Origin of the sequence: Cronobacter condimenti 1330 (assembly GCF_001277255.1) — a bacterium.
Classification (GTDB): domain Bacteria; phylum Pseudomonadota; class Gammaproteobacteria; order Enterobacterales; family Enterobacteriaceae; genus Cronobacter; species Cronobacter condimenti.
In genome coordinates this window covers 2,645,870-2,759,173 of the sequence record NZ_CP012264.1, presented here as the reverse complement: position 1 = coordinate 2,759,173, position 113,304 = coordinate 2,645,870, and the positions used below count along the sequence as shown (strand labels likewise).

The 113,304-nt window shown below is 53.9% G+C and carries 109 protein-coding genes, 5 tRNA genes and 1 other annotated feature (2 of these 115 only partly in view); of the genes, 60 read left to right on the top strand and 54 right to left on the bottom strand.

Going from position 1 to position 113,304, the window contains the following annotated elements; translation table 11 throughout:
- The 23 genes from gmd to wzzB all read left to right on the top strand — a co-directional run.
- A protein-coding gene (gene gmd / locus AFK62_RS12605) for a GDP-mannose 4,6-dehydratase (protein ID WP_007676080.1) crosses the window boundary here: on the top strand, nucleotides 1-1,118 show its 3' portion. The gene continues 4 nt to the left of window position 1, outside the view; only the last 1,118 of its 1,122 coding nucleotides appear in the window; its start codon lies off the left edge, out of view; the stop codon is at nucleotides 1,116-1,118.
- A 2-nt stretch (nucleotides 1,119-1,120) separates the two neighbouring features.
- Complete coding sequence (gene fcl, locus AFK62_RS12600; protein WP_007676084.1) at nucleotides 1,121-2,086, top strand: GDP-L-fucose synthase; 966 nt, start codon at nucleotides 1,121-1,123, stop codon at nucleotides 2,084-2,086.
- Between the two features lie 2 nt (nucleotides 2,087-2,088).
- A complete protein-coding gene (locus AFK62_RS12595) occupies nucleotides 2,089-2,568 on the top strand; it encodes a GDP-mannose mannosyl hydrolase (RefSeq protein WP_007676087.1) in 480 nt (159 codons plus the stop codon).
- On the top strand, nucleotides 2,565-3,788 hold the full coding sequence (wcaI, locus tag AFK62_RS12590; RefSeq protein ID WP_053531948.1) for a colanic acid biosynthesis fucosyltransferase WcaI: 1,224 nt from the start codon (nucleotides 2,565-2,567) through the stop codon (nucleotides 3,786-3,788). The genes AFK62_RS12595 and wcaI overlap by 4 nt, the downstream gene beginning before the upstream one ends.
- 3 nt (nucleotides 3,789-3,791) lie before the next feature.
- Nucleotides 3,792-5,234 (top strand): mannose-1-phosphate guanyltransferase, encoded by a 1,443-nt coding sequence (gene cpsB / locus AFK62_RS12585; protein WP_007676106.1) that lies wholly within the window; start codon nucleotides 3,792-3,794, stop codon nucleotides 5,232-5,234.
- A 99-nt stretch (nucleotides 5,235-5,333) separates the two neighbouring features.
- Nucleotides 5,334-6,704, top strand: coding sequence for a colanic acid biosynthesis phosphomannomutase CpsG (gene cpsG, locus AFK62_RS12580; RefSeq protein ID WP_007676109.1), 1,371 nt, complete (start codon nucleotides 5,334-5,336; stop codon nucleotides 6,702-6,704).
- 82 nt (nucleotides 6,705-6,786) lie between these two features.
- Complete coding sequence (gene wcaJ, locus AFK62_RS12575) at nucleotides 6,787-8,181, top strand: undecaprenyl-phosphate glucose phosphotransferase (RefSeq protein ID WP_007676112.1); 1,395 nt, start codon at nucleotides 6,787-6,789, stop codon at nucleotides 8,179-8,181.
- Nucleotides 8,182-8,193: 12 nt separating this feature from the next.
- On the top strand, nucleotides 8,194-9,672 hold the full coding sequence (locus AFK62_RS12570; protein WP_053531947.1) for an MOP flippase family protein: 1,479 nt from the start codon (nucleotides 8,194-8,196) through the stop codon (nucleotides 9,670-9,672).
- A 76-nt stretch (nucleotides 9,673-9,748) separates the two neighbouring features.
- A complete protein-coding gene (gene wcaK, locus AFK62_RS12565; protein ID WP_007676119.1) occupies nucleotides 9,749-11,029 on the top strand; it encodes a colanic acid biosynthesis pyruvyl transferase WcaK in 1,281 nt (426 codons plus the stop codon).
- Entirely contained in the window at nucleotides 11,026-12,246 is a 1,221-nt protein-coding gene (wcaL, locus tag AFK62_RS12560; protein ID WP_007676129.1) for a colanic acid biosynthesis glycosyltransferase WcaL, read from the top strand. The genes wcaK and wcaL overlap by 4 nt, the downstream gene beginning before the upstream one ends.
- Nucleotides 12,247-12,257: 11 nt before the next feature.
- Nucleotides 12,258-13,676, top strand: coding sequence for a colanic acid biosynthesis protein WcaM (wcaM, locus tag AFK62_RS12555; protein WP_007676132.1), 1,419 nt, complete (start codon nucleotides 12,258-12,260; stop codon nucleotides 13,674-13,676).
- Between the two features lie 171 nt (nucleotides 13,677-13,847).
- Nucleotides 13,848-14,738, top strand: a complete 891-nt coding sequence (gene galF, locus AFK62_RS12550) for a UTP--glucose-1-phosphate uridylyltransferase GalF (protein WP_053531946.1) — start codon at nucleotides 13,848-13,850, stop codon at nucleotides 14,736-14,738.
- Nucleotides 14,739-15,014: 276 nt separating this feature from the next.
- Nucleotides 15,015-16,304 (top strand): lipopolysaccharide biosynthesis protein, encoded by a 1,290-nt coding sequence (locus AFK62_RS12545; protein ID WP_071884322.1) that lies wholly within the window; start codon nucleotides 15,015-15,017, stop codon nucleotides 16,302-16,304.
- 430 nt (nucleotides 16,305-16,734) lie between these two features.
- The gene (locus AFK62_RS22870; protein WP_226991960.1) at nucleotides 16,735-17,427 is read left to right on the top strand and encodes a hypothetical protein; all 693 of its coding nucleotides are present in this window, start codon (nucleotides 16,735-16,737) and stop codon (nucleotides 17,425-17,427) included.
- Nucleotides 17,428-18,585 (top strand): glycosyltransferase, encoded by a 1,158-nt coding sequence (locus AFK62_RS12535; protein WP_007681738.1) that lies wholly within the window; start codon nucleotides 17,428-17,430, stop codon nucleotides 18,583-18,585.
- Entirely contained in the window at nucleotides 18,585-19,748 is a 1,164-nt protein-coding gene (locus AFK62_RS12530; RefSeq protein ID WP_007681741.1) for a glycosyltransferase, read from the top strand. Before AFK62_RS12535 ends, AFK62_RS12530 begins: the two co-directional genes overlap by 1 nt.
- On the top strand, nucleotides 19,741-20,775 hold the full coding sequence (fnlA, locus tag AFK62_RS12525) for a UDP-N-acetylglucosamine 4,6-dehydratase/5-epimerase (RefSeq protein WP_053531944.1): 1,035 nt from the start codon (nucleotides 19,741-19,743) through the stop codon (nucleotides 20,773-20,775). Before AFK62_RS12530 ends, fnlA begins: the two co-directional genes overlap by 8 nt.
- A gap of 1 nt (nucleotide 20,776) precedes the next feature.
- Nucleotides 20,777-21,880, top strand: a complete 1,104-nt coding sequence (gene wbjC / locus AFK62_RS21325) for a UDP-2-acetamido-2,6-beta-L-arabino-hexul-4-ose reductase (protein ID WP_007681746.1) — start codon at nucleotides 20,777-20,779, stop codon at nucleotides 21,878-21,880.
- Nucleotides 21,880-23,010 (top strand): non-hydrolyzing UDP-N-acetylglucosamine 2-epimerase, encoded by a 1,131-nt coding sequence (gene wecB, locus AFK62_RS12520; protein WP_053531943.1) that lies wholly within the window; start codon nucleotides 21,880-21,882, stop codon nucleotides 23,008-23,010. Before wbjC ends, wecB begins: the two co-directional genes overlap by 1 nt.
- Nucleotides 23,010-24,218: a glycosyltransferase family 4 protein gene (locus tag AFK62_RS12515; protein WP_053531942.1), complete on the top strand. Its 1,209-nt coding sequence runs from the start codon at nucleotides 23,010-23,012 to the stop codon at nucleotides 24,216-24,218. The genes wecB and AFK62_RS12515 overlap by 1 nt, the downstream gene beginning before the upstream one ends.
- Complete coding sequence (locus AFK62_RS12510) at nucleotides 24,209-24,613, top strand: WbuC family cupin fold metalloprotein (RefSeq protein WP_007681749.1); 405 nt, start codon at nucleotides 24,209-24,211, stop codon at nucleotides 24,611-24,613. Before AFK62_RS12515 ends, AFK62_RS12510 begins: the two co-directional genes overlap by 10 nt.
- Nucleotides 24,614-24,724: 111 nt before the next feature.
- A complete protein-coding gene (gndA, locus tag AFK62_RS12505; protein ID WP_007681751.1) occupies nucleotides 24,725-26,131 on the top strand; it encodes an NADP-dependent phosphogluconate dehydrogenase in 1,407 nt (468 codons plus the stop codon).
- 219 nt (nucleotides 26,132-26,350) lie between these two features.
- Nucleotides 26,351-27,334, top strand: a complete 984-nt coding sequence (gene wzzB, locus AFK62_RS12500) for an LPS O-antigen chain length determinant protein WzzB (protein WP_007681755.1) — start codon at nucleotides 26,351-26,353, stop codon at nucleotides 27,332-27,334.
- Nucleotides 27,335-27,402: 68 nt separating this feature from the next.
- Here wzzB and hisIE read toward each other — a convergent pair whose 3' ends face one another.
- The 9 genes from hisIE to hisL form a co-directional block, all read right to left on the bottom strand.
- On the bottom strand, nucleotides 27,403-28,014 hold the full coding sequence (hisIE, locus tag AFK62_RS12495; RefSeq protein WP_007681756.1) for a bifunctional phosphoribosyl-AMP cyclohydrolase/phosphoribosyl-ATP diphosphatase HisIE: 612 nt from the start codon (nucleotides 28,012-28,014) through the stop codon (nucleotides 27,403-27,405).
- Nucleotides 28,008-28,784 carry an imidazole glycerol phosphate synthase subunit HisF gene (gene hisF / locus AFK62_RS12490; RefSeq protein WP_007681757.1) on the bottom strand — a complete coding sequence of 259 codons (777 nt, stop codon included), beginning with the start codon at nucleotides 28,782-28,784 and terminating at the stop codon, nucleotides 28,008-28,010. The genes hisIE and hisF overlap by 7 nt, the downstream gene beginning before the upstream one ends.
- Complete coding sequence (gene hisA / locus AFK62_RS12485) at nucleotides 28,766-29,503, bottom strand: 1-(5-phosphoribosyl)-5-[(5-phosphoribosylamino)methylideneamino]imidazole-4-carboxamide isomerase (protein WP_007681758.1); 738 nt, start codon at nucleotides 29,501-29,503, stop codon at nucleotides 28,766-28,768. The genes hisF and hisA overlap by 19 nt, the downstream gene beginning before the upstream one ends.
- Nucleotides 29,504-30,094, bottom strand: a complete 591-nt coding sequence (hisH, locus tag AFK62_RS12480; RefSeq protein WP_007681759.1) for an imidazole glycerol phosphate synthase subunit HisH — start codon at nucleotides 30,092-30,094, stop codon at nucleotides 29,504-29,506. It lies immediately after the preceding gene.
- Nucleotides 30,094-31,161, bottom strand: coding sequence for a bifunctional histidinol-phosphatase/imidazoleglycerol-phosphate dehydratase HisB (gene hisB, locus AFK62_RS12475; RefSeq protein WP_053531941.1), 1,068 nt, complete (start codon nucleotides 31,159-31,161; stop codon nucleotides 30,094-30,096). Before hisB ends, hisH begins: the two co-directional genes overlap by 1 nt.
- Nucleotides 31,158-32,240, bottom strand: coding sequence for a histidinol-phosphate transaminase (gene hisC, locus AFK62_RS12470; RefSeq protein ID WP_007681762.1), 1,083 nt, complete (start codon nucleotides 32,238-32,240; stop codon nucleotides 31,158-31,160). The genes hisB and hisC overlap by 4 nt, the downstream gene beginning before the upstream one ends.
- Nucleotides 32,237-33,541: a histidinol dehydrogenase gene (gene hisD / locus AFK62_RS12465; protein ID WP_007681764.1), complete on the bottom strand. Its 1,305-nt coding sequence runs from the start codon at nucleotides 33,539-33,541 to the stop codon at nucleotides 32,237-32,239. The genes hisC and hisD overlap by 4 nt, the downstream gene beginning before the upstream one ends.
- Nucleotides 33,542-33,546: 5 nt before the next feature.
- Complete coding sequence (gene hisG / locus AFK62_RS12460; protein ID WP_007681766.1) at nucleotides 33,547-34,446, bottom strand: ATP phosphoribosyltransferase; 900 nt, start codon at nucleotides 34,444-34,446, stop codon at nucleotides 33,547-33,549.
- Nucleotides 34,447-34,493: 47 nt separating this feature from the next.
- Nucleotides 34,494-34,616, bottom strand: a sequence feature (His leader region).
- Entirely contained in the window at nucleotides 34,592-34,642 is a 51-nt protein-coding gene (hisL, locus tag AFK62_RS22235; protein WP_071601073.1) for a his operon leader peptide, read from the bottom strand. (Overlaps the previous feature by 25 nt.)
- A gap of 177 nt (nucleotides 34,643-34,819) precedes the next feature.
- Here hisL and AFK62_RS12455 point away from each other — a divergent pair, with 177 nt between their 5' ends.
- Entirely contained in the window at nucleotides 34,820-35,644 is an 825-nt protein-coding gene (locus AFK62_RS12455) for an SDR family oxidoreductase (RefSeq protein ID WP_007681768.1), read from the top strand.
- Here the strand turns inward: AFK62_RS12455 and AFK62_RS12450 are convergent.
- Nucleotides 35,628-36,407: a gamma-glutamyl-gamma-aminobutyrate hydrolase family protein gene (locus AFK62_RS12450; protein ID WP_007681769.1), complete on the bottom strand. Its 780-nt coding sequence runs from the start codon at nucleotides 36,405-36,407 to the stop codon at nucleotides 35,628-35,630. The genes AFK62_RS12455 and AFK62_RS12450 overlap by 17 nt on opposite strands.
- Nucleotides 36,408-36,669: 262 nt before the next feature.
- Here AFK62_RS12450 and gabT point away from each other — a divergent pair, with 262 nt between their 5' ends.
- The 3 genes from gabT (at nucleotide 36,670) to AFK62_RS12440 (ending at nucleotide 39,516) form a co-directional block, all read left to right on the top strand.
- Nucleotides 36,670-37,965: a 4-aminobutyrate--2-oxoglutarate transaminase gene (gene gabT / locus AFK62_RS12445; protein ID WP_007681770.1), complete on the top strand. Its 1,296-nt coding sequence runs from the start codon at nucleotides 36,670-36,672 to the stop codon at nucleotides 37,963-37,965.
- A gap of 137 nt (nucleotides 37,966-38,102) precedes the next feature.
- Entirely contained in the window at nucleotides 38,103-38,165 is a 63-nt protein-coding gene (yoeI, locus tag AFK62_RS22230) for a membrane protein YoeI (RefSeq protein ID WP_129232645.1), read from the top strand.
- Entirely contained in the window at nucleotides 38,155-39,516 is a 1,362-nt protein-coding gene (locus AFK62_RS12440; protein ID WP_053531940.1) for an APC family permease, read from the top strand. The genes yoeI and AFK62_RS12440 overlap by 11 nt, the downstream gene beginning before the upstream one ends.
- A 139-nt stretch (nucleotides 39,517-39,655) precedes the next feature.
- Here the strand turns inward: AFK62_RS12440 and sbcB are convergent, their stop codons facing one another.
- Together sbcB and AFK62_RS12430 are read right to left on the bottom strand one after the other, a co-directional pair.
- The gene (gene sbcB / locus AFK62_RS12435; protein ID WP_007681780.1) at nucleotides 39,656-41,083 is read right to left on the bottom strand and encodes an exodeoxyribonuclease I; all 1,428 of its coding nucleotides are present in this window, start codon (nucleotides 41,081-41,083) and stop codon (nucleotides 39,656-39,658) included.
- A gap of 76 nt (nucleotides 41,084-41,159) precedes the next feature.
- The gene (locus tag AFK62_RS12430) at nucleotides 41,160-42,311 is read right to left on the bottom strand and encodes an acyltransferase family protein (RefSeq protein WP_007681782.1); all 1,152 of its coding nucleotides are present in this window, start codon (nucleotides 42,309-42,311) and stop codon (nucleotides 41,160-41,162) included.
- 236 nt (nucleotides 42,312-42,547) lie between these two features.
- Between AFK62_RS12430 and dacD the strand changes: the two genes are divergently transcribed.
- From dacD to AFK62_RS12410, 4 genes are all read left to right on the top strand, one after another.
- Nucleotides 42,548-43,720, top strand: coding sequence for a serine-type D-Ala-D-Ala carboxypeptidase DacD (dacD, locus tag AFK62_RS12425; protein WP_144420969.1), 1,173 nt, complete (start codon nucleotides 42,548-42,550; stop codon nucleotides 43,718-43,720).
- An 87-nt stretch (nucleotides 43,721-43,807) separates the two neighbouring features.
- Entirely contained in the window at nucleotides 43,808-44,281 is a 474-nt protein-coding gene (gene sbmC / locus AFK62_RS12420; RefSeq protein WP_007681787.1) for a DNA gyrase inhibitor SbmC, read from the top strand.
- Nucleotides 44,282-44,481: 200 nt separating this feature from the next.
- The gene (locus tag AFK62_RS12415) at nucleotides 44,482-45,540 is read left to right on the top strand and encodes an FUSC family protein (protein WP_007681789.1); all 1,059 of its coding nucleotides are present in this window, start codon (nucleotides 44,482-44,484) and stop codon (nucleotides 45,538-45,540) included.
- 168 nt (nucleotides 45,541-45,708) lie between these two features.
- On the top strand, nucleotides 45,709-46,044 hold the full coding sequence (locus AFK62_RS12410) for a DUF496 family protein (protein WP_007681791.1): 336 nt from the start codon (nucleotides 45,709-45,711) through the stop codon (nucleotides 46,042-46,044).
- A gap of 138 nt (nucleotides 46,045-46,182) precedes the next feature.
- Here AFK62_RS12410 and AFK62_RS12405 read toward each other — a convergent pair whose 3' ends face one another.
- The 5 genes from AFK62_RS12405 to AFK62_RS12385 all read right to left on the bottom strand — a co-directional run bounded on the left by AFK62_RS12405 (nucleotide 46,183) and on the right by AFK62_RS12385 (nucleotide 49,952).
- Nucleotides 46,183-47,976: a DUF2235 domain-containing protein gene (locus AFK62_RS12405; protein ID WP_053531939.1), complete on the bottom strand. Its 1,794-nt coding sequence runs from the start codon at nucleotides 47,974-47,976 to the stop codon at nucleotides 46,183-46,185.
- 5 nt (nucleotides 47,977-47,981) lie between these two features.
- Nucleotides 47,982-48,527 carry a DUF3304 domain-containing protein gene (locus AFK62_RS12400; RefSeq protein WP_007681796.1) on the bottom strand — a complete coding sequence of 182 codons (546 nt, stop codon included), beginning with the start codon at nucleotides 48,525-48,527 and terminating at the stop codon, nucleotides 47,982-47,984.
- 63 nt (nucleotides 48,528-48,590) lie between these two features.
- Nucleotides 48,591-48,728, bottom strand: coding sequence for a hypothetical protein (locus AFK62_RS22640; RefSeq protein ID WP_007681798.1), 138 nt, complete (start codon nucleotides 48,726-48,728; stop codon nucleotides 48,591-48,593).
- A complete protein-coding gene (locus AFK62_RS12395; RefSeq protein ID WP_007681801.1) occupies nucleotides 48,728-49,252 on the bottom strand; it encodes a DUF3304 domain-containing protein in 525 nt (174 codons plus the stop codon). Before AFK62_RS12395 ends, AFK62_RS22640 begins: the two co-directional genes overlap by 1 nt.
- Nucleotides 49,253-49,876: 624 nt before the next feature.
- Nucleotides 49,877-49,952 (bottom strand) — tRNA-Asn (locus AFK62_RS12385).
- 190 nt (nucleotides 49,953-50,142) lie between these two features.
- Between AFK62_RS12385 and AFK62_RS12380 the strand changes: the two genes are divergently transcribed.
- From AFK62_RS12380 to AFK62_RS12365, 4 genes are all read left to right on the top strand, one after another.
- Nucleotides 50,143-51,615, top strand: a complete 1,473-nt coding sequence (locus AFK62_RS12380; RefSeq protein ID WP_007681811.1) for an EmmdR/YeeO family multidrug/toxin efflux MATE transporter — start codon at nucleotides 50,143-50,145, stop codon at nucleotides 51,613-51,615.
- A 435-nt stretch (nucleotides 51,616-52,050) separates the two neighbouring features.
- On the top strand, nucleotides 52,051-54,573 hold the full coding sequence (locus AFK62_RS12375) for a type VI secretion system Vgr family protein (RefSeq protein WP_007681816.1): 2,523 nt from the start codon (nucleotides 52,051-52,053) through the stop codon (nucleotides 54,571-54,573).
- Nucleotides 54,573-55,874, top strand: coding sequence for a VRR-NUC domain-containing protein (locus tag AFK62_RS12370; RefSeq protein WP_053531938.1), 1,302 nt, complete (start codon nucleotides 54,573-54,575; stop codon nucleotides 55,872-55,874). The genes AFK62_RS12375 and AFK62_RS12370 overlap by 1 nt, the downstream gene beginning before the upstream one ends.
- 12 nt (nucleotides 55,875-55,886) lie before the next feature.
- A complete protein-coding gene (locus AFK62_RS12365) occupies nucleotides 55,887-57,107 on the top strand; it encodes a DUF3396 domain-containing protein (protein WP_007681829.1) in 1,221 nt (406 codons plus the stop codon).
- Between the two features lie 106 nt (nucleotides 57,108-57,213).
- Here the strand turns inward: AFK62_RS12365 and AFK62_RS12360 are convergent.
- Nucleotides 57,214-57,289 (bottom strand) — tRNA-Asn (locus tag AFK62_RS12360).
- 125 nt (nucleotides 57,290-57,414) lie between these two features.
- Nucleotides 57,415-58,869, bottom strand: a complete 1,455-nt coding sequence (locus AFK62_RS12355) for an AMP nucleosidase (protein ID WP_007681833.1) — start codon at nucleotides 58,867-58,869, stop codon at nucleotides 57,415-57,417.
- 345 nt (nucleotides 58,870-59,214) lie between these two features.
- Here AFK62_RS12355 and AFK62_RS12350 point away from each other — a divergent pair, with 345 nt between their 5' ends.
- Entirely contained in the window at nucleotides 59,215-60,432 is a 1,218-nt protein-coding gene (locus AFK62_RS12350; RefSeq protein ID WP_007681834.1) for a diguanylate phosphodiesterase, read from the top strand.
- A 292-nt stretch (nucleotides 60,433-60,724) separates the two neighbouring features.
- On the top strand, nucleotides 60,725-61,750 hold the full coding sequence (locus AFK62_RS12345; protein ID WP_007681835.1) for an LLM class flavin-dependent oxidoreductase: 1,026 nt from the start codon (nucleotides 60,725-60,727) through the stop codon (nucleotides 61,748-61,750).
- Between the two features lie 44 nt (nucleotides 61,751-61,794).
- Here the strand turns inward: AFK62_RS12345 and AFK62_RS12340 are convergent.
- Nucleotides 61,795-61,870 (bottom strand) — tRNA-Asn (locus AFK62_RS12340).
- Between the two features lie 5 nt (nucleotides 61,871-61,875).
- On the opposite strand from AFK62_RS12340, the gene AFK62_RS22460 reads away from it, so the two are divergent.
- From AFK62_RS22460 to cbl, 3 genes are all read left to right on the top strand, one after another.
- A complete protein-coding gene (locus AFK62_RS22460) occupies nucleotides 61,876-62,022 on the top strand; it encodes a hypothetical protein (RefSeq protein WP_007670348.1) in 147 nt (48 codons plus the stop codon).
- Nucleotides 62,023-62,187: 165 nt separating this feature from the next.
- Nucleotides 62,188-63,105: a nitrogen assimilation transcriptional regulator NAC gene (gene nac, locus AFK62_RS12335; protein ID WP_007670342.1), complete on the top strand. Its 918-nt coding sequence runs from the start codon at nucleotides 62,188-62,190 to the stop codon at nucleotides 63,103-63,105.
- A 101-nt stretch (nucleotides 63,106-63,206) separates the two neighbouring features.
- Nucleotides 63,207-64,160 carry an HTH-type transcriptional regulator Cbl gene (gene cbl / locus AFK62_RS12330; RefSeq protein ID WP_032984277.1) on the top strand — a complete coding sequence of 318 codons (954 nt, stop codon included), beginning with the start codon at nucleotides 63,207-63,209 and terminating at the stop codon, nucleotides 64,158-64,160.
- Between the two features lie 41 nt (nucleotides 64,161-64,201).
- Here cbl and shiA read toward each other — a convergent pair whose 3' ends face one another.
- From shiA to mtfA, 3 genes are all read right to left on the bottom strand, one after another.
- Nucleotides 64,202-65,521 carry a shikimate transporter gene (shiA, locus tag AFK62_RS12325; protein WP_007670327.1) on the bottom strand — a complete coding sequence of 440 codons (1,320 nt, stop codon included), beginning with the start codon at nucleotides 65,519-65,521 and terminating at the stop codon, nucleotides 64,202-64,204.
- A 267-nt stretch (nucleotides 65,522-65,788) separates the two neighbouring features.
- A tRNA-Asn gene (locus AFK62_RS12320) sits at nucleotides 65,789-65,864 on the bottom strand.
- Between the two features lie 101 nt (nucleotides 65,865-65,965).
- Nucleotides 65,966-66,763, bottom strand: a complete 798-nt coding sequence (gene mtfA / locus AFK62_RS12315; protein WP_007670325.1) for a DgsA anti-repressor MtfA — start codon at nucleotides 66,761-66,763, stop codon at nucleotides 65,966-65,968.
- Between the two features lie 93 nt (nucleotides 66,764-66,856).
- Between mtfA and AFK62_RS12310 the strand changes: the two genes are divergently transcribed.
- Nucleotides 66,857-66,946 (top strand) — tRNA-Ser (locus AFK62_RS12310).
- A gap of 420 nt (nucleotides 66,947-67,366) precedes the next feature.
- Complete coding sequence (locus tag AFK62_RS12305; RefSeq protein WP_007670320.1) at nucleotides 67,367-68,908, top strand: sensor domain-containing diguanylate cyclase; 1,542 nt, start codon at nucleotides 67,367-67,369, stop codon at nucleotides 68,906-68,908.
- Between the two features lie 7 nt (nucleotides 68,909-68,915).
- On the opposite strand, the gene AFK62_RS12300 is transcribed toward AFK62_RS12305, so the two are convergent.
- Nucleotides 68,916-69,818, bottom strand: coding sequence for a LysR family transcriptional regulator (locus AFK62_RS12300; RefSeq protein ID WP_053531937.1), 903 nt, complete (start codon nucleotides 69,816-69,818; stop codon nucleotides 68,916-68,918).
- Nucleotides 69,819-69,942: 124 nt separating this feature from the next.
- Between AFK62_RS12300 and AFK62_RS12295 the strand changes: the two genes are divergently transcribed.
- Entirely contained in the window at nucleotides 69,943-70,809 is an 867-nt protein-coding gene (locus AFK62_RS12295; protein ID WP_007670315.1) for a type 1 glutamine amidotransferase domain-containing protein, read from the top strand.
- A gap of 9 nt (nucleotides 70,810-70,818) precedes the next feature.
- Nucleotides 70,819-71,613 carry an SDR family NAD(P)-dependent oxidoreductase gene (locus AFK62_RS12290; protein WP_007670314.1) on the top strand — a complete coding sequence of 265 codons (795 nt, stop codon included), beginning with the start codon at nucleotides 70,819-70,821 and terminating at the stop codon, nucleotides 71,611-71,613.
- Nucleotides 71,614-71,686: 73 nt separating this feature from the next.
- On the opposite strand, the gene AFK62_RS12285 is transcribed toward AFK62_RS12290, so the two are convergent.
- Together AFK62_RS12285 and AFK62_RS12280 are read right to left on the bottom strand one after the other, a co-directional pair.
- Nucleotides 71,687-73,213 (bottom strand): aryl-sulfate sulfotransferase, encoded by a 1,527-nt coding sequence (locus AFK62_RS12285; protein WP_007670313.1) that lies wholly within the window; start codon nucleotides 73,211-73,213, stop codon nucleotides 71,687-71,689.
- 54 nt (nucleotides 73,214-73,267) lie between these two features.
- Nucleotides 73,268-74,827, bottom strand: a complete 1,560-nt coding sequence (locus AFK62_RS12280; RefSeq protein ID WP_007670312.1) for a bifunctional metallophosphatase/5'-nucleotidase — start codon at nucleotides 74,825-74,827, stop codon at nucleotides 73,268-73,270.
- A gap of 212 nt (nucleotides 74,828-75,039) precedes the next feature.
- On the opposite strand from AFK62_RS12280, the gene AFK62_RS12275 reads away from it, so the two are divergent.
- Complete coding sequence (locus AFK62_RS12275; RefSeq protein WP_053531936.1) at nucleotides 75,040-76,245, top strand: IS1/IS1595 family N-terminal zinc-binding domain-containing protein; 1,206 nt, start codon at nucleotides 75,040-75,042, stop codon at nucleotides 76,243-76,245.
- 77 nt (nucleotides 76,246-76,322) lie between these two features.
- Here the strand turns inward: AFK62_RS12275 and AFK62_RS12270 are convergent, their stop codons facing one another.
- Complete coding sequence (locus tag AFK62_RS12270; RefSeq protein ID WP_007670310.1) at nucleotides 76,323-76,562, bottom strand: DinI family protein; 240 nt, start codon at nucleotides 76,560-76,562, stop codon at nucleotides 76,323-76,325.
- A 154-nt stretch (nucleotides 76,563-76,716) separates the two neighbouring features.
- Nucleotides 76,717-77,841: a porin OmpC gene (gene ompC, locus AFK62_RS12265; RefSeq protein ID WP_007670309.1), complete on the bottom strand. Its 1,125-nt coding sequence runs from the start codon at nucleotides 77,839-77,841 to the stop codon at nucleotides 76,717-76,719.
- 666 nt (nucleotides 77,842-78,507) lie between these two features.
- On the opposite strand from ompC, the gene AFK62_RS12260 reads away from it, so the two are divergent.
- From AFK62_RS12260 to AFK62_RS12250, 3 genes are read left to right on the top strand one after another with little or no spacing between them, the layout of a single operon-like run.
- Entirely contained in the window at nucleotides 78,508-79,206 is a 699-nt protein-coding gene (locus tag AFK62_RS12260) for a phosphohydrolase (protein WP_007670307.1), read from the top strand.
- A 60-nt stretch (nucleotides 79,207-79,266) separates the two neighbouring features.
- Nucleotides 79,267-80,700: a DNA cytosine methyltransferase gene (locus AFK62_RS12255; RefSeq protein WP_007670304.1), complete on the top strand. Its 1,434-nt coding sequence runs from the start codon at nucleotides 79,267-79,269 to the stop codon at nucleotides 80,698-80,700.
- Nucleotides 80,684-81,181 (top strand): very short patch repair endonuclease, encoded by a 498-nt coding sequence (locus AFK62_RS12250; protein ID WP_007670299.1) that lies wholly within the window; start codon nucleotides 80,684-80,686, stop codon nucleotides 81,179-81,181. The genes AFK62_RS12255 and AFK62_RS12250 overlap by 17 nt, the downstream gene beginning before the upstream one ends.
- A gap of 3 nt (nucleotides 81,182-81,184) precedes the next feature.
- Here the strand turns inward: AFK62_RS12250 and yedA are convergent, their stop codons facing one another.
- On the bottom strand, nucleotides 81,185-82,096 hold the full coding sequence (gene yedA / locus AFK62_RS12245) for a drug/metabolite exporter YedA (RefSeq protein ID WP_007670297.1): 912 nt from the start codon (nucleotides 82,094-82,096) through the stop codon (nucleotides 81,185-81,187).
- Between the two features lie 178 nt (nucleotides 82,097-82,274).
- Here yedA and AFK62_RS12240 point away from each other — a divergent pair, with 178 nt between their 5' ends.
- The 3 genes from AFK62_RS12240 (at nucleotide 82,275) to dgcQ (ending at nucleotide 85,333) form a co-directional block, all read left to right on the top strand.
- Nucleotides 82,275-83,189 carry a DUF808 family protein gene (locus tag AFK62_RS12240; RefSeq protein WP_007670293.1) on the top strand — a complete coding sequence of 305 codons (915 nt, stop codon included), beginning with the start codon at nucleotides 82,275-82,277 and terminating at the stop codon, nucleotides 83,187-83,189.
- 89 nt (nucleotides 83,190-83,278) lie between these two features.
- Nucleotides 83,279-83,461, top strand: coding sequence for a YodC family protein (locus AFK62_RS12235; protein WP_007670288.1), 183 nt, complete (start codon nucleotides 83,279-83,281; stop codon nucleotides 83,459-83,461).
- A gap of 201 nt (nucleotides 83,462-83,662) precedes the next feature.
- Entirely contained in the window at nucleotides 83,663-85,333 is a 1,671-nt protein-coding gene (gene dgcQ, locus AFK62_RS12230) for a cellulose biosynthesis regulator diguanylate cyclase DgcQ (RefSeq protein ID WP_007670285.1), read from the top strand.
- Between the two features lie 3 nt (nucleotides 85,334-85,336).
- Here the strand turns inward: dgcQ and AFK62_RS12225 are convergent, their stop codons facing one another.
- On the bottom strand, nucleotides 85,337-86,152 hold the full coding sequence (locus AFK62_RS12225) for a mannosyl-3-phosphoglycerate phosphatase-related protein (RefSeq protein WP_007670282.1): 816 nt from the start codon (nucleotides 86,150-86,152) through the stop codon (nucleotides 85,337-85,339).
- A 303-nt stretch (nucleotides 86,153-86,455) separates the two neighbouring features.
- Nucleotides 86,456-86,668 (bottom strand): DUF2525 domain-containing protein, encoded by a 213-nt coding sequence (locus AFK62_RS22690; protein ID WP_007670280.1) that lies wholly within the window; start codon nucleotides 86,666-86,668, stop codon nucleotides 86,456-86,458.
- A 123-nt stretch (nucleotides 86,669-86,791) separates the two neighbouring features.
- Between AFK62_RS22690 and dsrB the strand changes: the two genes are divergently transcribed.
- Nucleotides 86,792-86,980 (top strand): protein DsrB, encoded by a 189-nt coding sequence (gene dsrB, locus AFK62_RS22685; protein ID WP_007670278.1) that lies wholly within the window; start codon nucleotides 86,792-86,794, stop codon nucleotides 86,978-86,980.
- A gap of 169 nt (nucleotides 86,981-87,149) precedes the next feature.
- On the opposite strand, the gene rcsA is transcribed toward dsrB, so the two are convergent.
- From rcsA to fliF, 14 genes are all read right to left on the bottom strand, one after another.
- Nucleotides 87,150-87,773 (bottom strand): transcriptional regulator RcsA, encoded by a 624-nt coding sequence (gene rcsA, locus AFK62_RS12210; protein WP_032984275.1) that lies wholly within the window; start codon nucleotides 87,771-87,773, stop codon nucleotides 87,150-87,152.
- Between the two features lie 348 nt (nucleotides 87,774-88,121).
- Nucleotides 88,122-88,910: a flagellar biosynthetic protein FliR gene (gene fliR, locus AFK62_RS12205; RefSeq protein ID WP_007670271.1), complete on the bottom strand. Its 789-nt coding sequence runs from the start codon at nucleotides 88,908-88,910 to the stop codon at nucleotides 88,122-88,124.
- A gap of 11 nt (nucleotides 88,911-88,921) precedes the next feature.
- On the bottom strand, nucleotides 88,922-89,191 hold the full coding sequence (fliQ, locus tag AFK62_RS12200) for a flagellar biosynthesis protein FliQ (RefSeq protein ID WP_004388139.1): 270 nt from the start codon (nucleotides 89,189-89,191) through the stop codon (nucleotides 88,922-88,924).
- A gap of 11 nt (nucleotides 89,192-89,202) precedes the next feature.
- Nucleotides 89,203-89,940: a flagellar type III secretion system pore protein FliP gene (gene fliP / locus AFK62_RS12195; RefSeq protein WP_007670263.1), complete on the bottom strand. Its 738-nt coding sequence runs from the start codon at nucleotides 89,938-89,940 to the stop codon at nucleotides 89,203-89,205.
- Nucleotides 89,940-90,317 (bottom strand): flagellar biosynthetic protein FliO, encoded by a 378-nt coding sequence (gene fliO, locus AFK62_RS12190; RefSeq protein ID WP_007670260.1) that lies wholly within the window; start codon nucleotides 90,315-90,317, stop codon nucleotides 89,940-89,942. The genes fliP and fliO overlap by 1 nt, the downstream gene beginning before the upstream one ends.
- Nucleotides 90,318-90,785, bottom strand: a complete 468-nt coding sequence (gene fliN / locus AFK62_RS12185; protein ID WP_007670257.1) for a flagellar motor switch protein FliN — start codon at nucleotides 90,783-90,785, stop codon at nucleotides 90,318-90,320.
- Nucleotides 90,778-91,782, bottom strand: a complete 1,005-nt coding sequence (gene fliM / locus AFK62_RS12180) for a flagellar motor switch protein FliM (RefSeq protein ID WP_007670254.1) — start codon at nucleotides 91,780-91,782, stop codon at nucleotides 90,778-90,780. Before fliM ends, fliN begins: the two co-directional genes overlap by 8 nt.
- A gap of 4 nt (nucleotides 91,783-91,786) precedes the next feature.
- Complete coding sequence (gene fliL, locus AFK62_RS12175) at nucleotides 91,787-92,260, bottom strand: flagellar basal body-associated protein FliL (protein ID WP_007670251.1); 474 nt, start codon at nucleotides 92,258-92,260, stop codon at nucleotides 91,787-91,789.
- Between the two features lie 103 nt (nucleotides 92,261-92,363).
- Nucleotides 92,364-93,623 (bottom strand): flagellar hook length control protein FliK, encoded by a 1,260-nt coding sequence (gene fliK, locus AFK62_RS12170; RefSeq protein ID WP_007670248.1) that lies wholly within the window; start codon nucleotides 93,621-93,623, stop codon nucleotides 92,364-92,366.
- Nucleotides 93,620-94,063: a flagellar export protein FliJ gene (gene fliJ, locus AFK62_RS12165; RefSeq protein WP_007670240.1), complete on the bottom strand. Its 444-nt coding sequence runs from the start codon at nucleotides 94,061-94,063 to the stop codon at nucleotides 93,620-93,622. The genes fliK and fliJ overlap by 4 nt, the downstream gene beginning before the upstream one ends.
- 21 nt (nucleotides 94,064-94,084) lie before the next feature.
- On the bottom strand, nucleotides 94,085-95,455 hold the full coding sequence (fliI, locus tag AFK62_RS12160; RefSeq protein ID WP_007670238.1) for a flagellar protein export ATPase FliI: 1,371 nt from the start codon (nucleotides 95,453-95,455) through the stop codon (nucleotides 94,085-94,087).
- Nucleotides 95,455-96,159, bottom strand: a complete 705-nt coding sequence (gene fliH / locus AFK62_RS12155) for a flagellar assembly protein FliH (protein ID WP_007670236.1) — start codon at nucleotides 96,157-96,159, stop codon at nucleotides 95,455-95,457. The genes fliI and fliH overlap by 1 nt, the downstream gene beginning before the upstream one ends.
- Nucleotides 96,152-97,174 carry a flagellar motor switch protein FliG gene (fliG, locus tag AFK62_RS12150; protein ID WP_007670228.1) on the bottom strand — a complete coding sequence of 341 codons (1,023 nt, stop codon included), beginning with the start codon at nucleotides 97,172-97,174 and terminating at the stop codon, nucleotides 96,152-96,154. The genes fliH and fliG overlap by 8 nt, the downstream gene beginning before the upstream one ends.
- Nucleotides 97,171-98,874 (bottom strand): flagellar basal-body MS-ring/collar protein FliF, encoded by a 1,704-nt coding sequence (gene fliF, locus AFK62_RS12145; RefSeq protein WP_007670227.1) that lies wholly within the window; start codon nucleotides 98,872-98,874, stop codon nucleotides 97,171-97,173. Before fliF ends, fliG begins: the two co-directional genes overlap by 4 nt.
- A 229-nt stretch (nucleotides 98,875-99,103) precedes the next feature.
- On the opposite strand from fliF, the gene fliE reads away from it, so the two are divergent.
- Entirely contained in the window at nucleotides 99,104-99,415 is a 312-nt protein-coding gene (gene fliE, locus AFK62_RS12140) for a flagellar hook-basal body complex protein FliE (RefSeq protein WP_007670226.1), read from the top strand.
- Between the two features lie 174 nt (nucleotides 99,416-99,589).
- On the opposite strand, the gene AFK62_RS12135 is transcribed toward fliE, so the two are convergent.
- Together AFK62_RS12135 and crrC are read right to left on the bottom strand one after the other, a co-directional pair.
- Nucleotides 99,590-102,709, bottom strand: coding sequence for a multidrug efflux RND transporter permease subunit (locus AFK62_RS12135; protein ID WP_007670225.1), 3,120 nt, complete (start codon nucleotides 102,707-102,709; stop codon nucleotides 99,590-99,592).
- Nucleotides 102,710-102,995: 286 nt separating this feature from the next.
- Nucleotides 102,996-103,382, bottom strand: coding sequence for a colistin resistant protein CrrC (gene crrC / locus AFK62_RS12130; protein ID WP_007670223.1), 387 nt, complete (start codon nucleotides 103,380-103,382; stop codon nucleotides 102,996-102,998).
- A gap of 387 nt (nucleotides 103,383-103,769) precedes the next feature.
- Between crrC and AFK62_RS12125 the strand changes: the two genes are divergently transcribed.
- Both AFK62_RS12125 and AFK62_RS12120 read left to right on the top strand, forming a co-directional pair.
- The gene (locus tag AFK62_RS12125; protein WP_007670201.1) at nucleotides 103,770-104,474 is read left to right on the top strand and encodes a response regulator; all 705 of its coding nucleotides are present in this window, start codon (nucleotides 103,770-103,772) and stop codon (nucleotides 104,472-104,474) included.
- Nucleotides 104,471-105,535 (top strand): ATP-binding protein, encoded by a 1,065-nt coding sequence (locus tag AFK62_RS12120; RefSeq protein WP_007670194.1) that lies wholly within the window; start codon nucleotides 104,471-104,473, stop codon nucleotides 105,533-105,535. Before AFK62_RS12125 ends, AFK62_RS12120 begins: the two co-directional genes overlap by 4 nt.
- Nucleotides 105,536-105,549: 14 nt before the next feature.
- On the opposite strand, the gene AFK62_RS12115 is transcribed toward AFK62_RS12120, so the two are convergent.
- The gene (locus tag AFK62_RS12115; protein WP_032984279.1) at nucleotides 105,550-106,464 is read right to left on the bottom strand and encodes an ATP-grasp fold amidoligase family protein; all 915 of its coding nucleotides are present in this window, start codon (nucleotides 106,462-106,464) and stop codon (nucleotides 105,550-105,552) included.
- A 217-nt stretch (nucleotides 106,465-106,681) separates the two neighbouring features.
- Here AFK62_RS12115 and AFK62_RS12110 point away from each other — a divergent pair, with 217 nt between their 5' ends.
- Nucleotides 106,682-106,987: an ArsR/SmtB family transcription factor gene (locus tag AFK62_RS12110; protein WP_007670187.1), complete on the top strand. Its 306-nt coding sequence runs from the start codon at nucleotides 106,682-106,684 to the stop codon at nucleotides 106,985-106,987.
- Nucleotide 106,988: 1 nt separating this feature from the next.
- Nucleotides 106,989-107,522: a rhodanese family protein gene (locus AFK62_RS12105; protein WP_007670184.1), complete on the top strand. Its 534-nt coding sequence runs from the start codon at nucleotides 106,989-106,991 to the stop codon at nucleotides 107,520-107,522.
- A 227-nt stretch (nucleotides 107,523-107,749) separates the two neighbouring features.
- Here AFK62_RS12105 and AFK62_RS12100 read toward each other — a convergent pair whose 3' ends face one another.
- Nucleotides 107,750-108,433 (bottom strand): SOS response-associated peptidase family protein, encoded by a 684-nt coding sequence (locus AFK62_RS12100; RefSeq protein WP_053531935.1) that lies wholly within the window; start codon nucleotides 108,431-108,433, stop codon nucleotides 107,750-107,752.
- A gap of 565 nt (nucleotides 108,434-108,998) precedes the next feature.
- On the opposite strand from AFK62_RS12100, the gene AFK62_RS23005 reads away from it, so the two are divergent.
- Both AFK62_RS23005 and AFK62_RS12090 read left to right on the top strand, forming a co-directional pair.
- Entirely contained in the window at nucleotides 108,999-109,259 is a 261-nt protein-coding gene (locus AFK62_RS23005; protein WP_321029365.1) for a hypothetical protein, read from the top strand.
- A complete protein-coding gene (locus AFK62_RS12090) occupies nucleotides 109,252-109,674 on the top strand; it encodes a putative T6SS immunity periplasmic lipoprotein (protein ID WP_053531934.1) in 423 nt (140 codons plus the stop codon). The genes AFK62_RS23005 and AFK62_RS12090 overlap by 8 nt, the downstream gene beginning before the upstream one ends.
- 113 nt (nucleotides 109,675-109,787) lie before the next feature.
- Here the strand turns inward: AFK62_RS12090 and yedF are convergent, their stop codons facing one another.
- The gene (gene yedF, locus AFK62_RS12085; RefSeq protein WP_007670171.1) at nucleotides 109,788-110,021 is read right to left on the bottom strand and encodes a sulfurtransferase-like selenium metabolism protein YedF; all 234 of its coding nucleotides are present in this window, start codon (nucleotides 110,019-110,021) and stop codon (nucleotides 109,788-109,790) included.
- A complete protein-coding gene (gene yedE / locus AFK62_RS12080) occupies nucleotides 110,021-111,238 on the bottom strand; it encodes a selenium metabolism membrane protein YedE/FdhT (RefSeq protein ID WP_053531933.1) in 1,218 nt (405 codons plus the stop codon). Before yedE ends, yedF begins: the two co-directional genes overlap by 1 nt.
- A 203-nt stretch (nucleotides 111,239-111,441) precedes the next feature.
- Here yedE and yedD point away from each other — a divergent pair, with 203 nt between their 5' ends.
- Nucleotides 111,442-111,855: a lipoprotein YedD gene (gene yedD, locus AFK62_RS12075; RefSeq protein ID WP_007668407.1), complete on the top strand. Its 414-nt coding sequence runs from the start codon at nucleotides 111,442-111,444 to the stop codon at nucleotides 111,853-111,855.
- A 189-nt stretch (nucleotides 111,856-112,044) separates the two neighbouring features.
- On the opposite strand, the gene fliT is transcribed toward yedD, so the two are convergent.
- The 3 genes in view from fliT to fliD are tightly spaced (at most 13 nt apart) and all read right to left on the bottom strand, a layout consistent with a single transcriptional unit that may run on beyond the window.
- Nucleotides 112,045-112,407, bottom strand: coding sequence for a flagella biosynthesis regulatory protein FliT (gene fliT / locus AFK62_RS12070; protein ID WP_007668405.1), 363 nt, complete (start codon nucleotides 112,405-112,407; stop codon nucleotides 112,045-112,047).
- Nucleotides 112,407-112,817 carry a flagellar export chaperone FliS gene (gene fliS / locus AFK62_RS12065; protein WP_007668403.1) on the bottom strand — a complete coding sequence of 137 codons (411 nt, stop codon included), beginning with the start codon at nucleotides 112,815-112,817 and terminating at the stop codon, nucleotides 112,407-112,409. The genes fliT and fliS overlap by 1 nt, the downstream gene beginning before the upstream one ends.
- A gap of 13 nt (nucleotides 112,818-112,830) precedes the next feature.
- On the bottom strand, nucleotides 112,831-113,304 hold the end of the coding sequence (gene fliD, locus AFK62_RS12060; RefSeq protein ID WP_007668400.1) for a flagellar filament capping protein FliD. The gene runs 951 nt beyond the window's last position; the window shows 474 of its 1,425 coding nt (coding positions 952-1,425); the start codon falls outside the window, past its right edge — the gene reads right to left on this strand; it ends in the stop codon at nucleotides 112,831-112,833.

Genomic DNA, 113,304 nt, shown 5'->3' with positions numbered 1-113,304 from the left:
GTAAAGTTGCTCTCATTACCGGCGTAACCGGACAAGATGGCTCCTATCTGGCTGAGTTTCTGCTTGAGAAAGGTTATGAAGTCCACGGTATCAAACGCCGCGCGTCTTCTTTCAATACCGAGCGCGTTGACCATATCTATCAGGATCCGCACAGCAGCAACCCGAAATTTCACCTGCACTACGGTGACCTGACCGATACCTCCAACCTGACCCGTATCCTGCAGGAAGTGCAGCCGGACGAAGTGTATAACCTTGGCGCGATGAGCCATGTAGCGGTTTCCTTCGAATCCCCGGAATACACCGCAGACGTTGATGCCATGGGCACCCTGCGCCTGCTGGAAGCGATTCGCTTCCTGGGTCTTGAGAAGAAAACCCGTTTCTACCAGGCATCCACCTCTGAGCTGTATGGCCTGGTGCAGGAAATCCCGCAGAAAGAGACCACGCCGTTCTACCCGCGCTCTCCGTACGCTGTCGCGAAACTGTACGCCTACTGGATCACCGTTAACTACCGTGAATCCTACGGCATGTACGCGTGCAACGGCATTCTGTTCAACCACGAATCCCCGCGTCGCGGCGAAACCTTCGTAACCCGCAAAATCACCCGCGCTATCGCCAACATTGCACAGGGTCTGGAGTCTTGCCTGCATCTGGGCAACATGGATTCCCTGCGTGACTGGGGCCATGCCAAAGACTACGTGAAAATGCAGTGGATGATGCTGCAGCAGGAACAGCCGGAAGATTTCGTTATCGCAACTGGCGTGCAGTACTCCGTGCGTCAGTTCGTTGAAATGGCTGCCGCGCAGCTGGGCATCAAACTGCGCTTTGAAGGCACTGGCGTGGAAGAGAAAGGCATCGTGGTTTCCGTAACGGGTCACGACGCACCGGGCGTGAAACCGGGCGACGTTATCGTTCAGGTTGACCCGCGTTACTTCCGTCCTGCTGAAGTGGAAACCCTGCTGGGCGACCCGACCAAAGCACACGAAAAACTGGGCTGGAAACCGGAAATCACTCTGCAGGAAATGGTCTCTGAAATGGTCGCGAAAGATCTCGAAGCGGCGAAGAAACACTCGCTGCTGAAATCTCACGGCTACGAGGTTGCCATCGCGCTGGAGTCCTGAGCATGAAAAAGCAACGTATTTTTGTGGCCGGCCACCGCGGGATGGTGGGGTCGGCCATCGTTCGCCAGCTTGAGCAGCGCGACGACGTCGAGCTGGTGCTCAAAGGGCGTGACGAGCTGAACCTGCTGGACAGCGCGGCCGTCAACGCATTCTTTGCGGATGCTGCGCTCGATCAGGTTTACCTGGCGGCGGCGAAGGTGGGCGGCATTGTCGCGAATAACACCTATCCGGCGGACTTCATCTACGAAAATATGATGATTGAGAGCAACATCATTCACGCGGCGCACCTGCACAACGTGAACAAACTGTTGTTTCTCGGGTCGTCCTGCATCTATCCGAAACTGGCGAACCAGCCCATTGCGGAAAGCGAACTGCTGCAGGGAACGCTGGAGCCGACCAACGAGCCGTACGCCATCGCCAAAATCGCGGGTATCAAGCTGTGCGAGTCTTATAACCGCCAGTACAACCGCGATTACCGCTCGGTGATGCCGACCAACCTCTATGGTCCGCACGACAACTTCCACCCGAGCAACTCGCACGTGATCCCGGCGCTGCTGCGCCGCTTCCATGAAGCGACGCAGGAAAACGCCGCCGATGTGGTGGTGTGGGGCAGCGGCACGCCGATGCGCGAATTTCTGCATGTGGATGACATGGCGGCCGCCAGCATTCATGTGATGGAACTCGACCGCGAGGTATGGCAGGAGAACACCGAGCCGATGCTGTCGCACATCAACGTGGGCACCGGTGTGGATTGCACCATCCGCGAACTGGCGCAGACCATCGCCAAAGTGGTGGGCTACAAAGGCCGCGTGGTGTTTGACGCGTCTAAACCGGACGGTACGCCGCGCAAATTGCTCGACGTAAATCGTCTGCACGCACTGGGCTGGTATCACGAGATTTCACTGGAGGCCGGCCTTGCCAGCACTTACCAGTGGTTCCTTGAAAACCAGCATCGTTTCCGGGGGTAAGGATGTTTTTAAGTCAGGAAGATTTTGCCACCGTGGTGCGCTCCACGCCGCTTATCTCCATCGATCTGATTGTCGAGAACGAGCAGGGGGAGTTCCTGCTCGGTCATCGTACCAATCGTCCGGCGCAGGGCTTCTGGTTCGTGCCGGGCGGCCGGGTTCAGAAAGATGAGCCGCTGGCGCAGGCGTTTGAACGTCTCACACAGGCGGAGCTTGGCAAACGCTTTTCGATGCCGGAGGGAGAGTTTTACGGCGTCTGGCAGCACTTCTATGACGACAACTTCTCCGGGACCGATTTTACGACCCACTACATCGTGCTGGGGTTCCGGCTGCGTGTAAATGCGCACGACCTCAACCTGCCCAAAGAGCAGCACGAGGCCTACCGCTGGCAGTCGCCCGCTTCGATCGTGGGAAGTAACGATGTGCACGACAACAGCCGCGCCTATTTCATGGCTGAGCGTTTTGCCGGAGTCCCGGGCTTATGAAAATCCTGGTTTACGGCATTAACTACTCGCCGGAGCTAACCGGTATCGGTAAGTACACCGGCGAGATGGTGGAATGGATGGCCCGTCAGGGCCATGAGGTGCGGGTCATTACCGCACCGCCTTACTACCCGGCCTGGAAAGTGGGGGAGAACTACTCCTCCTGGCGCTGGCGCAAAGAGCAGGGTGCGGCCACCGTGTGGCGCTGCCCGCTGTATGTTCCGAAACAGCCTTCAACATTAAAACGCCTGATCCATCTCGGCAGCTTTGCAGCAAGTTCGTTCTTCCCGCTGCTGGCCCAGCGTCGCTGGAAGCCGGATCGCATCATTGGCGTCGTGCCAACACTGTTCTGCACGCCGGGCATGCGCCTTTTGGCGAAGCTTTCCGGTGCCAAAACAGTGCTGCACATTCAGGATTACGAAGTGGACGCCATGCTTGGTCTTGGCATGGCGGGCCGCGGCAAAGGCGGCAAAATTGCCCGTCTCGCCAGTCGTTTTGAGCGCAGTGGTCTGCATAACGTCGATAACGTTTCGACGATTTCGCGCTCAATGATGAACAAAGCCAAAGAAAAAGGGGTTCCTGCGCAGCGGCTGATCTTCTTCCCGAACTGGTCCGAAGTGGCGCGTTTCCGGGAAGTGACAACCGAGGACGCCCAGGCGCTTCGCCAGCAGCTCGGCCTGCCTGCGGATAAAAAAATCATTCTCTACTCCGGCAACATCGGCGAGAAGCAGGGGCTTGAGAGCGCCATTGAGGTGGCGGCCCGCTTTACCGAGAAGCCGTGGGTATTCGCGATTGTCGGCCAGGGCGGCGGCAAAGCGCGTCTTGAGAAAATGGTCGCGGAGCGTGGACTGACCAACGTGAAGTTTTTCCCGCTGCAACCTTATGAAGCCCTGCCAGCACTGCTCAGGATGGCGGACTGCCATCTGGTCATTCAGAAACGCGGCGCGGCCGACGCGGTCCTGCCGTCAAAGCTCACCAATATTCTGGCGGTGGGCGGCAACGCGGTGATTACCGCAGAAAGCGACACAGAACTCGGTCAGCTTTGCCTTGCAGAGCCTGGCATCGCGGTCTGCGTAGAACCCGAGTCGGTGGATGCGCTGGCGGACGGGATACTGAGTGCGCTTTCGCTCCCTAAAGACAACACGGTGGCACGTGAATATGCCGAACGCACGCTCGAAAAAGAGAACGTGTTAAGCCAATTTATCGCTGATATTCGGGGTTAAGCCATGAGTCAGTCCAAACTCTTTCCGGTAATTATGGCAGGGGGCTCCGGTAGCCGTCTGTGGCCGCTTTCCCGCGTGCTTTACCCAAAACAGTTCCTCTGCCTGAAAGGGGATCTGACAATGCTTCAGACCACCGTCTGCCGCTTAAACGGTGTGCAGTGCGAAAGCCCGGTGGTTATCTGTAACGAACAGCACCGTTTTATCGTCGCCGAGCAGCTGCGCCAGCTGAACAAGCTGACAGAAAACATCATTCTTGAACCCGCCGGGCGCAACACGGCACCTGCCATTGCGCTCGCGGCGCTGGCGGCGAAACGTAACAGCCCGGACACCGATCCGCTGATGCTGGTGCTGGCGGCTGACCATGTGATTCAGAACGAAGACGCCTTCCGTGACGCAGTGCGCGCGGCGATGCCGTTTGCCGAAAGCGGTAAGCTCGTCACCTTCGGTATCGTGCCGAACCTGCCGGAAACCGGCTACGGCTATATCCGTCGTGGTGACGTCTGCAACCCGGAAGTGGCCGTAGACGCGGTTGCCTTCAGCGTGGCGCAGTTTGTGGAAAAACCGGATCTCGACACGGCACGCGGTTATGTCAACAGCGGGGAATATTACTGGAACAGCGGCATGTTCCTGTTCCGCGCGGGTCGCTACCTGGAAGAGCTCGCGAAATATCGCCCGGATATTCTGGATGCCTGCGAAAAAGCGATGAGCACTGTTGACCCGGATCTCGACTTCATCCGTGTAGATGAAGAAGCCTTCCTGGCCTGCCCGGAAGAGTCTATCGACTACGCGGTGATGGAAAAAACCGCCGACGCGGTGGTGGTGCCGATGGACGCAGGCTGGAGCGATGTCGGCTCCTGGTCGTCCTTGTGGGAGATCTCCAACCATTCGCCGGAAGGCAACGTGCATCACGGCGACGTGATTTCGCACAACACCGAAAACAGCTATGTCTATGCCGAATCTGGCCTTGTCACCACCGTTGGCGTGAAAGATCTCGTTGTGGTGCAAACCAAAGATGCGGTGCTGATTGCCGATCGCAACCACGTCCAGGACGTGAAAAAAGTGGTCGAGAAAATCAAAGCCGATGGCCGCCACGAGCACCACATTCACCGCGAAGTGTACCGTCCGTGGGGCAAATATGACTCCATCGATCAGGGCGAACGCTACCAGGTGAAACGCATCACCGTGAAGCCGGGCGAAGGGCTCTCTTTGCAGATGCACCATCACCGCGCCGAGCACTGGATTGTGGTGGCGGGCACCGCGAAGGTGACTATCAATGATGAAGTGAAACTAGTGGGTGAGAACGAATCGGTCTACATCCCGCTTGGCGCCACGCACTGCCTGGAAAACCCCGGCAAGATCCCGCTTGACCTGATTGAAGTGCGTTCCGGCACCTACCTTGAAGAGGACGATGTGATCCGCTTCGCTGACCGTTACGGGCGGGTGTGATCCTGCGGCATATCACGCGGCAGGCGTCTGCCGCGTGAAACCGGCGCACCGCCTCTTGCTGATTGTTTTCCAACAAAAAAGAGAACCTAAGAGATAAAAATGGAAAAGCTAACCTGTTTCAAAGCCTACGACATTCGTGGGCGTCTGGGCGAAGAACTGAATGACGATATCGCGTGGCGTATTGGCCGCGCCTATGGCGAGTTCCTGAAACCGAAAACCATCGTGCTTGGCGGCGATGTCCGCCTGACCAGCGAATCCCTGAAGCTTTCGCTCGCAAAAGGCCTGCAGGACGCGGGCGTGGATGTGCTGGATATCGGCCTTTCCGGCACCGAAGAGATCTATTTCGCGACTTTCCATCTGGGCGTTGACGGCGGTATCGAAGTAACGGCCAGCCACAACCCGATGGATTACAACGGCATGAAACTGGTACGTGAAGGGGCGCGCCCGATTAGCGGCGATACGGGCCTTCGCGATGTCCAGCGTCTGGCGGAAGCCAATGACTTTCCGCCGGTGAATGAGGCCGCGCGCGGCAGCTACAAAAAAATCGACCTGCGCGATGCCTATATCGATCACCTGCTGGGTTATATCGACGTCAGTAACTTAAAGCCGCTGAAGCTTGTTATTAACTCCGGCAACGGCGCGGCAGGCCCGGTGGTGGACGCCATCGAAGCGCGCTTTAAGGCACAAGGCGTACCGGTTGAATTTATCAAGGTACACAACACCCCGGACGGCAATTTCCCGAACGGTATCCCGAACCCGCTGCTGCCGGAGTGCCGCGACGATACCCGCAACGCGGTTATCGAACATGGCGCGGATATGGGAATTGCCTTTGACGGCGATTTCGACCGCTGCTTCCTGTTCGACGAAACCGGGCAGTTTATCGAGGGGTACTACATTGTCGGCCTGCTCGCCGAAGCGTTCCTCGAAAAACACCCTGGCGCGAAAATCATTCACGATCCGCGTCTGTCCTGGAACACCGTGGACGTGGTGAAGGGCGCGGGCGGTACGCCGGTGATGTCGAAAACCGGTCACGCGTTCATCAAAGAGCGTATGCGCCAGGAAGACGCCATCTACGGCGGCGAAATGAGCGCGCACCACTATTTCCGTGATTTCGCCTACTGCGACAGCGGCATGATCCCGTGGCTGCTGGTGACTGAGCTGTTGTGCCTGAAAGGCCAGTCGCTCGGTGAACTGGTTCGCGACCGTATGGCGGCGTTCCCGGCGAGCGGCGAAATCAACAGCAAGCTGGCAGATCCGGCTGTCGCGATTAAGCGTGTGGAAGCGCATTTCGCGCCGCAGGCGAGCGCGATTGACCACACCGATGGCATCAGCATGGAGTGTGGCGAGTGGCGCTTTAACCTGCGTTCGTCCAACACCGAACCGGTAGTGCGCCTGAACGTGGAATCACGCGGCGATACCGAGCTGATGCAGGCGAAAACCAAAGAAATTCTGGCTCTGTTGAATCAGTAAAACGGCGCGGCCGCCCGGCGTCGGCGCAAGTCGATGCCGGGCAGTCGCTTAACTGCGCCTTACGGCGCCTGAAGGTACGACGATGACAAATCTAAAAAAGCGCGAACGAGCCAAAACGAATGCATCGTTAATCTCTCTGGTGCAACGATTCTCCGACATAACCATTATGTTTGTCGGACTGTGGGTGGTGTGCAGGATCAATGAGCTGCCGTTTTTCTACATGCATCTGCTGATGGCCCTGACCACTCTCGTTGTGTTCCAGATGATTGGCGGCATTACCGATTTTTACCGCTCCTGGCGCGGCGTCAAAATCTCAACCGAACTGCTGCTGTTATTGCAGAACTGGACCATGAGCCTGGTCTTTAGCGCAGGTCTGATGGCGTTTAACCCGGACTTTGACAGCCCGGTGCGCGTCTTCTTTGCCTGGTATCTGCTGACCGGGGTGGGCATGGTTGTCTGCCGTTCGTTTATCCGCTTCGCCGCGGGCTGGCTGCGTAACCGTGGCTACAATACCCGTCGCGTGGCGATTGCGGGCGCACAGCCGGTTGGCCAGCAGCTCGCCGAGAGTTTTCGCAATGAGCCGTGGCTCGGTTTTGAAGTAGTCGGTGTATATCACGATCCTGAACCCGGCGGCGTGCCGACAGGCTGGGCCGGCAACCTTGAGCAGCTGGTGGAAGATGCCCGCGCGGGCAAAATCCACAACGTCTATATCGCGATGTCTATGAGCGAAGGGGCGCAGATGAAGAAACTGGTACGCCAGCTTTCCGATACCACCTGCTCCGTGATGCTGATCCCGGATGTGTTTACGTTCAACATCCTGCATTCACGCCTGGATGACGTAAACGGCGTGCCGGTGGTACCGCTTTACGATACCCCGCTTTCCGGTATCAACCGCATCCTTAAGCGTGTGGAAGATATCATTCTGGCTTCGATGATTTTGCTGCTGATTTCGCCGGTGCTCTGCTGTATCGCCGTCGCGGTGAAGCTCAGCTCGCCAGGCCCGATCATCTTCCGCCAGACCCGCTATGGGATGGACGGCAAGCCGATTATGGTGTGGAAATTCCGCTCCATGCGCGTGATGGAAAACGACAAAGTGGTAACGCAGGCGACGCAGAACGATCCGCGCGTCACCAAAGTGGGGAACTTCCTGCGCCGTACCTCGCTTGATGAACTGCCGCAGTTTATTAACGTACTGACCGGCGAGATGTCGATTGTCGGCCCGCGTCCGCATGCGGTTGCGCACAACGAGCAGTATCGCGCGCTGATTCAGGGCTACATGCTGCGCCATAAAGTAAAACCGGGCATCACCGGCTGGGCGCAAATCAACGGCTGGCGCGGCGAGACCGATACCCTGGAAAAAATGGAAAAACGTATTGAGTTCGATCTGGAGTACATCCGTGAATGGAGTGTCTGGCTCGATATCAAGATAGTTTTCCTGACCGTGTTCAAAGGCTTTGTTAACAAAGCGGCATATTAAGGGTAGTGGGTCATGAGCCTTCGCGACAAAACCATTAGCGGCGCCAAGTGGTCCGCGATTTCGACGGTCATCATCATCAGCCTTGGGCTGGTGCAGATGACCATCCTGGCGCGGCTGATGGATGGTCATCAGTTTGGCCTGTTGACCATAAGCCTGGTGATCATCGCGCTGGCCGATACGCTTTCCGATTTCGGGATTGCGAACTCGATTATCCAGCGCAAAACCATCAGCAACCTCGAACTCACCACGCTCTACTGGCTGAACGTCGGCCTTGGGATTGCGGTTTGCGTGGCGGTGTTTTTACTCAGTGATCTTATTGCAGGCGTGCTGCATAACCCGGATCTGGTGCCGCTGATTAAAACGCTGGCGTTCGCCTTCGTGGTGATCCCACATGGTCAGCAGTTTCGCGCGCTGATGCAAAAAGAGCTGGAGTTTAACAAGATTGGCGCCATCGAAACCTTCTCGGTGCTGGCGGGCTTCACCTTTACGGTGATTTCCGCCCAGTACTGGCCGGTCGCGATGACCGCTATCCTCGGTTACCTGGTGAATACGGCGGTGCGTACCGCGCTGTTTGGTTTCTTCGGGCGTAAGATTTACCGTCCGGGTCTGCATTTCTCGCTCGCGTCCGTCTCGTCTAACCTGAAGTTTGGTGCGTGGCTGACCGCCGATAGCCTGGTGAATTACGTCAATACCAACCTGTCGACGCTGGTACTGGCGCGTATCCTCGGCGCGGCGGTCGCGGGCGGTTATAACCTCGCCTACAACGTGGCGGTCGTTCCGCCGATGAAACTTAACCCGATTATCACCCGCGTGCTGTTCCCGGCATTCGCCAAAATCCAGGATGATATCGATAAGCTGCGCGTGAACTTCTACAAGCTCCTGTCGGTGGTCGGAATCATTAACTTCCCGGCGCTGCTGGGGCTGATGGTGGTGTCGAATAACTTCGTGCCGCTGGTCTTTGGCGAGAAGTGGGTGAGCATTATCCCAATCCTGCAATTGCTGTGCGTAGTTGGGCTGCTGCGCTCTATCGGTAACCCAATAGGTTCGCTGCTGATGGCGAAAGCGCGCGTGGACATCAGCTTTAAATTCAACGTGTTTAAAACCTTTCTGTTTATTCCGGCGATTATCGCAGGCGGGCATCTCGGCGGCGCGCTCGGCGTGACGCTCGGCTTCCTGCTGGTGCAGATAATCAACACTATTCTGAGCTATTTCATCATGATTAAGCCGGTGCTCGGCTCAAGCTACCGCGAGTATATCCAGAGCATTCTGCTGCCATTCTGGCTCTCGTTGCCTACCCTGGTGGTGAGCTTTGCTCTGGGCGTAGCGCTGAAAGGGCATCTGACGCTCGCCTCGCTGCTGGCGGTGCAAATTGCCGCGGGCGTGCTGGCCTTCGCGGTAACGATTGTGCTGTCGCGCAATGCGCTGGTGGTGGAACTGAAACGCCAGTTTTGCCGCAACGATAAAATGAAAATGCTGCTCCGTGCAGGCTGATCCCGTTAAAAATTATTGATGCGCGAGCCCGCCGCTGCCTTAGCGGAAAGGGCGAGCGTATATTTCAGAGGTCAACATGAAGTTACTCATTCTTGGCAACCACACCTGCGGAAACCGTGGCGACAGCGCTATCCTGCGCGGATTGATTGATGCGATAGCGCTTCAGGACCCGTCTGCGGAAGTGGACGTGATGAGCCGCTATCCGGTGAGCTCCGCCTGGCTGCTGGACAGAGAGGTCATGCCTGACCCGCTCTACAAACAGATGAAACAGTTTAATAACGCCGCAGGCGTCATGGGACGTGTGAAAAAAGTGCTGCGTCGTCGCTACCAGCATCAGGTATTGCTCGCCAAGGTGACCGGCAACGGGAAGCTTCGCAATATCTCCCTGCCGCAGGGTTTCACCGATTTCGTCGGCCTGCTTAGCGGTTACGATGCCATTATCCAGGTCGGCGGTTCGTTTTTTGTCGATCTTTACGGCACCCCACAATTTGAACATGCGCTCTGCACGTTTATGGCGAAAAAGCCGCTCTTTATGGTCGGCCACAGTGTCGGGCCGTTCCAGGAGCCGCAGTTTAATCAGCTTGCAAACTACGTCTTCGGCCACTGCGACGCGCTTATCCTGCGTGAAACCGTAAGTCTGGATCTGATGAAAAAAGGCCAGATTGACACCTCGAAAGTGGAACTGGGCGTTGATACCGCCTGGCTTGTCGAGCATCACAACGAGGATTTTGTAGCGAGCTACGCGGTGCAGCACTGGCTGGACGTCGCGGCCCGCGACAAAACGGTGGCGATCACGCTGCGCGAACTCGCGCCGTTCGACAAACGTCTTGGCACCACTCAGCAGGCCTATGAACAGGCGTTCGCCAATGTGGTCAATCGCATCATTGATGAAGGCTATCAGGTGCTGGCGCTTTCCACCTGTACCGGCATCGACAGTTACAACAAAGATGACCGTATGGTAGCGCTGAATCTCAGCAAGCTTGTGAAGGATCCGTCGCGCTTCCATGTGGTGATGGATGAGCTAAACGATCTTGAGATGGGCAAAATTCTTGGCGCCTGTGAGCTGACTGTCGGGACTCGTCTGCACTCGGCGATTATCTCAATGAACTTTGGCACGCCAGCCATTGCCATTAACTACGAGCACAAATCTGCGGGCATTATGCAGCAGCTTGGTATGCCGGAGATGGCTATTGAAATTCGCCACTTGCTGGACGGATCGCTACAGGCGATGGTGGGCGATACCTTAGGTCAGTTGTCGGAGATTAACGAACGTCTGGCAACCGCCGTGGCCGCCGAACGCGAGAAGGGCCATCAGATGGTGAAATCCGTGCTGATGCGCGCGGGAGGGGTTCGATGAAAGTCAGCTTCTTTCTGCTGAAATTCCCGGTCGCCTCGGAAACGTTCGTCCTGAACCAGATAGTCGGCTTTATCAATATGGGGTATGAGGTGGAGATCGTCTCGTTGCAGAAGGGCGATCTGAAAAATACCCATGCCGCTTACACCGAATACAACCTGGCGCAGAAAACCCGTTTCCTGCTGGAAGAGCCGGAAGGCAAGGCCGCTAAGCTCAAATATCGCGCACGTCACACCGCGCGCGGATTGTTCAATGCCCGTACCTGGCGTGCGCTGAATATGGGCCGCTACGGCGACGAAGCACGTAACCTTATTCTCTCTGCAATATGTGGACGCGTGCCAGGTACGCTGAAGGCGGATGTGTTTATCGCGCACTTTGGCCCGGCGGGCGTCACCGCCGCGAAACTGCGCGAGCTGGGCGTGCTGGATGGCAAAATCGCCACCGTGTTTCATGGCATTGATGTGTCGCACCGCGAGGTGCTGACACGCTACACGCCGGAATATCAGCAGCTGTTTCGTCGCGGCGATTTAATGCTGCCGATTAGCGAACTGTGGGCTGAACGTCTGAAGGCGATGGGCTGCCCGCAGGAGAAAATTGCCGTCTCGCGGATGGGCGTGGATATGGAGAAATTCTCTCTGCGTCCGCTCAAGCAGCCGGGCACGCCGCTTGAAATTATCTCGGTGGCGCGTCTGACCGAGAAAAAAGGGCTGCATGTGGCGATCGAAGCGTGTCGCCTGTTGAAAGGTCGCGGCGTGGATTTTCGTTACAACATCCTGGGAACCGGCCCCTGGGAGCGCCGTCTGCATACGCTGATTGAGCAATACGGTCTTGAAGATTGTGTGTTTATGCCGGGCTTTAAGCCGAGCCATGAGGTGAAAGCGATGCTCGATGACGCAGACCTTTTCCTGCTGCCTTCGGTCACGGGTGTCGACGGCGATATGGAAGGTATTCCGGTGGCGCTGATGGAGGCGATGGCGGTGGGCATTCCCGTTGTATCGACCATCCACAGCGGTATTCCGGAGCTTATCGATGCCGAACAATCGGGCTGGCTGGTGCCGGAAAACGACGCCCATGCGCTTGCCGATAAGCTTCAGGCGTTTGCGGACATTGATGAGCAGACGCTGCGCCCGATGCTAAGCCGCGCCCGTGAAAAAGTGGAAACCGAGTTTAACCAGCAGCGCATTTACCGCGAACTCGCGGGCCTGCTGCAAACCCTGTAACCCGAGGTTTTATGCGTAAAATGATGTCGTCCGGGCGCCTGACCCGCCGGACTTTCGTGCAGGCCAGCGCCGCTGCGGCGCTGCTGCCGTTATTGCACAGTCGCGCCGCCCAGGCCGTAACGGGCGGCAAAACGGTTAACGTTGCTGACTATTACCAGGATAACTGGCCGCAGGCGTTCAAACTCGCTTTTGACGAAGCCGGGACTGTTGAAGTGCCCGCCAGTCTCACCTGCGACAACATCAATAGCCCTGTGTTTATGCCTGCCGGGAAAACGCTGCGCGTGCTGGGCACGATGAAAGGCAACGGCAAAGGACGTTTCATTCTTCAGGACGGCTGTCAGATTGTGGGCGAGAAGAAGGGCCGCCTGCATAACATTATTCTCGATGTGCGCGGCTCGCAGGTCGCGATTAAAGGCGTCGAAATGAGTGGCTTCGGCCCTGTGATGCAGATTTACATCGGTGGCAAAAAGCCGCAAAAGATGCAGGGGCTGGTGATCGACGATATCTACATCCACGACGCTAACTACGGCATTTTGCGCCAGGGGTTCCATAACGAACTGCGCGATGTGCGTATCACCAACGGACGCTTTGAGCGTCTTCAGGGTGACGCTATCGAATGGAACGTCGCGATTAACGATTCCGAACTTCTCATCTCCGATCACGTGCTCGACCAGATCAACTGCACGAACGGCAAAATTAACTGGGGCATTGGCATCGGTCTTGCGGGCAGCACTTACGATAATGCCTACCCGGAAAGCCAGGCCGTCAAAAACTTCGTCGTGGCGAATATCACCGGCAGTAACTGCCGCCAGCTGGTGCATGTGGAAAACGGTAAACATTTTGTCATCCGTAATGTGAAAGCCACCAATATCACGCCGGACTTCAGTAAAACGGCAGGGATCGATAACGCGACGGTAGCCATTTACGGCTGCGATAATTTCCTGATTGATAACGTGAATATGGTTAACAGCGCGGGTATGCTGATTGGCTACGGCGTGATTAAAGGTAATTACCTGTCGATTCCGCAAAACTTCAAGCTTAACGAGATCCATATGGATAACCGCAACCTGGCGTATAAGCTGCGCGGGATACAGATCTCCTCCGGTAACGCGACGTCGTTTGTGGCTATCACTAATGTCGATATGAAGCGCGCTACGCTTGAGCTCCATAACAAGCCGCAGCACTTGTTCATTCGCAACGTGAAGGTGATGCAGGAAGCGACCGTCGGCCCGGCGCTGAAGATGCGTTTCGACTTGCGAAAAGATGTACGCGGGCGTTTCATGGCCAAAGACGACACGCTGCTGTCCCTCGCGAATATCCAGGCAGTGAATGAGAAAGGGCAGAGTTCAGTCGACATTGACCGGGTGGACCATCAGCACGTGAATGCGGAAAAGCTGAATTTTGCGCTGCCAAGCCGGATCACAAAATGAGTGCCCAGATTTTACGAATTATCCTGGCGATTAACGGTATGAATTCATAGAAGGTATAACCACTTTCCCTGAGAGTCGCGGGGCTATGGCTCTGGTGCCATTGATAAATTCATACTGGCTAATGACCGGTAAACGACTATAATTCATCAACCTTTTGAGGTGGGAGAGAAAATGATTAATTTAAAAGCAGTCATCCCGGTAGCCGGGCTCGGCATGCATATGCTGCCAGCCACTAAGGCTATTCCGAAGGAGATGCTACCGATTGTCGATAAGCCGATGATTCAGTATATCGTCGACGAAATCGTAGCGGCGGGAATCAAGGAAATTGTACTGGTCACTCACTCCTCCAAAAACGCGGTTGAGAACCACTTCGACACCTCCTACGAGCTCGAAGCGCTGCTTGAACAGCGTGTGAAGCGTCAGCTTCTTGCAGAAGTGCAGTCTATCTGCCCGCCGGGCGTGACTATCATGAACGTGCGTCAGGCGCAGCCGCTGGGTCTTGGCCACTCAATTCTGTGCGCACGCCCAATCATTGGCGATAACCCGTTTGTGGTTGTACTGCCTGACGTGATTATTGATGCCGCGTCTGCCGACCCGCTGCGTTATAACCTGGCCGCAATGATTGCGCGCTTCCAGGAAAATGGTCGCAGTCAGGTACTCGCAAAACGTATGGCAGGCGATCTTTCTGAATATTCTGTCATCACTACGCAAGATGCACTGGATACCGAAGGTAAAATCAGCCGTATCGTTGATTTTATTGAGAAGCCAGACCAGCCGCAGACACTCAACTCTGATCTGATGGCGGTTGGCCGCTATGTGCTTTCTGCCGATGTATGGGATGAGCTTGCGAAGACAGAGCCTGGGGCCTGGGGCCGTATTCAGTTGACCGATGCCATTGCGCGTCTCAACGAGGACCAGCCTGTTGAAGCGATGCTGATGACCGGCGACAGCTATGATTGCGGTAAGAAAATGGGTTACATGAAGGCGTTTGTAAACTATGGCCTGCGTAACCTGAAAGAAGGGCAGAAGTTCCGCGAGAGCATCAAGAAACTGCTGGCGTAATCCAGTCGTTCTGCGCGGAACGCTATACAGGCAGGATAGCCTTTGATAAAACGGCAGTTGAGCATTCGGGTTGATAAGCATTTATACTCGACAGACTCACTGCCGTTTCGTTTTTTTTGTTAGTCGCGATCTGTCATTCATTACTACGATAATTTGATTATCAGACAGACGCTTATACCTTCATATTAGTGTCTTCAGTTGACTGGTAGCTGTTGAGCCAGGGGCGGTAGCGTGCTTGTTCATTTACATTAAAAATCATATTTAGAAAATTCAAAAATGATCACTAAGTTCATACGAGAAATGGTTGTTTTTCTTTTTGTCTCAGGCATTTCTAGATTATTGCCGTTTCTGTTAACTCCCCTTTTTACACATTACCTCGCTCCACAAGAAATGGGCAGGCTAGAATTAATACTATCATTGTATAATATATTTATGGTATTTGGCATGTGTCAGTTAGATACTGCCGTGCAAAGATATTTTCATCAGAGTAAAGCCATTCCTAAGACTGCGTTTTTGGGCGTGCTTGCATTATCGCTGCTAACTAGTACCTTTTATTTGGCACTAATGCCTGTGACATCATCATTACTATCATTAGGTAATTCAGCATATATTGAATTGAGTCTCTCAGGGGGGTGCGTTTTACTTGCTAATTTACATGTAATTAACGGCTTAGTTATTAGATATGGACGACCTGTTAAGCTTGTGGTTTTTATAAATATATTGCAAACAACTTCGTTCGCAGGCTTGGCTTGTTTAGAAATAATTATTTTAAAAAGTGGTATCAAAGGCTATTTTTTCGCATTGCTAATTTCGTATTTAGTTTCTTTGATTGCGGCAATGATAATTTTACGAAAAGAATTATTAGTAAAAATGAATCGTGTAGATTTGAGAAAATTACTCCAATTTTCACTTCCTCAATTGCCTGGTAGAATTGCAAGTGTAATAGCACAATATGGCAATCGTTTTATTCTATACATAATATTCACGCAAGCAGTCATCGGTATATTTGCGCTATCAACTAAAATAGCTACACTTATGCTTGTGGGCGTAAGTGCATTCTGTATGGTATGGTATCCTTTACTCTATGATGAAAAAAATAAAAATGCTCTTGAAAATATAAGAAAAATATTTAATTTGGTCTTATGTATATTACCTATTGTAACCGTTTTATTATTCATTATTACATGGATAATTTTTCGGTTCTTTATACCTCAATCATACGCGGAGGCGCAGCAACCAACTTATATTATGATCGCTGCTACTTCTCTCCTGGTCGTGAAAGAAATGGTTGATGCAGGGATAAAATTAAGCGAAAAGACCAAATATATATCTTACATCTATGTAATTAATACAATCGTTTTATTTGTTCTGATGATTATTGCCGGTCTTACGTGGGGGCTCATGGGTGTAGCTTTTGCTATATTCATATCAAATATATTGCTTACTTATTCAACATGGATAGTTTCAGAAAAGCTTTACCCCATGAAATTTAATATGAAATATTGTCATGGATATGTTGTTTTTTGTTTTATAAGCGTTATCACAACCTATTTATGGATAAAGTAGCAACATGACACATTATCAAAGTAGCTATAAGTATTCTATAATATTTAGATACTATCTTTTCCTATTATTTTGTTTTGGCAGCTTACTCTATTTTTTATTTTTTGTATATGATAACGGATTTACATATGAACCTGTGAAGGGATGGCTTTATCCCGTAAATATACATGATCATTATGTGTATCTAAGTTACATTGAAGACATTAAAGATACGGGGGACTGGATAAGCTTCTCAGGGTTAAATAACAACTTCGGCATTTCCTTATTATATTACTGCATAAACAGCTTCTTAAACGCACTTAATATAAATATATCTTATGAATCACTCTCGCTTATTGTGAATTTGTGTGTCCTGTTTTATTCATTGAAAGTGTATTCATCAATTGTAAAAAAACTCGGCTTGGACTCTTCGTTTTCGCTAAGTTTTTTTCTGATGACTCCATTGATTTATTTCGCACAATTAATTAATAAAGATTCATTTACCATATTGATAGTATTATTAGCTGTTAGTTTTTCTATAAGCAAAAAATGGGGCTCATTTTTTATATTAGTGCTTTTATCTGCTTTGATTCGCTTTCAGCTACCAGCACTACTTCTGCTTTATTTCTTTTTTATCATTGGGAATAAAAAACATCTGTTAAAATTTCTTATTGCGTATGTTTTCTTATCTCTGATTAACGGAGTGTTAGCAAAATACCAGACGGAATTTTTTAATGAATCAACATTATCAGATGGGATGAGTTATTTGGTTTATAATATAAATAGAAATTATTATATTGGCTCGTTACTACTAAATCCGATTCGCGCTATTCAATATGTTCATGATGCGATTATTTCCTTTAACTTTATTGAGGATAATGGCATTGATGTAGGCAGGTTTAAAAACATACCTCAGGTGCTGTTTTTATTTTTTCTTAGTCCTTTTATAATTAATTCAATAATTAATTATAAATTTTATATGGGGCAAAAAGAAAAATATTTACTCGCAATGATAAATGCTTTTTTTGGCATCTGGCTATTTAACCCGACTATTAACTTGCGATATTTTATACTTTTCTTTCCTGTATTACAGATTTTAGGTTTAAGCATGTATATGAATTTTAAAAGAAGTAGAGAGGTTAATTAAATGGGCGGATTTAAAATTTTTTATACAGGGATGTTTAGATTCCCTGATATGGATGCTGCTGGGAAAAGAGTTCACAAAATAGTTGATATGTTAGAGCTTATTGATGAATGCGAAAGTATCTATGTAGGTGGGTGGGAACAAGGGACCGATAGTGAAAAAAAAGTCAACAACAAAACTACTCATATATCGTTCTCTGTTCTAGATAAGAAGAAAGGCTCAAAAATAGAAAAGCTCATAAATTTTCTTTTTATGGGAATGAAAGTAGTAGCTTGGATGATATTAAATAAAGAAAAATATACTCATGTAATTATTTATAATACTCCGTTCCTTTTTTCTTTAGTTGTCCTCCTTCTAGGAAAGCTATTTAATAAAAAAATAATTCTTGATTCAACAGAATGGTATGAAAGCGAACATCTTATAGGCGGTAAGTACGGAGCCGCAGCTTTAGAAAATTGGTGTCGTATGCATATTGCATATCCACTATTCAGAAATGTAATAGCCATATCAACTTATCTGGAGCAATTTTATAATAGCGAGAGAAAAAATATTATAAAAATTCCGCCATTGAGTGACAGTTACAAAGGTAAGGCGAACAGAAGTAATTCCTCTGATAAAGTAATTTTCTTTTATGCAGGATCTCCAGGTAAGAAAGACAGACTCGATAGCTTTGTTGGGGAGCTGCTACACAGTAAAAAGGCTCAATCAGAAGTAATATTTTATATAGCTGGAATTGATAAGAGTCAGTTTCTTAATCTTTATCCTGATTACAGAGCTAATAAAAACGAACTTGATATGGTATGTGTTTTTCTGGGGCGAATACCAATGCAAGAAGTATTTACATGGTATTCTAAAATTGATTATTGCGTTTTTTTCCGCGAAGATAAGAGATATGCTAAAGCCGGATTTCCATCAAAATATGTTGAAGCACTATCTTATGGGGTGCCTGTAATCACTAATGCAATTGGTGATATAAGTGAAGAAATAAAATACACGGGTATAGAGTATCATCCAACAAATTCGAATGTTGATAATTTAATTGATATTGCTAAAGAACAAAAAGTACAAATTACTTCATCGCTGAAAACAATATTTGAAGAAAACTACTCCGTCTACGCAAATTTAAAAAAATTTAAAGAGTTTATCAGGCTGACCAAATAATGAAAAAAACAAAAATTGTTTTTAATTGCTCTACAAATGTGGTGGGTGGAGGTGTTCAAAATAGCGTAAATTTTATAAAGGAAGTTATAAACAATAAAGGGTACGGTCTGGAGTGGTTTTATATATTAAGTCCGCAAGTATATGAACAATTGAAAGAACTGATCGTACAAGATTCTTTTTATGTTTCTTATCATTCTCCTGCATCATCCTTTTTAGCTCGAATGAAAATTAAAGCCTTAGTTAAATCACTAAGGCCAAAATTAGTTTATACTTCAGCAGGTCCGGCTTATATACGATTCTCGATTTCCCACATTATGGGATGCAGTAATCCTTATATTCTGGGCGCCTCAGACTATGCTTATTCGTTATATGGGAATAAAAAAGAACAGCTAAAAATAAAATTTAAAACTTTATATCAAAGAATTCAAATAAAGAAAGCTGATGTATGGATAGCTCAAACTGAGGCCTCTAAGTTTCAATTGCAAAAATTAATTGGTAAAAACGCACCGATACATGTGATTTATAATTCAGTATCAAAAGATTTCTTAGATTTTCTTGACTATAAACTAATTGACCCGAATTTTTATAAAACAAATGAGCAGCCTTGTCTGATACTTGTGCCTACAGCTTACTATAAACATAAAGATCTCGAAGGGATTCCTAAAGCCGCCGCATTGCTTAAAGAAAAATACAATCCTAACTTTAAAATAATATTAACCATTGGTTCGCAGGATGATTATAGAACTATCCTTGATATAGCTAAAACACATGGGGTTGATGATTTATTCCAAAATATTGGATCTTTTGCCCACTCGCAAGCAATACACATTTATTCGAAGTATGATGTTGTTCTGCAACCAAGCGCGCTTGAGGTATTTTCAACAAGCTATATCGAAGCTATGGCTACACTGAAGCCCCTGGTTGTTCCAGATTATAACTTCTCAAGATCTATATGTTGTGATTATGCGTATTATTACCAATCCGGTGATAGTGAGTCTTATGCTGATGCATTATACCAAGCAATGCAGGATAAAAATATCGAGCGCAGATTTGATAAAGCAACTAAAATTGTCAAGAAATACGGCTCCCAGGAACAACGTGTAAAAACTATAGTTGAACTAATCAAAGAATATCTTGTTAAAAATGAGGGTAAAAATGTTTAAAGAAAAAATACTTTTAATAACAGGCGGAACCGGATCTTTTGGGAACGCTGTGTTAAATCGCTTTCTGGATACTGACATAAAAGAAATACGTATTTTTTCTCGTGACGAGAAAAAACAAGATGACATGCGTAAGAAATATAATAATCATAAGCTAAAGTTTTATATCGGTGATGTGCGTGACTATGGCAGTATCCTTAACGCAACACGTGGAGTGGATTTTATTTATCATGCGGCAGCACTTAAACAAGTTCCTTCATGTGAATTCCACCCGATGGAGGCAGTGAAGACTAACGTACTCGGCACTGAAAATGTTCTCGAAGCGGCGATTGCTAATGAAGTCAAACGAGTTGTATGCTTAAGTACAGATAAAGCTGTTTATCCTATTAACGCTATGGGTATATCCAAAGCGATGATGGAAAAAGTAATGGTTGCTAAATCGCGTAATGTAGATACTAACAAAACTGTCATATGTGGTACTCGCTATGGAAACGTGATGGCCTCACGCGGTTCTGTTATTCCATTATTTGTCGATTTAATTAAAGCTGGTCAACCGCTCACTATCACTGATCCCAACATGACACGATTCATGATGACCCTTGAGGACGCGGTAGATCTCGTGCTGTATGCTTTTGAACATGGAAGTAATGGAGATATTTTTGTACAAAAAGCACCTGCGGCAACTATTGAAACACTAGCCATTGCACTCAAAGAGCTTTTAAATGCCACGCATCACTCAATCAATATCATTGGTACCCGTCACGGTGAAAAATTATATGAAGCACTTCTAAGCCGTGAGGAAATGATTGCAGCTGTTGATATGGGTGATTATTATCGCGTACCGCCTGATCTGCGCGATCTTAACTATGGTAAATATGTTGAGCAAGGTGATCGTCGCATCTCCGAAGTTGAGGATTATAATTCCCACAATACTACCCGCCTTAATGTGGAAGGTATGAAAACGTTGCTTCTCAAGCTATCGTTCATTCGCGCCTTACGTTCAGGCGAGCAATACGAATTGGATGCATAAAATGAAAATTGTTGTAACGGGAGCCGATGGTTTTATCGGCCGTAATTTATGCCTTCGCTTGCAGGAGGCGGGCTACAATGATCTTATAAAAATAAGCCGTAAAAATAGTATTGAAGAGCTTGAACATGCTCTTAAACAAGCCGATTTTGTATATCATCTTGCCGGAGTAAATAGACCCCAGCATGAACGGGAGTTTGCTGAAGGAAATGGTAATTTTACTGAAGCTATAATAGAGATATTGCTAAAAAATAAATTAAATATACCTATTATGCTAAGCTCCTCCATACAGGCAAAGCAAAAAAATGCATATGGTCTAAGCAAAGCGGCCGCAGAAAAACATATTTTACGATATGCAACAATTAGTGGCGCTGCACATTATATATACCGTTATCCAAATGTTTTTGGAAAATGGTGTAAACCTAATTACAACTCTTTTGTAGCGACTTTTTGTCATAATCTCTCTCACGGATTAGACATAACAGTCAATGACCCTGCAGCAGCTGTAAATCTCGTTTATATTGATGATGTTTGCCGCGATGCTATAGAGCTTCTTCAGGGAAAAAGCGAAAATGGTTTTAGGAAAGTCACACCTGTATATTCAACCTCTGTTGGTGAGGTTGCTGAATTACTGAGTCGCTTCAAAGAAAGTCGTAACAATTTAATAACTGAAGAGGTGGGTGCTGGTTTTATAAGGGCACTTTATTCTACTTGGTTAAGTTATTTTTCACCCGCTAATTTTGTTTATACTGTTCCTTCCTATGGTGATGCACGAGGTGTATTTTGTGAAATGCTAAAAACACCGTCAGCAGGGCAGTTTTCTTTCTTTACTGCTCATCCTGGCATAACTCGTGGCGGTCATTACCATCATTCTAAAAACGAAAAGTTTTTAGTTATTCGTGGTAATGCGTGTTTTAAATTTGAGCATGTCATTACCGGTGAACGCTATGAACTCAATGTAACATCTGATGAATATAAAATCGTTGAAACGGTGCCGGGATGGACTCACGATATAACAAATATAGGTTCTGATGAGCTCATTGTTATGCTTTGGGCTAATGAAATTTTTAATCGTGCAGAACCAGACACAATAGCGAGACCATTGTAATGAACAAAATGAAAGTCATGTCCGTTGTAGGAACTCGTCCAGAGATTATCCGCCTGTCACGTGTTTTAGCCAAATTAGACCAATATTGTGAACACATTATTGTTCACACTGGGCAAAATTATGATTATGAATTAAATGAAGTGTTTTTCAATGACTTAGGCGTGAGGAAACCTGATTATTTTTTAAATGCTGCAGGGAAAAATGCTGCTGAAACCATTGGCCAAGTGATTATAAAGGTCGATGAAGTTTTGGAAAGCGAAAATCCAGAAGCAATGCTAATTCTTGGCGATACTAACTCATGCATCTCTGCAATACCGGCTAAAAGACGCAAAGTACCAATTTTTCATATGGAAGCCGGCAACCGGTGTTTTGACCAGCGTGTCCCAGAGGAAACTAATCGTCGCATTGTTGATCACACGGCAGATATAAATATGACTTATAGTGATATCGCGCGTGAGTATCTGCTTGCAGAAGGTATCCCCGCAGACAGAATAATAAAAACGGGCAGTCCTATGTTTGAAGTGCTGTCGCATTATATGCCACAAATTGATAGTTCTGATGTTCTTTCCCGCCTCAATTTATGTGCAGGAAAATTTTTCGTAGTCAGTGCGCATCGCGAAGAAAATGTTGACTCTCCGGAGAAACTATTCAAGTTAGCAGATATCCTTAATACTATTGCTGAGAAATATAATTTACCTGTAATTGTATCGACTCATCCTCGCACGCGCAAACGTATTAATGAACAGGGAATTGAATTCCATACAAATATTCAGTTATTAAAGCCATTAGGGTTTCACGATTATAATCATCTCCAAAAAAATTCAAAAGCCGTGCTATCAGATAGCGGAACGATTACTGAAGAATCGTCTATTATGAATTTTGCGGCATTAAATATTCGCGAAGCTCATGAAAGGCCTGAAGGTTTTGAAGAAGCCTCTGTAATGATGGTTGGGCTTGAATGCAACCGAGTTTTACAAGCATTAGATATTCTCGAGGACCAGCCTCGCGGTAATATACGACTTTTACGACAAGTAAATGATTATGCTATGCCAAATGTATCAGATAAAGTAGTCAGAATCATACAATCTTATACGGATTACATTAAAAGAGTTGTCTGGAAAGAATATTAATGAGACTTGCGCTGATCATAGATGATTATCTACCCAACAGTACTCGTGTTGGCGCGAAAATGTTTCATGAGCTCGCTCAGGAATTTCTACATAGCGGGCATGATGTTACGGTAATCACGCCCGACACTGAACTTAATGTACAACTTTCTATTAGCATCGTTGAAGGCGTCACAACATGGCGCTTTAAAAGCGGTGCGTTGAAAGATACAACTAAATTACAACGTGCCTTAAATGAAACGCTCCTTTCGTGGCGCGCATGGCGTGCTATTAAAAGTTTAGTAAATAAAAATACATTTGATGGTGTTGTATATTATTCGCCTTCCATTTTTTGGGGGCATCTTGTAAAAAAAATTAAGTTTCAATGTGGCTGTCCTGCATATTTGATTTTGCGCGATTTGTTCCCGCAATGGGTCATTGACGCGGGTATGATAAGCGGTGATTCAGTTATAGCGCAATATTTCCGTTTTTTTGAAAAATTCACTTACAAGCAAGCAGATAGAATTGGACTAATGTCTGATAAAAATCTTGAACTTTTTCGTAGCCTTAATAAAGGGTTTCCATGTGAGGTGTTAAGAAACTGGGCATCTCTTACTCCTGTCTCATTGCCTGAGGAGTATGTATCGATTCGCCAGCAGCTGAGTCTTGAAGATAAAATCATCTTCTTCTATGGTGGCAATATAGGCCATGCGCAAGACATGGCCAATCTTATGCGCCTTGCTCGTAAAATGAGTGTATATCCTCAAGCTCATTTCCTTTTTATTGGCCAGGGCGATGAGGTTGCATTAATTAATAGTTTGGCTGAAAAATGGTGTTTGAATAATTTTACTTATTTGCCGTCTGTTGACCAAAAACTCTTTAAATTCATTCTGTCTGAAGTTGATGTTGGGTTATTTTCACTGTCTGCGCGACATTCGGCTCATAACTTTCCAGGTAAATTGTTAGGCTATATGGTAGAGTCATTACCAATATTAGGCAGTGTTAATGCAGGTAATGATCTTCTGGATATTATCAATAATAATAAAGCCGGCTTTATTCACGTTAATGGCGAGGATGATAAGCTTTATCATTCAGCTACGATGCTGCTCACTAATGCGGGCCTACGAAAGGAATTGGGTATGGGAGCGAATTTTTTATTAAAAGACCAATTTTCAGTTGAGTCTGCCGCTCAGGCTATAACGATGCGTTTGGAGGCCTTGCAATGCGACTGATTGAAACCTCAAAAATTGATTTACTTTTTGAAGATGCAAAAGCCTCGGAACGTTTGCGCTCACATTTATTGTTGCACCATTCACATCAGGACAAAGTTCAGCGGTTGCTTATTTTTATGCTCAAAGGTAGTTATGTTGAACCTCATTATCATGAACTGCCTGACCAATGGGAAATGTTTACTATTATTCAGGGGCAGGTTCAGGTAACCCTTTTTGATGGAGTAGGCAATATATTCAAACAGTTTCTTGCTGGAGAAGGGACTGGGGTAAGCATTGTTGAACTTGCGCCCGGTGATGTGCATAGCGTTGAATGTGTTAGCGACAAAGCGGTCATGTTGGAAATTAAAGAAGGGCCTTTTGATCCTGTCTATGCGAAAGCTTTTCCCCGCTGGTAAGCGCTGAATTGCATCTTCCGCTATCTACGATAGCCCCTCATGAGTTAACATTTTCAATACATTTTCAAGCCGCGCACAAGTCGCGGTGACCAAACCTGACAGGAGTATGTAATGTCCAAGCAACAGATCGGCGTCGTTGGTATGGCAGTCATGGGGCGCAACCTGGCGCTCAACATTGAAAGCCGTGGTTATACCGTCTCCGTATTCAACCGCTCCCGTGAAAAAACCGAAGAAGTGATTGCTGAAAATCCCGGCAAGAAACTGGTGCCTTATTATACCGTTCAGGAGTTTGTCGAGTCGCTGGAAACCCCGCGCCGCATCCTCTTAATGGTGAAAGCCGGTGCGGGTACGGACGCAGCCATCGACTCCCTGAAGCCGTATCTGGAAAAAGGCGACATCATCATTGATGGCGGTAACACATTCTTCCAGGACACTATCCGTCGTAACCGTGAACTGTCGGCGGAAGGGTTTAACTTTATCGGTACCGGCGTCTCCGGTGGCGAAGAGGGCGCCCTGAAAGGCCCATCCATTATGCCTGGTGGTCAGAAAGAAGCTTACGAACTCGTTGCGCCAATCTTAAAAGAGATCGCGGCTGTGGCCGAAGGCGAACCGTGTGTCACCTACATCGGTGCGGATGGCGCAGGTCACTACGTAAAAATGGTGCATAACGGCATCGAATACGGCGACATGCAGCTTATCGCAGAAGCCTACTCTCTGCTCAAGCATGGCCTGAACCTGTCCAACGAAGAGCTGGCCAAAACCTTCTCTGAATGGAACGAAGGCGAACTGAGCAGCTACCTTATCGATATCACAAAAGACATCTTCACCAAGAAAGATGAAGACGGTAACTACCTGGTCGATGTGATTCTGGATGAAGCTGCGAACAAAGGTACCGGTAAATGGACCAGCCAGAGCTCGCTGGATCTCGGCGAACCGCTGTCGCTCATCACCGAATCGGTTTTTGCGCGTTACATCTCCTCTCTGAAAGAGCAGCGTGTTGCGGCCTCTAAAGTGCTGAGCGGTCCGCAGGCGAAACCATTCGCAGGTGACAAAGGCGAGTTCATCGAGAAAGTTCGCCGCGCGCTTTACCTCGGTAAGATAGTCTCCTACGCGCAGGGCTTCTCTCAGCTGCGTGCTGCGTCGGAAGAATACCACTGGGATCTGAACTACGGCGAAATCGCTAAGATTTTCCGCGCAGGCTGCATTATTCGCGCCCAGTTCCTGCAAAAAATCACTGACGCTTACGCAGAAAACGCTTCTATTGCGAACCTGCTGCTGGCACCGTACTTCAAAAAAGCCGCTGATGATTATCAGCAGGCGCTGCGTGACGTCGTGGCCTATGCCGTACAAAACGGTATCCCGACTCCGACGTTCTCCGCCGCTATCGCCTATTACGACAGCTACCGTTCTGCGGTGCTGCCGGCGAACCTGATTCAGGCGCAGCGTGACTACTTCGGCGCACATACTTACAAACGCACCGATAAAGAAGGCGTCTTCCACACTGAGTGGATGGAATAACGCTTCGCCGTCATAAAAAAGCCCGGTTTACCGGGTTTTTTTTCGTCTGATCGCGCCTGGAAACGGCAAAGCATTTTGCCAACGAAGCCAGCAACTCCCTCGTTTTTCAGCATTTTCCCAACTCTCTTTTCCGCTTCGTTATGCAATGATAATACCTTGCATCTACACTCATGGCTGGTGTGGCTTTCTCATAATAATTAGATGACAAACAAGGACTCTATGAGCAAAGAATTTCAGGGTGGCGATATTCACCACAGCAATGGGAACCCGGAACAAATCGATCTGATCGACCTGCTGATGCAGCTCTGGAGAGGGCGTATCACTATCATCGCCACCGTTGTCGTGGTGCTTGTTCTGGCAGTATTTTATCTTTTCGTCGCCAAAGAAAAGTGGACATCGACCGCCATCGTGACGATGCCGGATGCGGGTCAGATCGCCAGCTATAACAACGCTATGAATATTCTTTATGGCACGACAGCGCCGAACGTGACGGATGTACAGCAGCGCGTGGTAGGCCGCTTTAGCTCGGCGTTTTCCGCGCTGTCTGAATCATTACAAAACCAGCAAGAACCCGAACAGCTGACTATTGATACCGCGGTAAAAGGGCAACCCTTGCCGTTGAAAGTGTCCTATCAGAGCGATACGGCACAGGCAGCGCAGAAAAAGCTCGCGCAATACATTCAGCAGGTGGATGAGCAAATCGCCAAAGAGCTGGATAAAGACCTTAGCGATAACGTAACAGCGCGCGTCAAAGAATTGCAGGAGTCGCTTTCCTCGCAGGAAAAAGTGGCCCAGGAGCAGAAAGATCTGCGTATAAAGCAGATAGCCGAAGCGTTGAAATTTGCGCAGGAAGCGAACGTCACCTCGCCACAAATGCCGCAGGCACAAGAAGTCACACAGGACACGCTGTTCCTGTTGGGTAGCGAAGCGCTCTCCTCAATGATCAAAAACGAAGCGACACGTCCGCTGGTTTTTTCTGATGCGTATTACCTGACGAAACAGAATTTGCTGGATATTTCCAAACTCAAAATCGACCCGTCATCCCTGCATGCATATCGCTATGTGATGAAACCAACCGAGCCGCTGCGCCGTGACAGTCCGAAACGTGCGCTGGTACTGGTGCTTTCTGTACTGCTGGGTGGATTAATCGGCTCGGGTATCGTACTGGGGCGTAATGCCCTGCGCGAGTACAACGCCCGCTAGCCTGGCTAAACTCCCGCCAACAAAAAGGCCGCTTTACGCGGCCTTTATTTATTCTGAACGCAGTGTGGTTACTTATGCCTTCCGCGCAGGTTTTCAATAACCGCACTGAGATCAAGCTCCTGATCCTGCAAGAGCACCAGCAGGTGATACACCAGGTCAGAGGCTTCATTCACCAGTTCATCACGGTCGCGCACGGTCGCAGCAAGCGCGGTCTCAACGCCTTCTTCTCCCACTTTCTGCGCAATGCGTTTGGTGCCGCTCGCATACAGCTTTGCGGTATAGGAACTGTCCGGCGAGGCGGTTTTACGCGCGGCCAGCAGCGCTTCGAGTTGATACAGGAAATGCCACTGGTGATGCGCCTCGCCAAAGCAGCTTGAGGTGCCAAGATGGCAGGTTGGCCCAATAGGGTTAACCAGCACCAGCAGCGTATCGTTATCGCAATCCGGCGCCATGCTCACCACATTCAGGAAATGCCCGGAGGTTTCGCCTTTGGTCCACAAGCGGCCTTTGGTGCGCGAGAAAAACGTTACTTTGCCGCTTTGCTCGGTTTCGCGCAGGGCATCCTGGTTCATATACCCCAGCATCAGGACTTCGCCTGAAACCGCATGTTGTACCACGACCGGCAGCAGCCCGTCGGTTTTTGCCCAGTCCAGTTGAGCCCGTTGTTGTTCTGTTAACACACCCGTATCTCCACGCCTTGCTGAGCGAGAAACGCCTTCAGCTCGCCAATATTAATAATCTGTTTATGGAACACTGACGCTGCCAGCGCGCCGTCGACGTTCGCCTCACGAAACGCGTCCAGGAAGTGCTGCATTGTTCCGGCACCGCCGGAGGCAATCAGCGGTACATGGCATACCTCGCGCACCTTTTTCAGTTGCACCAGATCATAGCCGTTACGCACGCCGTCCTGGTTCATCATATTCAGCACGATTTCACCCGCGCCGCGCCGTTGCACTTCTTGCACCCAGTCCAGGGTTTCCCACTGCGTAACACGGGTGCGGCTCTCATCACCGGTATATTGATTCACATGATATTTGCCGGTTTGCTCATCAAACCAGGTATCAATGCCCACGACGATGCACTGCACGCCGAAGCGGTCCGCCAGGCGCGTGATCAGCGTCGGATCAGCGAGCGCAGGAGAGTTAACAGAAATTTTGTCTGCACCGAAGGAGAGAATCTGCGCCGCGTCTTCCAGCGTTTTAATGCCACCCGCCACGCAGAAGGGGATATCGATGACTTCCGCCACACGGGTCACCCAGCTTTTATCGACCACGCGGCCGTCGCTTGAGGCGGTGATATCGTAGAACACCAGTTCATCGGCGCCCTCTTCAGCGTAACGTCTGGCGAGCGGCACGATATCGCCAATAATTTCGTGATTACGAAACTGCACGCCTTTAACAACCTGCCCGTCGCGCACGTCAAGACAAGGGATTATCCGTTTTGCCAGCATTGGATCGCCTCCGTTACGTTAAATTTGCCTTCCAGCAGCGCACGACCCACGATCACGCCGCCGACACCGCTGCCGCGCAGCGCGCGGATATCCGAAAGCTCGCCGATGCCGCCGGAGGACTGGAACGCCACCTGCGGATAACGCGCGCAAATTTCTTCATATAGCGCCACGTTGGAGCCGGACAGCGTGCCGTCACGCGAAATATCGGTGCACAATACATGTTTAAGCCCGGCGGGCAGGTAGCTTTCCACCAGCGTTTCCAGCGTCACGCCGGAGTTCTCCTGCCAGCCGCTCACCGCCACCTGCTTGCTGCCCGCCTCATCAATACGCACATCCAGGGCCAGCACCAGCGCGTCCGGGCCGAAGCGCTCAAACCAGCGTTGCACCTCATGCGGCGCTTTTACCGCCGTTGAACCGACCACCACGCGCGCAACGCCCGCGTTAAGCAACGCCGCCACATCCTCTTCAGCGCGCACGCCGCCGCCGACCTGCACTGGCACGCCAACACCGGCCACCAGCTTTTGAATCAGCGGGATCTGGCGTTTCGCCGGATCTTTCGCACCGGTCAAATCCACCAGATGCAGTAATGTCGCACCCTGCGCTTCATAATCCTGCAGACGCGGCAGCGGGTCTTGCCCATAGTCGCGTTGCTGGCCGTAATCGCCCTGATGCAGGCGCACCACTGTGCCGTCAATTAAATCCAGAGCCGGAATAATCATTTACATCTCCAGGAAGTTTTTCAGCAGCTGCGCGCCCGCGGCCCCTGAACGTTCCGGGTGGAACTGCACCCCCCAGAAGTTATCTTTTTGCACCGCCGCGGTAAACGGCTCACCATAATGGCATTGCGCGATGGTATTGGCATTCACTGGCATCGCGTAGCTGTGCACGAAATAAAACCAGGCGTCGTCATCAATGCCGCGAAACAGTCGGTCACCCGCTTTCGCTGACACGCGGTTCCAGCCCATATGCGGCAGCGGTAAGCCGTGATCAGTCATTTTCGGCACCGGCTGATCGATAATGCCCAGCAGATCGACGCCATTGCTCTCTTCGCTACGGCTGCCGAGTAGCTGCATACCCAGGCAAATCCCGAGCACCGGCTGTGTACAGGCTTTGATCAGATCCACCAGGTCGCGCTCGATAATCTGGTTCATCGCCGCCTCGGCGGTGCCGACGCCTGGTAAAAACAGCTTATCGGCGCGCAGTACCACATCCGGGTCGCGGCTTACTACAGGCGCATAGTCGTGACGGCGTATGGCGGATTGCACTGAGTGCAGGTTGGCGCAGCCGGTATCCAGTATCACCACGTTCATCACAGCACTCCTTTTGATGAAGGCAGGGTATCGCCTTCCACACGGATGGCCTGGCGCAGCGTACGGCCAAAGGCTTTAAACAGACTTTCCACGCGGTGATGATCGTTCTTGCCTTTGGTTTTCAAATGCAGCGTGACGGCCATGGTGTACGAGAGCGAACGGAAGAAGTGCTCGACCATCTCGGTGCTGAGATCGCCCACGCGCTGGTAGGTGAACTCGGCTTTATATTCGAGGTGCGGGCGTCCGGAGATATCAAGCGCGCAGCGCGCCAGACACTCATCCATTGGCAGCACAAAACCGAAACGATTAATGCCGCGTTTGTCGCCGAGCGCCAGCTTCAGGGCTTCGCCGAGCGCGAGACCGGTATCTTCCACGGTGTGATGATCGTCGATGTACAGGTCGCCCTTCACCGCGATTTCCATGCGAAAGCCGCCATGGGTGGCGATTTGGTCAAGCATATGGTCGAAGAAACCGACGCCGGTATTGATTTTGCTGCCGCCTTCGCGATCGAGCCAGACTTTCACATCGATCTGGGTTTCGCGCGTGCTTCGCTCCACGTGGGCATAGCGATCGCGACGTGTCAGGCGCTCACCGATGGCAGGCCAGTTAAGCTCCGCGCGGTTATAGCGCAGGCCCTGAATGCCCATGTTGTCGGCAAGCTCCACGTCGGTTGCGCGATCGCCAATCACATAGCTGTGCGCCGCGTCCATGACGCCAGATTCAAGGTAGCGCTCAACAAGCTTCGTTTTAGGCTTGCGGCAGTCGCAGCCGTCGGTCGGAAAGTGCGGGCAGATCAGCACGTCGTCGAAAATCACGCCCTGAGACGTAAAAATCTGCATCATCAGGTTGTGCGGGCCGTCGAAATCCGCCTGCGGCAGGCTGTCAGTGCCAAGGCCGTCCTGATTCGTGATCATCACAAGCTTAAAGCCCGCGTTTTGCAGCTGCAGCAGCACAGGGATCGCGTCCGGCTCAAAGGCGAGTTTGTCAAAACGGTCCACCTGGAAATCGTCCGGCGGCTCGGCAATCAGCGTGCCGTCGCGGTCAATAAAGAGATACTTCTGGCTCATACTCGCTCCGTGGCCACAAGGCCGGGTTGGTCACGCAGGGCGTCAATCACGCGCTGGCACTCTTCACGCGTGCCGACGGTAATGCGCAGGCAGCCGCTGAGTGTCGGTTGTCTGTTCTGGTCTCGTAAGATAATGCCCTGATCCCACAGCGATTTAAATACCGCGCTGGAGGCTGTGATCCGTGCAAGCACGTAGTTAGTTTCGCTGTCGAAAATCGTCTCGACACAGGGCGTGTCGCGAAGGCCTGCAATCAAAAACTGGCGATTAACCAGCACTTGCGCCACGCGCTCGCGCATGGCGGTGATCCCCTGCGGGCTTAACGCCTGGGCGGCGATATCCGCTACCGGCGTGGAAAGCGGGTAGGGCGCGATGACTTTCAGCAGCAGGTTGATGACCTCTTCATTCGCAAGCGTAAAGCCGCAGCGCAGACCGGCCAGGGCAAACGCTTTGGAGAGCGTACGCAGCACCACGAGGTGCGGGTATTCCCCAAGCCAGCCCGTGAGCGTTGCCTGCGGGCAGAACTCAATATAGGCTTCATCAGCGACGACGATCGCCTTGCCACGCGCCATCTCCAGCAGAACACGCAGATCCTGCGGGTTGATCAGCTGCCCGGTCGGGTTGTTAGGGCTGCAGACGAAAATCACCTTCACGCCATCAAGCTGTTCAGCAATCGCGGGCAGATCGAGTTGCCAGCCGTCAACGGCCTGGACTGTGCGGCACTCAACACCAATGGTTTCGGCGCTGACACTGTACATGCCATACGTGGGTGGACAGTAAAGCACCGCATCACGGCCGGGTTCGCAGAACGCGCGGATCAGCAGCTCAATGCCTTCATCCGCGCCACGGCTTACCAGCACCTGTTCCGGTTTTACACCCGCGTATTGTGCATAACGCGCAATGACGGTTTTCGGCTGGCACTCCGGATAGCGGTTGAGCGTCTGCGCGGTCAGCTGAAACTCGACGGCCTGCGGATATTCATTAGCATTTAGCCACACATCGCCATTCCCACCGAGACGGCGCGCCGACTGATAGGGCGTCAGATTGCGCACATTTTCGCGCGCCAGTTCTTCAATGCTCATGCTTGCTCCTTCAGGGCTGCCACTCGCAGCGTCACAGCGTTTTTGTGGGCGGTGAGCTGTTCTGCTGCCGCCAGCGTTTCGATGGTTTCTGCGAGCGCCGAAAACCCGGCAGGCGTTAATTCCTGAACCGTCATGCGTTTCTGGAAATCGGCGAGCCCCAGGCTTGAACAGGTGGCGGTGTAACCGTAGGTCGGCAACACATGGTTAGTCCCGGAGGCGTAATCGCCGGCCGATTCCGGCGACCAGTCACCTAAAAAGACCGAGCCTGCGCTGGTAATATCGTCGACCAGAGAACGCGCGTCGCGGGTCTGAATAATCAGGTGCTCCGGGCCGTACTGGTTAGAAATTTCAACGCACTGCGCCAGATCGCGCGCCACGATGAGGCGGCTTGCACTCAGCGCCTGACGCGCGGTATCGGCGCGCGGCAGCGCCGCCAGCTGACGGGCGGTGGCCTCGGCTACAGCGTGTGCCATTGCGGCATCCGGGGTCAGCAGGATGACCTGCGAATCAGGGCCGTGTTCGGCTTGCGAGAGCAGATCAGACGCCACGAAATCGGGCGTCGCGCCGCTGTCGGCAATCACCAGCACTTCGGACGGGCCGGCAGGCATATCAATGGCCGCCCCGTCGAGGCGCTGGCTCACCTGGCGCTTGGCTTCGGTCACATACGCGTTGCCCGGGCCGAATATCTTATCGACTTTCGGCACGCTTTCTGTACCGAAGGCGAGGGCGGCGATCGCCTGTGCGCCCCCGGCCTGGAACACCGTCTGCACACCGCAGAGTTTTGCGGCGTACAGGATTTCATCGGCAATGGGCGGCGGTGAGCAGAGCACCACGTTTTTACAGCCCGCGATGCGCGCTGGCGTCGCCAGCATCAGCACCGTAGAGAAGAGGGGGGCGGAGCCGCCGGGAATATAAAGGCCGACAGAGGCCACCGGGCGCGTCACCTGCTGGCAACGCACGCCGGGCAGGGTTTCCACATCCACCGTTGCGAGCCGCTGGGCGCGGTGAAATTTGTCGATGTTCGCGACAGCCACTGCCATCGCTTGTTTTACGTTCTCGGCAAGGCGCGCGGCGGCGGCATCTATCTCTTCTGCCGTAACGCGCATCGATGTCACGTCAGTTTTATCGAACTTTGCGCTGTATTCGCGCAGTGCCGCATCACCCTTCGCTTTGACGTTATCCAGGATCTCCGCCACGGTGCGGGTAATGCTTTCTGATGCCGACACCGCCGGGCGCATCAACAGTTCGCGCTGTTCTTCTGCGCTGCAACGATTCCAGTCGATAATCGTATTAAAGGCCATGGCGGTTACTCCATCATCTTCTCAATCGGCAATACCAGAATGGAGCTTGCGCCGAGCGCTTTAAGGTTCTCCATCGTTTCCCAGAACAGGGTTTCGCTGCTCACCATGTGCATCGCCACACGCTGCTGATCGCCTGCAAGCGGCAGAATAGTCGGACGTTCGGCGCCTGGCAGCAGGGCAATGACTTCATCGAGGCGTTCGGTCGGCGCGTGCAGCATGATGTATTTCGATTCGCGCGCCTGGATAACGCCCTGAATGCGGGTCAGCAGTTTGTCGATAAGCTGTTGTTTCACGCCAGGCATTTCGCCGTCGCGCTGGATAAGACAGGCTTTGGAGCGATAGATCACTTCCACTTCACGCAGGCCGTTCGCCTCAAGGGTCGCACCGGTAGAGACTAAATCGCAGATGGCGTCGGCAAGCCCGGCGCGCGGCGCGACTTCCACCGAACCATTCAGCAGGCAGGATTTGAACTGCACGCCTTTTTGGTCGAGATAACGCTTGAGCAGGTGCGGATAAGAGGTGGCGATACGTTTGTTGTTCAGGCTTTCCGGGCCTTCCCAGGCCTCATCCACAGAGGTGGCGAGCGAAAGACGGCAGCCGCCGAAATCAAGACGGCGCAAGGTGTAATAGCGCGGGTCGTCGCCCTGAGCACGGCGGGTCAGCAGCTCTTCTTCCAGTACGTTTTCGCCGATGATGCCGAGATCGACCACGCCATCCATCACCAGGCCCGGGATATCGTCATCACGCACGCGCAGAATATCAATGGGCATATTCTCCGCCAGGGCAATCAGACGCTGCGTGTGTAGATTGATTTTTATGCCGCAGCGGGCCAGTAATTCTCGCGAATCATCGCTTAAACGGCCTGATTTCTGAATAGCTATGCGTAAACGGTTGTTGTCTGTCATCTCGCCTTATCCTTGTTGATCTCGTGGTATTCGTTTGCAAACGCCCAATAAAAAAGCCCCCGGAAGATGATCTTCCGGGGGCTCTCTTAGCGTTCATGCACCACTGGAAGATCTGAATGTCTTCCAGCACACATCGCCTGAAAGACTAGTCAGGATGATGGTGATGGTGGTGGTTGTTAAACTGAACGCGTGTCATAAAATTCTCTTGATGAATGCTTATTCAAACCTGCCTTAACCGTAAACCATACCGGGCAGATAAGGCAAGGGCTTTTTTTCATCATTAAAACCTTTCATATTCATTACATGAATTGTCAGCCCGCAGCGGCTGGCGTAGCCTGAAACCATGCAGGTAAAAAGAAGGAGCAGGAACGAGATGAAAAAGGTCGCGATTGTCGGATTAGGGTGGTTAGGGATGCCGCTCGCGCTCGCGCTCAATGCCAGAGGCTGGCAGGTTGCTGGCAGTAAAACGACGGCGGACGGCGTGGAAGCGGCGCGCATGTGCGGCATTGAAAGCTATCAACTGGAGCTTACGCCTGAAATGGTGTGCGACAGTGACGAGCTGGACGCGCTCTTTAACGCCGACGCGCTGGTAGTGACCCTGCCCGCACGGCGTACCGGCGGCAATGGCGAGTATTATTTACAGGCGGTGCAGCAGGTTGTTGACAGCGCGCTGGCGCACCAGATCCCGCGGATTATCTTTACCAGCTCAACCTCGGTCTATGGCGAGGCGGAGGGCGTATGCAAGGAAACATCGCCGCTCAATCCGGTCACGGAAAGCGGGCAGGTGCTGCGGGACCTCGAGCAGTGGCTGCATCATCTGCCGGGGACCTCCGTTGATATCTTGCGTCTCGCGGGGCTGGTGGGGCCTGGACGCCATCCGGGACGTTTCTTTGCCGGTAAAACGGCGCCCAATGGTGGACATGGCGTCAATCTTGTGCATCTTGAGGACGTGATCGGCGCCATTACCTTCCTGTTGCAGGCACCGAAGGGCGGGCACACCTACAACCTTTGTGCCCCGCAGCATCCTGCCCGCGCTGAGTTTTATCCGGTAATGGCACGCCAGCTTGGCCTTGCGCCGCCACGCTTTAATGACAGCCCGGCGGGCAAGAAGGGCAAACTGATTGATGGCAATCGGATCTGCCACGAACTGGGGTTTGAGTATCTCTACCCGGACCCGCTGCTTATGCCAATGGAGTAAGCGCCTGATGTTCGGCCTGCCAGACACGGCAGGCTGCGACAAACGCATCGAACATCTGTTTTGAGAGCGGCTCGTCGCACAGCGCGCCCCACTCCGGGTGCCACTGTACGCCAAAGGCGAACGGGTGTTCAGGAATACTGATAGCCTCTATCAGTCCGTCATCGGCGCGCGCTTCGATAAACACGCCCGGCCCCACTTCGCGAATGCCCTGCTGGTGCAGCGTGTTCACGCGTACCGCCTCGCCCGCAGGCACCCAACGGTCAAGCCAGCCGCCGGGCATAATATTAAGACCATGCACCGGCGCGAATTTCTCCTCGGGGCTACCGCTCGGGTTTACTTCATGCTCGCGTAATCCTTCAACGTTATGTAACTGCCGCCAGAGTTTCCCGCAGGTCGCGACGACCATCTCATGCACACCGCGACACGAGCCAAGCAGCGGCAGGCCTGTGTTAAGCGCATGACGCACCAGCATTAACGCCAGTTTATCGCGCCCGGGATCGTTGCTGCTTTCCTGCGCTTCTTCACCGTAGTGATGCGGTTCAATGTTGCATGGGCTGCCGGGCAGAAAAATGCCGCTGATCGATTTCAGGGCGGCGGCGAGATAAAGCGGATCGTCCGCCAGATGATGAGGGAGCGGGATTGCCACCGCGCCTGCATGATAAAGCGGGGCCAGATAAAGGTTTTCTACGGTCAGGATCAGCTGTCCATTCTGATTTGCCTGGCACATCAATACGCCGATTAACGGCGGGGTCGTTACGGTCATGCTGGTTCGCCTGTCTCGCTGGGATACAGATCCTGTAGTTGAGCATTCGCAGCGGGTCAACTTTCCCGGCGTGCGCTCTGGCGGAACTTACGCCTTGAGCTATGTTTTGATAACGGGCGTTATTTGAGCGGCTTTCGCCACACTTCCTTGCGACGCAAACCGCCAGACGGGGTCTCCCTTTTCCCTGCGCCCCTCAACCTATGATGAAAATAATGTGCCTCCGTCTTTTTGGGCGGAGGCTTTTTGCGCACAGGAGTCAATGATGCAAAGCAATCAGCAGTGGCAGACGCGGCGTGAGCAGGCGGTGCCGCAGGGGGTAGGGAACGCGCTGCCGGTATTTGTGGCGCGGGCGAAAAACGCAGAGATCTGGGATGTAGAGGGGCGGCGGTATATCGATTTCGCCTCCGGGATCGCGGTGCTCAATACCGGGCATAACCACCCGGCGATTATCGGGGCGGTAAAAGCGCAGCTTGAGCATTTTACGCATCCCTGTTTTCAGGTAACGCCATACGGCAATTACATTGAGCTCGCGGAGCGGCTTAATCACCTTGCTCCCATCAGCGAACCCTGTCAGACGCTGTTTCTTTCGACGGGCGCGGAGGCGGTGGAAAACGCGATTAAAGTCGCGCGCATTGCCACGGGCCGCTCGGCGGTGATTGCCTTTCGCGGCGCGTTTCATGGGCGCACGCTGCTGGGTATGGCGCTGACCGGTAAAGTGCAGCCTTATAAAAAAGGCTATGGCCCGTTCCCGGCGGGGATCTACCACGCGCCTTATCCGGCCGCGTATCTTGGCGTCAGCGACACCCAGGCGCTGGCATCGCTGGCCGGGATTTTCGCAGCCGACGTGGCGCCGGAAGAGGTCGCGGCAATTATTATCGAGCCGGTACAGGGCGAAGGCGGGTTTTACGCGGCGTCCGCAGAGTTTATGCAGCAGTTGCGTGCGCTCTGCGATAAACACGGCATAGTGCTGATTGTCGATGAGATCCAAAGCGGCTTTTGCCGTACCGGCAAAACATTCGCGATTGAGCATGCGGGTGTGGAGCCCGATCTCATCACCATGGCGAAAAGCCTGGCGGGCGGGTTCCCGCTCTCCGCGCTGGTGGGCAAAAAGGCGCTGTTTGACAAAGCGTTGCCCGGCGGGCTTGGCGGCACCTACGCCGGGTCGCCGGTGAGCATCGCCGCGGCGCTGGCGGTGACCGATCTTATCGAGCAGGAACACCTGAACGAGCGAGCGGTAGAGCAGGGCGAGCTGTTAATGAGCCGTTTGCACGAACTGGCACAGGAATATGACTTCATCGGCGATGTGCGTGGCGTCGGCGCGATGGTGGCGATGGAGCTGGTGCACGAGCGCGACAGCCATCGTCCTGACAAAGAGTTAACCCAGCAACTGGTGCAGGAGGCAGGGCGTCAGGGGCTGATTTTACTGACCTGCGGCGTGCGTGCGAATGTTATCCGTTTTCTTATCCCGCTCACCGCTGAGAAAGAAATTGTGACAGAAGGCCTCAACATCTTGTCATCCTGCCTTAAAGTGGTGCAAAATACGCGCCCTGCAAAATGAGATGATTAACCGACGTTTTACGCGTCGGTTATTTTTTTGCAGTCAAGAGCATCGTTATTAAATTCAAGAGGCCGGGCTTCGTACCGGATAGATACTTACTAAAATCCGACAGTTGTTGTCGCTGAGGAATACAGAAAATGGGGCAATTTTTCGCTTACGCGGCGATGTTCACCGTGAAGGAGAATAATCATGTCGCTTAATGCAACTCCAAAAACCTCTCGCGTGGAATTACGTAAAACGCTTACGTTGATTCCGGTTGTTATGATGGGCCTTGCCTATATGCAGCCGATGACGCTGTTTGATACGTTCGGTATCGTATCCGGCCTGACGGATGGCCATGTGCCGACCGCTTACGCCTTTGCGCTGGTGGCGATCCTCTTTACCGCCCTCAGCTACGGCAAGCTGGTAAAACGCTTCCCGTCTGCAGGCTCCGCCTACACCTACGCGCAAAAAGCGATTAACCCGACCGTGGGCTTCATGGTGGGCTGGTCGTCGCTGCTCGACTATCTGTTCGCGCCGATGATTAACATTCTGCTGGCGAAAATTTATTTCGAAGCGCTGGTGCCCGGGATCCCCTCGTGGATCTTCGTGATCGCGCTGGTCGCCTTTATGACCGTATTCAACATGCGCACCCTGAAAGGCGTGGCGAACTTCAACACCATTATCGTGGTGCTGCAGGTTATCCTGATCGCCGTGATTCTGGGCATGGTGATTTACGGAGTTTCTCACGGCGAAGGCGCAGGCACGCTCACAAGCTCACGTCCTTTCTGGTCTGAGAATGCGCATGTCATCCCGATGATCACCGGGGCGACCATTCTGTGCTTCTCCTTTACGGGCTTTGACGGTATCAGCAACCTGTCTGAAGAAACCAAAGACGCCGGTCGTGTCATCCCGCGCGCGATTTTCCTGACTGCGCTGATTGGCGGCCTGATCTTTATTTTCGCGACGTACTTTATCCAGCTCTACTTCCCGGATATCTCGCGCTTTAAAGATCCGGATGCGTCCCAGCCTGAAATCATGCTGTACGTGGCCGGTAAAGCCTTCCAGGTGGGTGCGCTGATTTTCTCCACCATTACTGTGCTGGCTTCCGGTATGGCAGCGCACGCAGGCGTTGCGCGTCTGATGTATGTGATGGGACGTGACGGCGTATTCCCGAACCGCTTCTTCGGTTACGTGCATCCGAAATGGCGTACCCCGGCACTGAACGTGGTGCTGGTTGGCGCGATTGCGCTGATGGCGATCAACTTTGACCTGGTGATGGCGACGGCGCTGATTAACTTCGGTGCGCTGGTGGCGTTTACCTTCGTGAACCTGTCTGTGATTTCACAGTTCTGGATCCGTGAAGGCCGCAACAAGACGCTGAAAGACCACTTCACCTATCTGCTGCTGCCGGTTTGCGGCGCACTGACGGTAGGCGCGCTGTGGCTGAACCTGGAAGAAAGCTCCATGGTGCTGGGCCTTATCTGGGCTGGTATCGGTGTGGTTTACCTGGCATGCGTTACCCGCAGCTTCCGTAACCCGGTACCGCAGTATCATGAAGACATCGCGTAAGATGACGCGACAGTAAAAAGGCTCCCCTCGGGGAGCCTTTTTTATTTGTGCGGCGCGCTGTTCTGGCGGCGCGACGCATGATCATTCCCGTGTGAAGGGCGGGTAAGCAAAGCGACATCCACCTGACCTGCGCGTCGTGTTAGCCCACGATCTCCTGGGCATATTGATACAACGCTTTCAACAACGCCGTTTTCTCTTTGTCGCTTTCATACTGGTTATAGAGCATCTCTAATTCCTGGGCATAGGTTTGCAGGAATTCCGGCGTAAACACATCGCGGCGGTGGTTCAGCCAGCGCTGCTGTTCCGGTTCGCTCAGGGTCCCGGGGAAATTCCGCGCCCGGTAGTTAAACAGCAGCTTTTCGATACGTTTATCCACAAAAGTAATGTCGAGCGCGGGCAGATTCTGCGGCGGGGTCTGGAGCACAATGCGCATCGCGGCGCGGTCGGCATCGCTGAAAAACCCCTCATAGAGCTGCGCATCCACATTACTGGTGGGCGGGAAGGGCGGGGCCTCGGCAAACAGCGCCACCAGCTTTTCACGCACCTGTGGCGAGTCGCGCAACACCTTCAGGTTATTGAGGCAGTGCTGGCGGTCGATACCTAACCGCTCGGCGTCTTCCGGGCGCAGCGTATTAGCCTGAGCCAGCACCGGACACTTATTCAGATGCACCAGCTTCACCGGTACCGCGCTCGCCTCACCCAGCGCGGTTTTGGGCGTATACAGCCGCTCACGCAGGGCATCAGCGTCCAGCTCCAGTAACGGGCTGATATCGCCCGCCAGATCCACCACAATCACCGCGTTACGGTTATCCGGGTGCCATGCGAGCGGCGCAATCCAGCTGGTGTTGCCGCGCCAGGCACCAAACATGCCGGAGACGTGCACCAGCGGTTTCATCTGCACAATATCGATAAGCGTCGCCAGCTTCTGCTTGCTGCGATAGGTATAGAGATAGTCAAACATCCGCGGCTGGCGGGTTTTGACGAGCTGCGCCATCGCGATGGTGGCGTAAACATCCGCCATCGCATCGTGTGCGTTGGTATGTTCAATGCCGTTGGCGACCGTCAAATGTTCAAGTCGAAAACTGGGCAGACCATCGCTGTTTTCCGGCCAGACAATGCCTTCCGGGCGCAGGGCATAACAGGCGCGCATCACATCCAGCAGATCCCAGCGAGAATTGTCGTTCTGCCAGCTCCAGGCGTAAGGGTCATAGAAATTGCGGTAAAAGATATTACGCGTCACTTCGTCATCAAAGCGCACGTTGTTATAGCCCACCACACAGGTTTTCGGCACGGTGAACTGCGTATGGATACGTCGCGCGAACTCGGCTTCGTTCTCGCCGCGCGCACGCGCCACCTGCGGCGTAATACCGGTAATCAGTACGGCTTCCGGCTGCGGAAGATAATCGTCGGCGGGTTTGCAGTAAAAAACGTCCGGTTCGCCAACTGGCGTGAAATTTTCATCGGTGCGCAGCGCGGCGAACTGCGCCGGGCGGTCAAGCGAGGGGCTTTTGCCGAAGGTCTCGTAATCGTGGAACAGAAAAGTCGGTTGCGCAGCAGAATCAGACACCAGGTCACCATCCAGAGTAAGTAAAAAAACAGGGCTATGGTAAACCATAGCCCTCTCAGGAAGAAGTGGCAGCGCTTTACGGCAAGACTTGCTCCGGCTGGACCGGCTTGCGCGTAATCAGCCGTTTACCCAGCGCAATGCCCGGTTTCTCGACGCGGTGGAACAGCACGGTGGCAAGCCCGTAAGTCACAGGCAAACTGATGGCCGCTGCAATCAGCAGACGCACCGGCGAGGCATGTTGCGCGAACGCGGTGTGCTCCACCAGCAGCCCGATGACCGGGATAACAATCATCAGGTGCAGCAGGTAGACGGAGTACGACACATCGCCCATAAACTGGCTGACGCGGCGCGTCAGGAGCCAGCGCGGCAGACGCATGGCCTGATGCAGCAACGAGCCCGCCCGGGCCTGCCACAGCAGCGCGCCGAGGCCTGCAATCATCACGCACTGGGCAATAAGACGATTCGGTGTGACCGCGATATGCATCTGCCAGGCGAGCACCGGCGCCAGAAATGCCAGCAACAGTAACAGGCGACGGTTATCGCGCACGGCGGCGGCAATCAGCATGCCCGCGACGAACAGCGGCAATTTAATCAGGATCATTGAGGGCATCGGGAAGGCTTCGAAATACCCCGGGAACGCCCAGCGCGCTGCAAAGCAGCCGATCATGACCGCGAACGCCGCGGCCAAAAAGCCCCAGCGCATTACCAGCAACATAATGAACGGGAACAGCAGGTAGAACTGCATTTCCAGCCCGATGCTCCAGTCCGGTAATACCGTGCGGAAGGAATAATACGGGATAGCGCCGAACACAAAAGAAATATGCGCGAGGATATTGCCTGCCGAGGTGTCTGCGTAGCGCTGACTTTCCGTCTGAGTGGAGGGCCAGGCCTGCGCGATAACATCGCGCCATTCACCGAACGCGGCGCCGAAAATAAGCGCTAACAGCAGCAGGAAATAATAGAGCGGCGCGATACGAAAGAACCGCCTTAGCCAGAAATTCCGGATGGTGTGAGCGTGGGTCCAGGGTTCAATGTCCTGACGCTCCAGATAATTTTTCGCCATCAGGAACCCTGACAGCAAAATAAACAGATCGACGCCCATACCCGGATCGTATAACAGAGGAATGCGGCACTGCACCAACAGGCAAATATGCCCCAGCAGTACCCATAGCGACGCGAGACCGCGCAATCCCTCCAGCTCCGGCGACCAGCTTTTACCCTGCGCCATACCCTTCTCCTCAACCTTTAAAAGTCACCAGGCTAAAAAGAGTCGGCCTTTATCACAATCGGAAGAGTACGTGAAATATGGAATATCAGATTTTCCGCAGCCAGAAGACGATGGGTTAACGAAACGAAGGGAATTTACGTTAAGACACGTCTTATTCATATTTTCTTGCAATTTACCGGAGCAAGGAAATAAAAACTGCCGTAAAAAAGGCGCCCCATCGCGAAGTTACTGAGGATATGCTGTTGAAATTTAGACCTATGATTGCCGTTTCCTGCATCATGCTGGCCGGTATTACCGCGCAGGCGCACGCCGCCGCGCTCTCCATGCCGCAGCCGCCTGCCATTATGGCGGGCAGCTATGTGTTAATGGATTACACGACCGGACAAATACTGGCGGCGAATAACGAGCATCAACAGCGTAATCCGGCGAGCCTGACGAAATTAATGACCGGCTATGTGGTGGATAGGGCTATCGACAGCCACCGCATTACCCCGGACGATATTGTCACCGTCGGGAAGGACGCCTGGGCGAAGGATAACCCGGTGTTTGAAGGCTCCTCGCTGATGTTCCTGAAAGCAGGCGATCGGGTCACCGTACGTGATTTGAGCCGCGGGTTGATTGTCGATTCCGGCAACGACGCCTGTGTGGCGCTGGCGGATTATGTGGCGGGCGGCCAGCCGCAGTTTGTCGCCATGATGAATGATTACGTGCAAAAGCTTGGCCTTAAAGATACCCATTTCGAAACGGTACATGGCCTGGACGCGCCGGGACAGCACAGCTCCGCCTATGATCTTGCGGTACTTTCACGCGCCATTATCCACGGCGAGCCGGCGTTTTATCATATGTACAGCGAAAAGAGCCTGACCTGGAACGGTATCACGCAGCAGAACCGCAACGGGCTGCTGTGGGATAAAACGCTGAATGTCGATGGTCTGAAAACCGGCCACACCTCTGGCGCGGGCTTTAACCTTATCGCCTCAAGCGTTGACGGCAAGCGTCGCCTTATTGCGGTCATCATGGGCGCGGACAGCCCGAAAGGGCGTGAAGATCAGGCCCGCAAACTGTTGCACTGGGGGCAGCAGACGTTCGATACGGTAGAGATCCTGCAAAAAGGCAAAAAAGTGGGCACCGAGCGCGTCTGGTATGGGAAAAACGAGCAGGTGACTGTGGGCACCGACCGTGATTTCTGGCTGACGCTTCCAAAAACGCAGCTTGCGAACGTGAAGGCGAAATATCTGCTCGATCGCGAGCGCCTTGACGCGCCGCTGAAGGCCAATGAGCGGGTCGGCGAAATTGAGCTTTACAACGGTGAAACGATTATTGCCCGTCTGCCGCTGGTGACGCTTGAAAGTGTGAAAAAAGGCGGTATGTTCTCGCGCTTTGGCGACTGGCTGCACCTGACGCTGTAACCGTTTTTTTCCAACGCGAAGGCGCTCACAGACACCTGGCGGAGCGCCACACACTATACTCGCTATTTTGAACTGCGAGGAGTGAACATGGATTACAGCATCGAGCATGTCGTTACGCGAAAAATTGCTGGTTTTCACCTGGTCGGCCCGTGGGAAAAAACGGTGCCGCAGGGGTTTGAGCAACTGGCGATGTGGGTGGATAACTTCCACATCCAGCCACAGGCGTGGATTGCAGTCTACTACGATAATCCACAACAGGTTGCGCCAGAAAAATTGCGTGCCGATACGGTAGTGGAAGTCCCTGCGGATTTTTCGGTGCCTGAGAATAGCGTCGGCGTGATCCTGACGGATTTGCCGGGGGGGCAATATGCTGTGGCCCGCGCGCGCGTGGAAAATAACGATTTCGCCGCGTCCTGGCTTGCGTTCTTTGCCCGTCTACAGCAGGACGTGCGCTACCAGATGGCGGCGCGCCCGTGCTTTGAAATCTATCTTAACGACGGCAAGCGTGAGGGTTTCTGGGAAATAGACATGTATATCCCGGTTCAGCCTTCTGGCGAATAATAGAGGCGCGCCCCTGGAAGACCGCGGGCGCGTCGTTTTGTTAAATAAAATGCACAATAACGTTAAAACTGCGATTATTCGCGCCTCATTTCCGAAAATTTACAGCTTTTCCCCCCTTTTTGTCAGAAAATAGCGCCCCTTATTTTCAGGCCTTTCGCCTGAAACAACGTTTTCATTATGGTTTAAACGGGAAAGTAAGCGTGCGTGCTGATAAATCGCTGACCTCTTTCGAAATTCGTCTCTACCAGCATTACCGCATCGTGCATGGTGTGCGCATTGCGCTGGCGTTTATTCTGACATTTTTACTGGTGCGGATGCTGAACGTACCGGAAGGCACCTGGCCGCTGATTACGCTTGTAGTCGTGATGGGGCCGATTTCTTTCTGGGGCAATGTCGTGCCGCGCGCGTTTGAGCGCATCGGCGGTACTATCCTGGGCGCTGTGCTCGGGCTGGTGGCACTCCAGCTGGAAGGCTGGTCGCTGCCAGTGATGCTGCTGTGGTGCGCGCTGGCAATGTTTTTGTGTGGCTTTCTGGCGCTTGGCAAACGACCGTACCAGGCACTGCTTATCGGCATTACGCTCTCGGTTGTCGTGGGCGCGCCGCAGGGCGATATGCTGGTGGCGCTCTGGCGTGGCGGTGACGTGATTTTCGGGTCGCTGCTGGCGATGCTTTTCACAAGCCTCTGGCCGCAGCGCGCATTTATTCACTGGCGTATTCAGATGGCGCACTTTGTCACTGACTTCAGCAAGATTTACCACGCCGGCATGTCGCCAAACCTGGTTGAGCGCCCGCGGCTTGATAAGCCGCTGCAACAGATTCTTGGCAGCGTCGTTAAGCTGCGCGCGTTTATCACGCCCGCCAGTAAAGAAACGCACATTCAGCGCGCGATTTTCGAGGCTATCCAGACAACCAGCCGCAATATGGTCTGTACGCTTGAGATGCAAATCAATGCCTGGTGGGCATCTCGTGAAAGCCACTTTTTAATGATCAACGCCCGCACTTTGCGTGATTCACAGCAGATGACGGAAAAAACCTTAACGGCGATAGCGCAGGCGTTACGCGAAGGTAACCCATCGCCGGTGTTGGCAAACCGGGAAAAACTCACTGAGATTGCGAAGGAGCTGCGCGCCATGATGAAAGAAGGGCAGCAGGACGCCCTGGTAGAAACGCCCATTCACGGCTATGTATGGTTAAGTATGGAACTGGCGCAGCAGCTGGAGCGTCTTTCCCAGCTTATCTGCCGGGCGCTGCGCAAATAACCCGCAGACAACCAGCGCTTGTTTCGATTCAGCAGCGTTTCAGAGTATGATAGAAGCAGGCATCCTGAACGGGATAAAACCATTGTCATCAACCGCCGCTGCCAGTAAGGTTGACGCTATGCGGTTGTTTTAACGAATCCGAGTCTTATATTCAGCAGGGGTGTAAAAATGGAAAACAGCAAACCTTCATTCCAGGACGTTCTTGAGTTCGTACGTCTGTTCCGCCGTAAGAACAAGCTGCAGCGCGAGATTCAGGATGTCGAGAAGAAAATCCGTGACAACCAGAAACGCGTGTTGCTGCTCGATAACCTGAGCGACTACATCAAGCCGGGCATGAGCGTGGAATCCATCCAGGGCATCATCGCCAGCATGAAGAGCGACTACGAAGACCGCGTTGATGATTACATCATCAAAAACGCTGAAATCTCCAAAGAGCGTCGCGAGATTTCGAAAAAGCTCAAGGCGATGGGCGAGCTGAAAGTCCACGAGCCGAAAGGCGAATAAGTTCTGAAAAAACCGCTTCGGCGGTTTTTTTATGCCTGCGGTATGGCGAGACCGCCGCGCGCCGCAACTAAAGCCCGCATTATGCGGGCTTTATAGTTATGGGCTTGATAATTCGCAGGCACATACGCGATGGCGGGGTTATTCAGGCTTCGGCGTTTCTGCGGCGCGTACCACGAAGAAATCCGTTGAGATGCTCGCGCCTCTGTCAACCGTGATGAGATCGTGGACAAAATAAGCGAATATTTCCGGCGGCGCCCTGTACCAGGGCTGCGGCGGCGCATCGCCGGTAAAGGCGTTGATCCTGTACTGGTGAAACCGCTTTGCCCGCCGGTAGGCAGGCTCGTAAACGTCAGGCGCTATCTTAATCGCGGTATCGAACGGGCCGGGGCCTTCTGTGGTGTTAATGATGTCGCGGGCGACACTATCAATATCGTTTAACCAGCCCCAGTGGCTGTCGAGCACCTCAGTTTTAGCCTGAACGTGCATCGCCTGCTGCTTCCCCTGCGGGGTGATACCGAGCAGCCCGGCGCTGCTGCCCGCCGCCAGCGTAATGTCTGCCTGCTCTTTCTCCAGCTGCTGGCGCGCAAGGCGATACTGATAATATTGCTGCCCCAGCCATTCGAAGTAGTTGTCGAGATGCAGATTCTGTGTAGAGAGGCTGACGGCTTTGCCCAGCACGGCTTTCTGATAGCGCTTTACCCACTGCGCCACAGAGGCGTTTTCAACGTTATCCTGCATGATGAAATAGCTGGCGACATCAGTATCGGTTTTCTCGAGAGTCTGGAAATCAGGAAACGGCACGCCCGCCATCGCCGCCTCCCGGTACATACGGTGCAGGGCCACCCGGCACAGCTCCGCGCTGGGTTTCTGCTCGCTGGCTTTCAGCCCGCCGCCGATATCCTCGCTACAGCCCGGCAACAGCTCTTCGCGGTGTTTAGGGTTATTGCTGCCGAGCCGATACAGGCAGCGCCATACCCGCCGCTCATGCGCCGCCACCAGATGCAGCGCATTCTTCACCGCATCGGGCAACACTGAAAAGTGATCGATATATTTTCTGCCAAACATCATGCTGAGCGAGCGTAACGGGCCGCCTGCGGCGCTGATAAAATAGTCCATGCCATTATTGTTACTGGCGGAAGTATCTCGCGAGCAGTCAAACAGCCCGGTAAAGAGAATATCTACCGGAATGCCCTGCCAGGTGTAGCGATCGCCTTGTTTCTGGCAAATTTCGCCCAGTAAATCGTCAAGAAATTTCCGCGCGAGCGTGGCGCCGAGATCGAAACCAAACAGGGAAATAGAGATAAGTTTGATGGGAACATCGCTGCTGGCTTTGGCGCGCTCGAAATAGCTCTCAAATTGCTGTTTCGCGGAGGTCACGCGCGTATCCACACCCGTCACTAAAAAATTTGCCATGACGCGTGTATCGCGTAAACAGGGCGTGGCTTCAATACTGACTTTTTTCGCAATATCAGTACCTATGTCCGTTACCAGATTGCGCCATTCGGCAGGCTTGAGCAGTTTCTTACTGCTGTCTTTTAAAACCTCGTACCAGTTCTTGCCCTTCAGTATCTCTTTACCGGCGTCTTTCGCCATCTCTTTGGGCTGATCGTGTAGATCCTCCAGCGTGGTATTTTGCGCGCCATCCATAATGGTATGCAGTTTGGTGCTTAAATCTTCATGGAAGGGGGTGCCGAGACCTGAGAAGTAAAGCGCATCATAATTATTATAGGAATTATTCATTTGAGGTGTGGGATAAGCTCTGAACAACCGCGCAATATTACTCAGGCGACGATGAGTGGCGTCCTGCTCAATATTACGGCCCACGCCGTCAAAAAAGAAACCCACATGCCAGGTGCGGGAGCAATTGCCCATATTGTGTTCAATAGCCTGCTGAGCGCGGTTTGCCGCGGCAATCAAACTTTCGAGATGCATATCGATTATTTCCTGGCCTGTTCTTTTGACTGCATAATCTCATCCGGGCGCTTCTCATAGGGAGACCAGGCATCTTTACTCCAGCCTAATAGAACTTTATCTCCCGGTAAGAAGTGCACATGTAAATTATCCTCTCCCCACTCACGCTTCGGGAGTGGCATAACAATACGGCGAGTTTCTTTACGCAGCCCGGCATCATACTGAGCACCCGTCGTACTTAATGTCCAGATAACCTCTGCGGTGTCACCTTTTATGATTCCACAACAGGTTAACTTGCCACCATCAGAAGCATAAAAATTTGTCTTATCGCGAACAAAGGCATTTCCTCCCGCCACACCATTAACGCTAAACTCCAGAACAGGGCGATCAAGTTCACTGTGTATAATAAGCGCTACCGCCCCGGTCGGCGGTCCCCAGATACTGGCCCACACCAGCCAGGCGGCATAGATCACCACTGGCAGCGATAACCCCAGCCAGATCCATTTTCCCCAGCGGGCATAACCGCGGTTAACTGCCGCATCTATTTTTTCGAGTCGAGTATAAAAACCCATTTTTAGTCCTTGTCAGGTAAAATTCCGTTTTGAAACGCATCGTTAAATATCGTGAGATACTGTTTAAAGACGCATGGAGTTATTGCGCCCCACGCCATCAAAAAAGAAACCCATATGCCAGGTGCGGGAACAATTGCCCATATTGTGTTCAATGGCCTGCTGAGCGCGGTTAGCCGCGGCAATAAGGCTTTCAATATCCATTATCGCGGCTCCTTTTGAGTAGTCTGCTTTGTGTTATCAGGAGGAGAATCAATATTCGGATGTGAGAACCCGGTTCCCCACCATAAATAAACGTTGTCCTTTGGAAGGAAGTAAACATGTAAATAGTTTTCTCCCCATTCACGCTTCGGGAGTGGCATAACAATACGGCGAGTTTCTTTACGCAGCCCGGCATCATACTGAGCACGCGTTGTACTTAATGTCCAGATAACCTCTGCGGCATCACCACTAATACTGCCACAACAGGTCGCGCCACCACCGCCATGGGCTGATGCATTTGAGCCCGCCACACCATTTACGCTAAACTCCAGAACAGGGCGATCAAGCTCACTGTGTATAATAAGCGTTACCGCCCCGGTCGGTGGCCCCCAGATACTGGCCCACATCAGCCAGGCGGCATATATCACTACTGGCAGCGATAACCCCATCCAGATCCATTTTCCCCAGCGGGCATAACCGCGGTTGACTGCCGCATCTATTTTTTCGAGTCGAGTATAAAAACCCATTTTTATTCCCTGTCAGGTAAATTTCCGTGTTACTTGTTTATTTTTTAAAGGCATCCTGTGCGCTGTCATACCCGTGTTTATTTCGGCGGTTATTGTATGCCTGTTAACGTGCATATCAATACGCGTATAAGTAACAAGACATGCCTGTTTGCGAATTTATTACCGTTCTTCGCATTCTGCATTTTAACGTAATACAGGGTAACGGATGGTTTGTGAGATTTACTTTGACCCGATAAGGATTCACCTGAGAAATATATATTTCGTGGCGTATTATCCGCCGGGCGATATACTGCCACTGTATGGCGGAGCGCAGAGGATTCAGTCAGGGCTGGTCATATCACAAATATTGAGTAAACGAATAATAGCAGCGCGAGATAGGCGTATTTTCACGGCAGGCAACGTGACTTTTGGCGTCATCGATAAGCTAAAGGCGGTTAGCGGTAACGGACATTCTCAGGGGAGATTCTTCTGACGGTTGGGTCAGAATGCTCGCTGCCGCGTCGCTGGCGTACGTCCCGCAACGTGCGGCAAAGGATGCAGAAAGCAATGGGCGGGAAGACGGTTGGAGGCAATGCGTTTAACCCATAATAAAAAAGCCCGCATTAAGCGGGCTTTTTTTGAATCTGGCTCCTCTGACTGGACTCGAACCAGTGACATACGGATTAACAGTCCGCCGTTCTACCGACTGAACTACAGAGGAATCGTGTGGAGGCTAATCATAGCGGCCCCGCGCTATTTGTCAAATGCCAATTTATACTGGTCAGTGCGTTCGACCATTCTATGAACATAACGGGTCATTTTCCAACAATATGTGCGGAAAGCCTTTGCAGGATTGCGGGTTCTAACTCACTATTTGAAATGAGGTTTCAACTTTCAAGTGCAGGTCCATTTTGAGTCTAACCACTACCGTTCGCCAGGCGATCGCTCGTACGCCCTGGTACAAAAAGCGCAAAAGCTATCGAGTCCTGTTCTGGCGTGAGATCACGCCGCTGGCGGTGCCTATCCTGCTGGAAAACACCTGTGTGTTGCTGATGGGGGTGCTCAGCACCTTTCTTGTGAGCTGGCTCGGAAAAGAGGCGATGGCGGGCGTGGGGCTTGCCGATAGCTTCAACATGGTGGTGCTGTCGTTCTTTGCGGCGGTCGACTTAGGGACCACGGTGGTGGTGGCCTTCAGCCTCGGCAAGCGCGATCGTAAGCGGGCAAGGGCGGCGGCCAGGCAGTCGCTGGTGCTGATGACTATCGTTTCCGTGCTGCTGGCGGCGCTCATTCATGTAACAGGCGAATACATCATCAATTTCGTCGCTGGCGAGGCGACCGCACAGGTTAAAGAACTGGCGCTTATCTATCTCCAGCTGACGGCCTGGAGCTACCCGGCAGCGGCCATTGCGCTTATCGGCAGCGGCGCATTGCGCGGCGCGGGCAATACCAAAATCCCACTACTGATCAACGGCGGGATGAATATCCTGAACATCGTCATTAGCGGCTTTTTGATTTACGGCCTGTTTTCCTGGGACGGTCTGGGCTTCATTGGCGCCGGTATCGGGCTCACTATCTCACGCTACATCGGCGCTATCGGCATCATTTATGTTCTCATGATTGGGTTTAACCCGGCGCTGCGCATTTCGCTTAAAAGCTATTTCTCACCGCTCAAGCTCAATATTCTCTGGGAAGTGCTGGGGATAGGACTGCCTGCCAGCATCGAATCGGTGCTGTTTAACGGCGGTAAGCTGCTGACGCAGATGTTTGTGGCGGGCATGGGCACCAATGTTATTGCGGGCAACTTTATTGCGTTCTCAGTCGCCGCGCTGATTAACCTGCCGGGCAACGCGCTCGGCTCGGCGTCCACCATTATTACCGGCAAACGCCTCGGAAAAGGGCAGATAGGCCAGGCGGAGCGCCAGCTTCGTCATGTGTTCTGGCTCTCAACGTTTATGCTCACAGGCATCGCCTGGCTGAGCGCCCCGTTTGCCGGGCTGTTCGCGTCGTTTTACACCCATGAAGAGGATGTGAAAGACGTCGTGAAGATTCTGCTGTGGCTTAACGCCGCGTTTATGCCCATCTGGGCGGCCTCGTGGGTGCTGCCCGCCGGGCTCAAAGGCGCGCGCGATGCGCGATTCGCGATGTGGGTGTCGATGCTTGGCATGTGGGGCTGTCGCGTGGTGGCGGGCTATACGCTCGGCATCGTGCTCGGGATGGGTGTGGTCGGCGTGTGGCTCGGGATGTTCCTGGACTGGGCCGTGCGCGGCGTCTTTTTCTACTGGCGTATGGTGAGCGGCAAATGGTTGCAAAAATACCCGCGCCCGCCAAAACGACCGGTGGTGCTGGATTCGCCCGCGCCGCCGGGTCAGCCGAAGGCGATGTAAGCCTTACGCTGAAATACCACAAGCCCGCACAACGCGGGCTTTTTCATTGGGCTCTGCTAACGGCGCGAAGCAGCTTTATTAAGCTCAGTCATCAACGGCGTATTATGCGTTTTTGAGGTGTCCAGCATTATTAATCATTTAAAATAAAAAGCTGTATATATTTGGTGTGTGTATTTAATGGTAGGATTTTATTTTTATTATGAATTTGCAGGCGGGTAATTTCCCTTTCGGCAAAATAAAATTAAGCGCATTCATTCCTCCGGCATGGCCGCTGCCGCCTGGGTTCGGGTATAAATATGCGCGCTTAAACATGTCTTATTACGTTCTCCCCGATTGACCCGGTTATTTTGCGGCATATTCTGTCTTTCCGTTGTGATTAAGATCGGTGGGATCCCTGCTGCCGTGTGCAGCCATCGGCTGGTAAAGGAATACGTAATGAATACCTTGAAAAAACAATTCGACGGTCAGAGCCGTTATTGGCTGGAAATAAATAACAGCCGGGTGACGCCGGACGTGCTGAACTTCCGTGGGCGCGAAGCGCTTAATGAACCTTTTACATGGCGCATTGTATTCACGGCCCCGCAGCGCGACGTAGCGCAGACCGATGTTCTGCTGAAATACGCCAGCCTGAGTATGCGTTCCGGTCGCGTGGTGCATGGCATCATCACCGGTTTTGAGTGGCTGGGAACGACAGCTGACCAGACGCATTACGCGGTGACGCTCTCATCGCGGCTGGCGCTGCTCAACCTGACCCGGCGCTGCGCGGTGTACCAGAATCTCTCCGTACCTGAACTGGTGGAACAGGTCTTGCGCGCGCACGGGCTGGAAGGGCCGGACTTCCACTTCCGACTGGAGCGCGTGTATCCGCAACGCGACCTGATCACCCAGTGGCGGGAAACGGATCTTGCGTTTATCCGGCGTGTTCTTTCTGAGGTGGGCATCTGGTTTCGCAGCGAAATGAACGAGGCGACGCAGCAGGAGACGGTCATTTTGGGCGACAGTCAGCTTAACTGCGCGTTCGGCGTCAGCGTGCCCTGTCAGGCGCCGTCCGGACTGTACGACGGTGCAGAAGCCTCGGTATGGGATGTCCGCGTCTGGCATCACACCGTCACCGGCGAGGTGCGAACCCGTGATTATAACTATCGCGACGCCAGCATGCCGATGGATTCGGCAGTCGCCGTTCGCAGCGCCGCCATCACCACCGGCGAGCACTATCGCTATGGCGCTCCGTTTCTGGCGGCGGGTGATGACGCCACCTCAGCGCCGGAAACCGAAAGCGGCGCTTTTTACGCCCGCATCCACCATGAGCGCGAACTCAATAAGGCCACGCGGCTGCACCTGTTCAGCAATGCCGCGCATCTGACGCCGGGGCAGGTGCTGGAGACGCCGGGCAGCACGCTCGCCACGTTGCAGGAAGGGATGCTGATTACGCTTGCCACCTTCCGTGCGGCGCGCGATACGCGCCTGCATGTCTCGCTATGGGGCATTCCTTATAGCGAACGGGTGAACTACCGCCCGGCGGAGCTCATCCGCCCGGAAATTCATGGCACCTTACCCGCCCGTATCGAGAGCCGCGAGCCGCATGACACTTACGCCCATCTGGACAGCGCAGGCCGCTACCGCGTGAAACTGGATTTCAGCCGTGAGGATGCGGAGCCGGGTTACCACTCCCTGTGGGTGCGTCTGGCAAAGCCCTTCGCAGGGGAAAATTTTGGCTGGCACATGCCGCTGCTTGACGGCACCGAGGTCAGCATTGCCTATGACGACGGCAATATCGACCGCCCGTATATCGCCCATGCGTTTCACGACGCAGAGCATGCCGATCTGGTTAATCGCGACAACCGCAGCCAGAACATTCTGCGCACCGCCGCTGCCAATACGCTGCGGATGGAAGATCGGCGCGGGCAGGAGCATGTGACGCTAAATACGCCTTACGGCGCGACGCAACTGAACCAGGGGCAGATAGTCGATCAACAGGACAAACCCCGGGGCTGCGGCTTTGAGCTGCACACCGATGAATACGGCGTTATCCGTGTGGCGAAGGGGCTGTTTATCACCGCCGATGGGCAGACCAAAGCGCAGGGCGAGGTGCTGGAAAGGGAAACGGCCCTTCAGGAAATCGAACACTGCCTCACCAAGCTCCGGCAGTTAGCCGCTGCCGCAGAACAGGCACAGGCGCTGGAGGCGGATATCGCCAGTCAGCTCGCGATGTTTGACGCGCGGTTAGCGCCGCTGAACGACATGATCCATGTCCACGGCCCGCAAGGCGTGGCGTTCACCAGCGGCGAACATCTGCAGATGACGGCCAGCCAGAATGTGGGGCTGAACGCCGGGGGAGATATCAGTCTCGGGTCGATGGGGAACACGACCCTGATGGCAGGAGAGAAAATCGGCCTGTTTGCCCATACCGGCACGCTGAGCGTGATCTCCGGCGAAGGCCCGGTACAGATGCAGGCGCAGAACGGCGCGATGTCGCTCGGCGCGCAACAGAAGGTGAGCCTGGTGTCGACCGCCGACATGCTGTTTGCAAGCAAGAAAAAAATTACCCTGATCGGCGGCGGTAGCTACCTGAAAATCGAAGAAGGAAAGATCGAGTACGGGACGACCGAAACGTATTTACGCAGGGTAGAGCGGACGTATGTTGGGGCATCGCAGGATATGCCGGTAACAGTACACCGCGTTGGAACCGCCTATATCTATTCCGCGATTTATCAGCTACGGGACAGGCACGGCAATATTCTGGCCAACACGCCTTACCGACTCACTACACCCTCTGGCCAGACGATTGCCGGGTACAGCGATAGTGAAGGCTATTCCGTACCGGTCTATACCCCCCAGCAGGAAGAAGTGGCTCTGCATATTGTGCCTAAAACAGCATCGCCGGAAGAACCAATGTGGTTCGTAGGCGAAACGACTGTGCAACAACTGGAAACCGAACTCAGGGAGAACCCGTCATAATGGACATGCCCGATTTACCCGACACACCGACCACGGCACCTGAAATACCTGGCCGTAAGAAAAATCAGCCATGGGATTGCACCACAACGGGGGTTGAAATGGTCGAGAAACAGTCTCGTCTGCCGACCACCGAAAACCGCCAGTACCTCCATCTCAAGGTCGAATACGCGATGCGTTTTCCTCTACTGTCAGCAAAAATCCGTCGGAAGGGGAAAACGTACCAGATGAGCCTCAAGCAGCTCATGATGAGCGGGCTCATCCGCGCAGATGAGATCGCCCGTAATTACTACTGGTATTACAAAGCAGAAGTGCCGTTCGATATGCGCACTACGCCGCCACGTCCGTTTCTTAGCAGTACATTGAAGAAAGAAGCTGGCGCAGGCAGACGGCATACCACCAATCTTTTCCCGGTGCCCGGGAAAGGCATTTACCGCCGCCCTGACTTGATTATCGTAAAAAACAAACAGGATCGCTGGCCAGGGCTGGCCGGGCCGGACCACGATGATCCGCCTGGTATGCATGGCGACAATCTGGCCCGTCTGGTGGAAGTGAAGTTTCCGGGGGATAAACTTTTTGAAGACCAATATGACGAATATATGAAGATTGTCGGTAAAGATCGTAACCGCATGACTATTCTGGAGATCCACGACTGCCGCCCACAAGAGCAGCAGTGGACGGATCAGATGGTCAATGTGACGATGAAAGCCTGGCAGACCATTGGTGCGAAATACTGGCCGCTGTTTCTCTACCCGCCAATCTTTATGCCTCGTCCGCCCTCCACACCAGCCGCCGCCAAAATCGAACCCTGGACTTATGCCGGTAAAGCCGTGGCCGACCTCAGCGAGGGCGCGCTTCATGGGGTCGCGGAAGGCTGGAACGCGCTATCAAAAGAAACACGGCAGCGCCTGAGCACGGCGGCAGGCTGGCTAAACGACAGCGGGGAGTGGGTCTATCATCAGGGAAGTGAAGCCTGGGTCTGGGCCAGTCAAACCGGGAAAGTAGTGAGATCCTGGACCAATGCCCAGATTAGAGCCGCATGGTCGGAAATCCAGTACGCCACGGATATGACGCTGGATATGCTAAAGCAGGTGGACTGGGTTCAGATTTTAATGAATGTGGCTAAAACGGTTGGCGTTATCCTGGTGGCTGTTGGCGTTGGTGTGCTGGTGGTGACGCTGGGTATTCCCGAGGCCATTATTAGTGCATTTTTACTGATTATTCGTCTGGCGATAAGCGCCTGGGAAATTCTCGCGGCTATTCTCAGCGCTGGCACTGGTACAGCGGCGCTGGGTGCCGGTTAACAAGGAGCGGTTATGGTATCAGAAGGTTTTGAACTGAATTATATCGAGAAGTGGCTGCCGGAGGCGTCCGTGAAATACAAAGACGGCAGCCCGGCGGTCAATCTCGGTCTGATTATGACGGTGTTTTTTAAGAAAGGGCATACGCCAGAGGTTCGCCGAAGAATGGTGGAGTGTGTCGATCGCTTTTATGCCGGATTTAAACCCTGCCTGAAAAAGCACCTCACCAAAAACTGGGTAGGCATTACGGAGAAGAATTACGCCAAAAAACGACAGGAGATTATCGATTCCACCCCGGAAGAGATCTTTTCCTGGTATATGGGCAGCGCAGAGGAAGATTTTGTAGCGCCTGACTACAGCATATTAATTATGGGAAAAAGGATTTTTCATAAGGATACTGATCGTTCAGTTATTAAATTAACGTTCCCGTTATCACTGCTGAAAGAGCCTGATGGTAAAGCACGATATGAAGGCTGGCTGATGTGGTTGTGTAACACTTTTGCCGTGGAAAGCGGTTATGCCGGGCTGTCGTTTATTCTTCCTTATTCGCGTGAGCGGATGTTCCCGTATGAGTATGCCCTGGCGCAGCGTTTTTCCGGCGTGATGGTGGATTCTCTCGGAACGCTTGAGGGCGGCGAAGCCGTAGAGGGGCTGAAAGGAGCCTGCTGGTACACCATACTGGGAACCCCGTGGCTGGAAAAACTGGGCGGTGCACAAAGGTTATCGCATCGTTTAGTGAAAACGCCTGAAATCAGCCTGCTGCCCTACAGCAACGGGGTGATCCTCAAGGCGGGTGAGCTGCCACCGCCACTGGGTGACATAAAAACGGAAGGTTTGCCGCCACTGCTGGTCAAGGTAAACCAGCTAATTCGCCCTGTCCGGTATGACGGCCATAATGGCCTGCACTTCTATTCAGACTATGAAAACTTACAGTTTGAGAAAGCGTCGTCCATGGCCTGGTTTGCCCGCTTTGACGACGCGAGCGCGCTGCTGGATAAAGCGGAAAGAGACGAATCCTGCGATCCCGTGCGCATTCAGTGCTGGACTGACGATATCGCCCCTCATGCAGGGCAATGGGCAGCGACAGTGAACGGCAGGACTGAATATATACAGACACGGGCAGGGCAGAAGATGCCGCCTTTTGAGGATAAAAACGGTAAGCCGCGCCGGGCCTGCTGGACGTTACTAAAGCGGGATGACAAAGGCAGCGTTTTTGCGTTACCTGAAGATGACTGATCTAAAAACAGCAGATACAAAAAACCCGGCAATCTGTATCAGACGTGCCGGGTTCATTTGTTTTATAACGCTCTAAGACTCGCTGAAACATCTCAGAACTAAAATCTGGCTCCTCTGACTGGACTCGAACCAGTGACATACGGATTAACAGTCCGCCGTTCTACCGACTGAACTACAGAGGAATTGCGAGAACGGGGCGCATAGTAACGACACCGTTCGGGGTTGTCAAAGCCTGAATGTAAAATGCTGAACCATTTGCTGAATAATTCTGCAATTTCTGGCGCAGCCCGCGCTGCGCCAGGATCGATCAGCGGAACGGCGGCTCGTTAAAGGTGCGCAGTTTACGCGAATGCAGGCGTTCGCCCTCGGCGCGCAAGAGATCGATGGCGCGAATGCCAATCTGCAAATGCTCGGAAATCGCGCCCTCGTAAAAGCGGTTTGCCTGGCCTGGCAGTTTGATTTCGCCATGCAGCGGTTTATCCGAGACGCACAGCAACGTGCCGTAAGGTACGCGGAAGCGATATCCCTGTGCGGCAATGGTGGCGCTTTCCATGTCGATTGCCACCGCGCGGCTCAGGTTGAAACGCAGCGCCGAGGCGGAATAACGCAGTTCCCAGTTGCGGTCGTCTGTGGTCACCACGGTGCCGGTGCGCAGACGCTGTTTTACCTCCTCGCCTGGCATGTTGCTGACGAGTTTCGTCGCGTCATAGAGGGCACGCTGCACTTCAGCGATGCTCGGCACCGGGATATCCGGCGGCAAAACCGCATCCAGCACATGATCGTCACGCAGATACGCATGAGCCAGCACATAATCGCCAATCGCCTGGCTCTCACGCAGGCCGCCACAGTGGCCAATCATCAGCCAGACATCCGGGCGCAACACCGCAAGGTGATCGCAAATTGTTTTTGCATTGGACGGCCCGACGCCAATATTGACCAGCGTAATGCCCTGGCCGTCGGCGGTAATCAGATGCCAGGCGGGCATCTGATGTTTTTTCCAGGCGAGATCGGAGATAGCCGCTTCCGGCGCCTCGGTATCGGCGGTGATCCAGCTGCCACCCGCACAGGAGAGCGCCACATAAGGGCTGTCTGGATCGAGGATCTGGCTGCATCCCCAGCGCACAAATTCATCGACATAGCGCGTGTAGTTGGTAAACAGCACGAACGGCTGAAAATGCTCGACCGGCGTGCCAGTGTAGTGACGAAGGCGCGCAAGCGAGAAATCAACGCGGCGGGCATCGAAGTGCGAGAGCGGATAAAACTCGGTCGGGTGGAAAAGGCCGTCGGCGGTTTCATCACCAATCTGCGCCAGCTCGGTGGTGGGGAAGTGGCGGGTGAGTCCCGCGCTCATGGAACGATCCAGCGTTAGCGCCGAGCCGTCAATCACGTAAGGATAAGGAATTTCATGCTGCGACGGCCCCACCTCAATGGTCGCGCCATAATCGTCGTAAAGCAGAATCAGTTGCTCGCGCAGATAACTGCGAAACAGTCCGGGGCGCGTAATGGTAGTGGTGTAACAGCCCGGATGTGTGAATCGCCCGTAAGCGCGTGTTTTCTGCGCCTTATGCTCATCGCCATCCCAGCACACCCGCAGTTGCGGGTAGACAAACAGGCCTTCAGCCCGGCGGGCTTCTTCCGGCAGGGTACCGTTCTCAATAAACGCTTTGATAGCCTCGCGCAGGGCGTTGACCGCGTCATCATACAACGCTTCCAGCTTGTCGAGCGCCTCATCAGGCGTCAAAGATGTTGCAGTGGTATTCATCAGGTCTCCTGGTCCCACGTGGCACAGCGGGAGAAGTGCTGTGCCTGATAATATGTCACAGGTTTATGAAACTAAACGGAATGGCGCAATGGCATAAATCTGTAAAGTGTCCAGCGGGGGCATCATGCCGGAGCTGTCACTTTCTTTCTGCTGCTCCTTCTGTTTTCGCTGACTGTGTAACTATTCACATTATGAATAAATATTTTTATCGGCTATGTCCCTGTTTTTGAAGATTAAACGTTCAATGGCATTGATTGGAAGAATATATTTGGGTTTCATCCCGGCTTGCAGCGAAAAGTGACAGGTATACTGACTATCTAAAGAGCTTAAACACGCAGGAAAACGATGCTATCAACCCTGATTTATCGCAGCCGGGCGCGAGGGGATATCGACCAGGCAAGCCTTGCATCGATAGTAAAGCAGGCACAGATCTATAATGCCCGGATGCAGGTTAGCGGCATTCTGGTTTTTGATGGTCACCAGTTTTTGCAGGTGCTGGAAGGGCCGCTGAGTTCGGTCGAGGCCCTGTTCGCGCGCATCAGCCAGGATGAGCGGCACGATTTCGTGGTTGAACTAATGCGCGACTACGCGCCGCGTCGGCATTTTGAAAGCATTGGGATGATGCTCTTCGACCTGCGCAACGTCAAAGCACGCGCAGTACTGAAGTCAGTGGTGCAATCAAGCGTAGTGCCGTTCAGTCTCGCCCGTGAAGCGCGGGTGTATAAATTTATTCGCTCCTTTTTAAGTTACCCGGACCGCCAGTACATCTCCCGCGAGTTTCAGCCAGACGCCTGGCGGGCCGGTGTCGAAAGCGTGCCGCCGTGCCCGCCGCACGCTTTGCCGTCTGCCGTGGCCGATACCCCGTGCCAGTTTGCGTTGCAGCCTATCGTGGAGCCGCTTACCGGCAAAATTAAAGCCTTTGAAGCGCTTATCCGTACTGCTGACGGTGGCTCGCCTGCCGCCTGGCTTGCTTCGTTGTCTGGCGACGAACTTTATGACGCCGATCTCCACGCGAAAGACATTGCCTTTGCGCTTGCGAAAGCGGTGAATATCGGCAGCCATATGATTTCCGTGAACCTGCAGCCCGGATCGCTGGTACAGATTCCGGACGCGGTGCCTATTTTGCTGGCGCAGATCGCGCGTCACGGCCTGCTGCCGCAGCAGGTGATTATTGAGATAACCGAGAGCGAAGTGATCTCCTGCTTTGATGAATTTGAACATGTCATCCGCCAATTGCGCGCTGCGGGTATTAACCTTGCAATAGATGACTTTGGCGCCGGGTTTGCAGGGTTGTCGCTGCTCACACGCTTTCAGCCAGGGATCATTAAAATCGACCGCAGCATTGTCACTGATATCCATCGTTACGGCCCGAAACAGGCCATCGTGCATGGCATCCTGCGATGCTGTTCAGAGCTTGAGATTACCGTAGTGGCGGAAGGGGTTGAGAAAGTAGAGGAGTGGTGCTGGCTTGCGGCGGCGGGCATCAAATACTTCCAGGGTTATCTTTTTGCCAGGCCCGCCCTTAACCGCGCGCCGTCGGTAAGCTGGCCCGTTGCTGGATAAGGAAATCCTTCAGGGCCAGGCCTTTTTTGCTCGTTAAGCGATTTATCGGGCTGCCAGCAACGACAATGGTAACGCTCTATTTTTAGGGTACTTAGCCCCCGGTAGGATGACTTCATCCCCTGTGCCGGCACATCTGTATCAATAAATTTGAACCTTTATGTGAAACAAATGGCATTTATTCTTGCTCGTTAACAGGACAAAGTGGGGTATCTGAACCCGGCACCGCAGTGGGTATGGCGCGTCTATTGCCCGCCACTTAAGCGATGTCCGCTCTAAAAGCAGGATACCCTTCATGAAAAAAATTGGTTTTTTGTCATTTGGTCACTGGACACCGTCGCCGCAGTCCGCCACCCGAACGGCGGCAGATGCATTACTGCAGTCTATTGATTTAGCCGTCGCAGCTGAGGAGCTCGGTGCGGATGGCGCTTATTTCCGTGTACACCATTTCGCCCGTCAGCTCGCTTCACCGTTTCCGCTGCTGGCTGCCATCGGTGCCAAAACCCGGCATATAGAGATAGGCACCGGCGTTATCGACATGCGCTATGAGAACCCGCTCTATATGGCAGAAAGCGCGGGTGCTGCAGATCTCATTTCCGGTGGGCGCCTGCAGTTAGGCATTAGCCGCGGTTCGCCGGAACAGGTCATCGATGGCTGGCGCTATTTTGGCTACGAGCCTGACGCCGGTGAAAACGAATCCGACATGGCGCGTCGCCATACCGAAGCGTTGCTGGAAGTATTGCGTGGGGAAGGGTTTGCCAAACCTAATCCGCAGCCGATGTTCGCCAACCCGCCTGGCCTGCTCCGGCTCGAACCCTGGTCTGAAGGGCTGCGCGAGCGTATCTGGTGGGGGGCCGGGTCCAATGCCACTGCGGTCTGGGCGGCGAAGCTTGGTATGAACCTGCAAAGCTCGACCCTCAAAGATGATGAAACCGGCGAGCCTTTCCATATTCAGCAGGCACAGCAGATCCGTGCCTACCGCGCCGCCTGGGTTGCGGCAGGCCATACCCGCACACCGCGTGTGTCGGTGAGCCGCAGCATCTTTCCGCTTATGGATAATCGGGATCGCGCCTGGTTCGGTGCCAGCCGTGAAGACAGTGATAAGGTCGGTTTCCTTGATGAGAAAACCCGCGCTATCTTCGGGCGCAGCTATGCGGCCGAACCCGAGGCGCTCATTGAGCAGCTAAAACAAGACGAGGCGATTGCCGAGGCGGATACGTTACTGCTGACGGTGCCGAATCAACTGGGTGTGGAGTACAACGTGCACCTTATTGAGTCTCTTCTTCAGCACGTCGCGCCAGCGATGGGGTGGCGCGACTAACGCAGAAAAGCAAAAAGCCCGCTAAAAGCGGGCTTTTTTAAATCTGGCTCCTCTGACTGGACTCGAACCAGTGACATACGGATTAACAGTCCGCCGTTCTACCGACTGAACTACAGAGGAATCGTGTGAACGGGGCGCATAGTACCGAGGTCGCCTGGCGTTGTAAAGACCTGAACGCGACAGAAAATCCGATTGCCGAGAAAACCATCAAAACCAGCCTGCCCGCATCATCTGCACCATTCTGGTGCGCCGATACCTCTAATGGGGCATAAGCAAAACAGTGTTTCAAAGCCACATCACGATAAGTTATCGCTTTCTCTTATAATTTAAGCATTTATATAAGTCACACGCGCTACGTAAAAACTGGCAAGCATCTTGCAAAACCTCTTAGGACATCATTGCCGGCATTGGCTCTGGCATTCCGTACAGGAGGCAAAATGAACTTAAGACGACTGAAATACTTCGTAAAAATCGTCGATATCGGTAGCCTGACACAGGCCGCTGAAGTGCTGCATATTGCGCAGCCCGCGTTAAGCCAGCAGGTTGCGACGCTGGAGGGAGAGATGGATCAGCAGCTGTTGATTCGCACCAAACGCGGCGTGACGCCAACGGAAGCCGGGAAAATCCTTTATGCGCATGCCCGCACGATTTTGCGCCAGTGCGAACAGGCGCAGCTCGCCGTAAATAATGTCGGGCAGACGTTACAGGGGCAGGTCTCTATCGGGCTTGCGCCGGGCACCGCGGCTTCTTCTGTTACCATGCCGCTCCTTCAGGCGGTTCGCGCCGAATTGCCGGATGTTATGGTGTACCTGCATGAAGACAGCGGTGCGGCACTGAACGATAAGCTGCTGAGCGGTCAGCTGGATATGGCGGTGCTGTATGACCGCGCCCCGGTCGCCGGGTTGACTGGTCAGCCACTGATTAAAGAAGATCTCTTCCTGGTCGGTACCCGCGATTGTCCGGGGCAGAGCGTTGATCTTGCGAGCGTCGCCCAGATGAATCTGTTCCTGCCGCGCGACTATAGCGCTGTGCGAAAACGTGTGGACGAGGCGTTCTCGCTGCGTCGTCTCACGGCGAAAATCATTGGCGAAATTGAGTCGTTCTCGACGCTCAGCGCGGCTATCGCAAGCGGCATGGGGGTGACGGTTATGCCCGAATCCGCAGCGCGTTCGCTTGCCGGCTCTGCGAACGGCTGGTTCGCGCGCATTACCAGCCCGTCAATGACGCTGCCGCTCTCGCTTAATGTCTCATCCCGCTTACCCTTGACGCCGCAGGCGCAGGCCGTGAAAGATATTCTGCTGTCGCTGGTAACACGCCCGGCGCTGGAAAACCGCGAGTTGATGCTGGTTGGCTAACGGATATTCCGAACGGGAATAACAGGCTGCTTTTTATTATTTGTGATGCCCGCCGGGGGGCTTTAACAATAGCGTCATGTTGAATGGCTTCCGGGGGCGTTGTGAATTTCCAGCAGCTTAAAATTATTCGCGAGGCGGCAAGGCGGGATTTTAATCTCACTGAAGTCGCCAACATGCTTTATACCTCGCAGTCCGGCGTCAGTCGCCATATTCGCGAGCTGGAAGAAGAGCTGGGCATTGAGATTTTCATTCGTCGCGGCAAGCGGCTTCTGGGAATGACTGAGCCTGGTAAAGCGCTGCTGGTGATTGCCGAGCGCATCCTTAACGAGGCCAGTAATGTGCGCCGCCTCGCCGACCACTTCACGAATGACGCCAGCGGGATATTGACTATCGCGACGACGCATACGCAGGCCCGCTACAGTCTTCCGGCCATCATAAAAACCTTTCGTTCGCTCTTTCCCGAGGTTCGCCTTGAGCTCATCCAGGGGACGCCGCAGGAGATAAACACGTTACTTCAAAACGGCACGGCGGATATCGGCATTGCCAGCGAACGCCTCAGCGCCGATCCTGGGCTGGTGGCGTATCCGTGGTTTCGCTGGCACCACAGTTTACTGGTGCCAAAGGATCATCCGTTGACGCAGGCGAACCCGCTCACGCTTGACGATATCAGCCGCTGGCCGCTTATCACGTACCGGCAAGGGATAACCGGCCGCTCGCGGATTGATGAAGCCTTCAGCCGCAAAGGGCTGACGCCGGATATCGTGCTGAGCGCGCAGGATTCGGACGTCATCAAAACGTACGTTGAACTGGGCCTGGGGATTGGGCTGGTGGCGGAGCTTGCAAGCGATGCTCATGACGAGAACTGTCTGACACGCCTTGATACGCGGCATCTCTTTGATGCCAGTACGGTCTGGCTCGGTCTCAAGCGGGGTCAATTGCAGCGCAACTACGTCTGGCGGTTTATCGAACTTTGCAACAACGGATTGTCGCTTGAGGAAATCAAACAGCAGGCGCTGGAGCCTGCGGGCGAAGTGGTGATTGATTATCAGATATAAGGGTGTAGCCCCACCCGCGTAAGGCGAGTGGGGCGCTTCGGTTACTGCGGTGCCGGCGTTTTGATAAAGAGCGCCGTGAGTGCCGAGAGCAGGCAACCTGCCATCAGATAAATCGCGACCGTATGCCATTCGCCGCCGGAGAAAGTGAGCAGCGCCGCCGCGATAAACGGCGTAAAACCGCCGCCGACCACGCTTGCGACCTGATATCCCACGCCCGCGCCGCTGTAGCGATACCCTGCGCCAAACATCTCGGTAAACATCGGCTGCTGTACGCAGACCACCATATCGTGGGCGATATTGGCGAGCATCAGCGAGAAAATCACCACGCCCACCATAGAGCGAGCCTCAAGCGCCATGAAGAAAGGGAAGGCGCAAAGCGCGCCGAGGAGCGCACCGGTGATATAAATGCGCCTGCGCCCGTAACGGTCCGCCATCCAGGCAAACAGCGGAATGGTCAGGCAACTAACTCCGCCCACCAGCAAGCCGATATTAAGAAACAGCTCGCGCGGCAGGCCCAGATTTTGCGTCGAATAGTTAAGCGCAAAAGCGGTGACGATATACATGGTCAGCAGTTCACACAGGCGCAGGGCGATAATTTTCAGGAAGGCGCCAGGATGGCGCGCCAGCGCCTCGAAGACCGGCAGGCGCGTTTTCGCCTTTATGGGTCGTTCGGCCTGCGCGCGCTCGAATTCGGCTGACTCTTCCATACCGTTGCGTACCCACAGCGCGCCCAGCACCAGCACGATGCTGAATAAAAACGGCAGGCGCCAGCCCCAGCTCAGAAACTGCGCATCTGTCGTCAGGCTGCTGATAAGCGACACCAGCCCGGTGGAGAGCAACAGCCCAACGCCATAACCTACCTGAATACCGCTGCTGTAAAACGCCTTTTTACCCGACGGCGCGCTTTCAACGGCAAGCAGCGCCGCGCCGCCCCATTCGCCGCCCACGGCGAACCCCTGAATGGCACGCAGCGTCACCAGCAGGACCGGCGCCCACCAGCCAATTGTGGCGAAAGAGGGAAGAATGCCGATACAGGCGGTGGCGATGCCCATCATCCAGACGGTCATCATCAGCATCCGCTTGCGGCCAAGACGATCGCCGAAGTGACCGAAGACTATTCCGCCGAGTGGCCGGAACAAAAAGCCGACGCCAAACGTGGCAAAGGCGGCAAGCGTGCCCATTGCTGGGTCTATCTGCGGGAAGAACTGGCTGTTAAAGACCAGCGCCGCTGTGATGCCATACAGTAAAAAATCAAACCAGTCGACGACCGCACCGGCGAAACTGCCCCAGGCGGCGCGGCGTGCGCGGTAACCACGCGGGATTTCTTCATTATGGCGGGGCGTAATGAGCGAGGAGTCCATAGTTGTCCTGTCCGTTTCTCAACAAGCTGTCTTTTTATTGTTATTTAATCAGTTAAAAGGTTACTCACATCGTTTACAGCAAAAGCAAAGCGTTACTGAGACTACCGCGACCGCTGTCAGGTGAAAACTGTTTTGCGTCGTGAGCGATCGGAAAGGGCAATTTGACTCAGGGAGCCGGGATGCACAGAGGATTATGTGGTGGGGAACAGCCATGCATAGCGGATGCGGGAAAAGCAAAAAGCCCGCTAAAAGCGGGCTTCTTAAATTTGGCTCCTCTGACTGGACTCGAACCAGTGACATACGGATTAACAGTCCGCCGTTCTACCGACTGAACTACAGAGGAATCGTGTGAACGGGGCGCATAATAATCATGCCCCGTATCGGTGTCAACGCAAAAAATTACGCTATGGATTCAAATGCTTAATTCTGCGTCAGTTTGGGGTTTTAATATACCTGACGGTCTTCGGGAAGGGTAATTGTCTCACTCTGACGCAGGCGCAGCAGCGGATCTTGCCCGTAGAACTGGCAGAAGCGCTGCCACAGCGACGGGAAGCGCGGCGCGAAGAGTTCCGGTGCGCTGAAGAAGTATTCAGAAAGCACCGCGAAACATTCCGCCGGGTCGGTCGCGGCGTAAGCGTCAATACTGGCGGCGCTTTCACCGACGAGGTCTATCTCATCCTGAATGTTTTCCATCGCGGCGTGCAGGTCGTGCTCCCAGCCTGCGACTTCGCGCAGCGGGATTAGCGGAATGCCGCTTGCGCGATCGCCGTTGCGCATATCCAGCTTGTGCGCCACTTCATGGACGATGAGGTTAAAACCGGAGGCGTCGAAAGAGTCCTGGATATCAAGCCAGTTGAGAATAATCGGCCCCTGTTGCCAGCTCTGACCTGACTGCACCACGCGCTGGTTATGCACAAGGCCGATATCGTCTTCCCACTCGTCATCCACGACGAATGGCGCCGGGTAAATCAGCACTTCATGGAAGCCGTCGAGCCACTCAAAGCCGAGCTCCAGCACCGGCAGGCAAAAGAGCAGGGCGATGCGTGCGCTTTTGAGTTCATCAAGCTCAAAGCCCTGTAAGGGAACCAGCCGTTTTTGCTGTAAAAAACGCTCGGCGAAGCGCGCCAGCTTCTGTTGTTGGTCGTCGGTAAGACCCGCCAGAACAGGGATGGCGAGGGCCGATTCCCAGGGGAGGGGGGCCAGCGCGGCGGTGTCATTTGCTTTCCAGGGCCACTTAATCATCTGATTGCTCGCAAACTCGTCACTTGAACAAAATCGAAGAGGCAGGGACTGTTAAAATGCCAAAGATCCTGGCATCATGGCAACCTCAAGTACGGAGAGATGCCGGAGCGGCTGAACGGACCGGTCTCGAAAACCGGAGTAGGGGCAACTCTACCGGGGGTTCAAATCCCCCTCTCTCCGCCACTATTCAAACACTTAGCGCCTCGCCTTTCAGTGATAACAATCCCGTTGAGAAAAATTGAGACAAATCGCGGTGAAAACCAGCGTTTGCGTCTGCTTTTCTGTGCAATGCCTGTCTCGTTTTCATCGGTCGTTTTAACCTGGAACGCGATCGCAGATAGCGCTGGAAATGCCATTGGTTAGCGACGGCGAGCCATTCATTACCTTTTCTTTACGCATGTTAAGCCTCTTTCCTGCGTGAAATGCCCCTCCTGCCCGAAGAGTACTATTCTTACTCCATGAGCTTCATAAGATAACCCCCGGAATTTTCAGGCTTGTGCGAGCCATAGCGTGCAACCGTGAGTGGAAAATGACCGGAAAGCCGTTCTGATAAACTTCAGTAAAATTTATGCAACGCGACGGGATACGCAGGAGGTGGCAGTCGTGCCTGACAAAAGACAGTTTATTCGCATCTTAGCGCTTGATACTCCTTTAGGCCGAAGCCTGGCGTTTTTTCTGTTTATCCTGCTGGCGGGCAGTATCGCAGCGAATGCGGTAACGCTCTATCTGTCCTGGGATCGCACGGTGGCCGAGGCGGAGAGCAAAGCGATAAACCTCTCGCTTTCACAGGTGCGTCAGGCCGATGACACATTTTTGCAGACAGAGCTGACCTTACAAGAGATCCGTCGCAATCTTGCCTACGGTTATCTTCCCGACCCGGAACTTAACGCCTCCCTCACGGAGCTGGAACAGCGCCTGCCGCAACTGGATGGGCTTTTTATCTATGATGCACACGGCATGTGGCGTAACAGTTCGCTCACGCCCGTGCCGTCAGAAGAGAACATTGCCAACCGGGACGATTTTCTATATCACAAAGATCATGGCTGGATGGGCGTGCACATCGGCCATGTGGTGCGCAGTAAAATCAGCGGCGAACTGGTTATCCCGGTTTCTCTGCGTATCAATGACATCACTGGCGGTTTTGCGGGCATCGTGATGGCGACCGTGAAAATGGACTACTTCCGCCAGTTCTATAGCTATTTTGAACTCACGAATAACGACATCCTGGCGCTACTGCTGGTGGACGGTAAGCCGCTCTATATTCGCCCGTTTGATGAGAAAGTACTGAACAAGGATCTTTCTGAAAGCCCGCTTTTTACGCAGGTATTGCTGCGCTCGCGACAGGGAAGCGCCACCTGGCTTTCTGCGCTCGACAAAGCCGTCAGAATCTACGGGTTTGCGCGCTCTACGCGTTATCCCATTGTGGTGGTGGCCGGTTACGATAAAGACACGTTACGCACGGCCTGGCTACAAAACAGCATTCCGGATCTGTTGATTAACGGCGCGCTGCTGACGGCCATTATTCTGATGGGGGCGGTGCTTTTCCGCCAGGTGAGAGTCAACATCCGCGACCGTAATGAGCTTGCGACATTGCGTGATGAACTCGTAAAAATTAACCAGACGCTGCATTCAATGGCGATGATTGACGGCCTGACGGGGCTTGCCAACCGACGACGATTTGACGCTTTTCTGGAACAGGCGCTGGCGGACTCCGCCGTGACGGGGCATCCGGTGTCGCTCATTCTTATTGATGTAGATTATTTCAAACGCTACAACGATAACCGCGGTCATGTGGCGGGCGACGCCTGTCTGCGCCGTATTGGTGGCGTGCTGCAACAGGCATCGTTTAATCACGGCGATCTGGTGGCCCGTTACGGCGGCGAGGAGTTCGCTATCGTGCTTTCTGACGCCTCGCCGGACGACGCAGAGCGCGTTGCCGAAAAAGTCGTGCGCATGGTGCGCGAGAAAGCGCTGCCGCACCCGGATACCGAACTGCCGGAAGGCGTTGTGACGATAAGCGCCGGTTGCTACAGCATGGTATCGAACGGGCGGATGGAATGCCTGACGGCGCTTATCAAAGGTGCCGATGCGGCGCTCTATCAGGCGAAAAGCACCGGGCGCAACCGGGCGGTGCGCCTGACATAACCGGCGCTTAATCTGTCACCTGCTGCATAAATCGGATCAGCGCCTCGCTGGCGGAAGAAAGCCCCTTGTGCGGCGCGTAAATCAGCGAGAAAGGGCGTGTGCGCCCGCGGGTGTGCGGCAAAATCTCGCGCAGCAGGCCGCTTGCCATTAAAGGCCGCGCGATAAAATCGTAGGTCTGACAAATGCCCGCGCCACGGGTGGCAAGAGAAATCACGCCCAGAATGTCATCAGAAACTTGTATCTGCCCTTTGGGTGTCCACTCCACAGGCTGGTCATTCTCACAGAGGCTCCAGCTGGCGATGCGCCCGCTGCTCGGCATGATAAACGGCAGGCAGTGATGACGCGCAAGGTCGCTGATGTGCTGCGGCTCGCCGTGCTGTTGCAGATAGACCGGGGCTGCGACCAGACACAGCCGCGCGTCCTCCAGCTTACGCGCCACCAGGCGGCTGTCGGGCAGCGTCCCCAGACGAATCGCCAGATCATACCCTTCGGCCACCAGATCCACATTACGGTTGGTAATATTCAGCTCGACGGTGATACCCGGATACTGCACGGCGAACCGCTGTAACAGTGCCGGAAGCCGGTAATGCGCATAGGTGGTGGGTGCGCTGAGCCGGACATGGCCCACCGTCTCCGCGCCGCGCCCTTGAATATCGCGCTCGGCGCGCTCAAATACCCCGAAAGCGCTGCACGCCTGTTCGTAGTAGTGGCGACCGGCCTGCGTCAGGCTCAGCTGGCGCGTAGTGCGCCTTACCAGCTGCACGCCGAGGCGTGTCTCGAGCCGCGTCAGCGCGCGGCTTAACACCGACGCCGTGGTCGCGAGCGTCACTGCCGCCGCCGTGATCGACCCCTTTTCAATAATCGTGACGAAAATTTCCACATCGCTGAGATGGGCGAAGCGTCGGCTCATTATGTCTCCTGAAGAACAAATGAATGTCTCTTGCGGTAGTTTATCCACTTTTTAGGAAACACTACAGTGTGCCCATTGCGCAAGCGTGGCTTGCGCCTTACCCGAACACTGCACAGGAGCATCTATGAAAATCATTCGCCATCTTGTCCTCACCGCCGCGCTCGGCCTCGCGGCGCTGCATGCGCAGGCTGCCAGCGTGCTGGTGGTGCTATCTGACGCCGACCATCTGGATCTCAAAGACGGCAAAGTCTTCCCGACGGGGTTTTATCTCAATGAACTGATGCAGCCGGTAAAACGCCTGCTCGATGCCGGACATCAGGTGACGTTCGCAACCCCGAACGGCCTCGCGCCGACGCTGGATAAATCCTCTGACGACAAGATGTATTTCAATAACGACGAGAACGCGCGTCGCATGCATCGGGCACTTCTCGACACCCTGAAGCTCACCTCGCCTGACGCCTCGCCGGTCATTAGCCTGGCGCGCGCCGCACAGAGAGGCTACGGACAGTTTGACGCAATCTATATTCCGGGCGGTCATGCCCCGATGCAGGATCTGCTGGCAAGCCCGGCGGTGGGTGAGGCGCTGGCCGCTTTTCATGCCGCCGGTAAGCCGACGGCGCTGGTCTGCCACGGACCCATCGCGCTGCTCTCTACGCTGCCGGACGCACAGGCATTTACCCGCACGCTGGCCAAGACAGGCCATGCAGCCGCACAGCCTGGCTGGATCTACGCGGGCTACCGGATGACGGTTATCAGTGATGCGGAAGAGGAGATAGCCAAAGGGCTGCTGCCCAAAGGCGGTGCGATGAAATTTTACCCGCAAACTGCGCTGGAGCAGGCGGGTGGAAAATACAGCAGCAACACCGAGCCCTTTACCGCGCATATCGTGACGGACCGTGAGCTCATCACCGGGCAGAACCCGGCGTCGGCATCGGGCGTCGCGCAGGCGTTGCTCTCACGTCTGAAATCATCTTCTGTTAAACATCAGTAAGGAACAGGTATGGATTTGCAACTGAACGGCAAAACGGCGGTAGTCACGGCAGCCACGGCGGGGATTGGCCTGGCCATTGCCCGCAGGCTGGCACAGGAAGGCGCGGCGGTGACCCTCACCGGGCGCGACAGCGCGAAGCTTGCCGCCGCGGTCGCTGCAATTGAGGCCGCTGCGCCCGGCGGGCGTGTTACCGGCGTGCTGGCGGATGTCAGTACCGTGGAGGGCGTCGCGACGCTTGTGGCCCATCAGCCACAGACGGATATTCTGGTGAACAATCTGGGCTTTTATGAGGCAACGCCGTTTGCGGAAATTGATGACGAGGCGTGGCTGCGGATGTTTGACGTTAATGTGATGTCCGGGGTGCGGCTCTCCCGCCACTATTTTCCTGCGATGCTTAAGAGCAACTGGGGGCGCGTTATTTTTATCTCCAGCGAAGTGGGGGCGTTTACACCGCCGGACATGATCCACTACGGGGTGAGCAAATCGGCTCAGCTTGCGGTGTCTCGCGGTATGGCGGAACTCACCAAAGGTACCGGGGTTACGGTCAACAGCATATTGCCCTCGGCCACCCGCTCAGAAGGGATTATGGATTATCTGCGTCAGACTGCCCCACAGCCAGACATGACGGATGCGCAGATTGAGGCGAATTTCTTTGCGACTTACCGCCCCAGCTCGCTGATTGCACGTATGATCGACGCCGATGAAATTGCCGCGATGGTCGCGCTACTGGCAAGCCCGCTGGGTGCTGCCTCCAACGGTGCGGCGGTGCGCGTCGAAGGCGGCACCTTCCGTTCGATTCTGTAACGCCTCGACCCGATGGTTACAATGACACAGACAGGCCCGCTTGCAGGCCTGTCTGTGTTGCTGTGCGCGACATTTATGCAAGCGTAAATGCCGTAGTGACTAACGACTGCAATTCATTTTGAGAAAAGAGCCGCGCGCGATAGCACTGGCCGGGAAATTCCGGATAACCATCAAGCGTACAAATCACATCGTAAACCGTAGCGATAACATTGCCGGTGGCGTCGGTAATAAAAAACGACCGCGCAAGGTTTGTATACACGGTGTAGTAATTGCCATAGTCAAAGACGGCCCCCATGAAATCGGTGATTTGCGGGACACGCGCCTGCGGGAAGGTGATCACGGTGCCCACCTGCTTCACCGTACTGGCTGCGAGATCCACGGCATAAAACAGCACTTGTATGGGCAAGGCGCGATAAGGGGTTACGGTTGCCGCTTCATTAATGGGGCGCACCACGGCTTTTGCGTTCGCATCTGCACAGGAGCGGTTATTAAAGAGCGATAAAACAAATTTCCCGGTGCTGATATCGTTAAAGTCATTGAAATAACTGTTTTGCGTGACAAAAACGGTATGTGCGCCGTTATCGCTCTCCTGAATGCCGCTGGTATCGAGCCGCGGCACCGTCTCGTAAGCCGGAACGTCAGGGTTATATTTGCCGGTATCGATAGACCATAAAATATGGCCATCATCCGGTGAAATACCCAGTGTCACGCTGGCGGTGCGTGAATGGACAATGATCGCTTCGCTGTTATTCGCGCTTTCAGGGATATGCGAGAGTGAATTGAAATGCACATCGTTGGCGCCGCTGTTATTAAGAATGTTGCTGCTATCAAATGCGGTGGTGAAATTTTTCCGCCAGAGCATTTTGCCGGTGCTGTCGTCAAACTTCAGGATCCATGCATCGTCACGCATTGTCGCGGTAGATCTATCCGGGTAATCGCTGGCGATCATATAAAGGTTCCCGGCAGTATCCCACGTTAAATCGTGCGTATTGGTATACCGGTTACCGTTCTCGTCGCGTAATTCATATTCCAGCACCGGGTTGCCCAGAATATCGATTTTGTAAAACCGGCGGGCATACCAGTGCTCATCTTCATCGCTACCAATATAAAAATAACCGTCGTGAGTTTTCAGCATCTGGTTGCGATAAGGCGCCTCGTAATAGCAGCGTAAATCGCCGTTGCGATCGTAGCCATCGCAAAATGTCGTCATCAACCAGCTATTTCCCCAGACGGTGGTAAAACGTTGCGGGTCGGTCTGCTCAATATCGAGATGAAATATCGTCGCGTCGCGGTAAGTCTGGTTTTCGGTGCTGATAACCAGCGTACTGTCGTACGCCACATTGCCGTTTTGCTCGGTAAAAATAATGCGAACCTGATTCGCGTAATTCGCATACAGGCCAATCACCGGGACTTTGATCAGCGATTGCGTATTGGTTACCCAGCGATCCAGCGTGTAAGTAAAATCGATACTGCCGGGGCTGGTTGTGCGGCCTGCGACCGTATAGGTAAAGGTCACTGGCGTATCGCTTCGGAAATAAACATACGCTGCCAGCTGGTTATTGGCAGGCGCAAGTTCAGTTTGCACATGGACAACAGTCATTATTCGGTTCCTTTAAGAAAATGAAGGCAAAGCGTGCCGGGGCGTTATCGCCGATCAGTTCTGGGCCGCTGCTTTACTGACGCGCATTTCCTGGACGTCAGCAGGGACAATCTGATGACCGTTTTTCAGATAATCGATAACGGCATCTGAGAGGTTATAGCCGCCGCGCACTTGCTTATTTTTGCCTTCGCTGAAATCCATAAAGCCGTCGCCGCCCGGCGCAAGAAAGCTGTTAGTCGCCACGCGATACACCGTGTTGTCGCTGATGGGTTTGCCGTTAAGTGTGAATTGCACCACGCGCTGGCCGACAGGTTTTGACGCGTCATAGCGCATTATCACGCCTTTCGACACTTGCAGTACCCCATTGGTCAGCGCCGCGCTGTGCTCCATAAGGCGACTTAACTGCTTGCCGGAAAGATCCATCACGGTCAGTTCGTTCGGGAAGGGGAACGCGCTAATAATGCCGCCGTAGGTGATCTTGCCTGCGGGGATGTCGTCACGCAGGCCACCGGAGTTGGTGAGCGCCAGCTGTGCGTCAGGGGCCGCTGCCATCATCGCATCGGTAAAGAGATTGCCAAGCGGAGAGGATTCGCCATAGGCGCGCGTAAGCGTAATGGGGGTGTCGCCAATGGGCTGGCGGACAGTTTCGGCCAGTTTTTTGTTCCATTCATCGATACGTTTTTGCGTCGTCGGATCGGGCGTGAAATCGTCGGCGTAGAGGGTTTTGAGTTCAAAGCTTTTCACCTGATGACGATGTGCGCCTGGCGACACATCCAGCACCAGCTTGCCGATGTCCACACCGCCGCTGTCGGTAGACATAATCAGCGTGTCGCCTACTTTAATCGGTTCCGGGGTGCCGGTATGCGCGTGGCCGGTAATCAGAATATCCAGCCCTTTGACATGGCTTGCAGTCTGAATATCTTTATTCAGCGCGCGTTTCACATCCGTGCTGCCAAGGCTGGACTGACGGCCCGGCACGCCTTCATGGATAAGCGCGACCGTGACATCGACTTTGCCGCGTAACTCGTCGAGATAATGTTGCAGCCATTTCACTTCATCGCGCGCCTCAATACCCTGACGCGTCGACGACGAGACCGTATCGTTAAAGGCGAACACGCCGTGCAATCCAATGACGCCAATTTTTACGCCGTCTTTTTCCAGAATAACGTAGGGTTTATTCCAGAAGGGCATGTCGCTGTTTTGATAAAACACATTGCCCAGTAATACCGGGAATGTCGCCTGGCTTAACTGTACCAGCGTATTATTCCAGCCATGATCGAATTCATGATTGCCGACAGACGCCGCATCAAATGACATCGTATTCATAATATCAATAATTGCGCGCCCTTTTGTCAGGCTGCTGATATAAGGGCCGGTAAAATAATCCCCGGCATCGAAGAAAAACGTGGCTTTGTTGCGGGCCTTTTCTTGTTTGACCAGGGCTGAAATTGTGGCAAAGCCGCCGACATCACGCTTGCCGTCGGCTATCCACGGCACTTTATAAGGCTCGACATGGGCATGTAAGTCGTTGGTATAAATAATGGTCACGTCCTGCGCAAAAACAGGTAATGACACGCCCACGGCCACCAGTAAAGACACTATTGCTCTTTTCATCGCTATTGCTCCTTAATAACGGAAAATAAAAAACGTCATGCCAGGTTATTTTTTTCCGCGTGCGGGTTGGCTTTTGTGATTACATGCACAAACCGTCTGGTGAAGCCTTTTCAGAATCAGGCAACTGACAAAATAAGTGGGCGGTAAGAATGGCAACAGCGTTAAAGGTCAGGTTGAATGTATGTAAAAGCTGGTCATGCCCGAATTTAGGCGTGGCGGATTCCCGTGATTATCAACAACCTGTTTATCGACTCGGATACCCGGCACTCCACTGCTCGCGATGCGGCAGCCTGCCGCCGCTCTTTAATGAACCGCTTTTCAATGAATGGTATGCACGCTTTCTGGCGCAGAAACTTAAACATAGCGGTACGGGGTGCCCGCACTGCGCCAGCCCGTCGATTATCCATTACGGCGCCACGGCGTGTGGCCGTAAACGCCTGCAGTGTCGCGAATGCCGTAAAGTATTTACTCCCCAACAGCCGAATGTCCGGCAGCAAAACGCGATTCGCCAGTGCCTGGCGCGGGTGTGGCGCGGAGAGTCGCACAGCGAACGCGCATATTATCGAACGCTTGCACAGGCGGCAGCCTGGTGTGAGGCGCATCTCTGCCCGGTAACGTCACCCGTCAGGCATATCGCCACGCAGGTATTTACCGTGCCGGTACTGGGGCAGGCGCCGGATCAGCCCCTGTATATGGTGCTGAGTACGGATGCGCAGACCGGACAGGTTCTGCAAATCACCTCCAGCTATTGCGACTGGCAGCCGGATGTCGCGCTGCGCTACGCAGGGGGCGCGCCAGAAAGCGCCATCTGTGCCTTGCATGGCGAGGCGCGGATCAGGGAGCAGGAGGCGCGGTTTATGCGTCGTCGCCAGTTTGACGACATTCACTATGGCGATGTGGCGCTGCGGCGTAACGATCCGGGGGCCGTGCTGCGCCCGGTCATCGCTATTCACGGACATTTTCAGTGGCTTCGACGACGTTTCCCTGAGGTGACCTGCCATAGTCTGGCGCATGAATGTGTGCTGCGCGGCGCGGCTATCACAGCCTGGGCGCCGGAAGTCAGCGCCGGGAAAACAAGCCTGTGGTTTGTGGTGGAAGAGGCGCTAGCGGAAACCATGGCGCAGCACGTCTACCGGCATTGCGGGAGCTGGCGGATTGGCTGGTGGAAAAACCGATGGCAGCAGTGGGAGAACGGGATCACCTGCAAGATGATTGGAATACTGACCGGTGAGAAGGTGCCGCCCGATCCGCAGGCCATCTCGCTTCAGTCCTGTACAGCGTTTCTCAACTGGCTGCGTGGACAGCCTGGCGTCGGGCGCTGGGGATATCACCGAGCGGGCATTGTCAGCCAGCAACTGGTCTGCTTCGCGTATCGCTATAACCAGCAGCGCGTAAATACACTGACGACACGGTTATGAGGCAATCATGTCTGATAGCAGCAGAGCGCGCCGCCCGCCAGTAAAAAGCCCGCCGCGAGCGGGCCTTTTGCTCGCTTTTATTCGTTGACCAGCCACATATCAGCTTCTTCGAACATCTCTTCGAGCATGCGGTTCAGCTTTTCGCGATCGCTTTTACTGGCGTCCGAATTGAGGCCATTCGCCTGCATCGGTTTCACGCGCACCTCAGCATCCGGGAAGATGCGGTGTACGCGGCGGGTCAGCTCATCGAGAATAATTTCGCGCGCGCCGGGCAAGCCTGCGACATTGCGTTTGTCATAAACCAGTTCAACAAACATGGAAAACTCCACAGTATGGATATATATACAGTCCCGGCACACTATAGCGCCCGGCTGGCATCCGGTAAAGCGCAGAGTGAGTGGGCATGTGAAGAACGCTAAAAATAAAAAGGCCCGCACGTGGCGGGCCTGTAAGCCAGAGGGGCAAAAGCGGTCAGAACTGGTACACCATGCCGATGCCGAGGATGTCGTCGGTCGCGATACCGTTGTCTTTATAGAAGCTATCGTCTTCATCCAGCAGGTTGATTTTGTAATCAACATAGGTGAGGAAATTTTTGCCAAGATACCAGCTGGCGCCAACATCTGCGTATTTCACCAGGTCGTTGTCCTGGTATTTACCGGCATACCACAGATCGTTGCCGCGGGATTGCAGATACGCCAGTGACGGACGCAGGCCGAAATCGAACTGATACTGCGCGACGATTTCGATGTTTTGCGTGTTGTTAGCAATCGCAATGGTGTCGCCGTAGGGCGTCATGTTGCGGGTTTCTGCATAGGTTGCAGCGAGATAAAGCTGGTTGGCGTCATATTTCAGGCCCATCGCCCAGGCCTCCGCGCGATCGCCGCCTGCCACAATCGAGTCGCCACGGCCAAGGTTAACCTGTTTTGCGGTACGATCGGCGGTGGAATACGCGGCGGATGCGCTAAAGCCCATGCCGAAATCGTAGGTCGTGGAAAGGCCAAAACCGTCGCCGTTTTGCGTCTGCACGCCATGACCGCCCGCGGTGCCTTCGTTGCCGTTGCCGTCGTCTTCATTATTGCCCTGGTACTGCAGCGCGAAATTCAGGCCATCGACCAGACCGAAGAAATCCGTGTTGCGGTAAGTCGCCATGCCGTTGCCGCGGCCAACCATATAGTTGTCGCTGTAGGTGTAGGAATCGCCGCCGAACACCGGCAGCATATCGGTCCAGGCTTCGACGTCATAAATGACGCCGTAGTTACGGCCATAGTCAAATGAGCCGTAGTCGCCATATTTCAGACCGGCATACGCCAGTTTGTTATAGGAGGTATTGCTGTCCTCCGGGCTGTTGGCCATGATTTTATAGTTCCACATGCCATAGCCGGTCAGTTCAGCGTTGATTTGGGTTTCGCCTTTGAAACCGAATTCCATATAGGTGCCGTCGCCGTCATCGCCCGGGTTCTCAGAGAAGGTATGGCGTGCGTCGACTTTGCCAAACAGATCCAGTTTATTACCGTCTTTATTATAAATCTCCGCCGCATGGGTGACGCCTGCGAGCAATAATGCGGGTACAACCAGTGCCAGTGCTTTTCTTTTCATTATCAATTTCCTTATCGTCATAAATAATGTAAATGAATGGTATCAATAAATAACAGGCGGGAATCGCTTCCGCGGCACGCATATTAACAGAATGAAAAAACGCCACAAAAGCTATTTTATGGTGCAGCTTACGGACGGTATTTAATTATTCGGGTTGCCTATCTGTGTATTGTAAATATTATTTTTATCTATAAGTTTAGCGTGAAATTATGCGCGGCATGATGAGGCGGTCATGGAGTTAGTAGACGCAAAAGGCGCGCTGCGTCTGGGCTGGGGTGGATATGGCTTCTCATGGTCAGGGGAGTTTTCGAGCCTGACAAATAACATATCGTTTCTCTGTTAATTATTATTTTGATAATTAATTTTAGGAAAAAAGAGCGATGGCTCGTTCAGCTGGCGAGACGGACAAATCCGCCTTCGGTCTTGATGAAAATAAAATACGTCAAACGTGAACCGATAAAAATGGATTTTCCGCAGTGTCATTGAAATAGAATATTCATCGGCTAAATAAAAAAGGCGCGTGTGTCTGGTCGCGTCAGGAAAAACGCGCTTGAGGTTTTACTGCATCGCGTAAAGAACAGATCGCGCAAGTGTGCCTGAAGCATGCTAATTTTGTGATCTGCATTACAAAAGCAAATCTGGTTGACCTGCGCAAAAGGAGTCTCTATGTCGCTAACCCACTGGCAGCAGCGTTTTGAAGACTGGCTGCATCAAAGCTGGAATCAGGATGATAAAGCCCATGATGTCGCGCATTTTCGCCGCGTCTGGAAAACCGCTCAGCAGATCATGACGGGGAGTGAGGCTAACCGTCTGGTGGTGCTGACCGCCTGTTATTTCCACGATATCGTCAATCTCCCGAAAAACCACCCGCAGCGGCACCTGGCCTCGACGCTCGCGGCGCAAGAGACGCTGCACATTCTTGAAACGCATTTTCCCGATTTTCCGCATGAAGACTATGACGCCGTGGCGCATGCCGTGCGTGCGCACAGCTTCAGCGCCGGGATCGCGCCTGGCACGCTGGAGGCGAAGATCGTGCAGGATGCCGACCGGCTGGAATCGCTCGGCGCGATTGGTCTTGCGCGCGTCTTTTATGTCTCTGGCGCGCTTGGCCGCGCGCTCTTTGACAGCGAAGATCCGCTCGCGTGCAACCGGGAACTCGATGACACCGCCTGGGCGCTCGATCACTTCCAGAAAAAGCTCCTTACGCTGCCCGACACCATGCAAACCGAGGCGGGCAGGGCGCTTGCGCGCCACAACGCCGATTTTCTTGTTCACTATATGGCCAAGTTGTGCGCTGAGCTGAAAGGCGATTACTGCGAGCTTGATGAAGAGGTCATGCGCCGCTTTATCCAGGTGACGCCTTAACCGCAGCCCCGCGCGAAAGTGTGTTACTCTGTCAGATATCCGTTCTGTATGGCTAACGCAATGCTCGAAAATCATTCTGTTATTGAGGACGTACTGGCGGGCGCAGAGGGTCACGGCGCCTCTGGGCTGAGCGCACACGCGCTGCTGCAAAAAGTGCAGGAGATTTACGACACCAAAACGCTGGTGGCTATATTAAACGACGTGGGCGACAAACGCTGGAGCCGCGCCAGGCTTAAACGCCAGCAGCTAAACGCCGACGGTGCGCGCCTGAGTGCGGGCGAGTATCGCCGCCTCGTGGCGCTGCTCCCGACACCGCCGCGCCATCATCCGCACTACGCCTTTCGCTTTATCGATCTTTTCGCCGGTATCGGCGGTATCCGCAGCGGGTTTGAAGCCGCGGGCGGCCAGTGCGTGTTTACCAGCGAGTGGAACAAACACGCGGTGCGCACCTATAAAGCCAACTGGTATTGCGACCCGCAGCAGCATCAGTTCAATGAGGATATCCGCGACGTCACGTTAAGCCACCAGCCTGATGTGAGCGATGAGGCCGCCGCCGAGCATATTCGCGCCAGCATTCCTCAGCATGACGTATTGCTGGCAGGCTTTCCGTGTCAGCCATTTTCGCTGGCCGGCGTGTCGAAGAAAAACGCGCTGGGCCGCGCGCACGGTTTTGCCTGCGAAACCCAGGGCACGCTCTTTTTCGATGTGGTGCGCATTATTGCCGCCCGCCAGCCCGCTATTTTTGTGCTGGAAAACGTCAAAAATCTCAAAAGCCACGATAAAGGCAACACGTTTCGCATCATCATGCAGACGCTGGATGAACTGGGTTATGAAGTGGCCGATGCCAGAGAAATGGGCCCGGACGATCCGAAAATCATTGATGGCAAACATTTCCTGCCGCAGCACCGCGAGCGTATCGTGCTGGTCGGTTTTCGTCGCGATCTGCAACTGCACGAGGGTTTTACGCTGCGCGCGCTGCCGGAATTTTATCCGGCGCGTCGTCCGGCGTTCGGTGAACTGCTCGACCCGACAGTGGATGCCCGCTATGTGCTAACCCCGACGCTCTGGAAATACCTCTACCGCTACGCCCAGAAACATCAGGCGAAGGGCAACGGGTTCGGCTACGGGCTGGTCGACCCGCAAAACCCCGCCAGCGTGGCGCGTACGCTCTCGGCGCGTTACTACAAAGACGGCGCGGAGATTTTAATCGACCGCGGCTGGGATAAAGCGCGAGGTGAGCAAGACTTTGATGATGCGACCAACCAGCAGCGTCGTCCGCGCCGCCTGACGCCACGCGAATGCGCGCGCCTGATGGGCTTTGAGGCGCCACAGGGCCATGCGTTCCGTATCCCGGTTTCCGATACCCAGGCGTACCGGCAGTTCGGCAATTCGGTCGTCGTTCCCGCTTTTGCGGCGGTCGCACAGCTATTGCGTCCGCGCATTGATGCAGCGGTGCGCCTGCGCCTGGAGACATCAGATGGCGGACGTACATAGTAAAGCCATCCGCAGTAAAAACATGCGCGCTATCGGCACCCGCGATACCGCCATTGAAAAGCGGCTCGCCGCGCTGTTGACCGAGCGCGGCTTTACCTTTCGCGTACAGGATGCCGCACTCGCAGGACGTCCTGATTTCGTGCTCGATGATTACCGCTGCGTTATCTTCACGCACGGCTGTTTCTGGCATCACCACAACTGTTATCTCTTTAAAGTGCCTGCCACGCGCACTGACTTCTGGCTCGATAAAATCGGCAAAAACGTGGCGCGCGATAAGCGCGACGTCGCGACGCTGCGCGCAGAAGGCTGGCGCGTGTTGCTGGTCTGGGAATGTGCATTGCGCGGGCGCGAGAAGCTCTCTGATGCGGCGCTTGCCGAGCGGCTGGAGGAGTGGATTTGCAGTGGCGGGGCGTATGCGCAGATAGATATCCAGGGCATTCATGCCCTGGATGACGAGCGGCCTGCGCCGCCCGCCGGTTAGGCGCTATTTCTCAATCGGGCAGGGCGTCACGACAGGCTTTGCCGGCAGCAGATATTTACCGAGCGTTACCAGCAGAACCGCGACAATAATCACGCCAAGCGCAACCCATTCGATGGAGGAGAGACTCTCGCCGCCAAACCCGGTGCCGAGCAACACCGCGACCACCGGGTTGACATAGGCATAGCTGGTGGCGACGGCAGGCGAGACGTTACGGATGAGATACATATAGGCATTAATCGCGATAACCGAGCCAAACAGCGTAAGGTAGCCGACCGCCAGGAAGCCAGACAGATCGGGCATTGCGGTTAGCGTCTCGCCGGTCAGCCTCGAGGCGACGATCAGCACCAGACCCGCCGCCAGCATCTCAATCGCGCCCGCCATCATGCCGGTAGGCAGTTCAATACGCGAGCCGTATACCGAGCCAAATGCCCAGCTTAACGAACCAATCAGAATCAGCAGTGCGCCCCACGGATTGCCGTTGAGGTTACCGCCGCTGTTGAGCAGCACGATGCCCGCAAGGCCGATGGCAACACCCAGCCATTCAAGCTTGCGGGTCTGAATACCAAACACGCGGCTGAAAACAAGGGCGAAAAGCGGAACGGTCGCCACCATGACGGCGGCGATGCCGGACGGCACATGCTGATGTTCAGCGACCGTGACGAAACCGTTGCCCACCGCCAGCAGCAGAACGCCTATCAGCGCCGCGTTTAGCATTGGACGCCGCGCTGGAAGCTTATGACCGGTCAGCAGCAGGAAACAGAGCAGGAGCACGCCTGCACAGAGAAAACGCACGCCCGCCATCATAAACGGCGGCCAGCTCTTCACGCCGACAGCAATGGCAAAATAGGTGGAACCCCAGATGATATACAGCGCAAACAGCGCGCCCAACAGCGGTAAAACACGACCGAAACGCATACTCCCTCACCACGCAAAATAAAGAACGCTTATAGTGAACGCTAAAATTATTGCGCAGGCGAGGTTTTTAATTGTTTCACTTAAGTTAATTTTGCGTTGACAGAAGGTGGTAGTTTCAGGGCCCAGGCTTTTGCTCCATACTTACCACTCCAGAATCACAACACGAAGGAATGAAATTTTGGCCGGAAGTAGTTTATTAACGCTGCTGGATGATATCGCCACGCTGCTGGACGATGTCTCAATGATGGGAAAAGTGGCAGCAAAGAAGACCGCAGGGGTGCTGGGCGACGATCTCTCCCTTAACGCGCAGCAGGTCACCGGCGTGCGCGCCAATCGCGAGCTGCCGGTCGTCTGGGCGGTTGCGAAAGGTTCGCTGCTCAATAAACTGATTCTGGTGCCGCTGGCGCTTATCATCAGCGCCTTCGCGCCCTGGGGAATTACGCCGCTGTTGATGGTTGGCGGCGCATTTTTGTGTTTTGAAGGCGTGGAGAAAGTGCTGCACAGCCTGCATGCGCGCAAACATAAAGAAACCCCGGAGCAGCGCCAGCAACGTCTCGACGCTATCGCAAAACAGGACCCGAAAGTCTACGAGCGGGACAAAGTCAAAGGCGCGGTGCGTACTGACTTTATCCTCTCGGCTGAGATTGTCGCCATTACGCTTGGCATCGTGGCAGAAGAGCCGCTGTTAAGCCAGGTGCTGGTGCTAAGCGGTATCGCTATTCTGGTGACGTTTGGTGTCTACGGCATTGTCGGCGTTATCGTGAAGCTTGACGACATGGGCTACTGGCTTGCCGAGAAGCGTTCGGCTATCGCCCGAGGTGTGGGGAAAGGGTTGCTGGTCGCCGCGCCGTGGCTGATGAAAGCGCTGACTATCCTCGGGACCATTGCCATGTTCCTCGTGGGCGGCGGCATTGTGGTGCATGGCGTTACGCCGCTTCATCACGCTATCGAACACTGGGCGCAGGGTCTCGGCGGCATTGGCGCGGCGGTGATGCCAACCGTACTGAATATGGTGCTGGGCTTTATCATCGGGGCCGTGGTGCTGGGCGTGGTCACGCTTATCGGGCGACTGCGTGGTAAAGCTGCCCACTGAGAATATTCCTGTTTTACAGGACATGGCAGGCGAAGCTCGCGCGCGTTGACTATCTTCTGGATGTTTTCACACTGATAAAGGAGGCAGTTATGGTCTTTTTGGTCAGCGATGAAGTTCAGCGCAAAAACAGCGGTCAGCGCATGGTCGTTACCGGTTATTCCAGTGGCATGGTCGAGTGCCGCTGGTATGACGGTTATGGCGTGCAACGGGAGGCGTTTCGTGAAGATGAATTGCTTCCCGGTGAAAGACAGCCTCGCGAAGCGCGTCGTTGAAATAACGCCCGGCCTTAGCGCCGGGCGTTTTCATTCCCCTCCCTTTCTGCAAAAGATCAACGACATCCTTTCGCTTTCCAGGCGACAATACCTAAAAATACGGCCACACTTTTAATATCCGCGCCGCCTGGTATTATCTGAGCCGCCTGACCTTCACCATGCCTCATTGAGTCGAGCCTTTATCAGTACAGGGAGTCTGACGTGCCTGACAAGATCCTCATCAGCCGCTGGCGCACAAAACATCCCATACGGGTCGTCAACCTCTGCTTTTGCGCCGTGTTTATCTTCTCCACACTACTGACCTGGCGTGAGGGCGTCATTCTGCAGGAGGCGTTTATCTCCTCCCAGCGTAACCAGCTCGATACCATCGCGACCGCGATGGACCGTAACCTGCAATACAGCGTAGATAAACTGCTGTTTTACCGCGCAGGTATGCGCTATGCCATGCATAACCTGTTAGCCGGGCCGGAAACCGATAACGCGATAGCCGCTTTCCAGGCCAACCGCGCAAAATCGGCGTGGTCGCTGCCGACAGAGCGCGATCTCGCGCTGCCGATTAAGGGCGTGTCAGATAAGTTTATCGCCCAGAGTACGCTGCTTGAACGCGACGAAGCGCGCTTACCTAACGAACTGAATGCAACACTGGCGCTCGGGCATATGCTGAGCATCGCCGACAGCCGCGGTGAGCGCCCGGAAATGCGCACCTTTTACGTCTCCCGCGCCGGCTTTTATCTCACCAGCCTGCCGTTTTTTGGCAATGAAAGCGTCCCGGAGCAATATTATCAGCAGGTCAGCAGCCGCTGGTTTCTGAGTCAGTCCTTACGCAATAACCCGGCGCGTGGCGTGCGCTGGCTGCACGGTGCCGATCTGAGCATGCCTTCAGGGCAGCGCGTCACCGCCAGCATTCCGCTTGATGATGAGGGGCGCTGGTTTGGGGTGCTGGCCATGGATTTCCCTATCCGCGCGATGCGTGACTTCCTGAAAAATGCACTCAGCAATGACGATGCGGGCGGTGAAATCCTGCTGTTTGATCGCCAGTTAAGCCTGATTGCCACGACGTCGTCCGGCATCGATCCTGCGCTGCGGTTTAGCGCGCAGGATAAAGCAATACTGTCGCGCCAGATGGAGCGTGGAAACGCCGGCGACGCGCGCATGGACACGCGCTTTATCGCCTGGGCGAAGCTGGACTATTTCGATGGTGTTCTGGTGAAAGTCACGACATTTTCCCAGAGCGCGGAGGGCAAATTTGGCAAAGTCGCGATGGTGCTTGGCCTGCTGTGGTTGCTTTTCACCGCCATGCTGTTTATCTCCTGGCGCGTGATTGTCGGCATGGTGCGCAATATGCTGACCATGCAGCGCTCGCTAAAGTGGCGCGCCTGGTATGACACGCTCACCCGGCTTTTTAACCGCGGCGCATTCTTTGAACGCGCGCGTCTTGCCGCAAAAGCGTGCAATGAACAGCAACAGCCGTTCTCCGTTATTCAGCTCGATCTCGATCATTTCAAAAGCATCAATGACCGCTTCGGTCATCAGGCGGGAGACAAAGTCCTGACGTGGGCGGCAGGCATGTTGAGCCGCACGCTACGTTCAGACGACGTGGCCGGACGCGTGGGCGGCGAAGAGTTTTGCATCATCTTGCCAGGTACCGCCTCTGAGGACGCGCGCCAGGTGGCTGAGCGTATCCGCCAGCGGATCAACAGTCAGGAGATCCTGGTGCGCCCCGACACGACCATTCGCATCAGCGTGTCGGTCGGCGTCAGCGAAGCGCAGCGCGATGGCGATTACGATTTCGAGCATCTGCAGTCGATAGCCGACCACCGGCTCTATCTCGCGAAGCAGGGCGGGCGCAACCAGGTGTGTCATGAAGGGTAGGGGCTACACCTTACCCAAAAAGTGATCGAGTCCTTCACTGAAACCCGCCGGTCCGCTTGCGTGTGTGCGATAGACGCGCTGCGGATCGTCGTTTTTAAGCATAACGCCCTGACGGCTCAGGCCTTTAACCACCACCGCGAAATCCACATTGTCCAGCAGCGAGGCGTCGTCCGGCCCGTCGCCCAGGCCAAGCGTGGTGCGCAGCTTGCCTTCCCGCTTACGGTATTGCTCTTTAAGCCAGTTCGCCGCCTGGCCTTTGCCGCCGCGTACGTCCAATACGTGCCAGAAACGCCCGCCTTCGATTAACATTAAACCCAGCGCCTCAAGGCTTGCGCTAAAGCGCGCCAGATTCTCATCGCTGTCGCGCCAGATAACGGTTTCGGAGGCTTCGAGTAGGGTGGCCATCGCCGCCAGTTTCGGGCTAAGTCCCGTCCACTCGGCAATCGTCTTTTCATCGACATCGCTAAAACAAAAGAGCTTATAGCCCTGCTCGTGACGCAGCCGGTTGATAATCTCCAGGATCTCATCATGCGGCATGCCGTTGAGCAGGCGAGGGAAGTCGGGATTATCCTGCCAGGTGGCATCAAGCTGAACGATAGCCCCGTTCTCAGCGATAAACGGTTGTCCTTCCAGCCCCAGCGCCGCCTGTAAGGCGATGATCTCTGCCGCCGTTTTGCTGCTGGAGAGGATAACCGGCACATCATGTTCGATTAAGCGTTCAAGCCACGCCTGAGCAGGCGTCCATTCGTGCGTGTTCGGGTCAAGTAGCGTGCCGTCGAGGTCGGTGATGACCAGCAAATCGTCATTCAGATGTGCCATATCGGCTCCTTTTTTGTGCGCCATCGATCCCACCGCAGTCCAGGAATAATCTCAATTCATCAGCCTCGTTTGCAGGGGGATTTCGGGATCGTTTCCATGAGAGGCGCGCAGTTATTGGCTCGCAGTGAATATATCCGTGAATAATATTAGCAGCGTATTATTCACGAAAAGAATATATCCTTGTACTGCAATTTTTTTGCGGTATGTTGTTCATCGACATCAGTTTCCCTGGTGTAACGAATTTTAAGTGCTTCTTGCTTTCGCAAGCTTATCCCGGCTCCCCAGGCCGGGATATTTTTATGTTCAGTGGTTCACCTCGCTTGGCCCCGCATCGCGGATATCGAGTTCAAACTCCTCGCCCAGTTCACGACACGCCTCTGGCTTGCGCGTATCCGCCGCCGTCGGGGAGACGGGGTCTGGTATAGACTGCTCGTGTTCACTGATGACCTCGATGGCGCCAAGCAGGGCGTCAATATCCGCCTGCGGCGCATCGGGCGTTGGGTTTTCCGGTTTCATGGCATTCACCTCTGGCTTCCCCTCGCTCTAAGTATAGTCACCCGCAGGCGTGTAACCACGTTGGGCGGTGCCAGCAAAGCGGATTTGTTCTACACTGGCTCAATAGTGATAAGAGGAGCAGTTATGAACGTTAACGACAGAGTTACCGTTAAGACGGATGGCGGGCCACGCCGCCCCGGTGTGGTGCTGGCTGTTGAGCCATTTAATGAGGGCACCATGTACCTGGTTTCACTGGAAGAGTATCCGCTGGGGATATGGTTCTTTAATGAAAAAGATCATCCTGACGGGGTATTTGTTGAAAAAGTAGAATAACGCGTCATACATCTTGCTTATTATCACGCCGCCCCGGTAATACAGGGCGGCGTCATTTTTTGGCGCATCGTTCATCCTCGCTTGCGCGATGCGATGAAAAATGACTGTGTCGTTCCGGTTAATTCAGAACGAAGGGCGTAGGGTACAGAGTAACAATTAACGTGCTGCGTTAGCGCATATTCACAAATATGCCGTTGGTGACATTATCGGTCAACCGCACGACATGATAGATCACTTGCTTATTATGGGTCTTGATTTTACGTTTAATATTACCCTTGTGTGACGAAACTGTTTTGGCCTTAATATTCATCTGATCGGAAATCTGAATCGTATCCTGGCCCGACATCCACATTCTGAGCATACTTGATTCAGTGCGGCTTAACGAAAGTGTAGGCAAACTAATTTTACCGATGCACTGAATATCTTTGGTTAAATAATCCCCCAGAATGGCATCCAGCGACTCTGGTTTAATCGATTTAGAGCTAATTAACAGATTCTTACGCACCCGCAAATATTCATCAAAGTGAATATTGGCAATCGCCATAAAAACGATAAATAACGTACCGGGATGCTGATTAATGATGTGCTTTATATGCTGACTGCTCTGCGGATCGTGAATAAAACAGTCTTCATTAATAAACACCACATGGGGCTTGCGTACCTGACAGGCTTGTTCCAGATTTGAAACGCTATCAGCATGATATATCTGTCTTTTTCGCACTCCTCTCGATGATAAATAATCGGTTAGACCGAGCCTGGTATAGCTGCAGAGATCCATAATAATCGTTGACATAGCCTACCCTCACTAAACGCGTTATCCGTTAAAGCACAACGATTGCTCCACCAGCCTGAGAACGACCGCCGTTCTGCTAAGACCAGCAATTACGGGATAAGAAAGCGTAAAACGGCGTATCGCAGACCGATAGCGTGAATCGTATCAGCCGGATATCTAAGTCCTTCAGGCGACCCCAACTATCCCGTAAAGTTACGTATAATTTGCCAGGAAAGTTCTTAAAGTAAAGAGGCGATCCGGTTATGTGAGAGGCGTAAAATCATTAATTCCGCCTGGGATGTATGGTCAGCCGGAGAATATATTTTCCATATTAGGAATTTCCTTAGGATGACCATTAAGAGGGAAGGGTTAACCTTTGGCTGGAATTTCGCTAACGATATCAGTCAACAAGTGAAATATTTCTGCGAATAAATGTTCACAGAACGGTGCTATTAAGGGCATTAACGCAGCCATTACAATCATCCCGATGCTGAGGGTCAGCGGGAAGCCTATCGCGAAGACGGTTAACTGCGGTGCCATACGGTTTAACAGGCCAAGCGCCAGGTTTAACGACAGCAGCAGCGTAATCAGCGGCAGCGCCAGCATCACGCCGTTGACAAAAATCAGACTGGCGGCGCGCGTCAGCGCCATAAACACATTGCTGTTGATAGCCTCGCCGCTAATCGGCAGCGTATGAAACGTATCGGCAAGAATGGAGATAAGCCACAGGTGACCATTGAGCGTCAGGAACAGCAGCATCGCCAGCATATCGATAAAACGTGCCAGTACCGGCATGTTCAGGCGGCTGCCCGGATCGAAGAAGGTCGCGAACGACAGCCCCATTTGCAAGCCGATAAGCTCGCCTGCGGTACGTATCGCCGCGAACGCGAACTGCATGGTAAAGCCGACGGCGATGCCGATAAGAATTTGCTGCAAGCCCAGCCACAGGCCTTCGAGCGAGAAAATCGGCACGTTGCTGCCAGGAATATTGGGCGCGAGCGCGATAGTAATCAGCAGCGCAAGACCAATCTTGACGCGAATGCTGATTGACCGCTCGCTCAGAATCGGTGCGGTGCTGATAAGCGCCAGCACGCGCAGCAACGGCCAGAAGTAGAGAGTCAGCCAGTGGAGCCACTGGTCGCTTGTAAATTGCAGCATGTGTTCGGCCGTCAGCCGATGATATACGGCAGGTTGGAGAACAGGGTGCGCATATAATCGAGCAGCAGATTCAACATCCACGGGCCTGCCGCCACGATAACCACAAACACCGCCAGAATTTTAGGAATGAACGACAGCGTCATTTCGTTAATCTGGGTAGCCGCCTGGAGAATACTGATAAACAGGCCTGTTACCAGCGCCACCAGCAGCAGGGGCGCGGCGAGCGCGAGCGCAACTTTCATGGCTTCCGTGCCCATCATCATGACCGATTCTGGCGTCATCATGTACCTCGTTAACTGTAAAAGCTTTGGGCAAGGGAACCGACAAGCAACTGCCAGCCATCTACCAGCACAAACAGCATCAGCTTGAAGGGCAGGGCGATAGACGCAGGCGGTACCATCATCATACCGAGCGCCATCAGCACGCTCGCCACAACCAGATCGATTATCAGGAAGGGGATAAACACGGTAAAGCCAATCTGGAACGCCGTTTTCAGCTCGCTCGTAACATAAGCCGGCAGCAGAATGCGCATGGGTACGGCTTCCGGTCCCTGAATCGGCTGCGTATTGGCAAGTTTCGCAAACAGTGCGAGATCCGCTTCACGGGTCTGGCGCAGCATAAATTCGCGCAGCGGTTGCGAGCCGCGATCGAGCGCCACTTCCATTGAAATTTTGTTTTCGCTGAAGGGCTGATAGGCGTCGGAATAAATCTTATCGATAACCGGCGACATAATAAAAAAGGTCAGGAACAGCGCGAGGCCCAGCAGCACCTGGTTTGGCGGCGCAGACGGCGTACCCAGCGCGTTACGAAGCAGGCCGAACACGATAATGATGCGCGTGAAGCTTGTCATCATTAACAGAATGGCGGGCAGGAACGTCAGCGAGGTGATAAATACCAGCGTCTGTACCGGCAGCGACCAGCTCTGACCGCCGCCGGAAACCGGCTGGCTGACGAGACCCGGCAGTTGTGCCATCGCCGGCGCGGCCATCAGGCCGAGCGCGAGGAAAGAAAGACTCAACCAACGACGCATTACTTTCTCCCGCTACGCTTAAGCAGATTCTTCATCAGGTTCTGGAACTCACCGCCGGGCACGGCTTCCGACTCTGGCGTTTGCGGCGCCGGCGGCAGGGTGTGCAGCGGGGTAATCGACGTGGCGGTAACGCCCAGCACCAGGCGGGCATCTTCCACTTCGACGATCACAATCTTCTCACGAGCCCCAAGGCTCAGGCTGCTGTTGAGCTTCAGACCACGCATCCCGGCGGATTTTGGCGCGAAGCCAAAACGCTTTGCCATCCAGGCAAACAGCAGAATAAAAATGATAATCAGCGTCAGCGCGCCGCTTACCTGGATTAAGGATGAGCCGGCGTCAGGCATTGCCGGCTGTTGTACTGTGGTCTGATTTTTCATTTAACGACTCAGGCGACGCATACGTTCTGACGGGGTGATGATGTCGGTGATACGCACGCCGTATTTATCGGCCACGACCACAACCTCACCCTGTGCAATCAGGTAACCGTTAATCAGGATATCCAGCGGCTCGCCGGCGAGACCATCCAGCGCGACCACGGAACCCTGCGTCAGACGCAGCAATTCTTTAATGGTCATGCGGGTGCGGCCCAGCTCCACGGTGAGTTTCACCGGGATATCCATAATCAGGTTGATGTCCTGCAATGCGCCGATCATGTCGCCGCCTTCCAGCGAACGGAACACGCTGTCTGCGGAAGGACTTTTACCTGCGGTTTTCTGCTCACTCAGTGCATCGGCCCACAGATCGTCAGCGTCGTCACCGGTGCTTTTTTGTTCTTTCAGTGCATCAGCCCACAGATCGTCCATTTCACCTGCGTTTTCATCGGACGGTTTGTTAATGTCACTCATTGGGCTGTTCCTCATTCAGCGAATTCAAAATTGGGTTGATCAAATGTTCAACGCGCAAGGCATATTGTCCGCTCACGGTGCCGTACTGGCTGGTGAGAACCGGCACGCCATCCACGTGCACCAGAATGCGATCCGGCTTCTCGATGGGCAGCACGTCGCCTGGCTTCAGCTTCAGAATCTTCGACAGTCGCAGCGGGATCTCAGCGAAGTTGGCAATCAACTCCAGCTCCGAGTGCTGTACCTGGCGTACCAGGTTGTCGCGCCAGTGCTGGTCTTCCTGACGGGAGTTTTCCAGCGGCGGGTTGACGAGCATTTCGCGCAGCGGCTCAATCATGCTGAACGGCAGGCAAATATTAAACTCGCCGGTCAGGTTACCAATCTCGACGTGAAACGGGGTGTTAACCACGATATCGTTCGGCGAGGTGGTGATGTTGGTGAATTTCACCTGCATCTCTGAACGCACATATTCCACGTCCAGCGGGTTAATCGCTTTCCACGCGTCGCTGTAGGCCTCAAGCGCCAGCTTGAGCATACGGTTAATGACGCGCTGTTCAGTGTGGGTGAATTCACGGCCTTCCACTTTCGTGGGAAAGCGGCCATCACCGCCGAACAAGTTGTCCACTGCGATAAACACAAGGCTTGGTGAGAACACAAACAGCCCGGTGCCGCGCAACGGCTTTAAATGAATCAGGTTAAGGTTGGTCGGCACCGGCAGGTTACGGGCAAACTCGTGGTACGGCTGAATACGAATGGCCCCCACGGTAATGTCCGGGCTGCGGCGCAGCAGGTTGAACAACCCCATACGGAACTGACGCGCAAAGCGTTCGTTGATAATTTCCAGCGCCTGGAGGCGCTCGCGCACCACGCGACGCTGGGTATTGGGATCGTAGGGGCGAATGTCGCCATCGCCCGCCGACGCTTGCTGTTCCGCGCCCTGCTCGCTGTCGCCGTTTAACAGCGCATCGATTTCGGCTTGAGAAAGAATGCTGTCGCCCATGGCTTTACCGCAGAATAAAGGCAGTGTAGAGGACGTCAGTCACTACCTGCTTCGGTTGTCCTGCCACCAGCGGCGCGGAAAGCGTTTGTTTAATCGCTTCCACCAGCTTCTGTTTGCCTTCATCTGTCGCCAGTTGAGAGGCGTCCTGACGAGAGAAGAGCAGCAGCAGACGGCTGCGCACTTCCGGCAGATAGTCGCTCAGACGCTGACGGGTTGCGTCGTCCTTCAGGCGCAGCGTAATGCCGACATACAGCACGCGGTCGGCATCACCCAGATTCACGGTGAAGGTGTCGAGGGCGAAAAATACCGGCGCCGGCGGCGGTTCTGGCGCTGCTTTAGCCTCGGACGGGCCGTGCTGCTGCATACGCCAGTAGCTGTAACCAGCCGTCGCACAGGCCGCGAGAGTTATAAGGACCAGTAACGGGATCCAGATGGAACGTTTACGGCCTTTACCTTTGGTGATTGCGCTGTCAGTCATCAGACTCGGGTTTCCTGTATCAGTACTGCGATAGAGTGATTATCCCGTCTCTGCGCGCAGTCAAAGCCTGGAAAAAACGGGAATAATCACGTTACCTCTGGCGTTAGGCAAAGATATCGACCGCGCCATTGCCGCGAGCGGCTGCCTGAAGGCTTGCTGGAGCGACAATCGCATCCTCTTCGCCACCAGAACCAAAACCGCTGCCAGAACGGGAAGAAGCAGACTGCTGCGGGTTGTTTTGCTGCTGCTGACCGTTAAAGTTTTCGCTGCTGATGCTGCTCTGGCCCAGCTGAATGCCGCTTTCAGCAAGCTGTGCGCGCAGCGTCGGCAGTGCCGCTTCCAGCGCCGCACGAACATGGCTGTGTGGAGACACCATCTGCACTTGCGCCATATTGTCATCAATCTTGAGGCTAATCTGCACCGCGCCCAGTTCTTCCGGGTGCAGACGCAGCTCGGCGCTCTGCTGACCATTGCGGGTGAACAGCGTAATGTGCTGGCTCACCGAGTTCTGCCAGTCAGGGGAGCCAAACGGCGCCGTGACTTGCGGCGTCGGCATCGTCATGACCGGCGCGCTGTTCTGCTGACTCAGCGCTGATGGCGTCATCGTCTGGGCGTGCAGGTTCAGGTTATGCGCTAATTGTGTGCTGCTGACATCTGCGGCGGTTTTATCAAGCGCCGCGGTGGGGGCGACGACATCCGCTGGCGCCTGTGCGGTGACCGGGGCGTTACCTGCCGCCGCGGTCAGAGGCGTGGCGGCGTCATCAGCTTTGGCGCTGGTTTTGGCATCACTTTTGGCAAAGCCCGTTCCCTGCAGCAGGCTGTTCGCCGGATTAACACCGTTAGCACCCAGCGCCGCAATGCCCTGCGTCTGCGCCGTCGTGACAGGCGTCGCGTTCGGCTGTTGAGCATTTGGCAGCATCGCGAAGAGGGCGCTAAAGGCCGCCATATCTTCGTCGCTCAGTTTTTTGTCATCGTCAAGACCCGCAGTTTTCAGCGACTGTCCTGCTTTAACGTCGGTTTGCGTCGCGACCTTGCCGGTGGCAAGCGTCAGATCAACAGACGTAATGTCGCCGTTCGTCAGTTGATCAAGCAGACGCGCCAGATCGCCCGGGCCGCCCGGCTGTGTCGCCGTTGCGTCCTGAAGCGCTTTGCCGGTCAGTGCCTCTTTGCCTGCGCCCTGTAACTGCGCAAGCGTCAGCGTTTTACCATCCGCAAGCGTCAGCTCGCCCTGGAAATGCTGACCTAAGAGCGCCAGGAAATCCTGCGCCGCGTCGCCGCCTTTCGCGTCAACGCCTTTGAGACCTGTGCCGCCGGCCGTCGGGTCGACGTCATTGGTCAGCACAACATTGGGCAACGTAATCATTCGCCTTTCCTCATTGATGCCCGCTGGGCAAATTCATCCATTCTTTTTTGATCAAGCCGGTTTTCCGCCAGCAGCGCCGCGCTGGCCTGCCGGTCCTGGAGTGTCTCCCAGGCCTGAAGACGCTGCTTTTTCTCTTTCCAGAACGAGAGCGCCTGATCGACTTTAGTATTCCACTGCGTAAGCTGAAGGCGATGTTGATCAATCGCTTTCTCCAGCGTCTGGATAAACTGCTGATAGTTCACCCATCGGTTACTGGCAATCCCCTGCGTCATGGTGTCATTCAGGTTATTGCGATATTCCTGCTGATAGTTCATCAGCATCGACAGCTGTTCTTGCGCCTGTTGACAACCACGACGCATTTCGCCAAGCCGCAACGCGGCATCGTCGACTTCTTTCTCAGCCATATCTTTAAGCGTGTTCAGCGCGCCATTCTGTTTCATGGCTACCTCCCTCATACCTCATCAAACTGACGGGAAGATAAGTTCCAGTGCCTGCAACGCATCCTCTACACCGGAACGTTCGTAAATACCCTGCTGCAGAAACGCTTCCAGTTGCGGCCACAGCGTAATGGCGCGATCCAACATGGGATCGCTGCCTTTGGCATAAGCGCCAACGCTCACCAAATCACGGTTGCGCTGGAAGCTTGAAAGCAGCTGTTTGAAGGTCCGCACGCGCGCATAGTGTTGCTCGCTAATGATGGAGGTCATTACGCGGCTGATGGACGCTTCAATATCAATAGCCGGATAGTGACCGGCTTCCGCGAGGCGGCGCGACAGCACAATGTGGCCGTCGAGAATGGCGCGGGCGGAGTCGGCGATCGGGTCTTGCTGATCATCGCCTTCGGTCAGTACGGTATAAAATGCGGTAATCGAGCCACCGCCGGTGATGCCGTTACCGGCGCGTTCAACCAGCGCAGGCAGTTTGGCGAACACGGAAGGCGGATAGCCTTTAGTCGCAGGCGGCTCGCCGATAGCGAGCGCGATTTCACGCTGCGCCATCGCATAACGGGTCAGTGAATCCATGATAAGCAGCACGTGCTGACCACGGTCGCGAAAATCTTCAGCGATGCGGGTCGCGTAAGCGGCACCCTGCATACGTAATAAAGGAGAAACATCCGCAGGGGCGGCGATAACCACCGAGCGGGCGCGCCCTTCGGCACCCAAAATGTTCTCGATAAAGTCTTTTACTTCACGACCACGCTCACCGATAAGTCCCACCACGATGACATCCGCCTGGGTGTAGCGCGCCATCATGCCAAGCAGGACTGATTTACCGACGCCGGAGCCGGCAAAGAGGCCCATACGCTGACCACGACCTACCGTCAGCAGGGCGTTAATCGGGCGCACGCCTACGTCCAGTACATCTTCGATTGGGGTACGTTGCAGCGGGTTAAACGGCGGCGTCATCAGCGCGCCGGTCGTTTCGGTGTCAGGGGAGGGCAGGCCGTCGAGCGGTTTGCCTGCGCCGTCAAGAACACGGCCAAGCAGTTGCGGGCCGAGCGGCAGTTGTTTGCTGCTCTGTAACCCTTCGCCGTGCGCCGCGCGGGCATAGACGCGCGCGCCCGGCAGAATGCCTTCTACTTCTTCAAGCGGCATCAGGAAAAGTTTCTGGCCGTTAAAGCCAACCACTTCGCTTTCGACTTCCTGAAGCTGTGTGCCTTCCTGACGCTCAATAATGCAGGTCGCGCCGAGCGGCAGTTGCAGACCAGTCGCCTCCAGCACCAGACCAGTGGCGCGGGTCAGGCGGCCATAGCGGCGCACCGACGGCAGTTGCGCCATTTTGGTCTCGAAGTTATCGAGCGTATTAAGCCAGCGGGTGAGACGGGCGGTCATTACACCACTCCTGGTGCGGCAAGGCGGCACAGTTCCTGCCAGCGCGTCGCCACGCTGGCGTCAAGATCGCCTTCATCGGCGGAAACTTTGCAACCGCCCGGATGCAGCGTCGGGTCGCCACGCAGGCGCCAGCCGTGCAGGCTTAATGTTGCGCCCAGCATCTCTTCGACGCGCTGTAAATCATCCGGGTGGACGCGCAGCTGCGGTTTACCGCTAAACAGCGGCTCCTGTTGCAGCAGCGTCTGGATCTGCTTGATCAGGTGATTGTTATCGACCTGAACATGGCCGATGACCTGACGTGCCGCTTCCAGCGCCATCTGCATGAGGCGGGAGGCGATCACGCTGTCAAGCGCGTCCAGCGTGTACTGGAACTCACTCACCAGCTGCTGCATACGGGCGTGAATCGGCCCTTGCTGGGCGCGCGCTTCCGCGAGCCCCTGTTCGAGACCTTTCGCATAGCCTTCCTGGCGGCCCTGTTCGAAGCCCTGCTGACGTCCTTCGGCGAGCCCGGCGTTATAGCCTTGCTCATGCGCCTGGGTTTGCATCATCACCAGCGCCTGCTGCTGTTGCTGCAGGCGTAATTGATCTTCGTCGACTTCTTCGTCTTCGCCGCTGACCGTCTCATCGAATGCCTTAAATTCCGGCATCACAGGAGGGGCAAGGTCATCGGGCATCCAGCGCTGCCAGGGAAGCTTACTAGACATAGGTATCCTCGCCGCTGCCAATTACCATCTCGCCGGTTTCCGCCAGACGACGGACCACGAGCAGGATAGCTTTCTGTTCGTTTTCCACCTGAGACAGACGCACCGGACCGCGGTTGGCCAGGTCGTCGCGCAGGATATCTGCCGCACGCTGCGACATGTTGCGCAGGAATTTCTCGCGCAGTGGCTGCTCGGCGCCTTTGAGAGCGATAAGCAGAGATTCGGACTCCACTTCCTGCAGCAGGCGCTGGATGGAGCGGTCGTCGACTTCCACCAGGTTTTCGAACAGGAACATTTCGTCGATGATTTTCTGCGCCAAATCGCCGTCGAACTCGCGTACTGCGGTAATAACGGCTTCTTCCTGCTGGGTTTTCATCAGGTTGATAATTTCTGCCGCCGTTCTCACGCCGCCCATTTTGCTGCGCTTGAGGTTCTGGCCGTCGAGCAGGTTGTTCAGTACTTCGGTCAGTTCCGCCAGCGCTGCCGGCTGGACGCCGCCGAAGGTGGCGATACGCAGCATCACGTCGTGACGCAGACGCTCGTCGAACAGCGCCAGGATATCCGCCGCCTGTGCACGTTTGAGGTGAACCAGGATGGTGGCGATAATCTGCGGGTGCTCGTCGCGAATAAGGTCGGCGGCGCTCTGCGGCTCCATAAAGTTGAGCGTTTCCATACCCGAAGTGGTCTCTTTGGAGTCGAGAATATCTTCGAGCAGGCTGGAGGCGCGTTCTTCGCCCAGCGCTTTGACCAGCACCGAACGCAGGTAATCGTTGGTGTTGATGCTGAGCGCGGCAAACTGTTCTGCTTCCTGTTCAAACTCCGCCAGCACGTCAGTAAGCTGTTTGTTCGAAATCTGACGCACGCTTGCCATCGCGGCGCTGAGGTGTTGGACCTCGCGAGGCGAGAGGTGTTTGAACACCTCCGCCGCGCGATCTTCCCCGATGGTCATCAGCAGAATGGCGCTTTTATCGGTGCCAGACAGACCGGTCGTATTAGCGTTGGAATTAGCGTTACTCATAGCTCGTTACTCATCCACTGGCGGATGACCAGCGCGACCACGCGCGGATCGTTGTCTGACATTTCGCGGATACGCTGGCTCATTACTTCTGCGCTCAGGCGCTGGTTAGCGCGGCGCTGCTGCGTCTGTTCGTCTTTGCTCAGGCGAACTTCCACGGACTCTTCCACTTCTTTATTCTGCTGCTGGATTTCCTGTACGCGCTTAACTTCTTCCGCGCGGCGCCGGAGCTGCGGACGAACCGCTTTACGCCACAGCAGCCAGGCGACAATCAGCACCACCAGCCAGCGGCCTGCGGCCAGAAGCTGATCGATGAAGGCTTGCTGCTGCCAGAACGGCAGTTCGCCACCGGCTTCATCGCTCGCGGTGAATTGCGAGTTGACCACGTTCAGGGTATCGCCGCGCTTGTCGGAGTAGCCCATCGCTTCGCGGGTCAGGTTTTCAATCTGTTTCAGCTGATCGGCAGTCAGCGCGAGCGGCTTGCCGTTCCCCAGCTGACGGTAGTTCACGACGACCGCGACGGAGAGACGCTGTACGTCGCCCACGTTCATTTTGGTGTGACGAATCGTACGGTCTACTTCGTAGTTCGTGGTTTCATCACGCTGGCTGCTGTGCGGACCGGAGCTTGCACCGGCAGTGCTGGTGCTCTGGGTACGCTGTCCGTTCGCATTCTGACCATTGGCATTCTGGGCGTTGTTCTGCCCGGCAGGCGCATCGATAGGCGCGCTGTTTGCCGGTGCCGGCTGGTTAGACAGTGCACCCGGTACGCCGCCCGGATTAGCGCCGCCCACCTGGTCGTTAGTGTTCAACTGACGAGAACGTACGGCCATCTGCGCCGGGTCGCTGTTCGGGCGATACTGCTCTTCGGTCTGCTCTTTATTAGAGAAGTCGATCTGGGCGGTGACCTGAGCATGCACGTTGCCGGAGCCAACGATAGGCGCAAGGATAGATTCGATACGGCGCTGGATACGGCCTTCAACATCGGCGGCATATTTCAGCTGCGCGTCGTTCAGGTCGCGACCGGCGGTGCCGGACTGGGTCAGCAGGTGACCGGCCTGATCCACGAGCGTAACGTTGCCTGGCGGCAGGCCTGCAACGGCGCTGGACACCATGTGCACGACGGCAGCTATCTGACCTTCGTCCATGGCGCGGCCCGGCTCAAGGTTCAGCGTGACCGACGCGGAAGGCGATTTCTGTTCGCGAACAAACAGAGACGGTTTCGGCATGGCCAGGTGAACACGCGCGCTTTTCACCGGACCTAAGGTCTCGATGGTGCGCGCCAGTTCGCCTTCCAGCGCGCGCTGGTAGTTAACCTGCTCGCTGAACTGGCTGATGCCGAACTTTTCCTGATCCATCAGCTCAAAGCCCACGGCGCCGCCTTTCGGCAGCCCCTGCTGGGCCAGACGCAGACGCAGCTCATGCACCTTTTCGGCAGGCACCATGATGGCTGCGCCGTTATCGGAGAAGCTGTAAGGAATATTCATCTGAGTCAGTTGGGTGACGATAGCGCCGCCGTCCTGATCGCTCAGATTGCTGTAAAGCACGCGGTAATCGGGCTGTTTAGCCCAGAGTACCAGAGCCACAATGATGGCCACCGCGGCGGCCCCGGCCACCATTAAGGGGATCTTCGGGTTTGCGCGTAAGCGGTTGAGCCACTCTACGGTTTTATTTTGTGGCGTTTGAGTTGAAGCTGCGGCAGTCATTGCGCCCCTCTTGACTCAGCGTTGACAGAATAATGCGTGTTATGAAGCAAAACGGACTCCCGGGTCGGCAAGCACGACTAAAGTTCCACTATGATGGCGATGTCATTATTTGCTTTTGTAGGAATTTCTATGGGTCAAATAGGTTGGTTTTTTATCGTTATTTAGAGGCTTTATCCCATTGACAAAGTGTTACTCTGCACCCCGTTGAAAAATCATCCAGGGGTAAAAGATGGCTATTCAGGGTATTGAAGGGGTACTCCAGCAGATGCAGGCCACCATGCAGGTGGTACGCAATGAGGCAGTGCAGACCCCGCCCTCCGTGAGTTTCGCCGGAGAGTTACAGGCCGCGCTTGGACGTATCAGCGATACGCAGAACGCCGCCCGCACTCAGGCAGAAAAATTCGCAATCGGTACGCCGGGCGTGGCGATGAACGATGTGATGGTAGACCTGCAGAAATCCTCGATTTCGCTGCAGATGGGCATCCAGGTGCGTAATAAACTGGTTGCCGCGTATCAAGACATCATGAATATGCAGGTGTAGTAAAAGACTGAAAGATAAGAATAAATCAATCAGTTTCTGTTTTTTTGAGCAGGTAGCGATGCGTGACCGGAAACTTTCCGGTTGTGCGTGGCTACCTGCTTTTTTTACATCTGGGGCAATGCGAAACGCGCCAGGTTAGACTGGCGGTTTCTAAGAAAGGCCATTAAGGCAGGCTTAATGCGCGGACATCGCGCGCTTCTCCGCCCGTTTTTTTGTCCGGTGTTCCACAAAACGCGTGATAACGACATAGAAGCAGGGCACAAAGAAAATCGCGAGCAGCGTGCCGCTTATCATCCCGCCGAACACACCGGTACCAATGGCATGCTGTGTACTGTCGCTTGCGCCACGAGCCAGCATCAGCGGGACCACGCCAAGCGTGAACGCCAGTGAGGTCATGAGGATGGGCCGTAAACGCTGGCGCGAGGCGGTCAGGATAGCCTCGTTCAGGCTGGCGCCCTCGCGGCGTAACTGCCTTGCGAATTCAATAATCAGGATCGCGTTTTTGGCAGAAAGACCAATCAGCGTTATCAGCCCCACCTTAAAGAACACATCATTAGTCATATTCGCGATGACCTCCGCCGCCACGGCACCGAGAAGCCCCAGCGGTACTACCAACATCACTGCAAACGGAATCGACCAGCTTTCATAAAGGGCGGCGAGCACCATAAAGACAACCAGGATGGAGAGCATAATGAGTCCCGGAAGCTGTGAGGCAGACGCCTGCTCCTGCAGCGAACTGCCTGCCCATTCGCCTGCAAACCCTGGCGGTAAATCCGTTGCCAGTTGTTCCATCGCCGCCATTGCTGTGCCGCTGGACTCGCCCGGGGCGGCGCTGCCGGTAATACGAATAGCAGGATACCCCTGATAACGGTTGAGCTGTTGCGGCGCCTGATTCCAGGAAAACGTCACAAACGCCGATAACGGCAACATTTCACCCTGGCGGTTTTTGACCGGTAAGGCCAGTAATTGCGCCGGTTGCATACGGTAGGGTGCATCAGCCTGGACAATAACCTGCTGTACGCGACCATGATTGGTGTAGTCGTTGACGTAACTGGACCCTGTCGCGACCGAGATAGTTTGGTTGATTTCCTCAAACGACACGCCCATCGCTTCCGCCTTTTCGCGATCGACATCCAGCACAAGGCGAGTACCGTCTGGCAAGCCATCTATATAAACATCCTTTAACCCGGGATGCTGGCCGGCGCGCTCGACGAGACTGTCCGCGGCCTTTTTGAGGGCCTCATAGCCCTGAGCGCCCCTGTCCTGCAGATAGTAGGTAAACCCGGAAGAGGTGCCCATATCAGAAATGGCCGGTGGAAGCAGGCTCATCACGGCGCCATCCGTTACGCTCTCCATGCTGGACTGAATATGAAAAGCCTCATCCTGCGCGGTTATGCCCTCGCGGTTTTCCCAGTCTTTCAATGTTGTGAAGGCCATCGCGGAGTTAGGGCCGGAGCCTGAAAACCCAAACCCCAGGATCATCACGTTGCTCTCGACAGCCTGCCGCGCGGCGATGCTCTCTTCAAAGTGTTGAACCACTTTCAGCGTGCGCTGCATCGTGGCATCGGAGGGAAGCTGTATTGATGACATGAAGTAGCCCTGATCCTCATCGGGTAAAAACGAAGAAGGCAGAGACGACATGCCGGCACAGAGCGCAAGACATAACGCGGCATACAGCGCCATTACGCGCCCGGTACGCTTCAGAACAACGCCGAGTGCCGAGGCATAAAACGCGGATAAGCGGTCAAAGCGTGCATTAAACCAGGAAGAAAACGCGCTAACGTGTTGCGCGCTATGCGGTTTGAGTACCGTGGCGCAAAGCGCTGGCGTGAGCGTCAGCGCAAGGAAGGCGGACAGTAAAATGGATACCGCCATCGACACGCCGAACTGACGGTAAATCACGCCGACCGAGCCGCCAGTAAAGCCCATGGGGATAAAGACGGCAGTCAGGACCAGCGTAATACCAATGATGGCGGGCGTTATCTCCCGCATTGCCTCGTGCGTGGCGTCGCGCGCAGACATCCCTTTTTCTTCCATCAGGCGCTCGACATTTTCAACCACCACAATAGCGTCATCGACGATGATACCAATGGCTAACACCATGCCGAACATCGTCAAAATATTGATGGAATACCCCATTAAATACATAACGGTAAAGGTGCCCAACAGCGCGACTGGCGCGACGATGGCCGGGATAAGGGTGCAGCGGATTTTATGCAAAAACAGCAGCATGACGAGGAAAACCAGCACCATCGCCTCTGCAAACGTCTTCACCACTTTGATGACCGAAAGTTTCACAAACGGGGCGGTATCAAAAGGGACGGTAAAGGCCATGCCGTCAGGCAGCACGCCGGAGAGTTCAGCGAGCCGCGAACGGATCCCCGAGGCAGTGCTGATAGCATTCGCGCCCGGCGATAACTGAATAGCGGCGGCAGTGGCGGGAACGCCATTTTCACGTATGCCGAAGGCATAACTTTGCAGACCGGATTCCACCCGGGCAACGTCAGAAAGCGTTAAGCGCGCGCCGGTGGTTGCTGATTTCAGGGTGATATTTTGAAAAGCCTCGACGGATGAAAGCTGCCCTTTCAGGGTGATAGGGTAAGTAACTCCTTGTCCCGGCACTGCGGGTTCATCCCCGGTGCGGCCGGGCGAAACAATCACGTTTTGTTGGCTGACAGCGGTTAAGACCTCTGTGACCGACAATCCGTAACTGTGTAATTTCATCGGATCGAGCCAGATACGCAGCGCTTTCTCACCGCCGAAGAGTTGAACCTTACCTACACCCGGCACGCGGCGAAGTTCATCGGTCACGTTTCTGGCGAAATAGTCACTTAAATCCGCCTCCTCATACTGGCCGTTCGGGGATTTCAGGCCCACCATCATCAGGAACCCGGCGTTCGCCGCCTCGACGGTAATGCCGTTTTGCCGTACCGATTGCGGTAAACGCGACTCAACGATTTTTATCTGATTTTGCAGATCCATCTGCGCAAGCTTAATGTCGGTACCGGGCTTAAAAGTGACCGTGATCGACGCCATGCCGGTGGTGTCGCTGGACGATTCAAAATAGAGCAAATTATCCACGCCCGAAATTTCACGTTCGAGGAGTGAAACCACCGACGAGTTCATGACCTCAGGGCTGGCGCCAGGATAACTGACGGAAATAATGATCCCCGGTGGCGCAACGGCTGGATACTGCGCCACGGGCAACTGGGGAATACAGAGCAGGCCGGTGAGCGCGATGAAAAGCGCCACAACCCAGGCGAAAACAGGGCGTTCAATAAAAAAGTGCGGCATTAATAAGCGTTCCAGTCAGCAAAGAGATCATTCAGTAAAAGCAGAGGGCGTATTCGACCACCGTTTCGCCTCAGGCATGCCCGGCGAAGGCGTGCGTAAGATAAGCAAGGCCCGTTAAAGGGTTTGGCCAGGCCTTCCGGTTGCCTTAAGAAAATAACGTCTAATACTACGCCCGATGTGTTTAATGGGTATGTACAGTTTGTGGAGTGAATATGGAGCGACCCTGATGCTTGCGTATTTTCTCTCAGGCGGCATTCGTCATCGCGGCATTACTGGCGCGAGTACGTCAAATTATTCGGATGAAAAGATATAAAGGCGAGCCGATAAAAAAGATTATCAAAAAGCACTCATAATAAAAAACCAGATCGTCGATATCCGGAAGCGTATTAAGAAGCAGGCTGAAGATCGCTATCAGCGCAATAAAAAAAGCAAAAAACCAAAGGATAATAATGTACCACTCTTTGACGGCGGCAGCCTGTTTCTGCACCAGAAAAAATAATACGGTAAGAGGAATACATAAATAGATGACCGGCGAGGCGATAAGCGTCGTTGCCACGCGTTCGTCTAATCTGTGCATCAAAATCAGCCACAAATGGAGGAACCCCCAGGAGGCCAGCAGGAATATACACGCGGCGCTGATTTTTCTGATATTAAAAGAGTGACTGAAGATCATCGCAGGCTTCTTTATGCATTAGGGTGTCACAGACTGACGTCGTTACGTGAAAACAGCGTGCGCCAAAAGCGATAAGGCGCTGTGTTTTCCCGTCGTTATCGCCAGGGATTATCACACCACACTGTTGCGTGTTTATATTCATAATGTGGAGCCAGTGTGGAGATGCATGACGCGTCTGCGTCGTTATCACGCTTTAACGCGGCCACGGCAACTTTCCTGGCTCGGGCAGGTCAGAATATCCCATAGATACCTTGTGAACCCGTCAAAAACCTTTTCTTTGACGTTGACGCGCCATTCACCCTGAGTCGTTAATGATGTTTATCCCTCACGGCTTTCGGCGTGACGGAAAACACACAGATGCGAGCTTACGGTATGAGTAGAGACCCCATGCATAAAAACACCCTGATCCTTGTTGCCGAAGATGATGATGAAATCGCCGATATACTGATAAGTTATCTGCAAAAGGCGGGAATGCAAACGCTCCGGGCGACTAACGGCGAGCAGGCCATTACGTTTGGGCGTCTTCATAAGCCGGAGCTTATTTTGCTGGATATTCACCTGCCGGTGTTTGATGGCTGGAATGTGCTGTCGACGCTGCGCCAGGAGAGCAATGTGCCCATCATTATGGTCACCGCGCTTGATCAGGATGTAGACAAGCTGATGGGGCTGCGGCTGGGTGCCGATGATTATGTTATTAAACCCTTTAACCCTTCTGAAGTCGTCGCGCGGGTTGAAGCCGTGTTACGAAGAACCCGATCGGATCCCGGGCAAATCGGCTCCCGGCCTATCAGAACGCCATTTCTTACCATGTATCCGGATGATTTTTATATTGAAATCACCGCAGGCGATCGTGTTGTTACGCCCGTACTAACCACAACGGAATTTAAACTGTTAATGCATCTTGCCCGCAACCCGCGGAAAGTCTGTTCCCGTGAAGAACTCCTCAATGCCTGCCTGCCTGATGGTGACAGGCTGGACAGAACCGTGGACAGCCACATGAGTAAGCTGCGTAAGAAGCTGGAAGTCGCGGGCCTGAACGGTGTGCCTGAGAGCATCAGAGGAATGGGCTACCGGCTGGGGGAACATAAATGAACAGAGAGCCGCTCCTTAGCCGTCAAATATTGACCTATATGCTATCGCTGACGTTTATTATTATTGTTATCTCCGTGCTGGGTTCGTATTTGTTTTATACCTTCTTGTTTGATTACCTTCCTGGTGGCACGACGGGGGGTAATGAAGATGATATGACGATGTGGGACTGGTTATGGATTATCACGACCACGGTCATAAGCCTGGTCATCTCCCTGTTTTTTACGGTGAAATTGTCAGCGCGAATACTGACCCCTTTAAATGCCGTGGCGCATAGCCTCAAGCGGATCTCGCAGGGCGATCTTGATGCCCGCGCTTTTTGCGCCAGTTCTCATTTAGGGGAGATAAACTATCTCGTCAATGATTTCAACGATATGGCGGAAAAGCTCCAGCTGCTGGATATTCAGCGAAAGTCGTGGAACGCCGCTATCGCCCATGAACTGCGCACGCCGGTTACCATTTTACAGGGACGATTGCAGGGGCTGGTGGATGGCGTTTTCCCGCCGGATCCAGCGCTTTTTAAAAAACTGCTGAGGCAGACCGAAGGGCTGACCCGCCTGATAGAAGATCTTCGGGTAGTGAGTTCTGATGGTGGTGCGGGGTATACGTTAAGCAAAAGCAACATCGATCTTAAAGAGACAATAACCGAAGCGCTGGACACCTTTATGCCGGAATTTCACCGGCAGCAATTTACTGTAACAACAGCGCTCAAATCCCAGCGTTGTGTTTGTGATGCATTACGCATTAACCAGTGTCTGACCGTACTTTTCGATAATGCTTTGCACTATTCGACGTCACGTACGCTGTTTATAAAAAATGGCATTACGGATAAACAAAACTTCATCTTAATTCAGGATACCGGGCCAGGTATTCCTGAAGCCTTTCATCCCTTTCTGTTTCAGCCCTTTCAGCGCGATACCGGCGCGAAGGCCATCAACCCGGATGGCTGCGGATTGGGGTTATCGGTCGTAAAAGCCATCATGCTGGCACATGGTGGCGATGCGACATATCAATTAACGAAACAGAATCATTCGATATTCAGGCTCACGTGGCCCGTTTCTTAACGGGCTGGGCAGGCTCAGGCGGGCCTGCCCATCACTGGTGCTAAACGCCACCGTTTACCGAGCGTTGCATCCCACTCAGCAGGCGTTATCGTCAGTTTCCCGCGCCGGGGACTGAGCGTTATCTCGCTAAAATAGATGTCGTCCTTCGTCAGCATAAGGTCGACGCGGCAATAGTCGATGCCGTTGGCCAGCGCCTGGGCCGCCAGAATGGCCTGATAAAAAAGGGCGGGCTCAGGTATCGCATCCGGCGTATTCGGGTATTCCATCTGAAATGGCTGAAGGCGCCAGTCCTGGTCATAGACATTCACAAATCCTTTGCCGTTTTCATCGGTAAAATCCGCTTCAATAAAGCTGACCTCGCCATGAAAACAATGGATTCTTAACATTTCCGGTGTGGTGTTCTTATCGTTGTCTGCAACGATATCAATATAGTGTTCGCACAAGATAACAGGGGGAATATTTTTATACTGCCATTCCCTGGTGGTGTAATACATGTTTTTCTTAAGCGCTAATTTTAATTTATTGAGTGCCTTGTGGTGATTGAACGTCGATTTATTAGTACAGACTATCGTACTGCCGCTGTCATGATTGCATTTTAAGACAAATTGCTCAGGGAGTGATGCTATGTCTATATCTTCGGCGTTGCGGTAAATGCCTATTAACGGTGCCGTTTTAACGCGTGTCGTTCTTGCATGTACGTAATCGCGAACGGCGAGTTTATCGGCAAGCAGGGTATAGAAATCATTTCGGTCATAGACCAGACGATGACAAATTTTCTCATTTAATGTGGTGGGTGAGGCGAGGTCCGGGAAATACCCCGTGGCTTTCCAGAGCCGGTTGCTATGAAATTTCACATCCGAAGTGAAGACAGTTCGACATTTCCTTAAAAAAAATTCAACGCGTTTTAAATGATAATTCATGTTATGGATCGCTTCTCCTGCGGGAATAGACCAAATAGTGCAGGAGAAGGATTGATTCTTATTGCCGGGTGTGTGGAGTGAATATGGAGGCAATAATGTCGGTGACTGTTATCGCTGGTGCGCGCCATCCACGCCCGGTTTCACCCGCCTGTACGCCTCATCGCGCTTGACAAAGCGAGCATCATTTTAGCATTATCTAAATTTAGAAAATGCTAAAGTGTGGGTCATGACGGATTTAAAAGATCTCCAGACGCAGGCGAACGCCGCCGCGTCCCTGTTAAAAACCATGAGCCATCCGCAACGCCTGCTTATTTTGTGCGTGCTGATTGATAAACCCGGTACCGATGCCGGAGCGCTGACCCGCCTGAGTGGGCTTAGCGCGTCAGCGACGTCGCAGCATCTGAGCCGGATGAAAACCGAAGGGCTTATTGAAAGCGAGCGTGTGGCGAAAAATGTGCGCTACTTCATCAAGAACAACGCGGTGTTTGCTCTCGTGCAGACGCTGAAAGCGATTTACTGTCCGGAGGAATAAGATGCCAGCTGTAACTGTCACGCCAGAAGAAGCCCGTGCGCTGATTGCGCGTCAGATGCCACTGATTGATATTCGTGGTACGGATGAATGGCGTCGTGAACATATCGCCGGGGCCCGAACGCTGCCGCTTGAGCACATAGCCCACGGCATGTCAGACGACAGCGCGCTACGTGCGGCCGATACGGTGGTATTTCACTGCCAGAGCGGGATGCGAACCGGTAACGCGGCAGAACAGCTTAGCGCGGCGGTCTACCCGGCGAAGGCGGTTCTTATGCAGGGTGGGCTCAATGCCTGGAAAGCGGCGGGGTACCCGGTTGAGGCCGACCGGCGTCAGCCATTACCGCTGATGCGTCAGGTACAGATGACCGCCGGCGCGCTGGCGCTTGGCGGCACGCTTGCCGGTGCCTTTCTCACGCCCGCGTTTTACTGCATTCCGGGCATTGTCGGGACGGGTCTGATAGTGGCGGGAATAACAGGCTGGTGTGGCATGGCAAAACTGCTGGCCGTCATGCCGTGGAACCAGGCACGGAAGTAAACGTCAGAAGAGGAGATTATCGGGCTTTCAGCGGCGTGCGCATCATGACGAACGCCGCATAATGCCTTGCTGGCTGCGCGTTTACAGCCAGCCCAGGTAGTCCGCGCCCCAGACCACGGCGGCCACGACCAGTAAAATTATCGTTGTTTTACGCATAGTATCCGTTCTCTGATTAAGGTTTTCCTTAATATCATGCCCGTAACGTACCGGATAATCTAATAAAAGCGTCACACGACCGGGTTATCAATGGGCGCGAGCAGATCCGGGCTCTGGTTTCGTATGTTACCCACTGCGCGATCCACCGGATGCCAGGCAAACGCGTCAGGCCCCAGGGCGGCGTCATGCGCCAGCGCCTCAAGCCGTGCGCTGGAGGCATCCGGGTTGAGCCAGGCGAGCGCGGCCTCGGTGGTGAACGCGAGCGGGCGGCGATCGTGAATATCAATCAGCCCTTTATCTGCCGCGGCAGTGACAATCACAAAACCTTCGTTTTCAGGGCTCGCGTCAAACGGCGCTTTGCCGATAGCGGCGAAAAACAGCGGCTCGCCATCAGCACGGTGAATGAAATAGGGCTGTTTTTTATCACCGTCGCGCTTCCACTCATACCAGCCGTCCGCAAAGACAATCGCGCGCCCGTGCTGCCACAGCGGCTTAAACATCCGGCTGGTGGCCGCCGTTTCGACACGCGCATTAATAAGCGGCGTTTTATGCCACCATGCGGGCGCGTACCCCCAGTGAACAGGATCGAGATGCAGCGTGTCGTCACGCTGGTTTAGCAGCAGCACGCGGGTGCCGGGCGCGACGTTATAGCGCGCCAGCGGTTCCGGGTCGAAGGCGATCGCGCGTTCGGTGTTGTCATCAAGCGCGGCGAGATAATCTTCACGGCTTAAGGTCTGGGCGAATCGACCGCACATAGCAGAACTCCGGTTGAAGGGGATGACCGAAGTATAGGGCAGGAATAGCGCGCCCTCCCGGCCAGGAGGGCGCTGCGGGTTATTTCTGGATGAGGTAGCGGATGGTGGGGCCTCCTGCCAGACGTTATGTGGCGGGTTTAAACACGCGCTACGCGTGTTTTATTACCGGTAACGGTAAGTAAGCCATTAGAGAAATACTACCAAAATTTGTGATTCCGAATAATAGGAATTGCTTTATAATTAAAGTGTTACGGAGAGTTTTAGTTTATTAAAAGGACGGAATTATGACACAGCAGGCTCAACAGGAAGGCAGTCTTCGGCTATTAACCCTTGGCGAGATCAAATTAGCTAAATCCGTATTCGGTAATTCTATTCCCTATCATAAGTGTGGATCCATCATGACAGTTACCTTCCTTTGGGGATGCAAGGCGATTACGCAGCCCTGACTCCCAACGGGGAACTTTATTTCCGCTACTGGTACCGTGACGATTTCTCAACGTCGGCTGCCAACTTACAGCATCTTTTCATCCATGAAATGAGCCACGTATGGCAACGAGAACGAGGAATGTATGTCAAACTACGTGGCTTTTTCAGTTGGGCTGTAAGTTACCGGTACGGTCTGGATAAACGGACCTTGAGGCAATACCCCCTGGAGCAGCAGGCGCAAATTATTGCCGATAATTTTCTATTTGAGAAGTTTGGTTACGCCCAATGGCTGGTATACAGAGATAAAAATCAGGATGTTGTCTCGTATGATGGTGATCTCGACGAGGCCCTGTTAAGAGAGCGATACGCGTACACCCTTAAAGGATTTCCTTATGTTTAAAACGCCGAAAGTATGGCTTCTGTCGGTATTTATGCTGGCTGGTTGCCCGGGCGCGGGGGACAGATTAACCCCCAGCGAAACGACGACAGTGAAACGGGTTTCTCAGAATGTCTGCTTTAGCGTGCAGGATGCTCAGGATTATTACCCATCTATTATCATTATCGCGCCACGCAATACGCCGCCTAAGGCGCGGTGGTATCGTAAGCAACCTGCGCTTCATGTAAAAGGCGGGCAACTGTGTCTCCCGCCGTCTTTTTACACGTTCAAAAAACAAACGCCTTATATTGTCGAATATGTGCTGCTCCCGGGGGCGAAAAACAATAACAGTGCGTCCCGGCATGTCGTGGCAGGTTTTGAACTAACCAATGATAATATTCATCCGCTGACGCTGAATGACAGCGAGATAAGCCAGTAAAAAGCAGTGTGTTTACAGCAGAAATGCCGCTCATAATACAACCGCCACCAGGGCGGTTTTTTACTATGCAGCGCAGGAATAGCGCGCCCTCCCGGCCAGGAGGGCGCTGCGGGTTATTTCTGGATGAGGTAGCGGATGGTGGGGCCATCCTGCTGAATATCCAGCACCGTATAGCCGTGGTTGCGGGCATCGAGCGGGATATTGTTGATGGATTGCGGGCAATCGCTAATGACTTCGAGTACTTCGCCTTTTTTCAGCTGCGGCAGCGCTTCGAGCGTCGCGACCGCCGGGTACGGGCAAGGCTCGCCGGACATATCCAGACGGTAATCAGGGGTAATGGCGTTCATTATGCGCCCTCCTTAATAGCAGCAGGGGTGACCGCCGGTTTCTGACGGCGGAAGAAGCGTTTCTCCTGCGCAATGACCAGCATTAGCGCAGCGAACAGAAGCAGATAGGTCACCAGCAACCCGCCGAGCGGCCCAAAAGTATTCAGCAGGTTTATTTTATCCCAGCTCGTGGCGAGCGACGGAGACAGGTCATCCCAGAAATAGGCGAGTATCGTGGAGCCGATAACGTTACCAAGCCCGACCCACCAGTAATGCACCTGGCCTTCCACCGCGCGGTACATCCAGCCGGTTTCACAACCGCCCGCCAGCACGATACCGAAGCCGAACAGCAAACCGCCCAGCACGGCGTTCGGGCCTGCCCACATGATTTTCGGCTCGGCGCCTAATTGCACATAGCTGAAAATGCCGATGGCGCTGACCGCCATGCCGAAAATAATCGCTTTGGCCATATGGGTGCGGCCCGTTATCCACATATCGCGGAACGCGGAGGTAAAGCAGATCTGCGCGCGCTCAATAAGCAGGCCAAAGCCCACGCCGAACAGCATCGCCAGGCCAAGTTTCGGGGCGTTCATTGCGGTAAGCAGCGCCCAACCGATCATGCCCGCGAACACCAGCATGCCGATGCGAAAACGGCGTTTCGCCTGATCCGGCTTTTGCGTCAGCGGTGCGGCAGCGCTCACTTTTTGCATTTTGACCGGAATACGGAACATCGACAGCAGCGTAAAGCGCGCGCCAAACCAGGAGCCGATCGCCGTCGCCAGCGCAAAAAACCAGGCGTGCAGAGAGAATTGCGGAATACCGGTAAAGAATGCGGCCAGGTTACAGCCCATTGCAAGACGTGCGCCGAAACCGGCGATAATGCCGCCCGCCACCGCCTGGATAATGCGGATGCGGTGCTGCGGCAGGCGCAGTTTGACATTATTAGCCCACAACGCGGCGGCAAAGCAGCCGCCGAACATGCCGATAATCATCATGCCGTCGATGCGGGTAAGCGGCGTGCCTTCCAGATGGATGAGTTTGTAGTAGCCCCAGTTTTCGGCATGAACACCGAAAATCTGCAACAGTTGTCCGCCCCAACGGGTAAATTCGCCGGTCACAGCCCAGAAGGTGCCGGTGATACCAAAATAGTAGGTGGAGAGGATGCCTGCGGCGATGACGGCGGGCAGCGGGGCCCAAAAACGGATGAGGTATTGCTGTTTAAAATCGTGCCATGACATGAATTTTAGCCTCTGAACTCAGACGGTACTAAAAAGCGCCGCGAGGGCGCCAAAGAAGCCCGCATATTACGCCGCCTGGCGCGTTCGCACAGTAAAAATTTGGCAAAACCGAATCTGGATCAATTCCTGTCGTGTCTCGCAAGTAGTGGCAGCGTTAACGCTTTAATGCCACAATCTTTTTTTCTTCACAGGCAGGACAAACGATGAAAAAAATCGCGCTGGGATTAATGATGCTGGGGCTGGGCGGATGCGTCCAGGTGGAGAATTATAACGATGTAGTGAAAACGCCGCCGCCGGCGGGTCTTGCGGGTTACTGGCAGTCGAAAGGACCGCAAAGCAAGCTGGTGAGCCCGGAGGCTATCGCAAGCCTGGTGGTGACGCCGGCTGGCGATACGCTCGATTGCCGCCAGTGGCAGCGGGTGATTGCGCTGCCAGGCAAACTGATGCAGCGCGATGACGCGCTTTATAACGTGACGAATAAACGTGAGGTTTATCAGCTTACGCGCGAGGGCGATATGCTGGAGTACGCGGGGATGACGCTTGAGCGTGTTAACCGCCCGACGACGGAATGCGCCGATTTCCTCACCAAAAATCCGCTGGACACCCCGCTGCCGTAACCGCACATGCAGGGTGGGTAAGCGCCGCGCGTCCACCCTTAAAGGCCTGACGTGCCGGAATCGTGTGGTGATACGCACCCACCAGCAGGCAGCCAAATGCCACGCATACCATTACAAAAAATTTAACATCCCGAGCGGGAAAAAGAGCAGGGCGGCGGCGGTATACGCCGCGCCCCGACGGACAGGAAATTACTGGTTGAGATCGTGCGGCATCAGCACGTTGCCGGAAAGGTTACCGTAGGCCGTGACTAAGGATTTCTGATTGCCGTTCTGCTCTATCAGCACGCGCAGTTCTTCCATACGTGCCTGAAGTTTCGTTTTCAACGCCGCTTCGTTTGCCAGCACTTTCGTCAGCAACTCGCGGGCTTTATCCTGAAACAGACTGTTATCTGGCTCAATCGGGTTACTGGCGATCGCCTCAACCAGGGTGACGTACTTTACTTCCTGTTCGATCAGCTCATCCCACTGTCCTGAATTCGCCAGGCTGAGCATGGTATTACTAAGCGCGTAAAGCGCCTGCCAGTTATTTAGGGATGAGATGAAATCATTCATCAGAACGTTTCCTGCGCGATAGTGGTGCCAGGGCCAATTTGCTTCCAGGCGTCAGCAATATTGGTGATCAGGGTTTCGACTTCATTGATGGCATCAACATCGTTACGCAGGTTCGCGTGCAGTAAACGTCGCACCATATATTCATAAAGCGAGGCCAGGTTTTGGGGTAAATCACCGCCAATATCCATATTGAGGCCAGCCTTAAGTCCGTTATCAATAATGTTGATGGCTTTGGTCAGCGCCTGACCTTTCGCCTGTACGTCGCCTTGTTCAATGAACAGACGCGCTCTGACAAGGGCACTGAGTGCCCCGTCAAACAACATTACGACCAGCTGGTGTGGACTTGCGCTCATTACCGCACTTTCCAGACCTACCTGTTGGTAGGCCTGAACACCAGAACTATTGTACATATCCGTTCCTTAACTACTTAGAAGAGAACTGTTTGGTCAGGTAGGTCGAGGTACTGTCCAGCTTATTGACCATAGCGTTCAGGTTAGTGAACTGCGCCTGATAACGCGCCATCGTCGCTTCGATAGAGGCTTCCATCGAGGTGTAGCGTTTATCGAGCGATTTCAGCGTATCGTTAATACTGTTTTTCGCGTTCTGAATAACCCCTTCTTTGCCGGTGGTGGTGCTCAGCATCGAGGTCAGGGTGTTATTCATCTTAGTGGCGAGGCCGGTGGTTTTACCGTCGCCGACGAAGTACGCCTGAACGGCATCCGGGCTCTCGTTAAGCGCTTTGGTCAGCTTCGCGTCATCAATCTTCAGGTTGCCGGATGCGCCATCAGCGCCAAGGACCGGGTCCTGCGTCACGCCAAGCTGGGCCAGAATTGCAAAGCTGCCGCTCTGCACTTCCGTCAGCGTACTGCGCAGCTGAGACTGAATAGAACGCACGTT

What these genes read in the sequence shown, in the direction of transcription:
- fcl (WP_007676084.1), top strand. Translation starts at nt 1,121, where the DNA reads ATGAAAAAGCAACGTATTTTTGTGGCCGGCCACCGCGGGATGGTGGGG.
- AFK62_RS12595 (WP_007676087.1), top strand. Translation starts at nt 2,089, where the DNA reads ATGTTTTTAAGTCAGGAAGATTTTGCCACCGTGGTGCGCTCCACGCCG.
- wcaI (WP_053531948.1), top strand. Translation starts at nt 2,565, where the DNA reads ATGAAAATCCTGGTTTACGGCATTAACTACTCGCCGGAGCTAACCGGT.
- cpsB (WP_007676106.1), top strand. Translation starts at nt 3,792, where the DNA reads ATGAGTCAGTCCAAACTCTTTCCGGTAATTATGGCAGGGGGCTCCGGT.
- cpsG (WP_007676109.1), top strand. Translation starts at nt 5,334, where the DNA reads ATGGAAAAGCTAACCTGTTTCAAAGCCTACGACATTCGTGGGCGTCTG.
- wcaJ (WP_007676112.1), top strand. Translation starts at nt 6,787, where the DNA reads ATGACAAATCTAAAAAAGCGCGAACGAGCCAAAACGAATGCATCGTTA.
- AFK62_RS12570 (WP_053531947.1), top strand. Translation starts at nt 8,194, where the DNA reads ATGAGCCTTCGCGACAAAACCATTAGCGGCGCCAAGTGGTCCGCGATT.
- wcaK (WP_007676119.1), top strand. Translation starts at nt 9,749, where the DNA reads ATGAAGTTACTCATTCTTGGCAACCACACCTGCGGAAACCGTGGCGAC.
- wcaL (WP_007676129.1), top strand. Translation starts at nt 11,026, where the DNA reads ATGAAAGTCAGCTTCTTTCTGCTGAAATTCCCGGTCGCCTCGGAAACG.
- wcaM (WP_007676132.1), top strand. Translation starts at nt 12,258, where the DNA reads ATGCGTAAAATGATGTCGTCCGGGCGCCTGACCCGCCGGACTTTCGTG.
- galF (WP_053531946.1), top strand. Translation starts at nt 13,848, where the DNA reads ATGATTAATTTAAAAGCAGTCATCCCGGTAGCCGGGCTCGGCATGCAT.
- AFK62_RS12545 (WP_071884322.1), top strand. Translation starts at nt 15,015, where the DNA reads ATGATCACTAAGTTCATACGAGAAATGGTTGTTTTTCTTTTTGTCTCA.
- AFK62_RS22870 (WP_226991960.1), top strand. Translation starts at nt 16,735, where the DNA reads ATGACTCCATTGATTTATTTCGCACAATTAATTAATAAAGATTCATTT.
- AFK62_RS12535 (WP_007681738.1), top strand. Translation starts at nt 17,428, where the DNA reads ATGGGCGGATTTAAAATTTTTTATACAGGGATGTTTAGATTCCCTGAT.
- AFK62_RS12530 (WP_007681741.1), top strand. Translation starts at nt 18,585, where the DNA reads ATGAAAAAAACAAAAATTGTTTTTAATTGCTCTACAAATGTGGTGGGT.
- fnlA (WP_053531944.1), top strand. Translation starts at nt 19,741, where the DNA reads ATGTTTAAAGAAAAAATACTTTTAATAACAGGCGGAACCGGATCTTTT.
- wbjC (WP_007681746.1), top strand. Translation starts at nt 20,777, where the DNA reads ATGAAAATTGTTGTAACGGGAGCCGATGGTTTTATCGGCCGTAATTTA.
- wecB (WP_053531943.1), top strand. Translation starts at nt 21,880, where the DNA reads ATGAACAAAATGAAAGTCATGTCCGTTGTAGGAACTCGTCCAGAGATT.
- AFK62_RS12515 (WP_053531942.1), top strand. Translation starts at nt 23,010, where the DNA reads ATGAGACTTGCGCTGATCATAGATGATTATCTACCCAACAGTACTCGT.
- AFK62_RS12510 (WP_007681749.1), top strand. Translation starts at nt 24,209, where the DNA reads ATGCGACTGATTGAAACCTCAAAAATTGATTTACTTTTTGAAGATGCA.
- gndA (WP_007681751.1), top strand. Translation starts at nt 24,725, where the DNA reads ATGTCCAAGCAACAGATCGGCGTCGTTGGTATGGCAGTCATGGGGCGC.
- wzzB (WP_007681755.1), top strand. Translation starts at nt 26,351, where the DNA reads ATGAGCAAAGAATTTCAGGGTGGCGATATTCACCACAGCAATGGGAAC.
- hisF (WP_007681757.1), bottom strand. Translation starts at nt 28,784, where the DNA reads ATGCTGGCAAAACGGATAATCCCTTGTCTTGACGTGCGCGACGGGCAG.
- hisA (WP_007681758.1), bottom strand. Translation starts at nt 29,503, where the DNA reads ATGATTATTCCGGCTCTGGATTTAATTGACGGCACAGTGGTGCGCCTG.
- hisH (WP_007681759.1), bottom strand. Translation starts at nt 30,094, where the DNA reads ATGAACGTGGTGATACTGGATACCGGCTGCGCCAACCTGCACTCAGTG.
- hisB (WP_053531941.1), bottom strand. Translation starts at nt 31,161, where the DNA reads ATGAGCCAGAAGTATCTCTTTATTGACCGCGACGGCACGCTGATTGCC.
- hisC (WP_007681762.1), bottom strand. Translation starts at nt 32,240, where the DNA reads ATGAGCATTGAAGAACTGGCGCGCGAAAATGTGCGCAATCTGACGCCC.
- hisD (WP_007681764.1), bottom strand. Translation starts at nt 33,541, where the DNA reads ATGGCCTTTAATACGATTATCGACTGGAATCGTTGCAGCGCAGAAGAA.
- hisG (WP_007681766.1), bottom strand. Translation starts at nt 34,446, where the DNA reads ATGACAGACAACAACCGTTTACGCATAGCTATTCAGAAATCAGGCCGT.
- AFK62_RS12455 (WP_007681768.1), top strand. Translation starts at nt 34,820, where the DNA reads ATGAAAAAGGTCGCGATTGTCGGATTAGGGTGGTTAGGGATGCCGCTC.
- AFK62_RS12450 (WP_007681769.1), bottom strand. Translation starts at nt 36,407, where the DNA reads ATGACCGTAACGACCCCGCCGTTAATCGGCGTATTGATGTGCCAGGCA.
- gabT (WP_007681770.1), top strand. Translation starts at nt 36,670, where the DNA reads ATGCAAAGCAATCAGCAGTGGCAGACGCGGCGTGAGCAGGCGGTGCCG.
- AFK62_RS12440 (WP_053531940.1), top strand. Translation starts at nt 38,155, where the DNA reads ATGTCGCTTAATGCAACTCCAAAAACCTCTCGCGTGGAATTACGTAAA.
- AFK62_RS12430 (WP_007681782.1), bottom strand. Translation starts at nt 42,311, where the DNA reads ATGGCGCAGGGTAAAAGCTGGTCGCCGGAGCTGGAGGGATTGCGCGGT.
- dacD (WP_144420969.1), top strand. Translation starts at nt 42,548, where the DNA reads ATGCTGTTGAAATTTAGACCTATGATTGCCGTTTCCTGCATCATGCTG.
- sbmC (WP_007681787.1), top strand. Translation starts at nt 43,808, where the DNA reads ATGGATTACAGCATCGAGCATGTCGTTACGCGAAAAATTGCTGGTTTT.
- AFK62_RS12410 (WP_007681791.1), top strand. Translation starts at nt 45,709, where the DNA reads ATGGAAAACAGCAAACCTTCATTCCAGGACGTTCTTGAGTTCGTACGT.
- AFK62_RS12405 (WP_053531939.1), bottom strand. Translation starts at nt 47,976, where the DNA reads ATGCATCTCGAAAGTTTGATTGCCGCGGCAAACCGCGCTCAGCAGGCT.
- AFK62_RS12400 (WP_007681796.1), bottom strand. Translation starts at nt 48,527, where the DNA reads ATGGGTTTTTATACTCGACTCGAAAAAATAGATGCGGCAGTTAACCGC.
- AFK62_RS22640 (WP_007681798.1), bottom strand. Translation starts at nt 48,728, where the DNA reads ATGGATATTGAAAGCCTTATTGCCGCGGCTAACCGCGCTCAGCAGGCC.
- AFK62_RS12395 (WP_007681801.1), bottom strand. Translation starts at nt 49,252, where the DNA reads ATGGGTTTTTATACTCGACTCGAAAAAATAGATGCGGCAGTCAACCGC.
- AFK62_RS12375 (WP_007681816.1), top strand. Translation starts at nt 52,051, where the DNA reads ATGAATACCTTGAAAAAACAATTCGACGGTCAGAGCCGTTATTGGCTG.
- AFK62_RS12370 (WP_053531938.1), top strand. Translation starts at nt 54,573, where the DNA reads ATGGACATGCCCGATTTACCCGACACACCGACCACGGCACCTGAAATA.
- AFK62_RS12365 (WP_007681829.1), top strand. Translation starts at nt 55,887, where the DNA reads ATGGTATCAGAAGGTTTTGAACTGAATTATATCGAGAAGTGGCTGCCG.
- AFK62_RS12355 (WP_007681833.1), bottom strand. Translation starts at nt 58,869, where the DNA reads ATGAATACCACTGCAACATCTTTGACGCCTGATGAGGCGCTCGACAAG.
- AFK62_RS12350 (WP_007681834.1), top strand. Translation starts at nt 59,215, where the DNA reads ATGCTATCAACCCTGATTTATCGCAGCCGGGCGCGAGGGGATATCGAC.
- AFK62_RS12345 (WP_007681835.1), top strand. Translation starts at nt 60,725, where the DNA reads ATGAAAAAAATTGGTTTTTTGTCATTTGGTCACTGGACACCGTCGCCG.
- nac (WP_007670342.1), top strand. Translation starts at nt 62,188, where the DNA reads ATGAACTTAAGACGACTGAAATACTTCGTAAAAATCGTCGATATCGGT.
- shiA (WP_007670327.1), bottom strand. Translation starts at nt 65,521, where the DNA reads ATGGACTCCTCGCTCATTACGCCCCGCCATAATGAAGAAATCCCGCGT.
- mtfA (WP_007670325.1), bottom strand. Translation starts at nt 66,763, where the DNA reads ATGATTAAGTGGCCCTGGAAAGCAAATGACACCGCCGCGCTGGCCCCC.
- AFK62_RS12300 (WP_053531937.1), bottom strand. Translation starts at nt 69,818, where the DNA reads ATGAGCCGACGCTTCGCCCATCTCAGCGATGTGGAAATTTTCGTCACG.
- AFK62_RS12295 (WP_007670315.1), top strand. Translation starts at nt 69,943, where the DNA reads ATGAAAATCATTCGCCATCTTGTCCTCACCGCCGCGCTCGGCCTCGCG.
- AFK62_RS12290 (WP_007670314.1), top strand. Translation starts at nt 70,819, where the DNA reads ATGGATTTGCAACTGAACGGCAAAACGGCGGTAGTCACGGCAGCCACG.
- AFK62_RS12285 (WP_007670313.1), bottom strand. Translation starts at nt 73,213, where the DNA reads ATGACTGTTGTCCATGTGCAAACTGAACTTGCGCCTGCCAATAACCAG.
- AFK62_RS12280 (WP_007670312.1), bottom strand. Translation starts at nt 74,827, where the DNA reads ATGAAAAGAGCAATAGTGTCTTTACTGGTGGCCGTGGGCGTGTCATTA.
- AFK62_RS12270 (WP_007670310.1), bottom strand. Translation starts at nt 76,562, where the DNA reads ATGTTTGTTGAACTGGTTTATGACAAACGCAATGTCGCAGGCTTGCCC.
- ompC (WP_007670309.1), bottom strand. Translation starts at nt 77,841, where the DNA reads ATGAAAAGAAAAGCACTGGCACTGGTTGTACCCGCATTATTGCTCGCA.
- AFK62_RS12260 (WP_007670307.1), top strand. Translation starts at nt 78,508, where the DNA reads ATGTCGCTAACCCACTGGCAGCAGCGTTTTGAAGACTGGCTGCATCAA.
- AFK62_RS12255 (WP_007670304.1), top strand. Translation starts at nt 79,267, where the DNA reads ATGCTCGAAAATCATTCTGTTATTGAGGACGTACTGGCGGGCGCAGAG.
- AFK62_RS12250 (WP_007670299.1), top strand. Translation starts at nt 80,684, where the DNA reads ATGGCGGACGTACATAGTAAAGCCATCCGCAGTAAAAACATGCGCGCT.
- yedA (WP_007670297.1), bottom strand. Translation starts at nt 82,096, where the DNA reads ATGCGTTTCGGTCGTGTTTTACCGCTGTTGGGCGCGCTGTTTGCGCTG.
- AFK62_RS12235 (WP_007670288.1), top strand. Translation starts at nt 83,279, where the DNA reads ATGGTCTTTTTGGTCAGCGATGAAGTTCAGCGCAAAAACAGCGGTCAG.
- AFK62_RS12225 (WP_007670282.1), bottom strand. Translation starts at nt 86,152, where the DNA reads ATGGCACATCTGAATGACGATTTGCTGGTCATCACCGACCTCGACGGC.
- AFK62_RS22690 (WP_007670280.1), bottom strand. Translation starts at nt 86,668, where the DNA reads ATGAAACCGGAAAACCCAACGCCCGATGCGCCGCAGGCGGATATTGAC.
- dsrB (WP_007670278.1), top strand. Translation starts at nt 86,792, where the DNA reads ATGAACGTTAACGACAGAGTTACCGTTAAGACGGATGGCGGGCCACGC.
- rcsA (WP_032984275.1), bottom strand. Translation starts at nt 87,773, where the DNA reads ATGTCAACGATTATTATGGATCTCTGCAGCTATACCAGGCTCGGTCTA.
- fliR (WP_007670271.1), bottom strand. Translation starts at nt 88,910, where the DNA reads ATGCTGCAATTTACAAGCGACCAGTGGCTCCACTGGCTGACTCTCTAC.
- fliQ (WP_004388139.1), bottom strand. Translation starts at nt 89,191, where the DNA reads ATGACGCCAGAATCGGTCATGATGATGGGCACGGAAGCCATGAAAGTT.
- fliP (WP_007670263.1), bottom strand. Translation starts at nt 89,940, where the DNA reads ATGCGTCGTTGGTTGAGTCTTTCTTTCCTCGCGCTCGGCCTGATGGCC.
- fliO (WP_007670260.1), bottom strand. Translation starts at nt 90,317, where the DNA reads ATGAAAAATCAGACCACAGTACAACAGCCGGCAATGCCTGACGCCGGC.
- fliN (WP_007670257.1), bottom strand. Translation starts at nt 90,785, where the DNA reads ATGAGTGACATTAACAAACCGTCCGATGAAAACGCAGGTGAAATGGAC.
- fliM (WP_007670254.1), bottom strand. Translation starts at nt 91,782, where the DNA reads ATGGGCGACAGCATTCTTTCTCAAGCCGAAATCGATGCGCTGTTAAAC.
- fliL (WP_007670251.1), bottom strand. Translation starts at nt 92,260, where the DNA reads ATGACTGACAGCGCAATCACCAAAGGTAAAGGCCGTAAACGTTCCATC.
- fliK (WP_007670248.1), bottom strand. Translation starts at nt 93,623, where the DNA reads ATGATTACGTTGCCCAATGTTGTGCTGACCAATGACGTCGACCCGACG.
- fliJ (WP_007670240.1), bottom strand. Translation starts at nt 94,063, where the DNA reads ATGAAACAGAATGGCGCGCTGAACACGCTTAAAGATATGGCTGAGAAA.
- fliI (WP_007670238.1), bottom strand. Translation starts at nt 95,455, where the DNA reads ATGACCGCCCGTCTCACCCGCTGGCTTAATACGCTCGATAACTTCGAG.
- fliH (WP_007670236.1), bottom strand. Translation starts at nt 96,159, where the DNA reads ATGTCTAGTAAGCTTCCCTGGCAGCGCTGGATGCCCGATGACCTTGCC.
- fliG (WP_007670228.1), bottom strand. Translation starts at nt 97,174, where the DNA reads ATGAGTAACGCTAATTCCAACGCTAATACGACCGGTCTGTCTGGCACC.
- fliF (WP_007670227.1), bottom strand. Translation starts at nt 98,874, where the DNA reads ATGACTGCCGCAGCTTCAACTCAAACGCCACAAAATAAAACCGTAGAG.
- fliE (WP_007670226.1), top strand. Translation starts at nt 99,104, where the DNA reads ATGGCTATTCAGGGTATTGAAGGGGTACTCCAGCAGATGCAGGCCACC.
- AFK62_RS12135 (WP_007670225.1), bottom strand. Translation starts at nt 102,709, where the DNA reads ATGCCGCACTTTTTTATTGAACGCCCTGTTTTCGCCTGGGTTGTGGCG.
- crrC (WP_007670223.1), bottom strand. Translation starts at nt 103,382, where the DNA reads ATGATCTTCAGTCACTCTTTTAATATCAGAAAAATCAGCGCCGCGTGT.
- AFK62_RS12125 (WP_007670201.1), top strand. Translation starts at nt 103,770, where the DNA reads ATGCATAAAAACACCCTGATCCTTGTTGCCGAAGATGATGATGAAATC.
- AFK62_RS12120 (WP_007670194.1), top strand. Translation starts at nt 104,471, where the DNA reads ATGAACAGAGAGCCGCTCCTTAGCCGTCAAATATTGACCTATATGCTA.
- AFK62_RS12110 (WP_007670187.1), top strand. Translation starts at nt 106,682, where the DNA reads ATGACGGATTTAAAAGATCTCCAGACGCAGGCGAACGCCGCCGCGTCC.
- AFK62_RS12105 (WP_007670184.1), top strand. Translation starts at nt 106,989, where the DNA reads ATGCCAGCTGTAACTGTCACGCCAGAAGAAGCCCGTGCGCTGATTGCG.
- AFK62_RS12100 (WP_053531935.1), bottom strand. Translation starts at nt 108,433, where the DNA reads ATGTGCGGTCGATTCGCCCAGACCTTAAGCCGTGAAGATTATCTCGCC.
- AFK62_RS23005 (WP_321029365.1), top strand. Translation starts at nt 108,999, where the DNA reads ATGTATGTCAAACTACGTGGCTTTTTCAGTTGGGCTGTAAGTTACCGG.
- AFK62_RS12090 (WP_053531934.1), top strand. Translation starts at nt 109,252, where the DNA reads ATGTTTAAAACGCCGAAAGTATGGCTTCTGTCGGTATTTATGCTGGCT.
- yedF (WP_007670171.1), bottom strand. Translation starts at nt 110,021, where the DNA reads ATGAACGCCATTACCCCTGATTACCGTCTGGATATGTCCGGCGAGCCT.
- yedE (WP_053531933.1), bottom strand. Translation starts at nt 111,238, where the DNA reads ATGTCATGGCACGATTTTAAACAGCAATACCTCATCCGTTTTTGGGCC.
- yedD (WP_007668407.1), top strand. Translation starts at nt 111,442, where the DNA reads ATGAAAAAAATCGCGCTGGGATTAATGATGCTGGGGCTGGGCGGATGC.
- fliT (WP_007668405.1), bottom strand. Translation starts at nt 112,407, where the DNA reads ATGAATGATTTCATCTCATCCCTAAATAACTGGCAGGCGCTTTACGCG.
- fliS (WP_007668403.1), bottom strand. Translation starts at nt 112,817, where the DNA reads ATGTACAATAGTTCTGGTGTTCAGGCCTACCAACAGGTAGGTCTGGAA.